105 protein-coding genes, 3 tRNA genes and 2 pseudogenes (1 of these 110 running past the window's edge) are annotated in these 113,253 nt (G+C 59.8%); 47 read left to right on the plus strand and 63 right to left on the minus strand.

From position 1 onward, the window contains the following. On the plus strand, positions 1 to 3,458 hold the 3' portion of the coding sequence (locus tag KVQ74_RS04400) for a hypothetical protein (RefSeq protein WP_217829778.1). The gene continues 229 nt to the left of window position 1, outside the view; only the last 3,458 of its 3,687 coding nucleotides appear in the window; its start codon lies off the left edge, out of view; it ends in the stop codon at positions 3,456 to 3,458. 49 nt (positions 3,459 to 3,507) lie between these two features. Here the strand turns inward: KVQ74_RS04400 and KVQ74_RS04405 are convergent, their stop codons facing one another. The 10 genes from KVQ74_RS04405 to KVQ74_RS04450 all read right to left on the minus strand — a co-directional run bounded on the left by KVQ74_RS04405 (position 3,508) and on the right by KVQ74_RS04450 (position 16,393). After that, complete coding sequence (locus KVQ74_RS04405; protein WP_217829779.1) at positions 3,508 to 5,463, minus strand: acetoacetate--CoA ligase; 1,956 nt, start codon at positions 5,461 to 5,463, stop codon at positions 3,508 to 3,510. A gap of 102 nt (positions 5,464 to 5,565) precedes the next feature. Next, positions 5,566 to 6,339, minus strand: a complete 774-nt coding sequence (gene hbdH, locus KVQ74_RS04410) for a 3-hydroxybutyrate dehydrogenase (RefSeq protein WP_217829780.1) — start codon at positions 6,337 to 6,339, stop codon at positions 5,566 to 5,568. Between the two features lie 7 nt (positions 6,340 to 6,346). After that, positions 6,347 to 7,738, minus strand: coding sequence for a GntP family permease (locus tag KVQ74_RS04415; RefSeq protein WP_217829781.1), 1,392 nt, complete (start codon positions 7,736 to 7,738; stop codon positions 6,347 to 6,349). A 277-nt stretch (positions 7,739 to 8,015) separates the two neighbouring features. Continuing rightward, positions 8,016 to 9,431 carry a sigma-54 interaction domain-containing protein gene (locus KVQ74_RS04420; protein ID WP_217829782.1) on the minus strand — a complete coding sequence of 472 codons (1,416 nt, stop codon included), beginning with the start codon at positions 9,429 to 9,431 and terminating at the stop codon, positions 8,016 to 8,018. Positions 9,432 to 9,469: 38 nt separating this feature from the next. Then, positions 9,470 to 11,044, minus strand: coding sequence for an ABC transporter ATP-binding protein (locus tag KVQ74_RS04425; RefSeq protein ID WP_217829783.1), 1,575 nt, complete (start codon positions 11,042 to 11,044; stop codon positions 9,470 to 9,472). Positions 11,045 to 11,057: 13 nt separating this feature from the next. Beyond that, entirely contained in the window at positions 11,058 to 12,080 is a 1,023-nt protein-coding gene (locus KVQ74_RS04430; protein WP_217829784.1) for an ABC transporter permease, read from the minus strand. Beyond that, entirely contained in the window at positions 12,080 to 13,141 is a 1,062-nt protein-coding gene (locus tag KVQ74_RS04435; RefSeq protein ID WP_217829785.1) for a microcin C ABC transporter permease YejB, read from the minus strand. Before KVQ74_RS04435 ends, KVQ74_RS04430 begins: the two co-directional genes overlap by 1 nt. Continuing rightward, on the minus strand, positions 13,141 to 15,009 hold the full coding sequence (locus KVQ74_RS04440; RefSeq protein WP_217829786.1) for an extracellular solute-binding protein: 1,869 nt from the start codon (positions 15,007 to 15,009) through the stop codon (positions 13,141 to 13,143). The genes KVQ74_RS04435 and KVQ74_RS04440 overlap by 1 nt, the downstream gene beginning before the upstream one ends. 135 nt (positions 15,010 to 15,144) lie before the next feature. Further along, a complete protein-coding gene (locus KVQ74_RS04445) occupies positions 15,145 to 15,426 on the minus strand; it encodes a peptidylprolyl isomerase (RefSeq protein ID WP_041478733.1) in 282 nt (93 codons plus the stop codon). Between the two features lie 97 nt (positions 15,427 to 15,523). Then, positions 15,524 to 16,393: an esterase/lipase family protein gene (locus tag KVQ74_RS04450; protein WP_217829787.1), complete on the minus strand. Its 870-nt coding sequence runs from the start codon at positions 16,391 to 16,393 to the stop codon at positions 15,524 to 15,526. A 337-nt stretch (positions 16,394 to 16,730) separates the two neighbouring features. On the opposite strand from KVQ74_RS04450, the gene KVQ74_RS04455 reads away from it, so the two are divergent. Next, positions 16,731 to 17,897, plus strand: coding sequence for a hypothetical protein (locus tag KVQ74_RS04455; protein ID WP_404822651.1), 1,167 nt, complete (start codon positions 16,731 to 16,733; stop codon positions 17,895 to 17,897). A gap of 60 nt (positions 17,898 to 17,957) precedes the next feature. Here the strand turns inward: KVQ74_RS04455 and KVQ74_RS04460 are convergent, their stop codons facing one another. Beyond that, a complete protein-coding gene (locus tag KVQ74_RS04460) occupies positions 17,958 to 19,034 on the minus strand; it encodes a 3-deoxy-7-phosphoheptulonate synthase (RefSeq protein WP_217829788.1) in 1,077 nt (358 codons plus the stop codon). Between the two features lie 673 nt (positions 19,035 to 19,707). Here KVQ74_RS04460 and KVQ74_RS04465 point away from each other — a divergent pair. The 7 genes from KVQ74_RS04465 (at position 19,708) to KVQ74_RS04495 (ending at position 23,879) form a co-directional block, all read left to right on the plus strand. Further along, positions 19,708 to 20,151: a GNAT family N-acetyltransferase gene (locus tag KVQ74_RS04465; protein WP_217829789.1), complete on the plus strand. Its 444-nt coding sequence runs from the start codon at positions 19,708 to 19,710 to the stop codon at positions 20,149 to 20,151. Positions 20,152 to 20,278: 127 nt separating this feature from the next. Next, the gene (gacA, locus tag KVQ74_RS04470; RefSeq protein ID WP_032829778.1) at positions 20,279 to 20,920 is read left to right on the plus strand and encodes a response regulator transcription factor GacA; all 642 of its coding nucleotides are present in this window, start codon (positions 20,279 to 20,281) and stop codon (positions 20,918 to 20,920) included. A 2-nt stretch (positions 20,921 to 20,922) separates the two neighbouring features. Then, a complete protein-coding gene (uvrC, locus tag KVQ74_RS04475) occupies positions 20,923 to 22,746 on the plus strand; it encodes an excinuclease ABC subunit UvrC (RefSeq protein WP_217829790.1) in 1,824 nt (607 codons plus the stop codon). 32 nt (positions 22,747 to 22,778) lie between these two features. After that, the gene (pgsA, locus tag KVQ74_RS04480) at positions 22,779 to 23,339 is read left to right on the plus strand and encodes a CDP-diacylglycerol--glycerol-3-phosphate 3-phosphatidyltransferase (protein ID WP_217829791.1); all 561 of its coding nucleotides are present in this window, start codon (positions 22,779 to 22,781) and stop codon (positions 23,337 to 23,339) included. 62 nt (positions 23,340 to 23,401) lie between these two features. After that, positions 23,402 to 23,477, plus strand: a tRNA-Gly gene (locus KVQ74_RS04485). Between the two features lie 46 nt (positions 23,478 to 23,523). Next, positions 23,524 to 23,597 (plus strand) — tRNA-Cys (locus KVQ74_RS04490). 195 nt (positions 23,598 to 23,792) lie between these two features. Then, positions 23,793 to 23,879: transfer RNA gene (locus tag KVQ74_RS04495), tRNA-Leu, on the plus strand. Between the two features lie 93 nt (positions 23,880 to 23,972). On the opposite strand, the pseudogene KVQ74_RS04500 reads toward KVQ74_RS04495, so the two are convergent. Next, positions 23,973 to 24,754: pseudogene (locus tag KVQ74_RS04500) on the minus strand (tyrosine-type recombinase/integrase); the annotation flags it as partial. A 407-nt stretch (positions 24,755 to 25,161) separates the two neighbouring features. Between KVQ74_RS04500 and KVQ74_RS04505 the strand changes: the two are divergent. The 4 genes from KVQ74_RS04505 to KVQ74_RS04520 all read left to right on the plus strand — a co-directional run bounded on the left by KVQ74_RS04505 (position 25,162) and on the right by KVQ74_RS04520 (position 29,509). Then, positions 25,162 to 25,377: a hypothetical protein gene (locus tag KVQ74_RS04505; protein ID WP_225929859.1), complete on the plus strand. Its 216-nt coding sequence runs from the start codon at positions 25,162 to 25,164 to the stop codon at positions 25,375 to 25,377. 147 nt (positions 25,378 to 25,524) lie between these two features. Beyond that, positions 25,525 to 26,040, plus strand: coding sequence for a sigma-70 family RNA polymerase sigma factor (locus KVQ74_RS04510; RefSeq protein WP_217829792.1), 516 nt, complete (start codon positions 25,525 to 25,527; stop codon positions 26,038 to 26,040). Continuing rightward, a complete protein-coding gene (locus KVQ74_RS04515; RefSeq protein ID WP_217829793.1) occupies positions 26,027 to 27,007 on the plus strand; it encodes a FecR domain-containing protein in 981 nt (326 codons plus the stop codon). The genes KVQ74_RS04510 and KVQ74_RS04515 overlap by 14 nt, the downstream gene beginning before the upstream one ends. A 111-nt stretch (positions 27,008 to 27,118) precedes the next feature. Then, on the plus strand, positions 27,119 to 29,509 hold the full coding sequence (locus KVQ74_RS04520; protein WP_217829794.1) for a TonB-dependent siderophore receptor: 2,391 nt from the start codon (positions 27,119 to 27,121) through the stop codon (positions 29,507 to 29,509). Between the two features lie 228 nt (positions 29,510 to 29,737). Here KVQ74_RS04520 and KVQ74_RS04525 read toward each other — a convergent pair whose 3' ends face one another. Both KVQ74_RS04525 and KVQ74_RS04530 read right to left on the minus strand, forming a co-directional pair. Then, positions 29,738 to 30,139: a hypothetical protein gene (locus KVQ74_RS04525; RefSeq protein WP_217829795.1), complete on the minus strand. Its 402-nt coding sequence runs from the start codon at positions 30,137 to 30,139 to the stop codon at positions 29,738 to 29,740. 259 nt (positions 30,140 to 30,398) lie between these two features. After that, entirely contained in the window at positions 30,399 to 31,292 is an 894-nt protein-coding gene (locus tag KVQ74_RS04530) for a LysR family transcriptional regulator (protein ID WP_217829796.1), read from the minus strand. A gap of 94 nt (positions 31,293 to 31,386) precedes the next feature. On the opposite strand from KVQ74_RS04530, the gene KVQ74_RS04535 reads away from it, so the two are divergent. Next, positions 31,387 to 32,553, plus strand: coding sequence for an MFS transporter (locus tag KVQ74_RS04535; protein ID WP_217829797.1), 1,167 nt, complete (start codon positions 31,387 to 31,389; stop codon positions 32,551 to 32,553). A gap of 897 nt (positions 32,554 to 33,450) precedes the next feature. Here the strand turns inward: KVQ74_RS04535 and KVQ74_RS04540 are convergent. Continuing rightward, positions 33,451 to 34,203: an SDR family oxidoreductase gene (locus KVQ74_RS04540; RefSeq protein ID WP_217829798.1), complete on the minus strand. Its 753-nt coding sequence runs from the start codon at positions 34,201 to 34,203 to the stop codon at positions 33,451 to 33,453. A gap of 29 nt (positions 34,204 to 34,232) precedes the next feature. Further along, the gene (locus tag KVQ74_RS04545; RefSeq protein WP_217829799.1) at positions 34,233 to 35,441 is read right to left on the minus strand and encodes an MFS transporter; all 1,209 of its coding nucleotides are present in this window, start codon (positions 35,439 to 35,441) and stop codon (positions 34,233 to 34,235) included. A 414-nt stretch (positions 35,442 to 35,855) separates the two neighbouring features. On the opposite strand from KVQ74_RS04545, the gene KVQ74_RS04550 reads away from it, so the two are divergent. The 5 genes from KVQ74_RS04550 (at position 35,856) to KVQ74_RS04570 (ending at position 41,151) form a co-directional block, all read left to right on the plus strand. Continuing rightward, positions 35,856 to 36,476, plus strand: a complete 621-nt coding sequence (locus tag KVQ74_RS04550; protein WP_217829800.1) for a tyrosine-type recombinase/integrase — start codon at positions 35,856 to 35,858, stop codon at positions 36,474 to 36,476. Between the two features lie 206 nt (positions 36,477 to 36,682). Beyond that, the gene (locus tag KVQ74_RS04555; RefSeq protein ID WP_217829801.1) at positions 36,683 to 37,414 is read left to right on the plus strand and encodes a GntR family transcriptional regulator; all 732 of its coding nucleotides are present in this window, start codon (positions 36,683 to 36,685) and stop codon (positions 37,412 to 37,414) included. 121 nt (positions 37,415 to 37,535) lie between these two features. Continuing rightward, positions 37,536 to 38,825: an MFS transporter gene (locus KVQ74_RS04560; protein ID WP_217829802.1), complete on the plus strand. Its 1,290-nt coding sequence runs from the start codon at positions 37,536 to 37,538 to the stop codon at positions 38,823 to 38,825. Positions 38,826 to 38,853: 28 nt separating this feature from the next. Beyond that, complete coding sequence (locus KVQ74_RS04565; protein WP_217829803.1) at positions 38,854 to 39,684, plus strand: amidohydrolase family protein; 831 nt, start codon at positions 38,854 to 38,856, stop codon at positions 39,682 to 39,684. 90 nt (positions 39,685 to 39,774) lie between these two features. Next, the gene (locus KVQ74_RS04570) at positions 39,775 to 41,151 is read left to right on the plus strand and encodes a GntP family permease (protein WP_217829804.1); all 1,377 of its coding nucleotides are present in this window, start codon (positions 39,775 to 39,777) and stop codon (positions 41,149 to 41,151) included. Positions 41,152 to 41,378: 227 nt separating this feature from the next. Here the strand turns inward: KVQ74_RS04570 and KVQ74_RS04575 are convergent, their stop codons facing one another. After that, positions 41,379 to 41,852: a methyltransferase family protein gene (locus KVQ74_RS04575; RefSeq protein WP_217829805.1), complete on the minus strand. Its 474-nt coding sequence runs from the start codon at positions 41,850 to 41,852 to the stop codon at positions 41,379 to 41,381. A 21-nt stretch (positions 41,853 to 41,873) separates the two neighbouring features. After that, the gene (locus tag KVQ74_RS04580) at positions 41,874 to 42,767 is read right to left on the minus strand and encodes an NAD(P)/FAD-dependent oxidoreductase (protein ID WP_217829806.1); all 894 of its coding nucleotides are present in this window, start codon (positions 42,765 to 42,767) and stop codon (positions 41,874 to 41,876) included. 113 nt (positions 42,768 to 42,880) lie between these two features. Between KVQ74_RS04580 and KVQ74_RS04585 the strand changes: the two genes are divergently transcribed. From KVQ74_RS04585 to KVQ74_RS04595, 3 genes and pseudogenes are all read left to right on the plus strand, one after another. Further along, positions 42,881 to 43,525, plus strand: a complete 645-nt coding sequence (locus tag KVQ74_RS04585) for a TetR/AcrR family transcriptional regulator (RefSeq protein WP_217829807.1) — start codon at positions 42,881 to 42,883, stop codon at positions 43,523 to 43,525. Positions 43,526 to 44,051: 526 nt separating this feature from the next. Beyond that, a complete protein-coding gene (locus tag KVQ74_RS04590; protein WP_217829987.1) occupies positions 44,052 to 44,612 on the plus strand; it encodes a HisS family protein in 561 nt (186 codons plus the stop codon). A 101-nt stretch (positions 44,613 to 44,713) separates the two neighbouring features. Beyond that, positions 44,714 to 45,932, plus strand: a pseudogene (locus tag KVQ74_RS04595) (transposase). Between the two features lie 767 nt (positions 45,933 to 46,699). Here the strand turns inward: KVQ74_RS04595 and KVQ74_RS29270 are convergent. The 8 genes from KVQ74_RS29270 to KVQ74_RS04635 form a co-directional block, all read right to left on the minus strand. Further along, positions 46,700 to 46,984, minus strand: a complete 285-nt coding sequence (locus tag KVQ74_RS29270; RefSeq protein ID WP_225929860.1) for a hypothetical protein — start codon at positions 46,982 to 46,984, stop codon at positions 46,700 to 46,702. Positions 46,985 to 47,128: 144 nt separating this feature from the next. After that, complete coding sequence (locus KVQ74_RS04605) at positions 47,129 to 47,359, minus strand: hypothetical protein (RefSeq protein WP_217829809.1); 231 nt, start codon at positions 47,357 to 47,359, stop codon at positions 47,129 to 47,131. A gap of 118 nt (positions 47,360 to 47,477) precedes the next feature. Then, positions 47,478 to 47,708 (minus strand): hypothetical protein, encoded by a 231-nt coding sequence (locus KVQ74_RS04610; RefSeq protein WP_217829810.1) that lies wholly within the window; start codon positions 47,706 to 47,708, stop codon positions 47,478 to 47,480. Between the two features lie 115 nt (positions 47,709 to 47,823). Then, a complete protein-coding gene (locus KVQ74_RS04615) occupies positions 47,824 to 48,858 on the minus strand; it encodes a DNA topoisomerase IB (protein WP_217829811.1) in 1,035 nt (344 codons plus the stop codon). Between the two features lie 72 nt (positions 48,859 to 48,930). After that, positions 48,931 to 50,010 (minus strand): molybdenum ABC transporter ATP-binding protein, encoded by a 1,080-nt coding sequence (gene modC, locus KVQ74_RS04620; RefSeq protein WP_217829812.1) that lies wholly within the window; start codon positions 50,008 to 50,010, stop codon positions 48,931 to 48,933. A 3-nt stretch (positions 50,011 to 50,013) separates the two neighbouring features. After that, on the minus strand, positions 50,014 to 50,694 hold the full coding sequence (gene modB, locus KVQ74_RS04625; RefSeq protein ID WP_217829813.1) for a molybdate ABC transporter permease subunit: 681 nt from the start codon (positions 50,692 to 50,694) through the stop codon (positions 50,014 to 50,016). Then, on the minus strand, positions 50,695 to 51,462 hold the full coding sequence (modA, locus tag KVQ74_RS04630; protein WP_225929861.1) for a molybdate ABC transporter substrate-binding protein: 768 nt from the start codon (positions 51,460 to 51,462) through the stop codon (positions 50,695 to 50,697). It abuts the gene before it with no gap. A 158-nt stretch (positions 51,463 to 51,620) separates the two neighbouring features. Beyond that, positions 51,621 to 52,685 (minus strand): NAD(P)H-dependent flavin oxidoreductase, encoded by a 1,065-nt coding sequence (locus tag KVQ74_RS04635; protein WP_217829814.1) that lies wholly within the window; start codon positions 52,683 to 52,685, stop codon positions 51,621 to 51,623. Positions 52,686 to 52,900: 215 nt separating this feature from the next. Between KVQ74_RS04635 and acuI the strand changes: the two genes are divergently transcribed. Then, positions 52,901 to 53,884: an acrylyl-CoA reductase (NADPH) gene (acuI, locus tag KVQ74_RS04640; protein WP_217829815.1), complete on the plus strand. Its 984-nt coding sequence runs from the start codon at positions 52,901 to 52,903 to the stop codon at positions 53,882 to 53,884. A 62-nt stretch (positions 53,885 to 53,946) separates the two neighbouring features. Then, positions 53,947 to 54,405 (plus strand): GyrI-like domain-containing protein, encoded by a 459-nt coding sequence (locus KVQ74_RS04645; protein ID WP_217829816.1) that lies wholly within the window; start codon positions 53,947 to 53,949, stop codon positions 54,403 to 54,405. Here KVQ74_RS04645 and ada read toward each other — a convergent pair. The 5 genes from ada to KVQ74_RS04670 form a co-directional block, all read right to left on the minus strand. Beyond that, the gene (gene ada, locus KVQ74_RS04650) at positions 54,402 to 55,469 is read right to left on the minus strand and encodes a bifunctional DNA-binding transcriptional regulator/O6-methylguanine-DNA methyltransferase Ada (protein WP_217829817.1); all 1,068 of its coding nucleotides are present in this window, start codon (positions 55,467 to 55,469) and stop codon (positions 54,402 to 54,404) included. The two genes, KVQ74_RS04645 and ada, sit on opposite strands and share 4 nt — an antisense overlap. Positions 55,470 to 55,557: 88 nt before the next feature. Then, positions 55,558 to 56,229 carry a DNA oxidative demethylase AlkB gene (gene alkB / locus KVQ74_RS04655; protein WP_404822652.1) on the minus strand — a complete coding sequence of 224 codons (672 nt, stop codon included), beginning with the start codon at positions 56,227 to 56,229 and terminating at the stop codon, positions 55,558 to 55,560. Further along, complete coding sequence (locus KVQ74_RS04660; RefSeq protein ID WP_217829818.1) at positions 56,226 to 56,939, minus strand: 2OG-Fe(II) oxygenase; 714 nt, start codon at positions 56,937 to 56,939, stop codon at positions 56,226 to 56,228. Before KVQ74_RS04660 ends, alkB begins: the two co-directional genes overlap by 4 nt. 95 nt (positions 56,940 to 57,034) lie before the next feature. Continuing rightward, positions 57,035 to 57,211, minus strand: a complete 177-nt coding sequence (locus KVQ74_RS04665) for a hypothetical protein (protein WP_217829819.1) — start codon at positions 57,209 to 57,211, stop codon at positions 57,035 to 57,037. A 27-nt stretch (positions 57,212 to 57,238) separates the two neighbouring features. Continuing rightward, positions 57,239 to 57,541, minus strand: a complete 303-nt coding sequence (locus KVQ74_RS04670; protein ID WP_065260500.1) for a DUF1883 domain-containing protein — start codon at positions 57,539 to 57,541, stop codon at positions 57,239 to 57,241. Positions 57,542 to 57,752: 211 nt separating this feature from the next. Here KVQ74_RS04670 and KVQ74_RS04675 point away from each other — a divergent pair, with 211 nt between their 5' ends. Beyond that, the gene (locus KVQ74_RS04675; RefSeq protein ID WP_217829820.1) at positions 57,753 to 58,109 is read left to right on the plus strand and encodes a hypothetical protein; all 357 of its coding nucleotides are present in this window, start codon (positions 57,753 to 57,755) and stop codon (positions 58,107 to 58,109) included. Positions 58,110 to 58,181: 72 nt separating this feature from the next. Beyond that, positions 58,182 to 58,412 carry a hypothetical protein gene (locus tag KVQ74_RS04680; RefSeq protein WP_217829821.1) on the plus strand — a complete coding sequence of 77 codons (231 nt, stop codon included), beginning with the start codon at positions 58,182 to 58,184 and terminating at the stop codon, positions 58,410 to 58,412. Positions 58,413 to 58,415: 3 nt separating this feature from the next. Here the strand turns inward: KVQ74_RS04680 and KVQ74_RS04685 are convergent, their stop codons facing one another. Next, positions 58,416 to 58,703, minus strand: a complete 288-nt coding sequence (locus KVQ74_RS04685; protein WP_217829822.1) for a hypothetical protein — start codon at positions 58,701 to 58,703, stop codon at positions 58,416 to 58,418. A gap of 140 nt (positions 58,704 to 58,843) precedes the next feature. Further along, the gene (locus KVQ74_RS04690) at positions 58,844 to 59,032 is read right to left on the minus strand and encodes a hypothetical protein (RefSeq protein WP_217829823.1); all 189 of its coding nucleotides are present in this window, start codon (positions 59,030 to 59,032) and stop codon (positions 58,844 to 58,846) included. A 257-nt stretch (positions 59,033 to 59,289) separates the two neighbouring features. Between KVQ74_RS04690 and galU the strand changes: the two genes are divergently transcribed. The 3 genes from galU (at position 59,290) to gorA (ending at position 62,623) form a co-directional block, all read left to right on the plus strand. Beyond that, positions 59,290 to 60,129: a UTP--glucose-1-phosphate uridylyltransferase GalU gene (gene galU / locus KVQ74_RS04695; RefSeq protein WP_217829824.1), complete on the plus strand. Its 840-nt coding sequence runs from the start codon at positions 59,290 to 59,292 to the stop codon at positions 60,127 to 60,129. Between the two features lie 525 nt (positions 60,130 to 60,654). Continuing rightward, complete coding sequence (locus tag KVQ74_RS04700) at positions 60,655 to 61,095, plus strand: CBS domain-containing protein (protein ID WP_217829825.1); 441 nt, start codon at positions 60,655 to 60,657, stop codon at positions 61,093 to 61,095. Between the two features lie 169 nt (positions 61,096 to 61,264). After that, positions 61,265 to 62,623 (plus strand): glutathione-disulfide reductase, encoded by a 1,359-nt coding sequence (gorA, locus tag KVQ74_RS04705; RefSeq protein ID WP_217829826.1) that lies wholly within the window; start codon positions 61,265 to 61,267, stop codon positions 62,621 to 62,623. On the opposite strand, the gene KVQ74_RS04710 is transcribed toward gorA, so the two are convergent. Further along, complete coding sequence (locus KVQ74_RS04710) at positions 62,620 to 63,636, minus strand: DNA-binding protein (RefSeq protein WP_217829827.1); 1,017 nt, start codon at positions 63,634 to 63,636, stop codon at positions 62,620 to 62,622. The genes gorA and KVQ74_RS04710 overlap by 4 nt on opposite strands. 177 nt (positions 63,637 to 63,813) lie before the next feature. On the opposite strand from KVQ74_RS04710, the gene KVQ74_RS04715 reads away from it, so the two are divergent. The 3 genes from KVQ74_RS04715 (at position 63,814) to ahpF (ending at position 67,143) form a co-directional block, all read left to right on the plus strand. Then, positions 63,814 to 64,752 (plus strand): site-specific integrase, encoded by a 939-nt coding sequence (locus KVQ74_RS04715; protein ID WP_217829828.1) that lies wholly within the window; start codon positions 63,814 to 63,816, stop codon positions 64,750 to 64,752. 135 nt (positions 64,753 to 64,887) lie between these two features. Continuing rightward, positions 64,888 to 65,451, plus strand: coding sequence for an alkyl hydroperoxide reductase subunit C (gene ahpC, locus KVQ74_RS04720; protein ID WP_003224621.1), 564 nt, complete (start codon positions 64,888 to 64,890; stop codon positions 65,449 to 65,451). A gap of 129 nt (positions 65,452 to 65,580) precedes the next feature. Then, entirely contained in the window at positions 65,581 to 67,143 is a 1,563-nt protein-coding gene (gene ahpF / locus KVQ74_RS04725) for an alkyl hydroperoxide reductase subunit F (RefSeq protein WP_217829829.1), read from the plus strand. Between the two features lie 111 nt (positions 67,144 to 67,254). On the opposite strand, the gene gloA is transcribed toward ahpF, so the two are convergent. Further along, positions 67,255 to 67,776 (minus strand): lactoylglutathione lyase, encoded by a 522-nt coding sequence (gene gloA, locus KVQ74_RS04730; protein WP_217829830.1) that lies wholly within the window; start codon positions 67,774 to 67,776, stop codon positions 67,255 to 67,257. Between the two features lie 141 nt (positions 67,777 to 67,917). Here gloA and KVQ74_RS04735 point away from each other — a divergent pair, with 141 nt between their 5' ends. After that, entirely contained in the window at positions 67,918 to 68,436 is a 519-nt protein-coding gene (locus KVQ74_RS04735; RefSeq protein ID WP_217829831.1) for a DUF4946 domain-containing protein, read from the plus strand. 219 nt (positions 68,437 to 68,655) lie between these two features. Here the strand turns inward: KVQ74_RS04735 and KVQ74_RS04740 are convergent, their stop codons facing one another. The 3 genes from KVQ74_RS04740 to KVQ74_RS04750 all read right to left on the minus strand — a co-directional run bounded on the left by KVQ74_RS04740 (position 68,656) and on the right by KVQ74_RS04750 (position 71,767). Next, positions 68,656 to 69,021: a histone-like nucleoid-structuring protein, MvaT/MvaU family gene (locus tag KVQ74_RS04740; RefSeq protein WP_217829832.1), complete on the minus strand. Its 366-nt coding sequence runs from the start codon at positions 69,019 to 69,021 to the stop codon at positions 68,656 to 68,658. Positions 69,022 to 69,255: 234 nt separating this feature from the next. After that, entirely contained in the window at positions 69,256 to 70,791 is a 1,536-nt protein-coding gene (locus KVQ74_RS04745; protein WP_217829833.1) for an EAL domain-containing protein, read from the minus strand. A gap of 103 nt (positions 70,792 to 70,894) precedes the next feature. Next, positions 70,895 to 71,767, minus strand: coding sequence for a LysR family transcriptional regulator (locus KVQ74_RS04750; protein WP_217829834.1), 873 nt, complete (start codon positions 71,765 to 71,767; stop codon positions 70,895 to 70,897). A 77-nt stretch (positions 71,768 to 71,844) separates the two neighbouring features. Here KVQ74_RS04750 and KVQ74_RS04755 point away from each other — a divergent pair, with 77 nt between their 5' ends. Next, the gene (locus KVQ74_RS04755) at positions 71,845 to 72,792 is read left to right on the plus strand and encodes a DMT family transporter (protein ID WP_217829835.1); all 948 of its coding nucleotides are present in this window, start codon (positions 71,845 to 71,847) and stop codon (positions 72,790 to 72,792) included. Positions 72,793 to 73,038: 246 nt separating this feature from the next. Next, on the plus strand, positions 73,039 to 74,115 hold the full coding sequence (gene hppD / locus KVQ74_RS04760; protein WP_217829836.1) for a 4-hydroxyphenylpyruvate dioxygenase: 1,077 nt from the start codon (positions 73,039 to 73,041) through the stop codon (positions 74,113 to 74,115). Positions 74,116 to 74,180: 65 nt separating this feature from the next. Here hppD and rarD read toward each other — a convergent pair whose 3' ends face one another. From rarD to KVQ74_RS04775, 3 genes are all read right to left on the minus strand, one after another. Continuing rightward, a complete protein-coding gene (gene rarD / locus KVQ74_RS04765; protein WP_217829837.1) occupies positions 74,181 to 75,062 on the minus strand; it encodes an EamA family transporter RarD in 882 nt (293 codons plus the stop codon). Positions 75,063 to 75,346: 284 nt separating this feature from the next. Continuing rightward, complete coding sequence (locus tag KVQ74_RS04770) at positions 75,347 to 76,360, minus strand: aldo/keto reductase (protein ID WP_217829838.1); 1,014 nt, start codon at positions 76,358 to 76,360, stop codon at positions 75,347 to 75,349. Between the two features lie 69 nt (positions 76,361 to 76,429). Then, complete coding sequence (locus tag KVQ74_RS04775; protein WP_217829839.1) at positions 76,430 to 77,329, minus strand: LysR family transcriptional regulator; 900 nt, start codon at positions 77,327 to 77,329, stop codon at positions 76,430 to 76,432. 99 nt (positions 77,330 to 77,428) lie between these two features. On the opposite strand from KVQ74_RS04775, the gene KVQ74_RS04780 reads away from it, so the two are divergent. Both KVQ74_RS04780 and KVQ74_RS04785 read left to right on the plus strand, forming a co-directional pair. Next, positions 77,429 to 78,145, plus strand: coding sequence for an SDR family oxidoreductase (locus tag KVQ74_RS04780; RefSeq protein ID WP_217829840.1), 717 nt, complete (start codon positions 77,429 to 77,431; stop codon positions 78,143 to 78,145). Beyond that, a complete protein-coding gene (locus tag KVQ74_RS04785; protein ID WP_225929862.1) occupies positions 78,142 to 78,591 on the plus strand; it encodes a VOC family protein in 450 nt (149 codons plus the stop codon). Before KVQ74_RS04780 ends, KVQ74_RS04785 begins: the two co-directional genes overlap by 4 nt. Before the next feature lie 60 nt (positions 78,592 to 78,651). Here the strand turns inward: KVQ74_RS04785 and KVQ74_RS04790 are convergent, their stop codons facing one another. After that, positions 78,652 to 79,962, minus strand: coding sequence for an MFS transporter (locus KVQ74_RS04790; protein WP_217829841.1), 1,311 nt, complete (start codon positions 79,960 to 79,962; stop codon positions 78,652 to 78,654). A 171-nt stretch (positions 79,963 to 80,133) separates the two neighbouring features. On the opposite strand from KVQ74_RS04790, the gene KVQ74_RS04795 reads away from it, so the two are divergent. The 4 genes from KVQ74_RS04795 to KVQ74_RS04810 all read left to right on the plus strand — a co-directional run bounded on the left by KVQ74_RS04795 (position 80,134) and on the right by KVQ74_RS04810 (position 85,592). Further along, complete coding sequence (locus tag KVQ74_RS04795; protein WP_217829842.1) at positions 80,134 to 81,258, plus strand: sugar diacid recognition domain-containing protein; 1,125 nt, start codon at positions 80,134 to 80,136, stop codon at positions 81,256 to 81,258. Positions 81,259 to 81,349: 91 nt separating this feature from the next. After that, positions 81,350 to 82,489 (plus strand): glycerate kinase, encoded by a 1,140-nt coding sequence (locus tag KVQ74_RS04800; RefSeq protein ID WP_217829843.1) that lies wholly within the window; start codon positions 81,350 to 81,352, stop codon positions 82,487 to 82,489. Positions 82,490 to 82,737: 248 nt separating this feature from the next. Further along, positions 82,738 to 84,363 carry a methyl-accepting chemotaxis protein gene (locus KVQ74_RS04805; protein WP_217829844.1) on the plus strand — a complete coding sequence of 542 codons (1,626 nt, stop codon included), beginning with the start codon at positions 82,738 to 82,740 and terminating at the stop codon, positions 84,361 to 84,363. A gap of 41 nt (positions 84,364 to 84,404) precedes the next feature. Continuing rightward, complete coding sequence (locus KVQ74_RS04810; RefSeq protein ID WP_217829845.1) at positions 84,405 to 85,592, plus strand: pyridoxal phosphate-dependent aminotransferase; 1,188 nt, start codon at positions 84,405 to 84,407, stop codon at positions 85,590 to 85,592. A 73-nt stretch (positions 85,593 to 85,665) separates the two neighbouring features. Here the strand turns inward: KVQ74_RS04810 and KVQ74_RS04815 are convergent, their stop codons facing one another. From KVQ74_RS04815 to KVQ74_RS29745, 10 genes are all read right to left on the minus strand, one after another. Then, positions 85,666 to 86,643: a 2-hydroxyacid dehydrogenase gene (locus KVQ74_RS04815; RefSeq protein ID WP_217829846.1), complete on the minus strand. Its 978-nt coding sequence runs from the start codon at positions 86,641 to 86,643 to the stop codon at positions 85,666 to 85,668. A 21-nt stretch (positions 86,644 to 86,664) separates the two neighbouring features. Continuing rightward, entirely contained in the window at positions 86,665 to 87,963 is a 1,299-nt protein-coding gene (locus tag KVQ74_RS04820; protein ID WP_217829847.1) for an MFS transporter, read from the minus strand. 82 nt (positions 87,964 to 88,045) lie between these two features. Further along, positions 88,046 to 89,014 (minus strand): sugar kinase, encoded by a 969-nt coding sequence (locus KVQ74_RS04825; protein WP_217829848.1) that lies wholly within the window; start codon positions 89,012 to 89,014, stop codon positions 88,046 to 88,048. Then, a complete protein-coding gene (locus tag KVQ74_RS04830) occupies positions 89,007 to 89,789 on the minus strand; it encodes a sugar phosphate isomerase/epimerase family protein (RefSeq protein WP_217829849.1) in 783 nt (260 codons plus the stop codon). The genes KVQ74_RS04825 and KVQ74_RS04830 overlap by 8 nt, the downstream gene beginning before the upstream one ends. 97 nt (positions 89,790 to 89,886) lie before the next feature. Further along, on the minus strand, positions 89,887 to 90,915 hold the full coding sequence (locus tag KVQ74_RS04835; RefSeq protein WP_318837752.1) for a LacI family DNA-binding transcriptional regulator: 1,029 nt from the start codon (positions 90,913 to 90,915) through the stop codon (positions 89,887 to 89,889). Between the two features lie 140 nt (positions 90,916 to 91,055). Then, positions 91,056 to 91,664: a LysE family translocator gene (locus KVQ74_RS04840; protein ID WP_217829850.1), complete on the minus strand. Its 609-nt coding sequence runs from the start codon at positions 91,662 to 91,664 to the stop codon at positions 91,056 to 91,058. 37 nt (positions 91,665 to 91,701) lie between these two features. Next, positions 91,702 to 92,556, minus strand: a complete 855-nt coding sequence (locus KVQ74_RS04845; protein ID WP_217829851.1) for an AraC family transcriptional regulator — start codon at positions 92,554 to 92,556, stop codon at positions 91,702 to 91,704. A gap of 75 nt (positions 92,557 to 92,631) precedes the next feature. Continuing rightward, positions 92,632 to 93,273, minus strand: a complete 642-nt coding sequence (locus KVQ74_RS04850; RefSeq protein ID WP_217829852.1) for a DUF1345 domain-containing protein — start codon at positions 93,271 to 93,273, stop codon at positions 92,632 to 92,634. Between the two features lie 154 nt (positions 93,274 to 93,427). After that, the gene (locus KVQ74_RS04855; RefSeq protein WP_217829853.1) at positions 93,428 to 96,526 is read right to left on the minus strand and encodes an efflux RND transporter permease subunit; all 3,099 of its coding nucleotides are present in this window, start codon (positions 96,524 to 96,526) and stop codon (positions 93,428 to 93,430) included. A 15-nt stretch (positions 96,527 to 96,541) separates the two neighbouring features. Then, positions 96,542 to 97,699 carry an efflux RND transporter periplasmic adaptor subunit gene (locus KVQ74_RS29745; RefSeq protein ID WP_217829854.1) on the minus strand — a complete coding sequence of 386 codons (1,158 nt, stop codon included), beginning with the start codon at positions 97,697 to 97,699 and terminating at the stop codon, positions 96,542 to 96,544. Positions 97,700 to 97,966: 267 nt separating this feature from the next. Between KVQ74_RS29745 and KVQ74_RS29750 the strand changes: the two genes are divergently transcribed. Together KVQ74_RS29750 and KVQ74_RS04870 are read left to right on the plus strand one after the other, a co-directional pair. Next, positions 97,967 to 98,668, plus strand: coding sequence for a response regulator transcription factor (locus tag KVQ74_RS29750; protein ID WP_217829855.1), 702 nt, complete (start codon positions 97,967 to 97,969; stop codon positions 98,666 to 98,668). A gap of 4 nt (positions 98,669 to 98,672) precedes the next feature. Continuing rightward, positions 98,673 to 99,974, plus strand: coding sequence for an ATP-binding protein (locus KVQ74_RS04870; RefSeq protein ID WP_217829856.1), 1,302 nt, complete (start codon positions 98,673 to 98,675; stop codon positions 99,972 to 99,974). Positions 99,975 to 100,101: 127 nt separating this feature from the next. On the opposite strand, the gene pncA is transcribed toward KVQ74_RS04870, so the two are convergent. From pncA to KVQ74_RS04890, 4 genes are all read right to left on the minus strand, one after another. Beyond that, positions 100,102 to 100,728, minus strand: coding sequence for a bifunctional nicotinamidase/pyrazinamidase (pncA, locus tag KVQ74_RS04875; protein ID WP_217829857.1), 627 nt, complete (start codon positions 100,726 to 100,728; stop codon positions 100,102 to 100,104). Between the two features lie 43 nt (positions 100,729 to 100,771). Further along, positions 100,772 to 101,530 carry an anti-sigma factor family protein gene (locus KVQ74_RS04880; protein ID WP_217829858.1) on the minus strand — a complete coding sequence of 253 codons (759 nt, stop codon included), beginning with the start codon at positions 101,528 to 101,530 and terminating at the stop codon, positions 100,772 to 100,774. Further along, the gene (locus tag KVQ74_RS04885) at positions 101,527 to 102,012 is read right to left on the minus strand and encodes an RNA polymerase sigma factor (RefSeq protein ID WP_217829991.1); all 486 of its coding nucleotides are present in this window, start codon (positions 102,010 to 102,012) and stop codon (positions 101,527 to 101,529) included. Before KVQ74_RS04885 ends, KVQ74_RS04880 begins: the two co-directional genes overlap by 4 nt. Before the next feature lie 65 nt (positions 102,013 to 102,077). Then, positions 102,078 to 102,611 carry a tetratricopeptide repeat protein gene (locus KVQ74_RS04890; protein WP_217829859.1) on the minus strand — a complete coding sequence of 178 codons (534 nt, stop codon included), beginning with the start codon at positions 102,609 to 102,611 and terminating at the stop codon, positions 102,078 to 102,080. A 144-nt stretch (positions 102,612 to 102,755) separates the two neighbouring features. On the opposite strand from KVQ74_RS04890, the gene KVQ74_RS04895 reads away from it, so the two are divergent. The 3 genes from KVQ74_RS04895 (at position 102,756) to nudC (ending at position 105,286) form a co-directional block, all read left to right on the plus strand. Then, positions 102,756 to 103,529, plus strand: a complete 774-nt coding sequence (locus tag KVQ74_RS04895) for a class I SAM-dependent methyltransferase (RefSeq protein ID WP_217829860.1) — start codon at positions 102,756 to 102,758, stop codon at positions 103,527 to 103,529. A gap of 107 nt (positions 103,530 to 103,636) precedes the next feature. Next, positions 103,637 to 104,449, plus strand: a complete 813-nt coding sequence (locus KVQ74_RS04900; protein WP_217829861.1) for a crotonase/enoyl-CoA hydratase family protein — start codon at positions 103,637 to 103,639, stop codon at positions 104,447 to 104,449. Between the two features lie 6 nt (positions 104,450 to 104,455). Continuing rightward, a complete protein-coding gene (nudC, locus tag KVQ74_RS04905; protein ID WP_217829862.1) occupies positions 104,456 to 105,286 on the plus strand; it encodes an NAD(+) diphosphatase in 831 nt (276 codons plus the stop codon). Here the strand turns inward: nudC and KVQ74_RS04910 are convergent. From KVQ74_RS04910 to KVQ74_RS04920, 3 genes are all read right to left on the minus strand, one after another. Further along, complete coding sequence (locus KVQ74_RS04910; RefSeq protein WP_217829863.1) at positions 105,254 to 106,033, minus strand: TSUP family transporter; 780 nt, start codon at positions 106,031 to 106,033, stop codon at positions 105,254 to 105,256. The genes nudC and KVQ74_RS04910 overlap by 33 nt on opposite strands. Positions 106,034 to 106,198: 165 nt before the next feature. Then, entirely contained in the window at positions 106,199 to 106,678 is a 480-nt protein-coding gene (locus KVQ74_RS04915; protein ID WP_217829864.1) for a nuclear transport factor 2 family protein, read from the minus strand. A gap of 54 nt (positions 106,679 to 106,732) precedes the next feature. Beyond that, positions 106,733 to 107,299, minus strand: coding sequence for a TetR/AcrR family transcriptional regulator (locus tag KVQ74_RS04920; RefSeq protein WP_217829865.1), 567 nt, complete (start codon positions 107,297 to 107,299; stop codon positions 106,733 to 106,735). Between the two features lie 216 nt (positions 107,300 to 107,515). Between KVQ74_RS04920 and pssA the strand changes: the two genes are divergently transcribed. Beyond that, positions 107,516 to 108,859 carry a CDP-diacylglycerol--serine O-phosphatidyltransferase gene (gene pssA / locus KVQ74_RS04925; protein ID WP_217829866.1) on the plus strand — a complete coding sequence of 448 codons (1,344 nt, stop codon included), beginning with the start codon at positions 107,516 to 107,518 and terminating at the stop codon, positions 108,857 to 108,859. 95 nt (positions 108,860 to 108,954) lie between these two features. On the opposite strand, the gene efeO (KVQ74_RS04930) is transcribed toward pssA, so the two are convergent. From efeO (KVQ74_RS04930) to efeU, 4 genes are read right to left on the minus strand one after another with little or no spacing between them, the layout of a single operon-like run. Then, positions 108,955 to 109,779 carry an iron uptake system protein EfeO gene (gene efeO, locus KVQ74_RS04930; protein WP_217829867.1) on the minus strand — a complete coding sequence of 275 codons (825 nt, stop codon included), beginning with the start codon at positions 109,777 to 109,779 and terminating at the stop codon, positions 108,955 to 108,957. 22 nt (positions 109,780 to 109,801) lie between these two features. Next, positions 109,802 to 111,100, minus strand: coding sequence for an iron uptake transporter deferrochelatase/peroxidase subunit (efeB, locus tag KVQ74_RS04935; RefSeq protein ID WP_217829868.1), 1,299 nt, complete (start codon positions 111,098 to 111,100; stop codon positions 109,802 to 109,804). Positions 111,101 to 111,117: 17 nt separating this feature from the next. Further along, a complete protein-coding gene (efeO, locus tag KVQ74_RS04940; RefSeq protein ID WP_217829869.1) occupies positions 111,118 to 112,317 on the minus strand; it encodes an iron uptake system protein EfeO in 1,200 nt (399 codons plus the stop codon). Positions 112,318 to 112,325: 8 nt separating this feature from the next. Next, positions 112,326 to 113,168 (minus strand): iron uptake transporter permease EfeU, encoded by an 843-nt coding sequence (gene efeU / locus KVQ74_RS04945; RefSeq protein ID WP_217829870.1) that lies wholly within the window; start codon positions 113,166 to 113,168, stop codon positions 112,326 to 112,328. Positions 113,169 to 113,253 lie beyond the last annotated feature (85 nt).

Consider the following 113,253-nt stretch of genomic DNA (forward strand, 5'->3'; position numbering starts at 1 on the left):
TGCTCGATCAGGAAACTCTGGATTGGCGCGTGGTGGAAGACCGGGACCGATTCCGCTTCATCCCTGAACTGGCCGACTCACAGGCGAGAGTCGGAGATATAGCAAAACAGGCGGGCGGATATATTCACTATGAAGATTTCGTTTCGGTTGAACAGTGGCTGACATTTCATGATCTGGATGTTCCGAAAAATTCGGTACAAATAAAGAATCTCATCGACTTTCTCGACTTTGATATTCCGGTGGCGGATTCGTTGAGTCATTACTGGGCGCAACTGGTTGCCGATGATGCTTCGCAAGTTGTATTGACGACCGCGCAATATCAGGCGGTTCGGCAAGTAACGGCGCAACTGGTTGCGTCCGACAAACGTCTGCTGGATGTGCTGTACGAGCAGGTCGGGTTGTCATCGGCCACCCATGACAATGCCGCCGAGCAGATTGGCAAGTTGCTGCGTCATCCGGTGTCGCAGGGCTACGCCTGGAAATACATCGAGTTATTGAACTGGTATGGCGTGGAGGCCGGGCAAAACCTGTCCGGGCAGGATTTGGGGCAGGTCCTGCTGACGGCGATTCTGCTGGATCTGAATCCGTTCATTGGCAAAAACACCGACCGGAAAGCCATCGGCAGCTTTGCCCTGTATGCCCCGGCTTTCGTCGAGCGACCGTCGTTCATTGCCCTTGAAGGCCTGCAAAGTCACCTGCTGAGCAATCAGTGGGTGTCGTCGCCGGCCCAGCCCCTGGCGGCACATCTGCTACTGGCCGATATCGCGCCGGAATTTCTGGTCAGGCAAATACCGTCCTCCGTGCTGATGGGCTCGCTTGACTGGGTCGCATTGTGCCGTGGGGTCGCGTTGGTGGATGCCGCCAGCCGGGGTGCCGCCAGTGCCATGACGTATTCGCAAGTCATGGCCTACGCGGCGCTGGAACCGGTGTCACCGGCGCAGGAGCGATTGCACGCACTGGCGCTGATCGACCCGATCGTCGACTGGGCGCTGATGAACGCCGTGATCACCGCAGAAGAGTTGCAGCAGGACAAAAAAGCCGCCACCGAGCGCGCGATTTCCGCCTATCAGCACTACACCGACAGCTACGCCGGTATCACGCATGCCTTCGCCACGCCGCTGCCCGATCGTAGAGTCATTGCGCGCGCGGCTTTGCAGCGGCTCGCGCCGGGCTGTGATTTTGTCGAGGATGCGCTGCTGTTCCAGCGACCGGGGCTGTATGCCTCGCCAACCGCAATGTCCATGCTCGATCTGCACGTGTCGGGGGACCTGGCTGGTGGTGAATGGGACTTTCGCGATGTACACCCGTTCAACCGCCCCACGGATCTGCTCGGCTCCGTCACCCATCAGCCACGTCCGAGTCGCGATCCTTCGGTCGTGAGTGTTTATGAGCGCTTCCCTCGATTGCTCGAGTTGAAACCGGTCAGCCTCGAGTTTCGGCGCCAACTGGCTGAGTATCTGGAAAAGCTCGACCGTTCCTTGATCGTTCAATTGCGCCTGGCCCTTGCGCAATTGCCGAAAGCCGATCTGGAGTCGTTGCTGAAAAGCGAAATCAGCCTGTTCACCGTGCGCGATACGGCTGAGTTTATTCGCAAGACGCCGGTAGGCCCGATCACCCTCAATGACAAAGTGGAAAACCAGGAGGGCCGGGATGCCGCGACGGGGCGTTACGGCGTGGTGATGTGTTTTTCCTCCCGCGATCGACTCATCTGCTATGAAGTGTTCACCTTGCGCGGCGAGGTGCGGCTGAACCCGGCACTGGGCAAGTTCATCGTCGAAAGCGGAAAGATGAAAGCCGCCTCCAGAATGGAGTACAAGGGCGATCTCAAGGCCCAGCGCCGGGCGACGCCCAAGGAGCGCGTGCCGCTCGATCTCAAGCGTTACACCCAGGGTATCGGTGAAGCCACCAGCAGCATGGCAATCATCGAGAAACTCGCGGTGTTGCCGGCCCCGGCGGCGTTCTCGCGGCTTGCGCAGAGCGTCTATCGCAATTTCTCCGATCCGCAGGTGGTGCAGCTCGCGGAGTTCATTGGTAAGTGGCGCTCGCTGGTCACTTTCGATGAACTTGAAGCCATCGCCCTGCAGCCTACCGCTCTGGAAATCGAGCGACAGAAGGGCGAGCTTACTGCGACGTATCTGGTGGACCTGGCCGTACCGTTCAAGAAATGCATCGAGGACATTGGTTCCGGCGAGTACAACCGGGTCATCGATGGCGTCTACGGCTGTGCCATGGACACAATCGCGCTGGTGGGCACGTTCGCCGGGGCCGCCGCCAAGACTGCGAGTATTTCGAGCAAGTCGATATCACTGGGCGCCAAGGGCGCGCGCGTGGCGGCGGTCATGGTGGGCACCAGCCTGTCCCTGTTCAATCCGCTGGATGACGTACCTGCGGTGTTGAGCGGTTTCGCAAAACTCCTGCAAAAGAGCGGGCTGCGGCTCGGCAAGCAGGCCCAGCAACTGATTGCCCAGGCGAAAACCCAGTTGGGCAAGACGCGGGCGGGGCAGGCGTCGCAGAACGCGCTACGGGCGAGCGCGAACGTCACGGTCGGGCAGGGGAGCTGGCGACCGCAGGGCGCTGTGGGCGATACGCTGTCGGTGGTCGCCGCGCGCCAGGATTTCCAGTGGTATGCCCTGGACCGACGCGGCAGGCCGTGGGGGCAGAAACTCAGCGGCTTCAGTTATCAGCGGCCGGCGCAGCGCAGCCAGTCGTTCAAGACCCTGCCCGAGAGCTACACCCGCCATTTCATTTCCCGAAGCCTGCCGCGAGCGCAACTGAAGATCGAGAATGCGATCCACGCTCTGACGCTCCGCGACTTCGCCAACGAGCGGGCGTTGGTGTTCCGGATGTTGCTGGGTAAGGCGCCGCTGGACGCGCTGGATCGCATGCTGAAATACCTGAAGGCGGTGCGCACCGATTTTGCCGGCAGCTCGCTCAGTAATTACGTCCTCGACCCGTACAAGGACAGCGACAACCTCGCGGCCTTCGACATGACGGCTTACAAGATCTGGAAAGACAGCGGCGCAGCGGATACGCCATTCATCGAGATCCACTCACAGAATCTGAACCGGCATTTCGTCAAGAGTGGCTTCAATCATGAGGTGATTGCCGACGACCTGATCCACGAGATGTTCCATGGCGCGGCGAACACCGTCGATGTGAGTTACGCGCGAGAAACCGCTTTGAGCGCGACCGGGCAAGTGCTGGATGTCGCGCCGCTGCTGAATCTGGCGCGCGGTTGCCTGCCGGTTTCCGATGAAGATCGCGAGGCTGGCTATCATGCCGTCTCGAAGGCTTTTGAAAACGCCGATTCCCTGGCACTGACGGCGTCGCTGCTGAGCCAGTTGTACACCGACAAGGCAACGTATCTGGAGAACATGTCGGTCATGACGGCCGCTGTTCAAGCGCAGGGCGACGACTCGATCACGCAACCGGTGCTGGTGAAACTGAACAAGGCTTGAGCCTTGGGTTAACCACGACGCCCGACCATTGGCGGCCGGGCGTCGTGGTTCAGTCCGCCAGCTCCGGCCGGTCGCGAAACTGCTCCAGCGCTTCGGGATTGGCCAGGGCGTCGGTGTTTTTCACCGGATCGCCGTGCACCACGTTGCGCACCGCCAGCTCCACCACTTTGCCGCTGATGGTGCGCGGGATGTCGGTGACCGCAACGATTTTCGCCGGCACATGGCGTGGCGTGGTGTTGGCCCGGATCACCTGGCGGATCTGCTGTTCGAGTGCCTGCTCCAGCGTCACGCCGTCCTTGAGGCGCACGAACAGCACCACACGCACGTCGTCCTGCCATTGCTGGCCGATGGCAACGCTGTCCAGCACCTGCGGGACTTTTTCCACCTGGCGATAGATTTCCGCCGTGCCGATGCGCACGCCACCGGGGTTGAGGACGGCGTCGGAGCGCCCGTGGATCAGCATGCCACCGTGGGGCAATTGTTCCGCGTAATCACCCTGCGCCCAGACGCCGGGGAACAGGCTGAAATAGGATTTGCGCAGTTTTTCGCCGTCCGCATCGTTCCACAGACCGATCGGCATGGCTGGAAAGTGCCGGGTACACACCAGCTCACCTTTTTCGCCGATCACCGGTTGGCCCGCGTTGTTCCACACCTCGACCGCCATTCCCAGACTCTTGCCCATCATTTCGCCACGGCGCACCGGCAACATCGGATTGCCGTTGACGAAACAGGAAATGATGTCGGTGCCGCCAGACATCGACGCCAGGCAAACGTCGGGCTTGAAGTCGCGATAAACGAAGTCGTAGCTCTGCGGCGACAAAGCCGAGCCGGTGCAGAGCAGGGTTTTCAGGCTGCTCAGGTCATGGCTTTGCCGGGGCTTGATGCCGCTGCTTTCCAGGGTCGCGAGAAATTTCGGGCTGGTGCCGAACACGCTGACTCGCTCGTCTTCGAGCAACTCCAGCAGGCGCTGGTTATCCGGGTGAAACGGCGAACCGTCGTACAGCACCACCGCGCTGCCCACCGCCAGCGCCGACACCAGCCAGTTCCACATCATCCAGCCGCACGTGGTGTAGTAGAACAAGCGATCGCCGGGACCCAGGTCGACGTGCAGCCCGTGTTCCTTGGCGTGCTGCAACAACGCGCCGCCAGCACTGTGGACGATGCACTTGGGCACGCCGGTGGTGCCGCTGGAATACAGCACGTACAGCGGATGATTGAAGGGTACGGCGACAAAACGGGGTTCGCCGCCCGGCTGGTAGAACTCGTCCCACAGCGCCACGTCGGCTTCGGTGTGATAGTCCTCCACGCTGGTCGACGGCTGGGCGTAGGGCACGACGATCAACTGTTGCAGTGACGGCAGTTGTTCGAGGATTTCGTTGATCTTGGTGCGTTGGTCGATCTCCTTGCCGGCGTAACGATAACCGGCGCAGGTAATCAGCACTTTCGGTTCGATCTGGCCGAAGCGGTCGATCACCCCGTGGGTGCCGAAGTCTGGTGACGAACACGACCAGACGGCGCCCAGACTGGTGGTGGCGAGCATCGCCACCAGGGTTTGCCAGGTGTTGGGCATGCACGCTGCCACACGGTCACCAAGACCTACGCCGGCCGCTTGCAGGCTGGCCTGGAGTCCGGCGACGTGATGGGCAAGATCGGCCCAGGTCAGCAATTCACGCTGGCCGTTTTCCGCGATGGCAATCACCGCGATTGCGTCGTCACGCCTACGCAGCAGGTGTTCAGCAAAGTTCAGCGTCGCACCGGGAAACCATTCGGCGCTGGGCATTTGCGCGCCTTCACGCAGGACGGCTTCGGGTTGGGCGTGAAACTGGATGTCGAAGAAATCGACGATGGCCTGCCAGAAGTCCGGACGCTGCTCGACACTCCATTGGTGCAGGGACGCGTAGTCGCTGAGATTCAGCGAATGCCGTTCATTGACGAAGCGCCGAAAGGTGTCCATGCGGGACCGGGCAATACGGTTGGCATCGGGTTGCCAGAGGATGTCGGACATGGTTTGCCTCTTCTTATCGGTTTGATGCACGAAAGCAGTATTCCTGGCGGGAGCGACTGTCCTGGGCAAGCCCACTCCAACCAGAGGGCAGCACGACCCGGATTACTGGGCCAGCCACCCACCATCAATATTCCACGCCGCGCCACGCACCTGGCTGCCGGCCTCGCTGCACAGGAACAGCACCAGTTCGCCCAGATGTGCCGGGGTCACGAACTCCAGCGACGGCTGCTTCTCGGCCAGCAGATCGTGTTGCGCCTGCTGCGGATCGACGCCGTTGGCTGCGCGATCATCGATCTGTTTCTGCACCAGCGGCGTCAGCACCCAGCCCGGGCAGATCGCGTTACAGGTGACGTTGCTGGTGGCGGTTTCCAGGCCGACCACTTTGGTCAGGCCGATCACCCCATGCTTGGCCGCGACGTAGGCAGCCTTGCCGGTCGAGCCGACCTGGCCATGCACCGAGGCAATGTTGACGATCCGCCCCCAACCCTTGTCGCGCATGCCCGGCAGGCTCAGGCGCGTGCTGTGGAACACCGAGGACAGGTTGATCGCGATGATCGAGTCCCAGCGCTCCACCGGAAATTCCTCCACCGCCGCCACATGCTGGATCCCGGCATTGTTGACCAGAATGTCCACGCCACCGAACTCACGTTCGGCGTAAGCGATCATGTCGGCGATCTGTGCCGGGTCGCTGACGTCGGCCGGATGGTGGCCGACCTTGCCACCGAACTGCGCGACTTCGGCGATGACTTTGGACGCGTCGCCGAAACCGTTGAGGATCAGGTTGGCCCCGGCTTTTGCCAGTGTCAGCGCGATGCCCAGGCCGATGCCGCTGGTGGAACCGGTGACCAGTGCGGTCTTGCCCGAAAGAGTCGTCATGAATACCTCACACAATGCCAGTGGCGTAGAAAGTGCCGATCACCACGAAAACCGCCAGGGTCTTGATCAGCGTAATACAGAAAATGTCCTTGTAGGCCTCGCGGTGAGTCAGGCCGGTGACTGCCAGCAGGGTGATCACCGCGCCGTTGTGCGGCAGAGTATCCATGCCGCCACTGGCCATCGCGGCGACCCGGTGCAGGACTTCCAGAGGAATGTTCGCGGCGTGGGCGGCGTTGATGAATTGCTCGGACATCGCCGCCAGGGCAATGCTCATGCCGCCCGACGCCGAACCGGTGATGCCGGCCAGCAGGGTAACGGTGATCGCTTCATTGACCAGCGGATTGGGAATGCTCTTGAGCCAATCGGCCAGCACCAGAAACCCCGGCAGCGAAGCGATGACCGCACCAAAGCCGTATTCCGAGGCGGTGTTCATTGCCGCCAGCAACGCGCCGCTGACCGCACTTTTGCTGCCTTCGGCAAGCTTGCTGCGAATCGCCTGGAAGCCGAACGCCAGCACCATCAGGATGCCCACCAACAGTGCCGCCTGCACCGCCCAGATTGCCGTGAGCTTGGCGATTTCAGTGGTGACCGGTGTGGCCATGCCTGGCAGCGCGAGGCTGTGGGTCTTGCCGTACCACTGCGGAATCCATTGGGTGAACAACAGGTTCATGATGCCCACCGCCAGCAACGGCGAAAGGGCGATCCACGGGTTCGGCAGTTTCAGGTCGGCAGCGGTTTCCGGTTCGTTGCGCAGTTCGGTGCCATACCCTTCGCCGGCGCGTTGCGCCTTGTTGCGCTGACGCTGAAGGAACAGCATCCCGGCGCAGAAGACGAAAATCGTGCCGATCACGCCGAGCCATGGCGCGGCCCATGCGGTGGTGTTGAAAAACGTGCTGGGAATGATGTTCTGGATCTGCGGGGTGCCGGGCAGGGCGTCCATGGTGAAGGAGAACGCGCCGAGGGCGATGGTCGCCGGGATCAGGCGCTTGGGGATGTTGCTCTGGCGGAACATTTCGGCAGCGAACGGATACACCGCGAACACCACCACGAACAGCGATACGCCGCCGTAGGTCAGCAGGGCGCAGACCAGCACGATCACCAGCATCGCCTGACGGGTGCCGAGCAGGCGAATCGCGGCGGCAACGATCGAGCGCGAGAAACCCGACAGTTCGATCAGTTTGCCGAACACTGCGCCGAGCAGGAACACCGGAAAGTACAGTTTGATGAAGCCGACCATTTTCTCCATGAACACCCCGGTAAACGCAGGCGCCACGGCGGAAGGATCGGTCAGCAGGACAGCGCCGAGGGCGGCGATGGGGGCAAAGAGGATAACGCTGTAGCCACGATAGGCGGCGAGCATCAGCAGCGCGAGCGCTGCCAGGGCGATGATCACACTCATTGAGTGCTCCTTCCGATTGTTATTTTTGTGGGGTGAAACGTTGTAGGAAGGGGCTATAGCCAGATTTGTGCCATAAGATCAAGTTGTTGAAATATAAGGAAATTTTTTGTTTCTATTGCAGGGTCTTTAAAGATTTTGTCTCTGTTATGAGACTTTGTTGGCGCTGAGGGCCTCTTCGCGGGCAAGCCCGCTCCCACAGGAAGACCAGGATCAAGCCATAGGATTGGGCTTGCCCGCGAATTTTTTGATATTTCTTTATTTGGAGACTCAAGTCTCTTTATTGAGACTCGGCAATTCCCAGGGCGACCATTTTCTTGTACAGCGTCGAACGCCCCAGCCCCAGACGCGCCGCCGCTTCGATCACTTTCCCTCCGCATTGCGCCAGAGTGGCCTGAATCAATTGTCGGTCGAAGCGCTCTCGGGCCTGGCTGAATGTTTCCCCGGTAACCGGCTCTAGCACGGGTTCGGCGGGGCGCTCCACCGGCGTGAAAGTCCCGATCGCCGCACGGATGTCAGCCTGGGTGAGCATCAGGTCATCGCTGAGCAACGCCGCCCGCTCCAGCACGTTGCGCAGTTCGCGGATATTGCCCGGCCAGGCATGCTGCCCGAGCAGTTCCAGCGCCTCGCGGTTCAATTCATGCTGGCTGCGCAATTCCTCAAGGATCGCTTCGCTGAGGGCGGGCAGGTCGTCCAGTCGTTCGCGCAGGGGCGGGACATGGATCGGCAGGACGTTGAGGCGGTAATACAGGTCAGCGCGGAACTCGCCGCGCTTGATTGCCGCCTGCAGATCCGTCGAAGTCGCCGCGATCACCCGCACATCACTCTGGATCACTTCGTTGGAGCCGACCGGTTCGAACTCCTTCTCCTGCAACACCCGCAGCAGCTTGCTTTGCAGCGGCAATGGCATGTCGCCGATTTCGTCGAGAAACAGCGTACCGCCCTGGGCGATCTGCAATTTGCCGGTGCGGCCCTTGCGGTCGGCGCCGGTGAACGCGCCGGGGGCGGTGCCGAAGAACTCCGCTTCGAGCAGGGCTTCAGGAATCGCCGCGCTGTTGATGCTGACGAAAGCCTTGTGCGCCCGTGGCGAAGCACCATGAATGGCCTGGGCCAGCAATTCCTTGCCGGAGCCGGTCTCGCCGAGCAGCAGCACCGGCGAATCGGCGCTGGCACTGCGACGGGCGCGGCGTTTGACTTCGAGGCTCGCGGCACTGGTGCCGATGAAGTGCGCGAAATTGTATTTGGTCTGCCGCGCCCGTAGCAGCGAGCGGGTCGAGGCCAGTTCTTCCTGCATGCTCAGGTAACGCTTGAGCATCGGCGACAGCGTGCGCAATTCGTCGAACAGGGCAAAGCCGATGGCGCCGATCACCGCGCCCGCGTTGTCGTGGATCGGCAGGCGCATCACCACCAGCGGCTCCTTGGGCGTGTCCTGCATGTCCAGCAGGATCGGCCGTCCGGTGCGTACCACTTCGCGCAGCAGGCTGCCGGGGATCACGCTTTCGCAGGGCTTGCCGATGGCGCCGGCCGCCGACTCCAGGCCGAAACGCCGGGCGTAACGCTCGTTCATCCAGACGATGTTGGCGTCGCGGTCGACGATCACCGTGCCCTCGCTCGATTGCTCGATGATCTCGAACAGCGAGCGGATCGCCAGGGTGCGAACCCGTTGGTAGTCCTTGAGGTTTTCGGTGGTGTTCATGGGCGGGGGAATCCAGGGTTTTAGTTGTCTGGGAGGGTCTAGCCCGGATGTGCCGCTGCCAACAGCTCTTTGGTGTACGGATGCTGGGGCGAGTCGAATACGTCGTGACTGGCGCCGCGTTCGACCACTTTGCCGTCCTTGATCACGATCATGTCATGGGCCAGCGCGCGCACCACGGCGAGGTCGTGGCTGATGAACAGGTAGGTCAGGCCGTGTTTTTCCTGAAGCTGGCGGAGCAGGGCGACGACTTGCTTTTGCACTGTGCGATCCAGTGCCGAGGTCGGTTCGTCGAGCAGGATCAGCGCCGGTTTCAGCACCAGTGCCCGGGCGATGGCGATGCGCTGGCGCTGGCCACCGGAGAACTCGTGGGGGTAGCGGTGGCGGCTGTCCGGATCGAGACCGACTTCCTTGAGTACCCGGATCACCTCGGCGTCGCACTCGCCAGCGCTGGTCTGGCAATGCACCTCCATGCCTTCGCTGATGATCTGCGCCACCGACATTCTCGGGCTGAGGCTGCCGAACGGGTCCTGAAACACCACCTGCATCTGCCGCCGCCATGGCCGTAGTTGCTTCTGGTTGAGGCCATCGAGGGCTTCGCCCTGAAAGCGGATGCCGCCCTCGGAGTCGAGCAGCCGCAGAATCGCCTGACCCAGCGTCGACTTGCCGGAACCCGACTCGCCGACGATGCCCAGCGTCTTGCCGCGCTGGATATTCAGACTGATGCCGTCCACTGCGCGCAGGTATTTCTTGCGCTGGAACAAGCCGCCGCCGACCGGAAAGTCGACTCGCAGATTATCGACTTCCAGCACATTCTCGCGCTCGTCCCGAGGCAGCGCTTCGCCTTCCGGCTCGGCGTTGAGCAGCACGCAGCTGTAAGGATGCTGCGGTGCGGTGAACAGGGTTTCGCACGGCGCCTGCTCGACGATTTGCCCGGTCTTCATCACGCACACCCGCTGCGCGATGCTGCGCACCAGATTGAGGTCGTGGCTGATCAGCAGCAGCGACATGCCCAGGCGCTGTTGCAGGGATTTGAGCAGCAGCAGAATCTTGCGCTGCACGGTGACATCGAGGGCGGTGGTCGGCTCGTCGGCGATCAGCAGTTCCGGCTCGCAGGCCAGGGCCATGGCGATCATCACCCGTTGCCGCTGGCCGCCGGACAGTTGATGCGGGTAGGCCTTGAGGCGTTCCTGGGGTTTCTGGATGCCCACCAGCTCAAGCAGTTCAAGAATGCGTCGCTGCGCAGCCTTGCCACCCAGGCCCCGGTGCAACAGCAGGGTTTCACCGATCTGCTTCTCGATGGTGTGCAGCGGATTGAGTGAGGTCATCGGCTCCTGGAAGATCATCGCGATGCGGTTGCCGCGCAGCTCACGCAGGGTCTTGGCGTCGGCGCCGACCAGTTCCTGACCGCGATAGCGGATGCTGCCGGTGGTCAGGGCCTCGGTTTCGGGAAGCAGTTGCAGGATCGAGTGGGCAGTCACCGATTTGCCCGAACCCGACTCGCCAACCAGCGCCAGACACTCGCCGGGGCGGATGTCCAGGCACAGGTCGCGCACGACGGTCTGGCCGTGGAAGGCGACGCTCAGTTCGCGGATTTCGATCAGGTTTTCACTCATGTCGGCCTCCGCCTCAGGAACGTGGATCGAAGGCGTCACGCAACGCTTCGCCAATGAATACCAATAAAGAAAGAATCAGTGCCAGGGTGAAGAACGCCGTCAGCCCCAGCCATGGCGCCTGCAGGTTCTGTTTGCCCTGGCCGATCAGCTCACCCAGCGACGCACTGCCGGCCGGCATGCCGAAACCGAGAAAATCGAGGGCCGTGAGGGTGGAAATCGCGCCGGTCAGAATGAACGGCAGATAACTCAATGTCGCGTTCATCGCGTTGGGCAGAATGTGCCGGAAGATCACCTTGCGGTCGGTCAGGCCCAACGCCCGTGCGGCTTTGACGTACTCCAGATTGCGCCCGCGCAGAAACTCGGCCCGTACCACGTCCACCAGCGCCAGCCAGGAAAACAGCGCCATGATTCCCAGCAGCCACCAGAAATTCGGCTCGACGAACCCGGAGAGAATGATCAGCAGGTACAACACCGGCAATCCCGACCAGACCTCGAGCAGGCGTTGACCGAGCAGGTCGACCCAGCCGCCGTAATAGCCTTGCAGCGCACCGGCAGCGATACCGATCAGCGCGCTGACGAAGGTCAGCATCAGGGCGAACAGAATCGACACCCGTGCGCCGAAAATCACCCGCGCCAGCACATCTCGCGCCTGATCGTCGGTGCCCAGCCAGTTGACGGCCGATGGCGGGCTCGGCGCCGGTTTGTTGAGGTCATAGTTTGGCGTGTCGTCACTGAACGGAATCGGCGGGAACAGCAGCCAGCCGCCATCCTTGCGGATCAGGCTTTGCACGTAGTCGCTGCGGTAATCGGCCTGGAACGGCAGTTGTCCGCCGAACTCCTGTTCGGTGTGACGCTTGAACACCGGGAAATACCATTGGCCCTGATAACTGACGATCAGCGGTTTGTCGTTGGCGATCAGCTCGCCACCGAGCGTGAGCAGGAACAGGCCGATAAACAGCCACAGCGACCACCAGCCCCGGCGGTTTTTCTTGAAACGCTGGAAACGACGACGCCCCAGAGGCGAGAGCTTGAACATCAGGCATTCCTCGCGGCGAAGTCGATACGCGGGTCGACGAGGGTGTAGCACAGGTCGCCGATCAGTTTTATCAGCAGGCCGAACAGGGTGAAGATGAACAGCGAACCGAACACCACCGGGTAGTCCCGGGACACGGCGGCTTCGTAGCTCATGCGCCCGAGGCCATCGAGGGAGAAGATCACTTCGATCAACAGGGAGCCGGCGAAGAACACGCTGATGAACGCCTGGGGAATCCCCGACACCACCAGCAACATCGCGTTGCGGAATACATGGCCGTACAGCACCCGGCGCTCGCTCAGACCCTTGGCCCTGGCGGTGACCACGTACTGGCGCGTGATTTCATTGAGGAACGAGTTCTTGGTGAGGATGGTGAGGGTGGCGAAACCGCCGATCACCAGCGCCGTGACGGGGAGTACCAGATGCCAGAAATAGTCGGCGATCTTGCCCAGGGTCGACAGCGATTCGAAGTTGTCCGAGACGAGTCCGCGCACCGGAAACCAGTTCAGCGACGTGCCGCCGGCAAACACCACGATCAGGAACATCGCGAACAGGAACGCCGGCATCGCGTAGCCGATGATGATCGCGGTGCTGCTCCAGATATCGAAATGGCTGCCGTGGTGTACCGCCTTGCGGATGCCCAGCGGGATCGACACCAGGTAGGTAATCAGCGTGGCCCAGAGTCCGAGGGAAATGGTCACCGGCATTTTCTGCAGGATCAGGTCGGTGACCGTCGCGCCACGGAAGAAGCTCTTGCCGAAGTCCAGCTGCGCGTAATTCTTGAGCATCAGCCACAGGCGTTCGTGGGCCGGTTTGTCGAAGCCGTACTGTTTTTCGATGTCCTTGATCAGTTGCGGATCGAGGCCTCGGCTGGCGCGGGAGGTTCCGCTCATGGTTTCGCCGGAGCCGCCTCCGACGCTGGCGCCGCCAATGCCCTGCAAATGGGCGATGGCTTGTTCCACCGGGCCGCCAGGCGCGGCCTGGATGATCACGAAATTGACCAGCAGGATGATCACCAGCGTCGGAATGATCAGCAGCAGGCGCCGCAGTATGTAAGCCCACATCAATGCGGCCCTCCGGGTCTGCCACGGCTGATTTTCTCGGCCGTCATCTGCTGGTTGGTCAGCGGTGTGCTGCTGATTTCCCACCAGCTCTCGATCGCTTCGTCATTGCTGGCTTGTACGGCGGGCATGCCGAACCGGTTCCACCAGACGGTGGAGGTTCCCGGTGGGTAGTAATTGGGAATCCAGTAGTAGTTCCATTGCAGCACCCGGTCCAGCGCATGGGCGTAACGCAGCATGTCGGGCTGGGTCGAGGCGCGGATCAGGCCGTTGATCAAGGTGTCGACCGCCGGATTCTTCAACACTATGTAGTTGTTGGCGCCGGGATCGTTGGCCGAGGCCGAGCCAAAGTAGTTCAGCAGCTCGCCGCCGGGCGAGGTGGTGACCGGATAGCCGGTGACGATCATGTCGTAGTCGCGGCTCATCAGGCGATTGACGTACTGCGAGGAGTCGATGCGGCGAATGTTCAGGTCGATGCCGATCTGTTTCAGGGTGCGCTTGTAGGGCAGCAACAGACGATCCATGCCGTTCTGGCTGACCAGAAAGGTGAAACTCAACGGCTCGCCCTGGGCGTTGACCAGTTGGTCACCGTCCGGTTTCCAGCCGGCCTGCTCCAGCAACTCCAGCGCCTGCAACTGCTTGTCGCGGATCAGCCCGCTGCCATCGGTTTTCGGCGCTTCGAACACCTGGGTGAAAACTTCATCGGGAATCTGCCCGCGCAGGGGTTCGAGAATTTTCAGCTCGGCAGCATCCGGCACTGCGTTGGCGGCCAGATCACTGTTGGAAAAGTAGCTCTGCTGGCGGATGTACATATTGCGCATCATTTGCCGGTTGCTCCATTCGAAATCCCAGAGCATGGCCAGGGCCTGACGTACCCGGCGGTCCTGGAACATCGGTTTTTGCAGGTTGAACACAAAGCCCTGGGCCGATTGCGGCGCCTCGGTGGCCAAGTGCGCCTTTTGCAGGCGCCCGTCGCTCAGGGCCGGGCTGTCGTAGCCAATGGAATAGCCCGTGGCGGAAAACTCGCGGTTGTAATCATAGGCACCGCCACGCAGCACCTGGCGGGCGACGTCGGTATCGCCGAAGTATTCGATGCTGAAATGATCGAAGTTGTACAGGCCACGGCTCACCGGCAGGTCCTTGCCCCACCAGTCGGGATTGCGTTCAAAGGTGATGCTGCGTCCGGAGTCGACCTTGCCGACCCGATACGGGCCGCTGCCCAGCGGCGCCTCGTAACCGCCGCCACCGGCGAAATCGCGGGTCTTCCACCAATGTTCGGGAAAGACCGGCAGGGTGGCGATGTCCAGCGGCAGGGTGCGGTTTTCGTTGCTCTTGAAGTCGAAACGGATCGTCAGAGGCGCTTCGACCTCGACATCTTTGACGTCGGCGAACTGGGTGCGATAGCGCAGACTGCCCTGGGTCATCAGCAAATCGTAGGTGTAGCGCACGTCTTCGGCGGTGATCGGCTTGCCGTCAGCGAAGCGAGCCTTTGGGTTGATGAAGAAACGCAGCGACAGACCATCATCCGAGCGCTCCATTTTCTCTGCCACCAGGCCGTAGACGGTGTAGGGTTCGTCCAGCGAGCGCTGGGCCAGCGGCGAGTACACCATGCCGTCGATCTGGGTGACGCCGATGCCTTTGTCTATATAAGGCAGGATGTGATCGAAATGGCCGATCTCGACGGCCGAGCGACGCATCGTTCCGCCTTTCGGCGCCTGGGGGTTGGTGTAGGCGAAGTGGCTGAAGCTGGCCGGGTATTTCGGCGCTTCACCATAAACGGTCAACGCATGCTGTGGTGCGGCGTTCACCCCCGTGCAACCCAGCAGCAGGGCTACGGCAGTGAACATCAATGTGGAGAAAGCCAGTCGCATTTTCAGCCTTAGAGCCGGGTGATCGATAAGCGCAATTTGTACGCGAGCGGCGCGCCGGTCGCCAGCCCAATCGTGTGTCTGAAACACAACGGCCCACCAAAGGGCGGGCCGTTGCACAGCAGGTCTGCGGGCAGATCAGTCCTGACGGCTGGTGACTTCCAGCAGGTGATAACCGAACTGGGTCTTCACCGGGCCCTGCACGACGTTGATCGGTGCGCTGAACACCACGGTGTCGAACTCCTTGACCATCTGGCCCGGGCCGAAGGAACCCAGGTCACCGCCCTGGCGGCTGGACGGGCAGGTGGAGTTGGCCTTGGCCACCTCGGCGAAATCGGCACCGGCTTCGATCTGGGCCTTGAGTTCGTTGCACTTGTCTTCGCTGGAAACCAGGATGTGGCGGGCAGTGGCTTTAGCCATGGGAAACTCTCCAATCAATTTCAGTAAAGTGCGGAGCCTACCGGATTCAGTGGCCGATTTCTCGGCAAAGTTCCGCCAGGCTGTCCAATGCCTGTTATCAGAGATTCTTCGCTCGCAGGCGTGCGGCATGCTCAACATACAGCTCGACCGGATCCAGTGGAGCCGTGCGCTGACCAGCGGTCCGACGCAGGCTGCCCAAGTGATCGAGCGGATAGTCGGAACGTACCACCGTGCCCAGGTGCGAGCTGAACCGGCCGACAAAACCGTCATTTTGCGCGGGTTCGGTAATGAAGTACTCCGATAACGCCTGACACAGGTTCTGAACCGGGTCGAGGTCGCGGCCGTTCGCCGGTGGCACCACGCCACTCCAGGAGAAGTAGCGAACACCGTTGACCAGCTCGGCTCCGTGCCCGCCCCAGACCTGGGGCAAGCCCTGTGGGTACTTGTCATTGAAGTCGCCGACCCCTTCGGTGGTCAGTGCATTCAGTGCGGCGAGGGCATTCTGCGGCAGGGCGGTGCTGCCGCTGAGCAGGGACAGAAAGTTGGAGAACAGCGTGGCGACATTCTGCGCGACGTTTTCCGGCAGGCGTCCCGGGATCAGCGCCTTGCGCAGGAAATCCGCCAGCTCCGAACCATGGTTCGGCCCGCTGACCGAGGTCACCGAGGCGACGTTGTCGGGGGCAAGGGCTGCCGCATAGCGAGCGGCGAGTGCGCCCTGACTGTGACCGATCAGGTTGACTTTGCCAGCGCCTGTGCCTCGCAGCACGCAGCCGATCTGCGAGAGCAATTGCTCGCCTCGCACCTCGTTGTCATGGGTTGCCGAGAGATGGGCCACAAATACGCGGCTGCCGCTGGCCTTCAGGGCCTGCTTGACCTCGTGAAACAGTTCGAAAGAACCGATGCGCTCGAATCCGAACAGACCGTGCACCAACAGGATGGGATAACGGGTTGAAGCATTCCGTTGCATGTTCTTACCTTTTTCGCAGAAGTTCATCGGTGAAATCTGCGTGCAACTCTAAAACACTCATCTCGCTGGCGAAGTACGAAGCGGCTTCGGGGGCTGCCGGAAACTGGACTAGGATCCGTACGATTTTTCGGATCTTTATGAAATCCGGGTCGGAATATTTAGACATCTTTTGCATCCGCCGAAGTGATTTCCTGCCGCTTGCCTACTTTCTCCGTCGTGATTGCCTCTGCCTTGCGGCGTACCGTGCCGACATCGAACCTTTGCCGATTCGCGTTTCAATTCAGCTTGCCAGCGCAGTCATTGACGACCGCGCTACATCCAGGGAATGGAGTTACGAATGACTACTCAGGCAATACAGCCCACCGCGCTGTCATCACAATGGACCGGTGCCGCTCCGCCGACGGGAGCAGGCCATCTCAGTCTTAAAATCGACGAGAACTCGCTGGAGCTTTGTTATGGCCCGGGCCAGCTCGCCAGTGCTGACTCGGTCGGCATGCTGGAAGCGCCAAGGCTCGACTCGGTCGATGGCGCGGTGCTCGATCCGGCGCTGTCGAGAGGCATTGTCCGGGTCGCGCCTTATCCAGGCATGGCGTGCGGCGACAAACTGATATTGAGGTGGGATGGACTGGATTTGGAGGGCTATGCCTACCAGCATGAAATTGTCCGCTTCGTCAGTGAGGGACAGGTGGGCAAGGAAGTGGTGTTCGTGGTCAAGGGCATGCACATCGCGGCGCTGGATGGCGGTTCGCTGGACGTCTACTGGACGCTCATCAGCGCCGCTCTGGCTGAGCCGCTGTCTTCTGCCCGGCTGCAACTGAGCGTGGGTGATTCGGCGCTCCGGTTGCTGGCCCCGCATGTGGAGGAATCGGCGGGGGAGGTGCTGGATCCGGATCGGGTGTCGCACGGCGTATCCGTCACCCTCCAGCCCTACGCGCGAATGACCGCCGGAGACCGGATTTTGCTGTCGTGGCAAGGTGCGACGACGGCCACTGAATACAGCGACGCCTTGCTCGTCGAATCTTTTTCCGTTGGCGAGACCCTGTCGTTCTGGGTGGCGCCTGAGACCGTGACGGCCCACATCGGCGACAAAGTGACGGTGCGCTACCGGGTTCTGCAAGCAAGTGGGGCGACTCGGGACTCCGAGCCGACACGCATTGTGTTTGCTGCATTGAATCGAGGGGTTCTGGACGCTCCCGATGTCCTCGAGGCCGAGGATGGCGTGCTGGTAGTGGAGGATTCGATCGACGGAATTACCGTGGTCCTCGGCAATGTCCAGGTGCAGGAAGGGGAGTTGGTGTACCTCAAGTGCGATGGCGAACTGTTCAATCACCGTGACGACCGGGAGATCACCCGGGATATGGCCGGGCAGCCACTGGTGTTCATCGTGCCTCATCGATTCTGGCGTGAACATGCAGGCCTGACGGTGCGCGTGGCGTACTCCGTGGAGCATCTGGACGATGCCAGTCAGGAGTCCGCCGTCACTGAGGTGCGTGTCGAGCGTTAACGCTCTATGCGGAGTCCATCCTTCCGGTGGGTGCGGCTCGCCGGAAGGATGGTTTTGCCGTCAGGCCCGAGCCTGTGTGCGAAGGCGTTCGGCGGCGTCCCGCAGCAAGCGTTCGGTTGCGTCGAAGCCGAGACAGCCATCGGTCACCGAAACGCCGTAGCGCAGTGGCGGGTTCAAAGGCTGGCAGCCTTCGAACAGGTGCGATTCGATCATCATGCCGATCAGCGAGCGGTTGCCTTGCAGGCGTTGTTCAAGCACATCGTTGAACACCGCTGGTTGGCGTGATGGGTCCTTGCCGCTGTTGGCATGGCTGCAATCGACCATGATCCGGTCCGGAATCTTCAAACGGTCGAGTTCGGCGTTGATCCGGGCCACGCTCTCACGATCGTAGTTCGGCCCCTGATGACCGCCTCGCAGCACCAGATGGGTATCCGCATTGCCGGCTGTCTGAATGATGGCTGGGTGGCCCTGGCTGTCCACGCCGAAGTGCCGGTGCGGATGAGAGGCCGAGCGCATGGCGTCGACCGCAATGGCCACACCCCCATCGGTGCCGTTCTTGAAGCCGACGGGCATGCCCAGGCCACTCGCCATTTCGCGGTGAATCTGCGATTCGGTGGTGCGGGCGCCGATGGCCACCCAACTGAGCAGATCATCGAAGTAACCGGCGGCCATGGGTTGAAGCAATTCAGTAGCCACGGGCAGGCCGAGGCGGATCATGGCCAGCATCAGCTCGCGGGACAGGGTCAGGCCGCCAGCCATGTCGTCGCTGCCATCGAGATGCGGGTCATAGGCCAGACCTTTCCAACCGACCGTGGTGCGCGGTTTTTCGACGTAGGCGCGCATCACCAGCAACATTTCGTCGCTGACGTCTCTGGCGAGTCGGGCAAGTTTGTCGGCGTATTCGATGGCCGATTGCGGGTCGTGTATCGAGCAAGGACCGACGATCACCAGCATGCGCTGATCTTCACCGTTGAGAATCGCGCGAACCGCCTGGCGGTGAGCCGCGATCTGCTGGGTCAGCAAATGACTCAGGGGCAATTGCTGCTTGAGTTGCAACGAGCTGGGCAGACGCAGGGTCAGTGCTTCGTTGGCAGGGGAAATAGTGGACAGCGGCAGAGCAGAAACAGACGAATTCATAAGGATCTTCCTGGGCTGGCGGCGGGTGCTTCCCGCTCGCTCGGCCCTACTGGGGTGTTCGACAATTGGCCGTATTGGCTACGTGTGTGTGCTTGCCACCTGTGGGTGACCGATCGGAGGCGGCAGGCTGTCCCGAGCGGAGGCTGGTAAATCGCCAGGCGGTAAAACTGTCGTAACGGTAATAAGTGGCGTAGTTCATGTCGTGATTCCTCAAAGTGTCTGGTGTGTTGCTGAAAAAATGTACAGCCCGAAAAAACAAAACCCCCGGTCGGGGAGGCCGACCGGGGGTTGAGAATTCTCTGGTGGGCGTCCCGTTGTCATGGGCGCCGTTTGGGTATCAGGCGCGCCAGTGGCTAAACCAATACCCAAAATAAAAGCTGACCGGAGCGCAAACGTCAGTCGCCCGGGCAGCCGAAACCGAGCGCAGGGCGCTGGCGGTACGAAGCTGTGAAGGGGCGTTGAACATGGTCTGTCTCCGATGAATGCGCCGAGCTTACTAGAGGCAACTGCGCGTCAGCAATCAGAAAATGCTATCGAATGTGCAAGACAGCATCTATCGATCGACTGCGCGCAAGGTTGTGACACACTCTGAAGTGTACTTAGCTCCATGAGGAAAACCTGTCAGTAATGGCAGGCACCGAATCTGGACGATCAAGAACAGGACAAGGTTTGAATGACATTCCAGTTACGCCGGGCAACGCCAGCCGACCTGCCGTTCGCTCGAGAGCTCACTTGCCGGAACATGCTGCGCTACTACATTCACTATGATCTGCTTTGGCAGGACGACGGGTTCGATCTGGCCTGGTCCGGCCGTGACAATTGGCTGATCGTACGTGGCGAAGAGTGTTGCGGCTTCTTCAGTCTGAGCCGGGATGCGCGAGCGTTGTACATCCGCGAATTGCAGATGGATGAAGCGTTTCAGCGCCAGGGGGCGGGAAGTTGGGCGATCGATCAGGTTATTGCCATGGCTCGTCATGAGAAGCGTCCGGCGTTGCGTCTGACGGTGTTCAAGAACAACCCGGCGCAAAAACTGTATCTGAGCAAAGGGCTGGTGGTGCAGGGTGAGGATGAGTGTTTCCTGCGCATGCAGCTGGATTTCAGTACAGGTGTTCTCTGAAACGCACGGCCGGCAAGCCTTCGATGATGAATTGAAACTTTTTATATGCGGCTTTCCGCTAGGTCTGCCCGGCACTTTTTGCTAAGGTGTCCGGCATCCCAATAAGACCATATCGCGAGGTGTCTGCTTGATTAGGGTGCTAGTGGTCGATGACCATGATCTCGTTCGTACAGGCATTACACGTATGCTGGCCGATATCGATGGCCTGCAAGTGGTTGGCCAGGCCGAGTCCGGGGAAGAATCCCTGATCAAGGCTCGTGAGCTGAAGCCCGACGTAGTGCTGATGGACGTCAAGATGCCTGGCATCGGCGGCCTGGAAGCCACGCGCAAATTGCTGCGCAGCCATCCCGACATCAAAGTGGTTGCCGTTACCGTGTGTGAGGAAGATCCTTTTCCTACACGGTTGTTGCAGGCTGGCGCCGCCGGGTATCTGACCAAGGGTGCGGGACTTCCGGAAATGGTTCAGGCGATTCGCCTGGTGTTCGCCGGTCAGCGCTATATCAGCCCGCAAATCGCCCAGCAGCTGGCGATCAAATCCTTCCAGCCAACCAACGATTCGCCGTTCGATGCCTTGTCCGAACGGGAAATCCAGATCGCGTTAATGATTGTCGGCTGTCAGAAGGTGCAGATCATTTCCGACAAATTGTGCCTGTCGCCAAAGACCGTCAACACTTACCGTTACCGCATTTTCGAGAAGCTCTCGATCAGCAGCGATGTCGAGTTGACGTTGTTGGCGGTTCGCCACGGCATGGTTGATGCCAGTCTCTGACCATGACCGAAACATTTGACTCCGGCGCCTTCCTGTCGACCGTCAGCGGGCGCCCCGGCGTATATCGCATGTTCGACGGCGAGGCGCGTCTGCTGTACGTGGGCAAGGCCAAGAACCTCAAGAAGCGTCTGGCCAGCTATTTTCGCAAGACCGGTCTGGCCCCGAAAACCGCCGCGCTGGTCGGTCGGATCGCCCAGGTCGAAACGACCATCACCGCCAACGAAACCGAAGCGCTGCTGCTTGAACAGACCCTGATCAAGGAATGGCGGCCGCCGTACAACATCCTGTTGCGCGACGACAAATCCTATCCCTATGTGTTTTTGTCTGACGGACAGTTCCCGCGCCTGAGCATCCATCGCGGCGCCAAGAAGGCCAAGGGCAAGTATTTCGGCCCTTATCCGAGCGCGGGAGCGATTCGCGAAAGCCTCAGCCTGCTGCAAAAGACTTTTTTCGTACGTCAGTGCGAGGACAGTTACTACAAAAACCGCACCCGACCCTGTCTGCAATATCAGATCAAACGCTGCAAGGCGCCTTGTGTCGGCCTGGTCGAGCCTGAGGTCTACGCCGAGGATGTACGTCACTCGGTCATGTTCCTCGAAGGGCGCAGCCATGCGCTGACCAACGAACTCTCCACCGCGATGGAAGAGGCGGCGATCAATCTCGAATTCGAGCGCGCCGCCGAGTTGCGCGATCAGGTCGCGCTGCTGCGCCGGGTTCAGGATCAGCAGAGCATGGAGGGTGGTACAGGCGATATCGATGTCATCGCAGCCTTCGTCAATCCGGGTGGGGCGTGTGTGCATCTGATCAGTGTGCGCGGCGGACGGGTGCTGGGCAGCAAGAATTTCTTCCCTCAGGTTGGAATCGAGGAAGAGGTGGGCGAAGTCATGGCGGCGTTTTTAGGCCAATACTTCATCAGCAGTCCCGAGCGCGATTTGCCGAGTGAGCTGATCGTCAACGTGGTTCATGAAGATTTCCCTGCGCTGATCGAAGCAATCCAGGAACTGCGCGGGCGTGAATTGACCATCAGCCATCGCGTGCGGGGTACTCGAGCGCGCTGGCAGCAACTGGCCGTGACCAATGCCGAACAGGCGCTGGGGGCAAGGCTTGCCAACCGGCAACATGTTGCGGCGCGTTTCGACGCACTGGCCGAAGTATTGAACCTGGATGAACCGCCGCAGCGCCTTGAGTGCTATGACATCAGTCACTCCAGCGGTGAGGCGACGGTGGCGTCCTGCGTGGTGTTCGGCCCGGAAGGCGCGATCAAATCGGATTACCGGCGCTATAACATCGAAGGCGTGACGGCCGGTGATGACTATGCCGCCATGCACCAGGCCCTGACCCGACGCTTCAGCAAACTGAAGGAGGGCGAGGGCAAGTTGCCGGACATTCTGTTGGTGGACGGTGGCAAGGGGCAGTTGTCGATGGCCCGGGATGTACTCAATGAGCTGGCGGTGCCGGATTTGATTCTGCTCGGCGTGGCAAAGGGTGCAACGCGCAAGGCTGGGTTCGAAACGTTGTATCTAAATGATGCAGCGCACGAGTTCACTTTGCGGGGTGATTCACCTGCCTTGCACCTGATTCAGCAGATTCGCGATGAGGCCCATCGGTTCGCAATCACTGGCCACCGCGCACGTCGCGGTAAAACCCGGCGTACGTCAACGCTGGAAGGGGTTGCCGGAGTAGGTCCGACCCGTCGTCGGGATCTGCTGAAACATTTTGGTGGATTGCAGGAGCTGTCTCGTGCAAGCATCGAAGAGATCGCCAAAGCCCCGGGGATCAGTAAAAAGCTCGCAGAGTCGATTTATGCAAACCTGCATAGTGAGTAGAATGCCCATTCACCTCGTAGCCAGTTGTGCCGATGAATATCCCTAATCTGATTACCGTTCTCCGCGTCCTGCTCATCCCGATTTTCATTTTGCTGTTCTATCTGCCTTACCAATGGAGTTACCTCGCCTCGGCTTCGGTATTTGCCTTTGCTGCGGCGACCGACTGGCTCGATGGCTATCTGGCGCGCCGCCTGGAGCAAAGCACGCCGTTTGGGGCGTTTCTCGATCCGGTCGCCGATAAGCTGATGGTCGCCGTCGCCCTGGTGTTGCTGGTGCAGGAGCACGGCAATCTCTGGCTCACGCTGCCGGCAGCGGTCATCATCGGTCGCGAGATCGTCGTTTCGGCCTTGCGCGAGTGGATGGCCGAACTCGGTGCTCGTGCCCATGTGGCGGTGTCGAACCTGGGCAAATGGAAAACCGCCGCGCAAATGCTCGCGCTGGTGATCCTGCTGGCCAACCCGAAAGATTTCAGCTTCTGGGTTTTCATCGGCTATGCGCTGCTGATGGTATCCGCAGGCCTGACTTTGTGGTCGATGGTCCAGTACCTTCGGGCTGCCTGGCCACATCTGAAGACCGATGTTGAAAAGAAATAAAACTTTTTTGAATCAAAGGGTTGACGGGGCTTCTTAATTCTATAGAATGCGCCCCACACCAAGCGGGAATAGCTCAGTTGGTAGAGCACGACCTTGCCAAGGTCGGGGTCGCGAGTTCGAGTCTCGTTTCCCGCTCCAATTTGTACACGTTCGTTGTTGTGCTACTAGATAGCGAATGTTTTGAGGCCGAGTAGCAAAATGGTTATGCAGTGGATTGCAAATCCACCTACGCCGGTTCGATTCCGACCTCGGCCTCCACTATAAACAAGCTCCGTAGATCCATGATTTACGGAGCTTTTTTATTTCCATCTCGCTGCAAGATTTAGTCTTTAAATCGACCGCCGCGAACTTGCTTCACAGGGAAGTGATGTATATATTTCCCCCTCGGTTGCTTGAGCGCCAATCCTGTCAGGATCGCGAATGAGCAGCGGAGAATCGCTACACCGCGCTACCGCCCGAATGGCGAAACTGGTAGACGCATGGGACTTAAAATCCCCCGCTCGTAAGGGCGTGCCGGTTCGATTCCGGCTTCGGGCACCATGAATATCAAGGGCTTGCATGAGATACCTCATGCAAGCCCTTAGTTCTTTTTTCCGCAATCAAAAAGTCTTTTCCGCAATTCGTGACCGTCAGTCACTTCGTAGGGGTAACCTTCAGACCCTTGCGCATTCGGATGTACTGTTCTGTCATCCCGACGGCTGTATGTCCTAGCTGATCCCGAGCTTCTCGGATGCTCCCTGTTGACTCCTCCTTATCCGTCGCCGCTTTTGCTCTTAGGTCGCGCATCTGAAATTCTGCTTTTGGAATCCCGGCTGCTTCCCTAGAGTCATCAAACCGTTTTCTGAGCATGCTGGTCGTCATTGGCTGTCCAGAGTCGATTACTACCAGGTGTGTTGATCTGATTTTGTGTCCAGCCTTTCGTGTCACGATTCGATCGATACGACTTTGAGTTCACCAATGATCTCGATCCTTCGTTTAGCCCCAGTCTTGCCTTGCTGAACGGAGAGCTTCCCGTCTTTTATGTCTCGCTCATCCATCTTCAATGTGTCTGCGATCCTCTGACCTGTTGGGTAGAGCAGGTCCAAAGCGTCTCTCAATGGCTGATCGGCATGCTGATAGGCGCTGGCAAGTACGTCGTCTTCAATATATATCGCGACCGGTTTCTTTATTGCCTTTCACGCCCGAGCAAGGATTTGCCAAGGATGTATAGCCATTCTCGCGAGCAAAGTTCCAGATGGAGCTGAGTAATGCCTTCTCCCGATTCGCGCGAATAGGTGCTGTCTTGCCACGATGGCGAAGGTACGGGCTGACATGTTTCGGTTCGATAGCTTCTAGAGGCGCGGGCGAGTCGTTGAAGAATAGAAGCGGCTTTTCAGTTCGCGCGCGTTGTCCTTTTGGGTGGCGTGGGCTTTTGATCATCTGTCGCGATGACGACTGGAAAACCACCAAGCCCAACGGCGATGCGTGCAGCCCCTTATGGCGGTGGCACCGGCGAGTGGGCTGACATCGATGACGTGCGGGTGATGAAGTGGCTCGCGCATTCACCGACATTCGCCAGCCGTTCACCGTGCGTAAGCCACACATTCACCGGATGGCATTAAAACGGTCTTGCTGCCACCAGAATCGACCTGTAAAAAGTGGCCATCTTCGATGGGTGCGACCGCCAAGCGCGGCAGGCCACCCACCACCTGACCCGGCCATAGCGCCGGGTCTTTTTGTTTAAGGGGCAGGGCAGTGACGAACGAACAACAGGCGCTGGCAGAGATGCCGATCTGGTTGGTGTTTGCCCTGGCAGAGATGGAGTTTCGCAAGGGGAGAGCTGGTGGAAGTCAGCTTTGTGCAGAAGGCCGCGTATGAAACGGCCCGCTCCCTCAACCAGTCGCTGATGAGCATGTCGCCGCAATTGGCACCACAGCTCGCTGCTCTGTCTGATCCATGGGAAGTGGAGCGGCAATTAACCGCTGCATTGCGGCAGCGACTTAATGAAGCGGCTCAAGTATCCAGCGACGACTTTGGATTTGCACTGGACGTGTGCTAACGAATGCGCTGATTGGAGTTCATTCGGCTGACAGGCTCACCTCTGTCAGCTTTCGGAAGAAGGGACGCTGAGAACCACGTATTTGCCTGAGGCCTGTTGCATGGGTAGAATGCGATTCATTATCAATTGTGTACTGCCGGGACGCCGATGCGCAGCGACGAAACACTAGGTACTGCAGATTTAGGGCTGCTCTATCGCACCCACCACTCGTGGTTACAAGGTTGGCTGATCCGACGCATCGGTTGTCGCGATAACGCAGCAGATCTGGCGCAAGACACCTTCGTACGTCTGCTCAAATCCCGTCAGTCCAGTCCCTTGCGCGAACCCCGTGCCTATCTGAGCAGTATCGCCCGTGGACTGATGATTGATCAGTATCGTCGTCGCGAGCTCGAACGTGCCTACTTGGAAAGCGTCGCGTTGCTACCTCAACATGAGGTTCCCTCGGAAGAAAGCCGGCTGATGATTCTTGATGCGCTCGAGCGCATAGACCGCATGCTCAATAAGCTTAAACCGAGAGTTCGCCAGGCGTTTTTGTTTGCTCGGTTAGACGGTCTAACGTGCGGGCAAATAGCCGAAAAGCTGGGTGTTTCCCGCGCGACGATTGAACGCGACCTGACCACGGCCCTGCAACACTGCTATCGCTTGCGTTATGTCGAGGCCTGAGCCGCAGGCGCTGGATCCGGCCATTGTTGAACAGGCGATCCAATGGCTGGTGCGCCTTCGCTTCAATCAAGCCGATGAACAAACACAGCGCACTTTTGAGCACTGGCTGCAGCAGCACCCAGAGCATGTGTTGGCGTGGCTGCGTGTGGAAACGCTTGGGGATGAATTTGCCGGCGTACCCGCTCAACTGGCGCGACAAACCCTTAATGGCACCCATCAGGGAATGCGGCGGCGGGACAGCCTGAAGCTACTGGGCATATTGGCTACTGTTGGCACGGCAGCCTGGCTTGTCCGGGATTACACACCTGTACCCGCCATGCTTGCGCAGCAGCGCAGCAGTACCGGCGAGCAACGACGCTTCCAACTCGATGATGGCAGCCTTATTCAGCTCAATAGCGATAGCTCCGTCGACAGCGATTTCGACGCCCAGCGACGCCTGATCATCCTGCGACGTGGTGAAATCATCGTGAATGTCGGCGCCGATCAACACTCGCCGCAAGCACGACCGTTCTGGGTGCAATCACGTGACGGGATCATGCGCGCTCACAGTTCCCGCTTTCTGGCACGCGAGCTGGACGATGGCACGCTGGTCGCGGCTCAGGAAGGATCAGTCACGGTGTTCCCCGGTGCCAGTCAAACTGATGCGAGCCGCACCGTCCAGGCAGGAAATCAGCTGCTGTTCACATCAAGTAGCGCCCGAACGTTCAGCGACAACGGCCTCGATCTGTGGAGCTGGGGTGACGGAGTGATCAGTGCGCGCAATATGCGCCTCAAGGATTTCATCGTGGAGTTGTCGCGTTATCGCCCCGGGGTATTGCGTTGCGCCGAAGAGGTCGCGGATCGCCGCGTTTCCGGCACCTTCCAGCTCGCCGACAACGATCAGGTCCTGGCATTGATCGCGCAGTCACTGCGCTTGCACATTGATTACCGAACCCGTTACTGGGTGACCGTGACCGCTGCTACCTGAGGCCATCAAAACCACATAAAAAATAATGAGGTGGTTTCTCATTCTCGTTCGACCTCTAAGGAAGGCCGGAATACAGGCCAGTTTGCCGATGTCCTTTCTTGGAGCGAGAAAATGAGTTCGTCCCCGGTTTCACAGCGCCATCCATTAAATCGTGCCTTGCAGGGTGCGATGTTGGGTTTGATCGTGAGCAGCTACGCATTGCCGTCGCTGGCGCAAACGTCGAGCGCTGACCACAGCAATCAAGTCAAGCAGTGGGACATCGCTCCCGGCCCACTGGCGCCGGCGCTTGATCGCTTTGCGCGCGAGGCCGGCATCAGTCTTTCCTTCGACGCGTCGAGTGTCGCGAACCGCACCACCGCTGGCGTGAATGGCTCGCTCGATACGTCGGCAGCGCTGTCATCGTTGCTGCAGGGGAGCCAATTGCAGATCGAACAACAAGGCCTGAATGCTTATCTGCTGGTTCCTCAAGCAAAAACCGCTGGCCCGCTGGAACTCGACGCAACGGATGTCGAGGACTACCGCCTTGCCCCCCTCATCATCAATGCCAAGGTCAGGGTCAGTGCCGACGACGACGCCAACTCGGTGGTCGCCAAGGAACTCTGGGTCGGCGGCAAGGTAGCAACCAGCATTCTCAACACACCGGCATCGGTATCAGTTGTTACCAACAAGGAAATGCAACAGCGCAGCGTCAGCACCACAGAGGAGGCGCTGCAATACACGCCCGGCGTGGTTACTGACTTCTATGGTACGGATGACCGCAACGACTACTTCCAGATCCGCGGCTTCCAGGCCACAACCTACCGTGACGGCTTGACCCTGAGTTCGATGCGCGGCGTACGCGAAGATCCATTCGCTTATGAGCGCATCGAGATTCTGCGTGGCGCCAACTCCACCCTGTTTGGCCCGGCGGACCCTGGCGGCTCGGTAAACTTCGTGACCAAACAGCCACGCTTCGAGCAGTTTGGCCAAGGCTATGTGACCTACGGTTCGTTTGACCATGTCGAGACAGGCATCGATGTGGGGGACGCGCTGAATGACGAGAAAACCCTGGCTGGCCGCTTTACTGCCAAAGGGCAAAACAGTGACCGCGAGTACGACCACTCGCAGGACGATAACCAGTTGTTTATGGGTGGCCTCACCTGGGCACCGACGGATTACACGTCAGCTACGATGATTCTGGACTACCTGAAAACCGAAAGTTCGCCCAACAGTGGCGGTTATCCGCTGGACAAGGAATACGACCGCAGCAAGTTTTATGGTGAGCCCAGCTACAACTTTCACGATGTTGAGCGCACCAGTCTCAGCGGTAACGTCACCCATGACTTCGACAACGGCTTCGTGCTGCGCAGCAATCTGCGTTACAGCAAGTTGACCGATGATTTTGGCTACGTTTACCTCAGCGACAGCGCCGCACGTGTCGGTACTACCGTTGACCGCTATCTGTTTGGAACGGACACCGAAGCCGACCAGTTCAACGGCAATCTGATGCTGCAATACGATGCCCGCTTCGAGAACATCGACAGCAGCAGTCTGGTGGGCGTGGAGTACCTCGATTCGACCACCAAGGAAAGCTCGGTCTACGCCCCGACGACTTCGATTGACATTGTAAACCCCGTGTTTACTGGGGTCTCACGCTCAATCGCGCCGTATGCCATCAACAAGCGAGACGCGACCACCAAGGCCGTATTTCTTCAGCAGAACCTGTCGTTCTACGAGCGTTTCATCGTCACCGCGGGTGTGCGCAACGACTCGATGGATCTGACCAGCAAAGGCTTGCAATCCACTGAGAAAGACACCTTCTCTGAAACCTCCTACCGAGGTGCGTTGACCTATATCGTCAACGATGAGGTGTCCACCTATGTAAGTATGGTGGAATCGGTCTCGCCACCGCAGGTTGGTGTAACACCGCAGACGGGCAGGCAATACGAAGTGGGCGTGAAGTACGCGCCGATGGGGATGGACGCACTGTTCTCCGCAGCCGTTTATGACCTGACCCAGGAAAACGTCACCATCGCCGTGGTGCTGCCGAGCGGCATTATTGAGCAACAGACTGTGGGCGAGTCGCGGGCGCGTGGGCTCGACCTGGAGGCCAAGGCGCAAGTGACGCAGAACCTCAGTCTAATTGGTGGCTATTCCTACATGGAGTCCGAAGTCCTGCGTGGTTCGTTGTACGACGGCAGCTCCCTCAAGGGTAATGAGTTCACCACGGCACCCAAGCATTCGGCTTCGCTCTGGAGCTACTACGACGTGCCCGGCACTGATGTGAGCCTGGGCTTGGGTGCGCGCTATGTCGGCGCTTATTACTTCGATGCAGCCAACACCGGTAAAAGCGATGGCACCACGCTGTTCGACGCCGCCTTCAACTACAAGATAGCCAAGGGCACCGACCTTGCGGTGAACGTCAGCAACCTGCTGGATGAGCAGCACGTGGTCGGCTCCGGCACGGCGAACTTCTACAATCCGGGTCGCGAGATTACCGCCAAATTGAGTTACAACTGGTAAATCGGCGTGTAAGCCTTTTCCCCACATAGGAAGTGGTGCCCGCTGTACAGCGGGCACCGCCAACCTGGCCATCAAGCGGCGATGCAAAAAGTGAAGGTGTGCGACTTCCATTGTATTGCACCGGCAGATAGGTACTCGCCGGTAGCGCGACATAACAGACATGACATTAGCCTGGTTTCGAGTGCCCGCTTTCGGCCAAAAGCGGTCCTTTAAGGACTCAAGTCGAACCTACTTCGAAAGCCCGTTTGCGCCGTCGTCGACCTCACGCAAAATCCTCTCGAGCTCGGGCCGTGTCCACTTCTCCCAAGGAAATACGTCCCGGTCGTCGTCGCTGTGCCAATACTCGCCTGCATCAAATGCCTGGTAGATAGAGAATGCCGGCAGGGGCATATCCGCGTGCATGGACAAGTCGACGATATCGCTGATGACAGTATTCATCACCTCATCACAGGAATGAAAATCGCGGGAGCCTGTAATAAACAGTCTTGCTACTGAGATCGCCAACTGATTCAAAAGATCGCGACTGTCGATCTGTAGGTGCTCACACATCACACCTAACTCGGTATTTGGAGCACTTTCAATGACCGCAAGTACGTAATTAAGGTTGGCATCACTCAGACCTTTGTTCATGGGATGAAAGTACTCTTCAATTCAGTTACGCGATGGACTCAGGACAAGCTTGTCAGAAAACTTGTTGCCAGATGTGCTGCCGAGCGTCCGCTTTGGTTCGAAAGCTGTCCTTTAGGACAGAAATTTAAGGCTTGGAGACGAACCATCATTGCCAGAGAACACGATTGGTCCAGCAAGGAAAGTCACCTACTGATCGTGCACCCAAAGGCTTTGGTCACTTCAACATGACGAGTACCGTAAATATAACTTTTACCTCCGTTTACATCCGGTGATGTTCCACCAAGAAGTCCACGAACAATCGCACTCGTGCTGGCATTGCTGCCCTACCTACGAACACCGCATGAATCGGTTCCTGGTCCCCGGGGTTCCAGGTTTCCAACAGCGCGACCAGGGCACCGCGCTGTAGATCTTCGCTCACGGTGAACTCACCGATGCGTGCAATTCCGGCGCCGACTCGCGCGAGTTGTGCCAGTGCTTCACCACTGCTGCACTCGATGTTGCCGCTGACTTTCAGGGAAAACTCTTTTCCATCGCGAACGAACGGCCAGTTGGGTTCGGCACGCCGGAAATTAAAGCGCAGGCAGTTGTGCTTTAGCAGGTCTTCCGGTTCCTGGGGGATGCCATGGCGCTGCAGATACTCGGGCGAGGCCACCACTACCTGGCCGGTGTCGCCGATCCGGCGTGCGGTCAGCGGGCTGTCGGGTAGATGGCCAAAACGGATCGCGACGTCGGCCTGTCCACCGAGAATGTCGACCACCTCGTCGCCGAGTGTGAGGTCGACGACGATGTTTGGGTAACGGGCGCTGAATGCTGCGACCAAGGGAACGATGGCCAGCCGGCCATGGCCAAGGGCGGCACTGACGCGCAATCGCCCTTTGGGTACGCCCTGATCGGCGATGGCTTCTTCGACTTCGTCCATGTCGGCGAGGATGCGCCGAGCGCCACGGAGGAATGCTTCGCCTTCGGCAGTGAGGGTGATCGCTCGAGTCGTGCGCAACAACAAGCGGGTGCCAAGACGTTGTTCGGTGCGCGCGATGATCCGACTGACTGCCGAGGGTGTAAGGCCCAGTGCACGCGCCGCAGCTGACAGGCTGCCTTCCTGCGCCACCGTGGTGAACACGCTCATTTCACCCGACCTGCCGTTGAAATCCACTTGTGCCTCCTGCGCAAAGGTGATTGCCAAAAATGCTATCTACCGCTTGAAAAAAGAGGATCGTAGCATCTGCGGCATAGATAAGGAGCCTTCCATGCGTATCAATCCACCACTTGTCGCGCTCGCCATCGGTGCCTTCGGCATCGGCGTAACAGAATTCGCCCCCATGGGCATGTTGCCGGGTATCGCTGCGGACCTAGGCGTTTCCATTCCCGCGGCCGGTTTGCTGGTCAGTGCTTATGCGCTGGGCGTATTGCTCGGTGCACCGCTGATGACCCTGACTACCGGCAGGATTCCACGGCGCTATCTGCTGATCGGGCTGATGGCGATTTTCACCCTAGGTAATCTGATGTCAGCTCTGGCCACGGATTACTACAGCCTGATGGTTGCAAGGGTGGTGACTTCACTGAACCATGGTGCATTTTTTGGCGTCGGCTCCATCGTCGCCGCCAGCGTGGTCGCCCCCGAAAAACGTGCCGGAGCGGTTGCGGCGATGTTCATGGGCCTGACGCTGGCGACCATTGGCGGTGTGCCGCTGGCCGCCTGGTTTGGTGAACTGTTCGGTTGGCGAACCGCGTTCTGGGGGATTACCGGCCTGGGCTTGGTGACCATGGCCGCGTTGTGGTTCGCGCTGCCTGACGTGCGGGCGTCGCAAAGCGTTGGTGTCATGGCGGAAATTCGTGTGCTGGGACGCGGCCCGGTGTTGGCTGCGCTGGCCCTGACCGTAGTCGGCTCGAGCGCCATGTTCACCGTCTTCACCTACATCGCACCGATCCTAAACAGCGAGACCCTTGCGTCTAGCGCCTACATCACTGCCATGCTGATGCTTTACGGTGTCGGGTTGACGCTCGGCAACATGTGGGGTGGCAAGGCTGCTGACCGCTCGATAGATCGCACCCTGATCGTCTCGCTGAGCGTGCTGATTCTGGTCTTGTTGGCGTTCGCCGTGCTGATGCGCTGGCCACTGCCGGCCGCCGTGGCCATCCTGATTTGGGGGATCGCCAGTTTTGCCCTGGTGCCGCCGCTACAGATGCGCGTCATGGAAGCCGCTAAAGACGCGCCCAATCTGGCCTCGGCGGTGAACATCGGAGCCTTCAATTTTGGCAACGCGATTGGTGCAGCGCTGGGCGGAGCAGTGATCAACGTAGGGCTGGGTTATCCGGCGATTTCCCTGGCTGGAGCGGCGATGGCAGGCTTGGGGTTGCTGATGGTGTTGGCTTTGGCCTGGCGTTCCAGAAAGGTTGAAGCACTAGCGGTTTGACGACGATGGCGGGAGAGTGATTTGTTACCCACGAGGCGTGGCGGCAGGTTGTACGTCCCACGCCTGATAACTCAACCTCCAACATCGCTGCGACAGATGCTCCTACATTGCTTCTGCACAACTACCATGCAATCGGTGCTGAAATACATCAGGTCACGAAAAGGTTTTCAGAGAATGGCGTAAAGGATGCTGCTCTCAATGCAAGTAAGGTGATGGAGACATTGGGGACAAATGCGCAAGCGCTAACAGAAGCGATTCTGCGACTACAACAGGTGTAGGAAGTTGCTGTTGAATCTGCGGTTTGGACGATGACCACCAACAATTTTTACACCTTCACTCGCTGCAGCAGAGCCTTATGATTTATTAACGATGCAACTCAAACTGTTGAGTGCCTTTCTCGCATCGGTTTCAGATATGGTTAGTCTAGGGTGCCAGTTGACACTGAGAGATTTTACGTCAACAGAACGCACACCAGTAAAGCTCAGCAGAGAAGTAAACGCCTTCTGCCCATTACCTCGTAGCCATGAATACAAAAAACTTTCTTCATTGCATTTTAGGTAGATCCTCCAAGTTGACGCCCTGGCTAGTTCTAAGCAAAGACACACTTCGCATCCTGCACCATTTTTGGCGTCTCGCACAAATGATGTTACGGCCTCTCTAGCTTCTGAGGCGTAACGCTTTTGATATTTTACAAAAATCACAAATCTAACTTTCATATAACTTCCGCTCGCTGATGGTTTGAGCATGGACTGAGGGGTTTTTATCAGATAAAAAATCGACACTAAAATTTTCCATTCTTACAAGTCACGAGTTTAAACAGCGCACCTCAAGGATCATCACGCGCTCATTAAGTTGCTCGTAGCGCCTTGCTTATTGCAAGGCACCACGACTGGCAATTTACTTTGGATTTATAGTGTTAAAAACCTCGCCATATCTTCCATGCAATTCGGCATCACGATCATTGCGGACACGCTCAATGATAATTTCCCCGTTCTCAGATTCAGACTTCATTAGTGCTTCCATCGTTTCACTAATAAAATCGGCAAGGGGCATGGCTCTAGGATCTTCGCTTTGATGGGGGCCAGTTAATTGGGTTCTGACATACGGAGGCGCCAGCTCTAAAACCTCAACCCCCAAATTTCGCAACTGATAGCGAAGTGATTGAATCCAAGAATGCAAGAAGGCTTTGCTCGCGCAGTAACTTGGAAAATTTGCCCGAGGGACAAAGGCCAGGCTTGATGTGGTTATTATGATGGTGGACTTTCTTTGCTTTAATACTGGCAGCGCAGCATTTACAGTACGAAGAACCCCAAGTATGTTGGTGTTAATTATATCTTCCGCCACGGAAATATCACAATCATCATCAGTCAAATCCTCCGGTTTCATGATTCCCGCATTTGCAATGAGCACATCAATGTCCGGAAATCTATTCTCGATACTGGAGGAGAGTTTTGCCAACGAATTTTTATCGTTCAAATCCAGTTCAAGTCCTAAGATTTTTGGTCGGGCAAGCTTCATCTCGTTTATTAAATCCAGCTTCCTGCCGGCAACAATCACCGTATTTCCCAGATCATAGAATGATTCGGCAAGCGCTCTCCCAATGCCGCTAGTCCCACCAACAATCAGTATTGTGCTTTCATGCATTTTCATAAGTCAGTTCTCGTTAATATTTTGAGTGTTTAGGCTTCAAGGGAAACTGGTTGCTTCTGATTGCTTACCCACCTCTCGTTTTTTAGCGTTGTCGCAATGCCGATAGCCAAACCGGCAGATAAAAAGCCAAACATGAATACACTTGCGTAGCCAAATTGCTGTGCCAAGCATCCAGCCAAAGGTCCGGTTAATCCATACGCTAGATCTTGAAAGGCAACAAAGCTTCCTATTGCGACGCCCTTCATATCTGCTGGAATACGTTTCAATGCGTCTGACCCCATCGAAGGAAAAACGAGAGAACATCCCATGCCAGTAAATAGCGCGCCGGCGAGCGCATAGATCGGGTTTAAGGAGCTCCATATTAGAACTAGTCCCGCTATCTCAACGACTAGTGAAATCAGAGCAACTTTTTTTCCGCCGATACGATCAGGTAATCCACCTAGTAGAACTCTAACTAATACAAAGCCTATTCCGAAAAAACTAATGCCTAGCCCGGCCCACTCCCAGCCTTTGAAATGAAAATAAAGAGGGAAGAAGGCACCTATGACCGCAAAGCCGACGCCTTGCAAACCGACAATTGCCCCATGCTTCCAGATTATTCTTACTGCGTTATACATTGTGTATGACTGAGGTTTATTCAGTACTTTTGGAGCAGCAATAAAACACAACATAAACACCGACACCATTGGCGCTATCGCACATGACAACATTAATGAGCGAAACCCAAAGGAGTCCATAAGCCATATGCCCACAGGTGCTCCCACAGCAAGGGAGGAATATATGCCGGCACCAATAATGGACATGACTAACCCAGTTCTGGAATCGCCCGAAGATAAAATGCACCATGAAAGAATTGCGACAAGAGCGAGGCTTTCACCGACTCCTAATAGAGCTCGCCCTGTAAGCAGGGTAGTAAATTCCAAAATTGGCATACTCACTAAGAGAGAAGAGGCCAAGCAAATAATTGAGGAGGTCGTTAAGACTCCCGCGCCAAGAAATGCAGTTTTCTGAACCCCGTAAGTATCGGAGAATCTACCTGCCCAGCCACGACTAAATATCGTAGCCAGAAAGGGAAGACTTACCACAACGCCCGCGGCTACATCTCCCATTCCTTTGGACTGGGTTATGTATAAGGAAAAAGCTGACATCGACATTGCAATGGCGAGATAGCTGATAAACAGCGCTATCGCCATCCAAATTAGAAAACCGAGATTTTTTTTAATCGATACGCCCGACATGAACATCTACTCGAAGTGAGTGACGTCTAGGTGAACTGTTGGTGCGCGAGAGGAAAAAGTTAACCAATAGCGACCCACAGTAACATAGTAGTCACTGTTGTCGCGTTGGCTAACGGAAACGCTTACGACTGAAGAACATCAGTGCGCGAATACTATTTTTTGGAATAAACCCTGTCAACAACCGTTAATCCATTTTTTACGTTTTGATACAGTCGCCTCCGCGAATGAGGTGGCCACAACGGCTTTTCGGGGCATCCGCAGCAAGATTGGAGGGGAGGCTTTTGCCAAGAGATGACAGCAATATTCAGTCCGTCAAATATAGAAAGCAGCTGGAAACGAGCGACTGCTTCTGGCCTGTTAGCGACCCTTCCTCTGGTCAGCCATCCTTGTCCTTCGACACGTGGAGGACTCGTCATGAACATCTTCGCTCCCTGCAGCTGCCAGCCTTGGAACAAAGGAAAACTGGTCGGGCAGAAAGCTCCACTCAGCCTGAGAGATATCTGGGCCATCCGGGTAAGGCTTCAAATTGCAGAGCGAACCCGTGATCTTGCGCTCTTCGATCTGGCCATCGATAGCAAGCTTCGGGCCTGCGACTTAATTGAGCTTCGTGTGCGCGACGTCGCCCATGGCGAGCACGTATCGCCACGCGCCATTGTGATGCAGCAGAAAACGTTGCGGCCAGTGCAGTTCGAGATCACCGAACAAACACGGTTTGCGATCGCGGCCTGGATACACCAGGCCCAACTCCGGAGCGAGGACTGCCTATTTCCGAGCCAGCTGCATACCTCAGACCATCTATCAACACGTCAATACGCACGTATCGTCAAAGGCTGGGTGGAAGCAGTTGGCCTTGATCCAGCCATGTATGGCACTCACTCAATGAGGCGTACGAAGGCATCGCTGATCTATCGCAGGACGAAGAATCTGCGAGCGGTTCAACTGCTGCTTGGCCATACTAAGCTGGAGAGCACAGTTCGATATCTGGGAATTGAAGTCGACGACGCCCTAGAGATGACGGAACAGACCGAGGTTTGAATATGCATAGCGACGGTCGAGCCCTGACCGTCGCTAACCGGCCAGAATCTGACATTGCCGGCGAAAACCCGCATGTCTATGAGAAGGGCAGTGGGGCAGCCATTCGTCAGCAGGACGAAAAGCCCCTCCTTGACAGGCAAGCTATCTGGGCAAATACTCGCCGCAAGATTCATATAGATGACTAGATAACAAGGTGAATAAAGTCGATGAATTCTTTATCAAGTGATGCCCGACTGCCGCTGTACCAACGCCTGCGTGACCAATTGGCTGAGCAGATTGCCAATAATCGCTGGCGTCCGGGGGAGGCGATCCCTACTGAAGCGGCGCTGTCTGCGGAATATCAACTGTCCACCGGCACGGTGCGCAAAGCGATTGATGCGTTGGTTAGTGAGGGCATTCTGGAGCGTCAGCAAGGGCGAGGGACGTTCATTCGCCGGGCGCAGTTTCAATCCTCATTGTTCCGTTTCTTCCGATTCCAGACTGTTTCCGGTGAGCGCCAGGTCCCGGAGAGTCGCATCCTCTCGATCGAGCCCATTGCCGCACCTTCGGCCGTAGCGCAAGCGCTCGGGTTGCCCGCCGATGCGCCGGTCATTCGTATTGTCCGTGTGCGTCTGCTCGATGTTAAGCCGGTGCTCGCCGAAGAAATCTGGTTACCCCGCCAGCGATTTCAGGCGCTGCTGGAGATCGACCTCAGTCGCGAAGGGCCGCTGCTATATCCGATCTACGAAGAAGTGTGCGGACAGGTTGTTGCATCGGCCGAAGAAACGCTGACCGCTGAATCGGTGAATGACGTGCATGCCCGATTGCTACAGGTAGCGGTCAACAGTCCGGTGATCGTGATCGAGCGTTTGGCCCGAGATTACGCGGGTAGCCCGCTGGAATGGCGTCGCTCGCGCGGCCACGCGGAGCACTTCCGCTACAGCGTGGATATTCGCTGACGCCTGCCTGCGTAGCGGAGCGTAGATCGCCGCGCGATTTCTGTTTGTTTGCCAAAGCTGACCCTGTCGCGGTGCGGTTGGCTGTCGGCTGCCTTGCGTAACACCTATAAGGATAAGAATCATGTTCAGCTGGTATCGCCAAGTCACTCCTCGGGAGCGCAAAACGTTTTGGGCCTGCTTCGGCGGATGGTCGCTCGACGCGTTGGAAGTACAAATGTTCGGTCTGGCGATTCCGGCGCTGATCGCCGCTTTCGCGCTGACAAAGGGCGATGCCGGATTGATCAGCGGCGTTACCCTCGTCACCTCGGCACTCGGTGGCTGGGTGGGTGGGACGTTGTCTGACCGCTATGGCCGTGTGCGCACGTTGCAGTTGATGATTTTGTGGTTCTCGTTCTTCACCTTTCTCTCGGCCTTCGTCACGGGCTTCAATCAGCTGTTGGTGGTCAAAGCGCTGCAGGGTTTCGGGATTGGCGGGGAGTGGGCGGCCGGCGCGGTGCTGATGGCCGAGACGATCAATCCGCACTATCGCGGCAAGGTAATGGGCACTGTGCAAAGTGCCTGGGCGGTGGGTTGGGGCCTGGCGGTCGGGGTGTTCACGCTGATCTATACTTGGGTGCCACAGGACATGGCCTGGCGTGTGATGTTCCTTGTCGGGTTGCTGCCGTCGTTCCTGATCATCTGGGTGCGTCGTAACGTTGAGGAGCCGGACAGCTTCCAGCGTCTGCAAAAAGAGAACGCCATCCCGCAGAGTTTCTTCAAGTCGCTCGCCGGCATTTTTCGCCCGGAACTGATTCGCGTGACCCTGTTTGGGGGGCTGCTTGGACTGGGCGCGCACGGTGGCTATCACGCGGTAATGACCTGGTTGCCGACCTTCCTCAAGACCGAGCGCAATCTGTCTGTGCTGAACTCGGGCGGCTATCTGGCGGTGATCATCATCGCCTTCTGGTGTGGTTGTGTGGCCAGCGGCTATTTGATCGATCGCATTGGCCGTCGTAAAAACATTGTGCTGTTTGCCTTGTGCTGCGTGGTCACGGTGCAGTGCTACGTATTTTTGCCGCTGACCAATACGCAGATGCTGTTCCTGGGGTTCCCGTTGGGGTTCTTCGCCGCCGGTATTCCGGCCAGTCTGGGAGCGCTCTTCAACGAACTTTACCCTGCCGATGTACGCGGCGCCGGCGTTGGCTTTTGCTACAACTTTGGCCGGGTGCTGTCCGCTGTATTTCCATTCCTGGTCGGGCACATGAGTGACTCCATGTCGCTGGGTTCGGCGATTGGTATCGATGCCGGGATCGCCTACGGCGTGGCGGTGCTTGCCGCACTTTGCCTGCCTGAAACCCGGGGCAGGGACCTTGAAGCCAATGCCCCCTCCGTTTCGGCCGGTATCAACGGCAATCAACGCGCTCGGGCGTGATGATCCTAACCTTCAGTAGATAAAACCCATGTCAGATACCCGCCCCAAGTCGATCACCGGCATCGACTCCCATGCCCATGTGTTCAACCGTGATCTGCATCTGATCGGTGCACGGCGCTACACCCCTGAGTACGACGCCACGCTTGACCAGTACCTTGAGCATTTGCAAACGCATGGTCTGAGTCACGGTGTATTGGTGCAACCAAGTTTCCTTGGCACCGACAATAGCTACCTGTTGGCGGCGTTGAAGCAAGCGCCGCAGCAGTTGCGCGGTGTGGTGGTGCTGGAGCCAAGCGTCAGTCGTTCTACCTTGAATGACATGGCTCGACTGGGCGTGGTCGGCGTGCGCTTGAACCTGATCGGCAAGGCGTTACCTGATTTTCGTGATAGTGCCTGGCAAGGGTTTTTCAGCGATATCGCTGATCTCGACTGGCATGTCGAGTTGCACCGGGAACTCAAGGATCTGCCGGGCCTGATCCAGCAATTGACGCCGTTCGGCGTGAAGTTGGTGATCGATCACTTGGGGCGGCCGGACGCGAATGCGGGTCTCGATCAGCCCGGGTTTGGCGAGTTGCTTGAGGCCGGATCGAAAGGTTCGCTCTGGATCAAGGTATCGGGAATCTATCGTTTGGGAGGTACGCCACAACAGAACATTGATTTCGCTCGAAGGGCATTACCGTTGCTGGAACAAAGCTTCGGCCTGCATCAGTTGGTATGGGGCAGCGACTGGCCGCATACGCAGCATGAGCAAAGCATCGGTTTCGCCACCGTCGTCGACCAGTTGCAAGCCTTGGAACTTTCGGCGCAAGCCAGCGACTCGCTGCTGGTGCAAGCGCCTCGAAGGTTATTCGGTTTTTAGAAAGTCGAACGCTGAAACTTAGCCGTTGCAGATGCCATTCATCTCACCCACTTACAAGAATTTGGGCACCAGCTCAACCGAGAACCTTTCATGACTCCCTTAGATATAGATCTGTTACTGACCGCATTGATCAGCGTCCTGGTGCTGGTAGCGCTGATCGTCTCGCGCCTCAAAATGCACCCGCTGCTGGCTTTGCTGGTAGTTTCCGTCGGCGTAGGCTTTGCAACCGGTATGGAGCCAGATGGCATCGTCTCCCACGTGGTCACCGGTGCCGGCAAGACACTGGGGGCAGTGGGGGTGGTCATCGCGCTGGGGGCGATGCTCGGCAAAATTCTTGCTGACGCCGGCGTCACCGAGCAGATTGCTGCGGTCATCCTCAAGCGCACATCGGATCGGATGATTCCGTGGGCGATGATGATGGTCGCGTTTGTGATTGGCATTCCAATGTTTTTCGAGGTCGGCCTGGTGATCATGCTGCCGCTGATCTTCAGCGTGGCGCGCAAGCTGGAAAGTCAGGCGCGCTTCAAGGGTTCGGCGTATGTCTATGTGGGCGTTCCGGTGATTGCCGCACTGGCCGCCATGCACGGTATGGTCCCGCCGCACCCTGGCCCGTTGACGGCCATCGCCGCGCTGAAAACCTCGGTCGGGCCGACCATGCTCTATGGTTTCCTGGCGGCTATCCCGGCCATGATTTTAGGCGGCCCACTGTATGGCGCATTCATTTCCCCGCGCATGAGCACTCGGCCAGATCAGGTGTTGCTGGATCAGTTCACCCTGACTGAAAAAGCCGACGATAAACCAAGCCCCAGCGTATACCTTGGCGTGCTGGCAGCCTTGCTGCCAGCGATCCTGATGCTGATCCATGCCGTCGCCGAGATGGTATTGGCCAAGGACAATGCGCTGCTGAAAATGGCCGGTTTCCTCGGCAATCCGCTGATAGCGATGCTGCTGGGCGTGCTGTTCGCCGGGGCCAGTCTGGTACTCGCGCGCGGCGGCGATGCGGGGCAATTGCGCGACTCGCTGGGCAAGAGCCTCAAGCCAATCGCCTCGATCATCATGATCATCGCCGGCGGCGGTGCCTTTCAGGAACTGCTGACCAGCGCCAAGGTGGGCGATGCGATTGTGCACCTGACTCAGCAGTCGGCGTTCCCTCCGCTGATCCTCGGTTGGTTGATCGCCATGTTGCTTTCGGTATCTACCGGTTCCGCGACGGTAGGTATCGTGGGGGCTGCCGGTTTGCTGGCTCCGCTTGCCGGTGCTGATCCCAGCCTCAACCTGCCGCTGCTGGCCTTGTCCATTGGCTGCGGCTCGCTGTTCTTCAACTACGCCAACCATGCAGGTTTCTGGATGGTGAAGGAATCCTTCGGCATGACGATGGGCGAAGCCACCAAGACTATTTCGGTGGTGCAATCGATCGTCGCCGTGGTCGGTTTGATTGTGGTGTTGCTGTTGAACGTGGTCGTGTAATGACCTGAGGCGGCGTCAAATCAGGACGCCGCCATCTGTGAAACCCCTTTTTGGCCGTCGATCAGGCGCGGCAGTTGCAGCGGATTGGACTCGCGCAGTACCTCACCGACCGCTTTCGGCCAGAAGCGGCCCTTGGTTACTTACGAAATCAGGGCCCATTCAGTAGCCGTGGCAGGAAGGTCGGTGTTGGTTGTCAGAAAATCCCGCAGGCGGCAGCTGCGGAATAGTCAGAGCCAGCGGCGAACCTCGGCCTTGTAGCGTCGGTACTCGTCGCCGAACTTCGCTTCGAGATAGCGCTCCTCGCGAGCGATCACGTGCCTCTGGATCACGATCAGCACCAACGGAAGCAAAGCCAAGACGATCGCTCTGTCGAAGCCGACCGCAATGCCGGCATAGACAAGCGCCATGCCAAGATACATCGGATTGCGGGTCCACCGATAAGGACCGGTCGTTGCGATGAGGGTCGTTGGTCGCGACGGCGGAACGTGGGTGCCCAGGCGCCGGAAGAGCCCCGCCGCCGCAAGCATCGTCGCCGCGCCGGCAGCGAACAGCAGCGCGCCCGTCGCGACCAGCCACCACCGGTCGATGCCGAAAGAGCGCAGGGCGACGAACCGCTCCGCCGCCAGCCCCAACAGCAGCGCTCCCAGATAGATGAAGGGCGGAGGGAAGCGCACCCCCGCGCTGTCCGGTTCGACGGCCATGTTCGTCTCCTCTCTATGCGCTCAAGCCAGCATCGACTGCTGGGCGAAAATACCCGCCATCGCGCCCTGCGATGATGCCTGGGTGACCGAGGGCAATATGGGCGTGGAGAGATCGCCGGCGGCGTAGATGCCGGGCGTGCTGGTTTGGCGACGCTCGTCGACCTTGAGCACGACGCCAGTGGGCGTATCCATCGTGGCAAGGCCCAGCGATTCATGCAGGTTTGCGGACGGCTTGTTGCGCGGATGAGCAAACAGGATGTCGACCGCGACAGTGGAGCCCGTGTCGAGGTTGACCGTGGCGATATGCCCCTGGTGATGGGCGATCTCGACGATCCGCCCATCGACGACAGGTATGTTGCGGTGCGCCAGATCGGCCCGGATATCAGGCGCAATGTCGTGACCATCGGCAAAGACAGTCAACCTGTCGGTCCAATCGAGGAACAGCCTGACCTGGTTGTGCGATTGCGGGCCGGACCACACGAGGCCCCAATGCTGGCCGGCGGCTTCAAAGCCGTCGCAATAGGGGCAGGGGACGATGGACGTGCCCCAACTCTCGGTATAGCCTGGAACATCAGGCATCTGGTCGGCGACGCCATAGCTCAGGATCACGCGGCGGGCCCTTAGGCTTTCGTGATCGTCAGTGACAACGCAGAAATCGTCGATTACGCCAGAAATTTTCTCCGCCCGGGCAATGACTAGCCTGACCGTTGGATAGCGCGCCAGCTGCTGTCTCGCCGCAGCGAGTATGTCCAGCGGCGGCGTGTGATCGTGACCGAGCAGACCATGCGAATGGCCGGCAAAGCGGTTACGCGGCCGGCTGGTATCGAGAACGATGACCTTGCGACGGGCACGGCCGAGCTGCAAAGCGGCGGCGAGACCGGCAAAACTTCCGCCGATGATGATGACGTCATTCATGGTGATGGGCTCCGCGGGAGGGGGCAGGTTGTAACCTAGCCTTTGGATTGCAAGTTTAGGATACTGGATGGTATCGTAAATCTTAAATTAAGATACTGTAAAGTACCAATATTATGACCGAAACCATACAGGGCCGGCGCGGCCGACCCACCAACGAGGCGCTTGCCCAAACGATACTCGACGCCGCGAGCGAACTTTTTGTGGAGTTGGGTTTTCAAGCGACGACGTTGGACAAGGTCGCCCAGCGGGCGAAGATATCCAAGCTCAGCATCTATAGGCGCTTCGAGAACAAGGAGGCGCTGTTCAGCGCAGCCATCGCGGCCGGCTGCCAGCAGTCGTTTGCACCTCAGGCCCTGCTTGAAGGTGCCGAAGGTTCGGTCGAAGACCAACTTATGGCGGTGGGAACATCACTACTGCGCACGCTGTTGAGACCAGACGTCAGCAGTATCGAAGCCATGGTTATGGCCGATAAAACGAGCCAAAACGCCTTGAGCAAGCGCCACTACGAAGCCGGCGCCGCCCATGTCATCGCCGACATCGAGGCCCTGTTGCGCCAACTTCACGCGAAGGCGCTTCTCAACGTGCCCGATCCCCTCCAAGCTGCCCGCTTGTTTGCCGCGCTCTTCAAAGGGGCCGACCTACTGATGATCGCCCGCTTCGATCAGGCGAGAGTAGAGGACGAAATCGAATCCTATTGCCGCTCGGCCGTCGCCATGTTCATCGCCGCGCACGGTCGCAGCGACCATGCGGGTGGATAGTATTTAATTGCTCCGGAGCAGCTTGGCCTAGGCTTGGGTTTGCGCTTCAGGGTTCGCAGCGGGATCACAGGATGCGTCCGATAACTAGTGCAAGTACTCAGCATCGTAGCCTGAATCGACCATCGACTCCTTCAAGCTGCTGTCTCTGGCCAGGAGCGGCTGCTATTGGCCCAGACTGTGTGAAAACGGCTTCGGTGGGACGTGTTGCCGGTTTGTCAAAAAATGCGGCGCCTTGTAGGAACTCCCACTTTTGTGCAAGGATTCGTTATGACTAAATTTATTCCAAGCAATCGCCATCATCATCACGGACCTCGCTCAGGGTGCCGCGGTTGCGTACGCTCATCGATTAATCAGAGTTCGAAACATCGACTCTGACAATTCAGTGAACCAAACCAAGGCGCCAATGGCGCCTTTTTTATTGCCTGTAAATTGGAGATTTTGAAAATGACTATGCTTCGTGGAACTCGAATAGTGACTGGGAAAGAAGCTGCAATCATGCGTGAGATAGAAGGCAGTTTTCGGAGCTATCTTCATCGATGCCGGAGCTGAGGAGGCCATAGTTCCTGCGCTATGGGGCCAAGACACTTTTATTGAGAAAACCGGCGGGAGTGAAATTATCGGACAAATGTGGGCCTTCAATGACAAGGCCGGACGCCCTTGCTGCCTCATCCCAGAAGCAACTGCGCTCTTTCAGGAGCGCAACGATGTGCTTCTCGGGTCACGACAAGAAGCGATGTTTTTCTATGTAGCGCGATGTTACCGGTATGAACGACCCCAAGCCGGTCGTTATCGCGAATTCACTCAACTGGGACTCGAAATTCTTAGTCCCACACCGGCACAGGCTTTGGAGCGTAGCCAAACAATCTGCACTGGCTTTCTTGATTCGCTGGGATTGGAATATGAACTCAGTCTCGCAGTGAAGCGTGGACTAAGTTATTACCTTGAGGGGAATGGCTTCGAGGTGCGTTGCCCCGTATTGGGCGCACAACAACAAGTTGTCGGCGGCGGAGCCTATCGAGAAGGAGCTGGGTTCGGCATCGGACTAGAACGGTTGGTGCTGGCCTCAGGAATGACACGGAGTCTGTGATCTTTAAGGCGTCTCCACCAGGAGGCGCTTTCAAACCAGACAGGGCGAAATGGTATTGGATTGTCTAAACTTCTTTCGTTGAAATCGTAGCGAAGGCGATCATGACGCGATTCATCGAAGGCGAGGCGCGAACTCAAGTCACCTTGCTGCCGGAGTGTCTGGACGATTACGTAGTCGAAGAAAATCCAGTGCGCGTGGTCGATGTTTTCGTCGATGAACTCGACTTGGGCGCACTTGGTTTTGAGGGCGTCGATCCTGCCGCAACTGGGCGTCCGGCCTACCACCCGGCGGTCTTGCTGAAGATCTATATCTACGGCTACCTCAATCGGATTCAGTCCAGCCGCCGGCTTGAGCGTGAGGCCGAGCGTAACGTCGAGTTGATGTGGCTAACGGGGCGTTTGGCTCCGGACTTCAAAACCATTGCCGACTTTCGCAAAGACAACGGCAAAGCCATTCGCAGCGTATGCCGCCAGTTCGTAGTTCTTTGTCGCAACCTCAATCTCTTCTCCCAATCAATCATCGCCATCGACGGCAGCAAATCCACGAAAGTCCAGACCAGCAGATCTCCCTCACAGACCCAGATGCACGCTCAATGGCCACGAGCGGCCGAGGCACCGGAACGGTTGGCTACAACGTACAAACAGCTGTCGACGACAAACACCACCTGATCATTGCCCACGAGGTGACCAACGTTGGTAATGATCGTGGGCAACTGAGCAATATGGCGAACCAGGCGCGTGAAGAAATCGAGGCTGAATCGCTAACGGTGGTGGCCGACCGAGGATATTACAAAGGTCTGGAAATCCTTGCGTGCGAGCAAGCCGGCATCACTATCTTCGTACCGAAACCCTGACATCTGGCAGCAAAGCTGAAGGCAGATTCGGCAAGCAGGATTTTACCTATCTTGCGGCGTCAGACGAGTATCGATGCCCTGCGGGGCAGTTACTAACCCGGCGGCATTCGTCGATGGAAGACGGCATGCTATTGCATTGTTACTACTTCTCGGGCTGCCGGTCTTGCTCAATGCAAAAGCAATGTACGACGGGTAAGGAGCGCCGGGTGAAGCGCTGGGAACATGAGGCGGTAATCGACGCGATGCAGGTTCGGCTGGAACATGACACGGGGAAGATGAAGGTTCGCCGCCAGACTGTTGAGCATCCTTTTGGAACGCTCAAATACTGGATGGGTAGTACCCACTTCCTGACCAAAACTCTGCCAAGGATGAGCACTGAGATGAGTCTTCATGTGCTCGCCTACAACCTCAAACGAATGATGAGCATCTTCGGTATCGCAGAACTGATTGAGGCGATCAGGGCTTAATCCAGCCGGTTGCTCGCCCGTAAGTAGCCGTTTGGGCCGCTGACGCGGCCCAAACGGCATTACGAACTTCTATGTCACTTACTAAGCTAAGTCGCGCTTCCGCCCGCTGATTCCATAGGCAACCCTCGCGACTCTCACTTTTCGAAGTATTTAGCGCGTTTTCAAACAGCCTGGGCCGATAGCGGACTTTGAAGACCGATACGTAGAATTCCTGCCTATGTTCAATCGGCCCTACACCTAGCCTAGGCGTGGGCACCTTTTCTTGCCACTTCGGAAACCGGGTCCCTATGGCCTGGGTCCACCGATCCTTTCTGCCTAGCTAGACGAGGCGACCATTAACAGTGATAGATTCATGTCAATCTGTAGCATATCTACTACGTCCGCTCCGTCATGCTTTATCCACGTACCGTACTATTAACTGATCATCTTTCCGTGAGTATGGCCCAACTGATCGGCGATCCAATCGACCGGCGCACGTGGCGGCCAGACCTCTCTACATACTGGCGTCTGTCTTGTCTTAGAATACGGGATCCTACAGCCCGATTTCTTTCCTCAATTTATTTTGAGGTGCTGATTTTTCTGTTTTGGAACGGAAAAGAAATCTATGTGAAGCGGAAAAATTATGAGTATAAGCTATTGATTTAAAAGAAGAAATTATGGATTTAAAGTCCCCGCTCGTAAGGGCGTGCCGGTTCGATTCCGGCTTCGGCACCATGAATATCAAGGGCTTGCATGAGATACCTCATGCAAGCCCTTATTTTTTTCGCCTAGACAAATGCCTGTCCGGCGAAACCCCGAGGCAGACGCTGCAGTCCGACCATTTCGGTCAATCGCTCGATCCATTCGCTTCGCCAGTTGCCGCTCGAATGCGCGGAATTGACCCGACGGGCTGCCCGCCGAGCTGCGTTACGCTGGTCTTTTCGTGCATTTTTGTAGGCGTCGGTGCTGCGGCAGCTGCGACACTTCACTCGGTTGAGTTCGCGGCTAGAGGAGAGGTTGTGACCTTTGTGACCGCAAGCCAGGTGTCCGTCGACTTTAAAGTGGATGACCATAAAACGTCTCCTTGGTGACGTGTAAAGGCTTTGACCTTTCACGACCAAGGGTGTTCGGCGAATCTGGCTATCGCGCCATCAACCGGCGAGAGGCGACCAACCAACTGCGTTGTCGCTCAACCGCCAGTTCGGATTCCGCGTGGATTATCTGAAACGTGGCAGCGGCCGATCAACAGGCTTGAGCGCCGACAGCGTGCTGCGAATCAGCGGAGTGTCCTTCTCGATGTCGTTCAGGCGATCGCGGATGCGCAGGGCAGTCGGGTGTCCGCCCTGATGATCGACCCAGTCGGCGATCTCTTTGCAAGCCGCCGCGAGGCGCGCCTCCCGAGCGTCGAGCAAGGTGAGGAGGGTGGTGATGGACTCTCTTTCGGACATGTGACACCTCCGTCAGGAAACTGCTGTGGGCAGCAAAAAGCCCGCGCAGCGCGAGCTTTCTACCGTCGGGGTGCTGCTCCTTCAGCTCGTTTCAGTATAGACCGGCAAATGAAAGGCATCAGCCGGAGGATTCCTGGGCAACAACCCGGGCGCTGACGGCGTTCAGCCGGTCACATTCGCTTCGGGCCTGCTCTTCGTGATCGTAGCCATCGCCGAGGAAGCCACCAGTGCGCGTGTCGCAGATGCGGAACCAGCCTTGGGCTTCGGCAGGTTCATGGAGACTTTCTCCGGCGCGGCGACCGTGGATGATGATCTTGTTGCAGCGCTTCACGACGAAAATGTCTTCCATGGCGTCACCGCAGCTGATTCGTATCAGATCAACTATAGAAGCCCTGACCAATCGTGCAAAAAATAGACAGGTCAGTTCGTCGGTTGCGGGTGTCAAAGGAAAACGTTCGGCGACTTCAGGGCGCGGCGACCTCGCTCATCCGCTCGAGGAACAGCGCCAGCGCCACTTCCTCCTTGCGCAGGCCCTTGCGCACCCGAGGCTTTGGCAACTCGGCCAGCGCCCCGAGCATGAAGCTCTCTACGACCGCCGGGTGGATGTAGCACTTGCGGCATACTGCCGGGGTGTTGCCGAGCTGTCGTGCGACACCTTTCACCATGTCGACCACGTGCCGCTTGGCCTCGGATTCCGACTCCCATTGCAGTTCGCGCAGTACCGCCAGGGCCAGGGCGCTGCCGGCCCAGGTTCGGTAGTCCTTGGCGGTGAAGTCGGCGCCGGTCAGGGTTTGCAGGTACGCGTTGACGTCAGAAGAACTGATGGTGTGTCGTTCGCCGTTTTCATCCAGATATTGAAAGAGATTCTGCCCTGGAATCTCCAGGCAGCGCTTGATGATCCGCGCCAGGCGCCGATCCCTGACGGTGATCTGGTGTTCGATGCCGCTTTTGCCGCGAAACTGGAACAGGATTGCGCTGCCGTTCACCTCGACGTGGCGACTGCGCAGGGTGGTCAGGCCGTAGGAGCGGTTGTCCCGAGCGTATTGGGTGTTGCCAACGCGAATCAGCGTGGCATCGAGCAGCGTAATCACCGTGGCCATGACCTTGTCGCGACTGAAGCCCGGCGCCGCCAGCAGCGTTTCCAATTGTTTGCGCAGTTTGGGCAGCGCCAGCCCGAACTCCCGCAGACGCGAGTATTTGTCGGCGTCGCGTACTTCGCGCCAGCGCGGGTGATAGCGGTATTGCTTGCGGCCTCGGGCATCGCGTCCGGTGGCTTGCAGATGGCCACGCGGGTCGGCGCAGATCCACACGTCGGTGTAGGCGGGTGGTACCGCCAGTGCGTTGATGCGTTTGATTTCGTCTGTGTCGGTAATGCGCTGACCCGCCGCATCGAAGTAGTAGAACTTGCCACGCAGTTTTTTGCGGGTCAGGCCTGTCTGAGTGTCATCGACGTAATGCAGATCCGCAGGCAAAGCATCGGTCAGCGCGGTGTCGGGCATGGCGGTTTTCCTTGGCAGGCAATCAGCTGTTACAGCGATTGACCGCGCGCCATGGCCGTCGTGCCCGCCGATTTACGCCAGCACTGCGACCGCTTTGATCTGTGCCCAGAGTTGCTGGCCCGGATGCACGCCGAGGTGATCCCGCGAATAGCGGGTGATGCGCGCCAGCAACGGCGTACCACCGGCATCCAGGCGGATCAGCACGTGGGCGGCGTTATCGGCCGGTTGTTCGCTGACAACAGTGACCGGCAGACGATTGAGGATGCTGCTGAACTCATTCCCTTCCAGCGTCAGGCTGATGTCGCGGGCCTGTACCTTGCAACGCAAGGCCTGGCCGGTCGCCATCGGTGCGTGGGTTACGCGAATGCTCAACAAGGTATCCGGCAGTTGCAGCGTGAGCAATTGGTAGTCGGCATCGTAGGCACTGACCAGACCCTCGATGATCACGCCAGCGTCATCGCCCATGGCCAGCGGCAGGTCGAGCCGGGCCAGGGTTTCGCCGATCGGGCCGCTGGCGAGGGCCTTGCCGTCGCTGAGCAGTACCAAGTGATCGGCCAGACGCGCCACTTCATCCTGGGCGTGGCTGACGTACAGCACCGGAATGTCCAGTTCGTCGTGCAGGCGTTGCAGGTAAGGCAGGATTTCGCTTTTGCGCTGGCTGTCGAGGGCCGCCAGCGGCTCATCCATCAGCAGCAGTTTCGGGCTGGTCAGCAGCGCACGGGCGATGCCGATACGCTGGCGTTCACCACCGGACAGGTGCTGCGGATGGCGTTCGAGCAGATGGCCGATGCCCAGCAGTTCCGTGGCTTGCGCCATGTCCACCCGGCGCTGGGCCTTGGCGATGCGCTTGAGGCCGAATTGCAGGTTGGCCAGCACCGAGAGGTGCGGGAACAGGCTGGCCTCCTGGAACACATAGCCGAGCGCCCGTTTATGCGGAGGCACGAAAATGCCTTTGTCGCTGTCCTGCCAGACCTCGTCATTGATCTGGACAAAGGCCTGTTCGGCGCGCTCCAGCCCGGCAATACAGCGCAGGCAAGTGGTCTTGCCCGAACCGGATTGGCCGAACAGCGCCGTCACGCCGCGACCGGGCAGGTGCAGGTCGACGTCCAGGCCAAAGCCCGAATAAGTCAGTTTCAGACGCGCATCAATCATCGATCAACTCCAGCCCGCGCGGGTCTTGCGGCTGGAGTAGAGCGCCAGCAACACCAGGAACGAAAACACCAGCATGGCCCCGGCCAGCCAGTGAGCTTGCGCGTACTCCATGGCTTCGACGTGGTCGTAGATCTGCACCGAGACGACCCTCGTCTTGTCGGGAATATTGCCGCCGATCATCAGCACCACGCCGAATTCACCGACGGTATGGGCAAAGCCGAGGATCGCCGCTGTAATAAAACCGGGGCGCGCCAGTGGCAGGATCACGCTGAAAAAAGTGTCCCAGGGATTGGCACGCAAAGTCGCGGCCACTTCCAGCGGGCGGGTGCCAATGGCGGAGAAGGCGTTTTGCAACGGCTGCACCACAAACGGCATGGAATAGAGCACCGAACCGATCACCAGTCCGGTGAAGCTGAATGTCAGAGTGCCCAGCCCCAGCCACTGGGTAAATTGGCCGAGAAAGCCGTTCGGACCCATCACCAGCAACAGGTAAAAACCGATGACCGTGGGCGGCAGGACAAGGGGCAGGGCGACGATCGCGCCAATCGGTCCGCGCAACCAGGAACGGCTGCGCGACAACCAAAGGGCAATCGGAGTGCCGACGACCAGCAGGATCGCAGTGGTCAGGGACGCCAGTTTCAGGGTCAGCCAGATCGCCGCGAAATCGGCACTCGTCAGCGACATTTAGAGCTGGTAACCGAACGACTTGATGACCGCAGCAGCTTTCGGACCTTTGAGGTATTCGACCAGCGCCTTGGCGGCGGCGTTGTCCTTGCCTTTGTTCAGGATGACTGCATCCTGTTTAATCGGGTCATGCATGCTCGCCGGGACGATCCACGCCGAACCGCTGCTGACTTTGCCGTCCTTGTAGATCTGCGAGAGGGCGACGAAGCCCAGTTCAGCGTTGCCAGTGGAAACGAATTGATAGGCCTGGGTAATGTTCTGGCCTTCGACGATTTTGGCTTTGGTCGCCTCAGTCAGTTTCAGCTTTTCCAGCACCTGGGTGGCGGCCAGGCCGTATGGCGCGGCTTTCGGGTTGGCGATGGACAGGTGCTGGAATTCGTTTTTCTTCAGCACGTCACCTTTGGCGTCGACGTAGCCTTCTTTGGCCGACCACAGCGCCAGGGTGCCGATGGCGTAGGTGAAGCGCGAGCCTTTGACGGTGTCGCCTTCTTTCTCGAGTTTCTCCGGGGTGGTGTCGTCTGCCGAGAGGAACACTTCGAACGGCGCGCCGTTTTTGATCTGGGTGTAGAACTGGCCGGTAGCGCCGTAGGCGGCGACCAGCTTGTGCCCGGTGTCTTTTTCGAAATCGGCGGCGATCGCCTGGATCGGTGCGGTGAAGTTGGCCGCGACGGCAACCTGCACTTCATCGGCCTGCGCAGCGCCGATGGCGAATACCGCCAGCAGGGAAGCCAGGCAGGTAGGGGCAAAACGTGAGGCACGAATCGTCATGTAACAGCTCCGTTGTGGGCAAGTGCAGTGGGCAGTGGTTGTTGGGGGTGGACTGCGCCGTTGCGAGGGGTGAATCGCTATATATCGGAATATATAGCGAAATGCCGCTAAACGGAAAGCGTCATGGCAGGAACGATATATCCCTGCCATGGTTCAGGTCATTGGCGCGTCAGTTTCGCCAGTGCGCCTTCGGCCAGTTGCCGGGTCAATTCGGCGCTGCCGAGCTCTTTGCCCAGCGTAAATGCCTGGCCTGCCCACAAATTGCTGAAGTCCGCTTCGCCCTTGGCCCGCAACGGCATCAAGGCGCCACCGGCCAGCGGGAAGGCCGGAGCCTTGTCCGATATCGGACCCAGTTCGCGCATCACCCGGTTGAGAATCCCCCGCGCCGGTCGCCCGGTGAATAGGTTGGTGACCGCTGTCTCGCTTTCCTTGGCGGTACGCAGCGCCTTGTGGTGAGAGGCGCTGACCTTGGCTTCCGGCGTGAACAGATACGCCGTGCCGACTTGCACCGCCGACGCCCCCAGCATGAACGCCGCTGCCACACCCCGGGCATCGGCGATCGCCCCGGCCGCGATCACCGGCACGCTCACCGCATCGACCACTTGTGGCACCAGGGCGAACGTACCGACCTGGCTGCTCAGGTCATTGCTGAGAAACATCCCGCGATGGCCACCGGCCTCATAACCCATGGCGATAATTGCATCGCAACCGTTCTGCTCCAGCCAGACGGCCTCATCGACGGTGGTCGCCGAAGACAGGATTTTCGCGCCAGTGGCCTTGACCCGGTCCAGCAGGGACTTTTCCGGCAGGCCGAAATGGAAGCTCACCACTTCGGGGCGAAATTCCTCCAGCACTTCACAGGCAGCGGCATCAAACGGTGCGCGGTTGGACACCGGCGTCGGCGCATCGAAATCGACACCCAGTTCGCGGTAATAAGGTTCCAGCAGGTTTTTCCAGTCACGCGCCCGTTGCTCGTCGGCGGCCGGCGGGGTGTGGCAGAAGAAATTGACGTTGAACGGTTTGGTCGTGCCCTGGCGAATGGTCTTCAGTTCCTCGCGCAACTGCTCGATGCTCAGCATTGCCGCCGGCATCGATCCGAGGCCACCGGCGTTGCACGTTGCGATCACCATCGACGAGTTGGTGGCACCGGCCATGGGGCCCTGGATGATCGGCAGTTCGATGCCGAACAGGTCAAGAATGCGGGTATCTGGCCATTGGCTCATGGAAAAGGTTCTCCGAAGGACAAATCAGGGCAGGGACGCTGGAGGCGGATTTTTTACCAGCAAAGCCGTGTGCAAGGCCAGTCGAGATTTGTAGCGCGGGCGGCACACATCAGCACGAACTCTGTGCGGATTGGCGGAAAGTCGGGTAGGGCAATGTGTTGCTTTGTGTTATTTCAATCCCACGACCAACTCAAATTCATTCCTGAGAGGCAGTCATGTTCAACGGCATTCTGATCGACAAAGACGACAACGGCTATCGCGCCAGCCTGCAGCAGATCACCGAAGAGCAACTGCCCGAAGGCGATGTGACTGTGCGAGTTGCCTACAGCACGCTGAATTTCAAGGATGGCCTGGCGATCACCGGCAGCAGTCCGGTGGTGCGCAAGTTTCCGATGGTGCCGGGGATCGATCTGGCGGGCACCGTCGAAGTCAGTTCGCACCCGGACTATCAGGCCGGCGATCAGGTGCTGCTCAATGGCTGGGGCGTGGGTGAGGGACATTGGGGTGGCCTGGCGCAGAAGGCGCGGTTAAACGGCGATTGGCTGATTCCGTTGCCCAAGGCATTCTCTCCTGCGCAAGCCATGGCCATCGGCACGGCGGGTTATACGGAGATGCTGTGCATCCTGGCGCTGGAGCGCAACGGCGTGACGCCACAGCAGGGCGAAGTGTTGGTCACTGGTGCCAACGGCGGGGTCGGCAGCTTTGCCATCGCGCTGCTGAGCAAGCTTGGTTACCGCGTGGTGGTGTCCACCGGCCGGGTTTCCGAGCATGAGTATCTGAAACAGTTGGGTGCCGACGAAATCATTGATCGTGCGACCCTGTCCGAGCCGGGCAAGCCGCTGGCGAAAGAACGCTGGGCCGGGGTGATCGACTCGGTTGGCAGCCACACGTTGGCCAATGCCTGCTCCAGCACCCGCGCCGAAGGCACGGTCGCGGCATGTGGTCTGGCCCAGGGCATGGATTTCCCGGCGTCGGTGGCGCCGTTCATTCTGCGGGGCGTGACCCTGGCCGGGATCAATAGCGTGACGCAGCCCAAGGCTCGGCGCCTCGAAGCATGGGAGCGTCTGGCCCGGGATCTGGACTTCGCCTTGCTGCCCCTCATCAGCCACGAAATAGGCCTTGGCGAAGCCCTCGACGCCGCGCCAAAACTGCTCGCCGGACAGTTGCGCGGCCGGGTTGTGGTGGATGTCAATCGCTGACACAGTAAGCGCCATTGCGGCTCTTTCGAGCCGCATCCGGCTTACAGGGAGTGGCGCTTTCGATGGACGTAAAACAACAGCATGTCGATCCATTCACGGTTTCGGGTTTGCGGGTGCTAACCACCAACGCGGCAGAGCACAACGCCGAAACGGCGAAAATTGGTCCGATGTGGGGGCGTTTTTTCGCTGAAGGTTTGGCGCAGGTCATTCCCGGCAAGCTGACCGAATCGCCGGTTTATGGCGTTTATTCGGCGTACGAATCGGATGCGTCGGGCGCGTTCGATGTGACGGCCGGTGTCGCAGTCACCGACCCCTCGACAGATTTCGAAACGATCCGCATCGAGAGCGGCGATTACCTGGTGTTCTCGGCGTCCGGGGCGATGCCTGACACGGTCATCAGTACCTGGGGTTACATCTGGAACCATTTTCAGATCAACCCGCAGCTCCAGCGGCGCTTCGCCACCGACTTCGAGGCCTATACCGGCCCCGAGTCGGTATCGATTTACATCGGCGTCCGTTAGGGCTGCGCTTCCCGCGTGAGCAGTTCACGCTTGCGCTCCACACCCCAGCGATAGCCCGACAGGTTGCCATCGCTGCGCACCACGCGGTGGCAGGGGATCGCCACCGCGAGGCTGTTGGCGCCACACGCCTGAGCCACCGCACGCACCGCTTTGGGCGAACCGATGCGTTGGGCAATGTCGGCGTAACTGGCGGTGCTGCCTGGCGGGATTTCCCGCAGCGCCTGCCAGACCCGCTCCTGAAACGCCGTGCCGCGGACATCCAGTGGCAGATCGAGGCCGATGGCCGGCGCTTCGATGAAGCCGACGACCTGGGCGATCAGTTGCTCGAAGTCACGGTCGGCACCGATCAGATTGGCCCGGCGAAATTGATCCTGCAGATCGCAGACCAATTGGTGCGGATCATCCCCCAGCAAAATCGCGCAGATCCCGCGCTCGCTTTGCGCCACCAGAATGGCCCCGAGCGAGCATTGGCCAACAGCGAAACGGATATCGTTGTTTTGCCCGGCGGCCCGGAAGTCGCCGGGCTTCATCCCCAGTACCTGGTCGGCGGCTTCATAGAAGCGGCTGTTGGAGTTGAAGCCGGCATCGTAGAGCGCATCCGTCACCGAGCCGCCGTCCGCAAGCCGCTGACGCACCCGGCGCGAGCGATGTGCGGCAGCGTAGCCTTTGGGGGTCAGGCCGGTCGCGGCTTTGAAAACGCGGTGGAAGTGGAAGGTGCTCAGGCCGGCGGTCTCGGCCAGGTCATTGAGCGCCGGCAGGGTTTCCGACGCCTCGATCTGCCGGCACGCCGCCGCAACCGTGGCGGCATGCTGTGCGGCGACCTCGCTCTGATCCTTGCTGGCCCGTTTGCTAGGACGGTATCCCGCGGCTTCGGCATCTTGCGCGGTGTCGAAGAATTCGACGTTCTGCGGTTTCGGCAAACGCGCCAGACTGCTCGGGCGGCAATACACGCCGGTGGTTTTTACCGCATAGACAAACTGGCCGTCCGCCTGCGGATCGCGCGCCACCACGGCAGCCCAGCGTGGATCGTTTTCAGTGTTCGGTGTGGTCGAAAGCGTTTTCATGATCGAGAGTCCGTTGGCCTGTAGGATTTCAGGTTAACCAGCGCTGCCTGACGTAACACTCCGGCCCTTGCGGTCAAACTTTGCGCGATTATCCAGCGGTGCGAAAGGTCAGGTTAAAACGTTGCTCGCCCAGCAGCCGATGCCGGCCGGGCTTGATCGGCAGCACGCCGTGATAGCGCAGGCGATCAACGCCGCCCCAGACCACCATGTCGCCGTGCAACAGGGCGATTCGCTGGCTCTTGTCGCTGCGGGCGAAACCGCCAAACAGAAACATCGCGGACAAGCCCAGCGACAGGGACACGATCGGCGCGGCGTAATCGCTTTCGTCCTTGTCCTGATGCAAAGACATCTTGGCACCGGGGGCGTAACGGTTGATCAGGCAGGAGTCTGGTATGAAACCGGCAAATCCTGCCTGCGTCGCTGCTGCCTGTGCCAGTTCGCGAAAGGCGTCGGGCATGGCAGGCCAGGGCTGGTTGCTGAGTGGGTCCACAGCCGAGTAGCGATAACCGCTGCGGTCGGTGATCCAGCCGAGTTCGCCGCAGCTGCTGGTGGCCACCGACATGCTGAAGCCGCCAGGCGTCATCATGTGGCGCAACGGCGCGATGGCAATAACCGATTCCAGTGCCGGCAGCAGCCGCTCGATATGGGGCAGGGCGAAACCGCGCAACACCCAGGATTGATCGCCGATCTGTTCCGCGCGTCGGGGCTGTTCGGATTCGCTGTCGGCAAACAGGTCGAAAGTGATTTGCATGGCGGTCATGAAGCGTCGTGAAAGATGATGCCCAGAGTATGCCGTTTTCCGCTGTGCAGGCGACTGACGCCGTGGCGCATGGTCACGCGATAATCACCGCGTACGCCCTGGACCGGGCGCTGGTTGACGGCGAAGATCAGCGCATCGCCTTGTCTCAGGTCCATGACCTGTGGGCGGGACTGCATTCTCGGGCGCTGCTCGGTCAGGACGAATTCGCCGCCACTGAAATCGCGACCCGGTTCTGACAGAAGTATCGCCACTTGCAGCGGAAACACGTGTTCGCCGTACAAGTCCTGATGCAGACAGTTGTAGTCCTCGGGTCCGTATTGCAGCAATAGCGGGGTGGGTCGCACTTGACCGGCGGCATGGCAACACTGCAGAAATTCGCTGTGAGTGACCGGAAAGCGTTCGGCCAGTCCCATCCGTTCATGCCAGCGGTTGGCGAGGGGAACAAGGCGGGGATACAGCGCCTCGCGCAGACGTTCGACCAGCGGCGGCAGCGGGTAGCGAAAGTATTTGTACTCGCCGCGACCGAATCCGTGGCGAGCCATGATCACCTGCGAACGGAACGGTTCGTTTTGCGTGTACAACGCGCTGATGCGTTCACAGCTTTCCGGGCGTAACAGCGTGCGGATGATGGCGCAGCCGTCCTGATCCAGTTGCTGTTCCAGCGCGTTCCAGTCGAGGCTATCCAGCGGGGCGTTGGGTGACTTCGGCATGCTGACTCCTTGATTCACATCGAGGCGATCAGTCTGGGCAGCCCGGCAGGTCGAAACACTCCGATGCTTGCGGTCGAATCAGGGTCGCCCGGGTCTTACAGGGCCTTGCTGACGCTGATGTCGCTGATTACGTCGTCGCCCTGGCCGTGCAGCGCGTCGAGCGCAGCCTTGGCTTCTTCCGCCGTGCCGTTTTCCAGTTGGGCGAACTCGAAACGGCGTTCACCATTGAGTTTGTACTTGATGACGTATTTGGTCGTTTGAGCCACGGTCATGCTTACCTGATTGGTTGATTGGGGGATTCAGCTGAGTTTCGAGCTGGAGCGGCGGATGATCTTGATCGAGTGAGTCAGGTTCGGCTTGCGCGTTACGCTGATGGCGCGGCGGCTGACGGTATCGATGGTGATGTTCCAGAAGCCGGTGCTCGGAGCGGTGATGCGCGCCGGGAACTTGTCGAACGCGCCACCGTGATAGGTGTGGCGTCCGCCGTTCTTGAAGCTGCGGAAGTTGGCGTCGTTCATCAGACGAATGTTGCAGGTTTGCGAGCATTGGATGACGACGATGTCGTCTTCATTGAGGTGTTCGCGCTGGTGAATGAATTTCATGGGCGCCTCCAGAAGGGCTTTTTCTACAAAATCAAAACGATAGCAGGATAGATCGGCGCAGTTTATCAGCCCGGACGGGTTATTATCTGGCCGTCGGGCGCTGCTTTGACAATTTAAAACGGTTATTCGCGATTTGAAGCGGGTTAAATGCGGTAAGCCTCGGAGAAAAACGGCATTCGTGCTGTCGGAGGGTCTTTATTGGAGATTTTGTATGAAATGGGGTGTGGTGTGTCTGTCGGCGGTGTTGGCATTGGGTGGTTGCGCGAGCGTTGCGGAAATCAATGAAACGCTGCCGACCATGATCGTCATTTCCGGCAAGAAACCCCATGAGTATGCGCAGTGCCTGGTCGAAAAACTGGCAGACAGTCGCGGCGCCCTGCAAGTGGAGCCGCACAAGGACGGCATGCGCGTCATCGTGCCAGGCAAGCTTTCCTCCGGACCGGCAGCGGTATTCGATATCGACGATCGTTCCGGCGGCAGCAGCATCAAGTTGCATGAGCGCATTTCCAACGTGCCTTTGCGTCCACGGGATGTGCGCAACGCTGCCACGGTTTGCATATCCGGCTGATAAACTGTCGCCAATCGGCACCGATGCCGTCCAGGTCTGGCCTGGGCGGCATTGTCATTTCTGGAGGGACGCATGAAGCGCGAGCACGTACGGGAGAGGCACGCAGAGGGCCTTATTTCTGCCACCCATGTGATCCAGAACCCGGCGAATCCGGGGGAGTGGATCGTATTTTTCAAGAAGAGCGCCGGGCGCAGCTATTTCTTGGTGGACGACAACGATGAAGTCGAGTCTTTCGCCCGGCTGGACGACCTGATTGAAGTCGTGCGCGGACTGGGGATCAAGTTCGCCGAAATCCACATGTAAAAGCTATTTGCAGACCACCACCACGCTGCGGTTCTTGTAGTTGCCCACGTCGACGCCCAGGGTCTTGTCGCTTTCGGCCGGGGCCGGCGTACCGTCGGTGCCGACGATGCGATAGCCGGTGCCTGCGCAGGAGGCGTCAGCCTTTTCGTAACAGGAGGCCCAGGAATTGGCCTCGCCGGAACAGTCAATGCTCAGGCCCTGTTCGCCATTATTGAGGTAGGTCGTTTGCGAAGTGGCGCAACCGCCAGTCAGGGCCAGTAGCGCAATCAGTGGGAGGATGCGGGTGTTCATGGCGATATCGTCTTCGAAAGGAGAGGGTCAGACGCTATGACAGCGCCGGCAGGAAAAGGTTATAGCGATTGGCCACATCTCTGTGCGCAGAGACAAAAAAAGCCCTGCGCAATGCAGGGCTCTTGTCCATCGCAGGTCGATCAGTCCCGATCTTTACCGCGACGCTTGGGAGCAGCAGGCGTGTCCTCGAACACCGAAGCGACTTCAACTGCCATCGCTTCGCTCGGGAATGGCCCGGCAATGTGCTCGCCATTGGCGGCGCTGATGTGCCACTGGCCGTCCTTCGCCTTGTCGACCACGTACCCGTTGATGATTTTTGCTGCGGCCATCTACTTGCCTCGTTGGCTGGTTCAAAGGCGCCATGATACCGGCAAACGCACGCGGCGGCTGCCGATAGTCGCGGGCAGGGTAGTTTGTTGGTGGCTTTGAGCTACTCTGTTTTCGCGCGCTCGAAGCGTCGATGGAACTATCGGCGAGAATATTTCTCTATGTTGGCATCGGTTAGCCAGTGCGGGGCATTGTAAGGTGCACGCCGCCTGATTAGACTGCGCCGAAACTCGTACACACAGCCCTTTCAAGGACTTATATGATCAAGAAATGCTTGTTCCCAGCAGCCGGTTACGGTACTCGCTTCCTGCCAGCGACTAAAGCCATGCCCAAGGAAATGCTGCCGGTGGTAAACAAGCCACTGATCCAGTACGGCGTTGAAGAAGCACTGGACGCGGGTCTGAACGAAATCTCCATCGTGACCGGTCGCGGCAAGCGCGCTCTGGAAGACCACTTCGACATCAGCTACGAGCTGGAAAACCAGATCAAGGGCACCGACAAAGAGAAATACCTGGTCGGTATCCGCAAACTGCTGGACGAGTGCTCGTTCTCCTACACCCGTCAGACCGAAATGAAGGGCCTTGGCCACGCGATCCTGACCGGCCGCCCGCTGATTGGCGACGAGCCTTTCGCCGTGGTTCTGGCGGACGACCTGTGCGTCAACCTGGAAGGCGACGGCGTGCTGACCCAGATGGTCAAACTGTACGAACAGTACCGCTGCACCATCGTTGCGATTCAGGAAGTCGATCCGAACGAAACCAACAAGTACGGCGTGATCGCCGGCGAGTTGATCGCTGATGACCTGTACCGCGTACGCAACATGGTCGAGAAACCAGCGCCGGAAGATGCTCCGTCGAACCTGGCGATTATCGGTCGCTACATCCTGACGCCGGATATTTTCAAACTGATCGAGCAAACCGAACCGGGCAAGGGTGGCGAGATCCAGATCACCGACGCCCTGATGAAGCAGGCCAAGAACGGTTGCGTGATTGCCTACAAGTTCAAGGGCAAGCGTTTCGACTGCGGTGGCGCCGAAGGCTACATCGAAGCAACCAACTTCTGTTTCGAGAACTTCTACAAGACTGGCAAGGCTTACTGATAGCGCTTGATCTGTCTGCTTTAAACAGGCTTTTTCGCACGCTGTATGAAAATACGCGTGCGATACCGCCAATAAGCGCCCCGACTTGTTCGGGGCGTTTTTTTTGGAGCGGAGCGTTCGCAACATGCACTTTTACAGGGCGATGTGCCTGGCGTCCTGCATCACTCGGGGGCGGGGATATCAACTTCGTTGTTCTGGTGTTTCGAAGGAGAGGCCTTGTTCTTGCGAGTTCGAAGCGTGGTGAGGTCTCAATTCTGCTGATTGGCACATAGCCTGCAACGGTTCGCATCAGTCACGCAGCCCTCGGTCAACGATGATCAGGCGGCAGCATCGGTGGATCAGGCATAGGCGTCTGGTTTCAACACCGCAAAGAACAGGCAAAGACGCCTGAAACCGAAAGGTTTCAGGCGTCTTTTTTTTTTGGACATTCGAAAGGTGACCGGTTGTAGGCCACTTGCTCAATCCCGGATTAAACCAGGCTCCGACGGAGCCCATGATCCATAGCGCACAGTGTTGGAGGCTCGCATGAAAACAGCTGCACAGTTGCTGAGATTGAAGGTCGCGCAAAACCAGCGGGTACATAGCATCGCGCCAGACCAGATGGTGCTTGAAGCGTTGAAGCTGATGTCTGAAAAGAATGTGGGAGCCTTGCCGGTCATAGAAAACGGGCAGGTGGTCGGCGTCATCAGTGAGCGGGATTATGCGCGTAAGATCGTTCTTCAAGGGCGCTCTTCGGTGGGTACGCCTGTCCGGGCCATTATGAGCGCGCCAGTGGTGACGGCTGACAGTCAGCAGAGCATCGAGCGTTGCATGGCGGTCATGACCGACAGTCATTTGCGTCATCTGCCGGTGGTAGAGGGGGATCAGTTGATTGGCCTGTTATCGATTGGTGATCTGGTTAAAGAAGCCATTGTCGAGCAGGCCAACCTGATCCAGCAGTTGGAGCACTATATTCGTGGGCACTGAAACTGCCGGCGAACGCTGATCAGCGCTGTAAGGGGGTATGACGTTTTCCGATTTTCTGTCTGTCCGGCGCCTGCATGGGTGGTTTTTTCATTTTCCGCCCTTATATGGATGGCAGTGCTTGCTCAAAGGATGGCTGCGGGTATTCTGATGTCCCGCCGAGGAGATAGAAATGGATTACGATTTTGACCTGTATGTGATTGGCGCCGGTTCCGGCGGTGTGCGGGCTGCGCGTTTTGCCGCCGGTTTTGGCGCGAAAGTGGCAGTGGCCGAGAGCCGCTATCTGGGCGGCACCTGCGTCAACGTCGGCTGCGTACCGAAGAAGTTGCTGGTATACGGTGCGCATTTCGCCGAAGACTTCGAACAAGCGTCCGGGTTCGGCTGGAACCTGGGCGAAGCTGATTTCGATTGGGCGACGCTGATCGCCAACAAGGACCGCGAGATCAATCGCCTGAACGGCATTTATCGCAATCTGCTGGTCAATAGCGGTGTGACCCTGCATGAAGCGCACGCCAAAATCGTTGGCCCGCATGAAGTCGAGGTCAATGGTGAGCGATTCACCGCGAAAAACATCCTGATCGCTACCGGTGGCTGGCCGCAGATTCCGGAAATTCCCGGGCACGAACACGCCATCAGTTCCAACCAGGCATTCTTCCTGAAAGAGCTGCCCAAGCGTGTGCTGGTGGTTGGCGGCGGTTATATCGCGGTCGAGTTCGCCGGGATCTTCCATGGCCTTGGTGCCGATACCACGTTGCTGTATCGCGGCGACCTGTTCCTGCGCGGTTTCGACGGTTCGGTGCGCAAGCATTTGCAGGAAGAGCTGACCAAGCGCGGCATGGATCTGCAATTCAACGCCGATATTGCCCGGATCGACAAGCAGGCTGACGGCAGCCTTAAGGCCGCCCTCAAGGACGGTCGCGTGCTTGAAGCTGATTGCATCTTCTACGCCACAGGGCGGCGGCCGATGCTGGACAATCTGGGGCTGGAAAACACTGACGTTCAACTGGATGACAAAGGTTTCATCAAGGTCGATGAGCAGTATCAGACCAGTGAGCCTTCAATCCTCGCGCTGGGCGATGTCATCGGTCGCGTGCAGTTGACGCCGGTTGCGCTGGCTGAGGGCATGGCTGTCGCCAGACGTCTGTTTAAGCCTGAGCAATATCGCCCGGTGGATTACAAAATGATCCCTACGGCGGTGTTCAGCTTGCCAAACATCGGCACCGTCGGCCTGACTGAAGAAGAGGCACGCCGGGCGGGCCACGACGTGGTGATCTACGAAAGCCGCTTCCGTCCGATGAAGCTGACCCTGACCGAGTGTCAGGAGCGCACGCTGATGAAACTGGTGGTCGATGGCAAGACCGACAAGGTTCTGGGTTGCCACATGGTCGGGCCGGATGCCGGCGAGATCGTGCAGGGCCTGGCCATCGCCTTGAAGGCCGGCGCGACCAAGCGTGACTTCGACGACACGATCGGGGTTCACCCGACGGCCGCCGAAGAATTTGTCACCATGCGTACGCCGGTCGGCGCTTAAGCGTCTTTCTTCCCTGCTGCGTCTGGCGCTGCCGTCACGGTAGCGTTCAGGCGCAAGCTGTCTTGCAGGCTGGCCTGAACCTGGGTCAGCTCTTTTTCCAATGATTGATTGAGCTGCGTCTGCTCGTCGACGTTTTGCTTCAGTGTCTGGCTTTCCAGCAGGGAGACGCGCAAGCGTTCCTGGAGGAGGGTGCGTTCGCTGTCGACGCGGGTGGCTTGTTCCAGCAGTTGATCCTGACGCTGGTTGCTGTGCTTGAGTTGATCCTGCAACAGGGTCAGCTCACGCAGTGTGCCGCGATTCTCGGTCAGCAGGCGTTCGTTGTCGCGGTGTAGCTGAGTGATTTCGTCCTGGCGGACCAGTGCGTTTTGCTGGGCCTGACGCAACTCCATCTGCAATTGCTGCACTTGTCCTTCGTGACGGCTTTGTTCCTGCTCGCGCTGTTCCTTGATTGCATTGCGGTAATGCTCAAGCGCGTCACGGGCGTGCAAGTGCTTCTCTTCCAGCGAGCGAATCTGCTCGTCCTTGTCCTGCAGGCGCAATTCGAAATCTGCCAGCGCCTGGTTCAGACCGGCGTTGCGGGTCTGTTCGGTTTGCAGCATCGAACGGGTTTCGCCCAGCGCTTCTGACTCCTTCGCCAGTGCCGCGCCTTGAATCTCGTGCTGCTGCTCAAGTTGCGCGTGGGCTTGGCGGAGTTGCTGCAACTCGGTTTCAAGGGTCTGACGTTGCTGCTCGAATTCCTCGCGAGCCTGTTCGATCGGCTCCTTCGCCTGTTCTTTCAAGCGCTGGGCGAGGCGGCTGACGAGGGCCAGAAGCTCGTCATCGATGGGTTCTACCGATGGATCGGCCGGTTCGCTGCCGTCATCGAGCTCCTTCAGATAGCGATGAATCGTGGTTTTCGATCCGGTATTGCCCAGTTCGATGCGTACGGCATCGATGCTGGGGTGTTCTCCTCGGGCGAGAATCGCCGAGCGCGCTATCTGAACCACTGCTTTATTAACGCCGCCACGGGCCATGATCAATCCTACCGTTACGTACTGTGGTACATGCCACTAAAGTATGCAGTGTACCATGCTGAGTAAGAAGTTAAATGCTTGATATCCATGATGCGGGATATACTCGTATTACCCAATGTGAGGCGCTGAAAATCACTCTTCCAGCGCCTTATCAGTACAGCCGTGAGAAAACAGCCCATGAGCGATCTGGATCGCTATCTGCAAGCCGCAACCCGCGACAACACTCGCCGCAGTTACCGCGCGGCCATCGAGCACTTTGAAATCAAGTGGGGTGGTTTCCTGCCGGCCACCGCTGACAGCGTTGCGCGTTATCTGGTGGCGCACGCCGGAGTGCTGTCGATCAACACGCTGAAGTTGCGATTGTCAGCGTTGGCGCAATGGCACAACAGCCAAGGCTTCGTCGATCCGACCAAAGCACCAGTGGTGCGCCAGGCACTGAAGGGGATTCGCGCCCTGCACCCCGCCCAGGAAAAACAGGCCGAACCTCTGCAATTGCGCGATCTCGAGCGAGTTGTCGACTGGCTTGAGCACGAAATGCAAACCGCCAGAGCCGAGCAGGATCAGGCTTCGTTGCTCAAGGCCAGCCGCGATCGGGCGTTGATCCTGTTGGGTTTCTGGCGCGGCTTTCGCAGCGATGAGCTTTGCCGTCTGCAGATCGAGCACGTGCAGGCACACGCCGGCAGCGGCATTACTCTGTATTTGCCGCGCAGCAAGGGAGATCGGGAAAACCTCGGTCAGACCTACCAGGCCCCGGCGCTGCTGCGTCTGTGTCCGGTGCAGGCGTATATCCAGTGGATCAGCGACGCGGCGCTGGTGCGTGGCCCGGTGTTTCGCGGCATCGACCGCTGGGGCAACCTGGGCGAGGAGGGGCTGCATGCCAACAGCGTGATTCCGTTACTGCGCCAGGCACTGGAGCGCGCGGGTGTCGCCGCCGAGCGTTACACCAGCCACTCGTTGCGACGCGGGTTCGCCACTTGGGCGCATCAAAGTGGCTGGGACCTCAAGTCGCTGATGAATTACGTGGGCTGGAAGGATATGAAATCCGCCATGCGCTATGTTGAAGCAGCCCCTTTCCACGGGATGGCCCGGATTACGGATAAGCCGCCGTCGCCGTAGATAACGTTTTCTTCTATTAATACAGTCAGCTAATAGCGAAAACAAATCAGCAGCATCAGGTTTGCCAATGAGCCATCCGTCGAGTGAGTGGGTAGGATTCACCCATCGAATTCACAACCCTGACGGAGAGTCACAATGCCTATCATCAACAGCCAAGTTAAACCGTTCAAAGCTACCGCCTTCAAAAACGGCGACTTCGTACAAGTCTCGGACGCTGACCTGAAAGGCAAATGGTCCGTGGTGTTCTTCTACCCGGCCGACTTCACCTTCGTTTGCCCAACCGAGCTGGAAGACCTGGCTGACAACTACGCTGCGTTCCAGAAACTGGGCGTAGAGATCTACAGCGTTTCCACCGACACCCACTTTGCCCACGCTGCCTGGCACAACACTTCGCCAGCCATCGGCAAAATCGAATACACCATGATCGGCGACCCGACCCACGTCATCTCCCGCAACTTCGACGTGCTGATCGAAGAAGCTGGCCTGGCTGACCGTGGCACCTTCGTGATCAACCCTGAAGGCCAGATCAAAATCGTTGAACTGAACGATGGCGGCGTTGGCCGTGACGCTTCCGAGCTGCTGCGCAAGATCAAGGCTGCTCAGTACGTTGCTGCTCACCCAGGCGAAGTTTGCCCAGCCAAGTGGAAAGAAGGCGAGGCCACTCTGGCTCCGTCCCTGGACCTGGTCGGCAAGATCTAAGTCTGTGATACGCAACGCAGGGCGGAACTCCGCACCTACTTAAGTAAGCTGCACCGCCCAATAAAACGCCCGGGCGAGATTCGCTCGGGCGTTTTTTTTCGCCTCAAATATATTCTGGAGATCGCCCGTATGTTGGACGCCAATCTTAAAGCCCAGTTGAAATCGTACCTGGAACGGGTCACCCAACCGATCGAGATCGTTGCTTCGCTCGACGACGGTGCGAAATCCCGGGAAATGCTCGACCTGCTGAAAGACGTTGCCAGTCTTTCCAGCCAGATTACCCTGATCGACAGCGGCAACGATGCACGCAAACCGTCGTTCTCGATCAACCGCCCCGGTGCCGATATCAGCCTGCGTTTCGCCGGCATCCCGATGGGCCACGAATTCACTTCGCTGGTGCTGGCCTTGCTGCAAGTCGGCGGCCACCCTTCGAAGGCCAGTGTCGAAGTGATTGAACAGATTCGCTCGCTCAAGGGCGAGTTCACCTTCGAGACTTACTTCTCGCTGTCTTGCCAGAACTGCCCGGACGTCGTCCAGGCGCTGAACCTGATGGCGGTGCTGAACCCGAACATCCGCCACGTCGCCATCGACGGCGCGTTGTTCCAGGACGAAGTCAACGATCGCAAGATCATGGCCGTGCCAAGCATCTACCTCAATGGTGAGAACTTCGGTCAGGGCCGCATGGGTCTGGAAGAAATCCTCGCCAAGCTCGACACCGGCGCCATCGAGCGTCAGGCCGAGAAAATCAGCGCCAAGCAAGCCTTTGACGTGCTGGTGGTCGGCGGTGGCCCGGCCGGTGCTTCGGCGGCGATCTATGCCGCTCGCAAAGGCATCCGCACCGGTGTCGCGGCCGAACGCTTCGGCGGTCAGGTGCTGGACACCATGGCCATCGAGAACTTCATTTCCGTGCAGGAAACCGAAGGCCCGAAACTGGCGGTGGCTCTGGAAGAACACGTCAAGCAATACGACGTCGACATCATGAACCTGCAACGCGCCGACAAGCTGATTCCTGGCAAGAATGGCGAATTGCATGAAGTTCACTTCGCCAGCGGCGCGACCCTCAAGGCCAAGAGCGTGATTCTGGCGACGGGTGCACGGTGGCGTGAAATGAATGTGCCGGGTGAGCAGGAATACCGCAACAAAGGCGTTGCGTACTGCCCGCACTGCGATGGCCCGCTGTTCAAAGGCAAGCGTGTGGCGGTGATCGGCGGCGGTAACTCCGGCGTTGAAGCGGCCATCGACCTGGCCGGTATCGTCTCCCACGTGACGCTGCTGGAGTTCGACGTGCAACTGCGCGCTGACGCGGTACTGCAACGCAAGCTGCACAGCCTGCCGAATGTCACGGTGATCACCAGTGCGCAAACCACTGAAGTGACTGGCGAGGGGCAAAAGGTCAACGGTCTGCGCTACAAGGATCGTCAGACTGACGAACTGCGTAACGTGGAACTGGAGGGGATCTTCGTACAGATTGGCCTGCTGCCCAACACCGACTGGCTCAAAGGCACCGTCGAACTGTCGCCGCGTGGCGAGATCATTGTCGATAACCGTGGCGAAACTTCGGTGCCGGGTATCTTCGCTGCCGGCGACGTGACCACCGTGCCGTACAAGCAGATCGTGATTGCAGTGGGCGAGGGCGCGAAGGCTTCCCTCAGCGCGTTCGATCACCTGATCCGCACTTCGGCTCCGGCGTAAACGTCAGTCGCTGAAACGAAAAAACCCATGAGCGATCATGGGTTTTTGCGTTATGCGTCAGATTCTGACCTCATTCCTGCCTCTACCGAGGGAGGAGGGGGCTTTCAGCCTTTACAGCGGCGCCGGCTGGATAATCTCAACCCAGTAGCCATCCGGGTCCTTGATGAACGCCAGGCTCTTCATCCGCCCATCGGTCAGGCGCTTCTGGAAATCGCAGCCCAGCTCTTCAAAACGCGCGCAGGCCGCAACGATGTCCGGCACCGAGATGCAGATGTGGCCAAAACCACGCGGGTCGGTGTTGCCATTGTGGTAAGCGAAGTCGGCATCGTTTTCGGTGCCGTGGTTGTGGGTCAGTTCCAGGATGCCGGGAATCGACTTCATCCATTCGGTGCGGGCGGCGGCGTCGGCCGGGATCTGCGCCTTGTCGACCAGCGCCAGGAAGTACAGGCTGAATTCGGCTTCCGGGAAGTCGCGTTTTTCCACCAGGGAGAAACCGAGGACGCGGGTATAGAAGTCCAGCGACCGGGTGATGTCTTTGACGCGCAGCATGGTGTGGTTGAAGACAAAGTTGCGGGTTGCGCTGTCCGGGCTGGCAGTAACGCCGGGGAAAGTGTTCAGTTCTTGCAGGCTCATGAGCCCTCCGTAACAAATGGGGCGAGTGAATGGGCGCAATGATACGCATGCCTGTCGGCATCGCCAAACCGAAAGCGCAGGCTTGCCCTGTGTGCGGGCGAGGCTCAGACTTCACGCCTCAATTCGCGAGTGCCTCTGGTAATGATCCGACCGTTCAAATCGCTGTTCGTTTTCTTCGGCTTGACCCTGATGGCTACCGCAGCGGTAGCCCAGGAACCTGCAATCACCTGGCCGGCCGGTTGGCAGGTTGAAGCATTGTCCGACGCAAGCCCTGAGGTTTCTCGTCAGCGTGCGGTGAAAAATGATGCGGACGGCAACCAGGTGATGGTGATGGAGTTGACCATGACCCATGTGGAAAGCGGTCATCAAGTCAACTTGCAGGGCGTTCTGCTGGAGATGCGCAAGTCTGTGCAGAAGGATTTTTTCCAGGGCGGTTATCAGAGTGTCTGCAACAGGGTACATCCCTCTACGCTTGGCTCGTTGGCGGCACTGGAAACCACTTGCACCATTACTGAAAATGGCCGACATGTGCTGTCGCAAACATTGGTGGCGGCGGTTGAGGCGGACAAGGCTTACGTTCTTTCGTATGCCGGCCAGGCTGAGGTCTACAAGGCCAGCGAAGACGAAATAGCGGCGGCGAGAAACAGTCTGAAACTTTAATCCTGTGTCGGGTGAGCCGGCAGCTTTTAGATGCCCGAAGGAATTAACCACAAAGTTTAACAATGGACGAAATTTGCAACATGTCGCACCGCCCATTTAGCGAACAAGCGATGCGCACCGGTCAAGAATCCCAACTTGTTCGGCAAAATTCGTTGCAATTGTTAGATATTGTCAAAAAAAAGCCCTGCATGTGCAGGGCTTCTTTATGTGGCCTTGAAATCAGCCACGCAGCCAGGAATCAACAGTGGCAGCGCCGTATTGTTCCTTCCAGGCCTTCAGGCCGCGATGGTTGCCGCCCTTGGTCTCGATCAGTTCGCCGGTGTGCGGGTTCTGATAAACCTTGACCACCCGCGCGCGACGGGTTTTAGGCGCTGCAGACAGCGATACGCCGGACTTGGTCGAACCCGGATCGAGAATGGCGATGATGTCTTTCAGGCCTTTGCCGTAGGTTTTCATCAGCCCCTGGAGCTTTTCTTCGAATTCGATTTCTTTCTTGAGCCCGGCATCGTTCTTCAGCGATTCCAGCTGCTTGAGCTGTTCCTGAAGGGCCTTTTCAGCGGCACGAAATTCAGCGAGTCTGGACAATATCTTTACTCCAATAGTGTGATTGGCTGATCCCAACCGCAAACAAAGCTATAAGCAAAAAGCCTTGAAGCGACTCGGTGATAATGGCTCACCTGCCAATCTTGCAACAGGTACGAAAAATTGTAGTAGTTAATGAGCCAAGAGTAAATCCTGACTTTTTCTTCATGTAACGACAATGCAGTTTTGTATCAATTTTGTGCGTGAATTAGCACGCGTCGGGTTTATTGCACGATGTTAACGGTGACTTAATGCGTTAATGAAGTCTGCGGCCGGCATTGGTTTGCCAAACAGATAACCTTGCAGGAAGTTGACGTGATGAGCCCTCAGGTAATCGCACTGCACCTGCGTCTCGACGCCTTCGGCAACAATGCCCAGATCGAGTTTGGCCGACAGTTCGATAATGCTGTCGAGAATATGCCGGGACAGGGCGTCGGCCCCGATCATGGCGACAAAACTCTGATCGATCTTGAGAAAGTCCACATTGAACTGGCGCAGATAACCAAGACTTGAGTGACCGGTGCCGAAGTCGTCGATAGCGATCTTCACTCCCATGGCGTGCAGTTGTTCGAACAGTTGCCGGGTGATGTCGGTCGGCTCGATCAGTTCGCGTTCGGTCAATTCGAGTACCAGGCTCACGCTGCCCGGAACGAATGCGTCCAGAAATATCCGGCAGTCCTCAACCAGTTCCAGGTCCTGGCAATGACTGGCGGTAATGTTGATGCCGATGTGAAACGGCGCGGTAAAGGTCGGCGACAACGGGCCGAGCAACGCTGCCGTTTGCTGCATCAACCCTCGGGTCATCGGTACGATCAGTCCGGAATGCTCGGCAAATGGAATGAACAGATCCGGGCGCACCAGTCCTTCCTTCGGGTGATTCCAGCGCATCAGCACCTCGGTGCCCGACCATTGTTGGCTGTCGCCATGCACCACCGGCTGAAAGTAGGGGATGAACTCGCCGGCTTCCAGGGCGCGCTGCATTTCGTGGCTCGGCGACGTCGAGCGCTTTTGCAGGACATGCCCAATGGCCCCCGACACCGCGCCGAAAAAGATCAGCAGGCTGAACAGCGGCGGGTATTCACCGGTCATGTAGCGCCATGTTTCGCCTTTGGGGAAACCCGCCGACACACTGAAGGCATAGCGCGAGGAATCCAGCGTGTTTTGCGCGACCGGCAGCGCCGGCAACGGCCCCGTATGCACCTTGCCATCCGCCGACAGCCAGTTCTTGCCGACCTGCAGCAGCAACAGTGTGTGGCGACCGATCAGGCGCAGGATGTTGCTCAAGTGATAACCGTCGAGAGTGGTCAGCGCGCCGCCCCGACCTTCGCTGAGCCGGTACACCAGCAGCGCGGTATTGGGCGTCACCGGATTGCCGTTCATCAACCACAACTTGCCCTGGTTGTAGTCGCCGGGATTGACCGCTTCCTGATAATCACCGAACAGCGAGCTGCAATACAGATTGTTGTCCCACACCAGATTGGTCGAGCGCACGAAGGGCCGGCGGGTGACTTGTTCACGCAGGGCCAGCTTGACGTCATTGCAGGTCTGGCCGGCCAGCGGCAGCAAGACCTGGGCGGCTTGCGCGGTGTTGTCGAGCATCAGCTCGAACTGCCGCAAGGCTTCATCGGCGGTGTGTTGTGCGCTTTGTTGCAGGGTGCGTTCGGCTTGCATGTAGAGAATCACGCTGCCCAGCGCCACGGGGAGCAGGCCGCACAGCAGTGTCACGAATAGCCGGGAACTGCGCTTGCGGCGGTGTCTGGCGGTCAGAGGCATGAGCGCATCCTGTCGCGATGGAATGGAACTCTCGAAATCGCCGCGATCCCTGCGCAGCGACCGGTGTGAGGGCATGATAGTTGGCGGTTGATGCTTGCGCCGCTCATCGCTGATTCATCTGTGTCGCCAGTTCGATAAAGGCCAGCGTTGCGGGTGAGGACTGGCGCTGATCGAGCACGGCCAACCCGACCTGACGCCGCACGGCCGGCGACAGCGGTTTGCTCACGTAGCGTGGGTTTTCCATGTCGGGCAGCGAGCCTTCGGCCACAAGGGTGATCGCATCGCCCCGGCTGACGGCGTCGAGGGTGCTGATCAATTGTGAGCAGCGGTAACGAATGTTCGGTTGCAGACGCGCAGCATTGAACAACCGTGAAACCAGCTCGCTGGAGCCGGCTTCGGTCAGCACGAAGGGGTCGTTACACAGTTCCTTGAGGCTCACGTCGGAACGTGCCGCCAATCGATGATTCAAGGGGAGCAGGGCCACCATCTGGTCCTCAATCAGGGCAAAGGTGTCGAAACGCTCTTCGGGCAGCACGACAAAACCGATGTCGATCCGCCGCTCCTCCAGCCACTGAATCACCTGACGATCCGGCCCTTCATCCATGTGGACTTCGATACCCGGATGTACTTCGCGAAAGCGTTGCAGGATCTTCGGCAACAACTTGATCGACGACGTCGGGCCGAACGAGCCGATGCGCAGGGTGCCGCGCTTCATGCCTCGGGCATCGGCGGCTTCCTGGCGCAAGGTGTTGGCCAGTCCCAGCATCGCCCGTGCCCGCAGCAGCAGTTGTTCGCCGATGTCGCTGAGTTCCACTTGGGATTGATGGCGGCGCAACAGTTCGACGCCCAATTCCTGCTCCAGAGACTTCAGCGCGTGCGACACCGCCGATTGCGAAATCCCCAGGCGATGGGCGGCGAGGGTGAAACCGCGTAACTCGGCCACCAGCGAAAAGATTTCCAGTTGAGTCAGGGTCATGAGTTTTTACTCATTTTACGATGATGGAGAATCGGCTGAATGATACGCCATCCGTCAATTCAATCGTTTGGAGTGTTATGAGCAGTTGTGAGCAAACCCGTGGGGGCGCGTCGGATCTGCCGGTTTACCTGACCCTTTGCGCCGTGACCATGATCTGGGGCGGAACCTTTGTTGCCGGGCGGTTCCTGGCTGGCAGCCTGACCCCGGTGTTCGCCGCCAGCTTGCGCTTTCTGCTGGCGAGCGTGGCGTTGCTGATGTTTCTGTGGCTCGCGCGGATTCCGCTGGCCAGGCCCAGCCCTCGGCAATGGCTGCAACTGGCGCTGCTGGGGTTCTTCGGGATTTTCTTTTACAACCTGTGCTTCTTTTATGGGCTGCATTACATCAATGCCTCGCGCGCCTCGTTGATCGTTGCGTTGAATCCGGCGGTCATCGGTCTGGCCTCTTGGGGGCTGTTCAAGGAACGTCTGGGCCGGGCCAGAGTAATGGGCATTGCGATCTGTATTGCGGGGGCGAGCCTGGTGATCGTCAGTCGCAATCCGCAGTGGCTCGCGGCGACGGCGGACGCGTGGATCGGTGATCTGCTGATCTTCGGCTGCGTGCTGGGCTGGGGTGTCTACTCGCTGTTTTCCCGTGGCTTCAACCAGAGCCTCGGCCCGGTGCAGACCGTAACGTTTTCGATTTTGCTCGGCACGCTGATGCTGTGGGCGCTGGCGGTGCTGCGCGGGGAGGTGAGTGTTGCGGCGCTGGTCGAACTCGGCGCGCCCCAGTGGTTGAGCCTGCTCTATCTGGGCGTGCTCGGTTCCGCGCTGGCCTATATCGGGTATTACCACGGTATCCGCAAAATCGGCGCGACACGTTCCGGGGTGTTCATTGCGTTGAATCCGCTGACGGCGGTCATTCTCGGCGCGTTTCTGCTGGGCGAACGACTGACGCTGCCCATGTGCCTGGGCGGCGGGTTGATTCTGGGCGGCATCTACCTGTGCAACAAACCCTTTGCACCCACGGCAAAAAAGCGGATTTTATAGAGAGGGCAGACAACCATATTTACGCTGTGTAGAATCGGGTTACGCATACAATAATAATCGTCTTCTGGCAGCAGAAGCCTCGCCCGCAAGAGCCTTGGGTCGACAATGAAGATATTCGGGTTTCAACTGATCTACGGTGACTTCCTCGCCCGCAGTGTGCGTGGCATCTCCTGTGCGCCACCCACCGGTCTCAGCATTACTGACAAATAACTCTGGTTAATTGATAAGAATGATGAGGCGCCAACCATGGCAGATTTATACGAAAACCCAATGGGCCTGATGGGCTTCGAGTTCATCGAGTTCGCATCGCCGACACCCGGCACCCTGGAGCCGATCTTCGAGATCATGGGCTTCACCAAGGTCGCGACCCACCGTTCCAAGAACGTGCACCTGTATCGTCAGGGCGCGATCAACCTGATCCTCAACAACGAACCGCACAGCGTCGCCTCGTACTTCGCTGCCGAGCACGGCCCGTCGGTTTGCGGCATGGCATTCCGGGTCAAGGATTCGCAGAAGGCCTACAACCGCGCGCTGGAACTCGGCGCCCAGCCGATCCACATCGAAACCGGTCCGATGGAACTGAACCTGCCGGCGATCAAAGGCATCGGCGGCGCGCCGCTCTACCTGATCGACCGTTTCGGCGAAGGCAGTTCGATCTATGACATCGACTTCGTGTTCATCGACGGTGTCGACCGTAACCCGGTGGGTGCCGGCCTGAAGATCATCGACCACCTGACCCACAACGTTTATCGCGGGCGCATGGCCTACTGGGCCAAGTTCTACGAGACGCTGTTCAACTTCCGTGAAATCCGTTACTTCGACATCAAGGGCGAATACACCGGCCTGACTTCGAAGGCGATGACCGCGCCGGACGGCATGATCCGCATCCCGCTCAACGAAGAGTCGTCGAAAGGCGCCGGGCAGATCGAAGAGTTCCTGATGCAGTTCAACGGCGAGGGCATCCAGCACGTCGCGTTCCTCACCGACGACCTGATCAAGACCTGGGATTCGCTGAAGAAAATCGGCATGCGCTTCATGACCGCGCCGCCGGACACGTACTACGAAATGCTCGAAGGCCGCTTGCCGAACCACGGTGAGCCGGTGGATCAACTGCAATCGCGCGGCATCCTGCTCGATGGCGCTTCGGACAAAGACGACAAGCGTCTGCTGTTGCAGATTTTCTCGGAAACCCTGATGGGGCCAGTGTTCTTCGAATTCATCCAGCGTAAAGGCGACGATGGTTTCGGCGAAGGCAACTTCAAGGCGCTGTTCGAATCGATCGAGCGCGATCAGGTTCGCCGTGGCGTGCTGGCTACCGAGTAAGCCTTGCCCGATATAAAAAAGCCCGGCCTGCAGACATGCAGGCCGGGCTTTTTTTCAGGATTTTTTCAAGGGCGGCGCTGACGCATCAGATGCTTGAACCCTTCGAACACCAGCACTACAACCGCCAGCCAGATCGGGATGTAAGTCAGCCACTCTCCGGGCTTGATGCTCTCGCCCAGCAGCAGCGCCACACCGAGCAACAGCACCGGCTCGACGTAACTGAGCAGACCGAACAGACTGAATGGCAGCAAGCGGCTGGCAATGATGTACACCACCAGCGCCGAAGCGCTGATCAGGCCGAGCAACGGGATCAGCCACGCCAGCGCCGGGTACTGATCGAATACGCCAAACCCTTGGTCGCCACCGCGCACGAACCAGTACGCCACCGGCAACATCAGGGCCATGTCGACCCACAACCCGCCAAGGTTGTCGGATTTGAGGTACTTGCGCAGCACGAAGTACAGCGGATAACCCACGACCACCACCAGCGTCGCCCAGGAGAACCCGCCGACCTGATACAACTCGTTCAGCACGCCGAGACTGGCGAAGAACACCGCGACTTTCTGCAGGTACGACAGGCTTTCACCGTAGGCAATACGCCCGGTGAGCACCATCGCCAACGGCAGCAGGAAGTAGCCCAGCGACACGTCGAGGCTGTAGCCGTTGAGCGGCGCCCACATGAACAGCCACAGTTGCACGCCGAGCAGTGCCGCCGAAACCACCAGGCCGGCAATCAACTTGGGATATTCGGCCATCCGGCGCAACAGCGTAACCACACGCCGCCATTCGCCGGACAGCAGCATGAACAGGGTCATGCAGGGCAGGGTCAACAGCATCCGCCAGCCAAAGATTTCCACGCCGCTCAAAGGGGTGAGCAGAGAGGTGTAGTAATACATGACGGCAAACAGCGTCGAAGCTGTCACCGAGAGAGCGATACCTTTAGACAAACTGTCCTCGCGGGTTGAAGGTCGAACGGGGCGCGCAGGATACGTGGTTTTTGTGCTGAATATTGGTCGGGGTGGTCAATATTTTCTACATCCGCCAAAAAGCCCCTCACCCCAGCCCTCTCCCGGAGGGAGAGGGGCGACCGAGGTGTCTCAGTAAATCCGTCGACCTGAAAAGGCATGCCGATTGTGGATTCAACTCAAGGCGCTCAGATAAAAAGCATAGTCCGAACATCCCCCAATTGGTTCCCTCTCCCTTTGGGAGCGGGCTAGGGTGAGGGGGCATCTCAAGCCAGACGCGGTTTACGTCCCGACACAAAATGGCTCACGTCATTGAACCCCGGCGTCGAGGCATGCCCCGGTGTCACCAGCGAATCGATGAATGCTTCATCCTGCGCCGTGATCTTCACTGCCTGCGCCTTGGTGTAGGCGTCCCATTGTTCTTCAGTCCGAGGCCCGACAATCGCCGAAGTCACCGCGCTGTTGTTCAGTACCCAGGCAATCGCAAACTCGACAATCCCGACCCCGCGTTCACGGGTGTATTGCTGGATCTGCTGGGCAATGCGCAGGGATTCAACGCGCCACTCGGTTTCCAGGATGCGTTTGTCCTGGCGCCCGGCACGGCTGTTGGCGTCCGGCGTCACGTCCGGCGCGTACTTGCCGCTGAGCACGCCACGGGCCAGCGGGCTGTAAGGCACCACACCGAGGCCGTAAGTCTGGGCGGCGGTGATCTGCTCGGTCTCGGCCTGGCGGTTGACGATGTTGTACAGCGGCTGACTGATGACCGGGCGATCGACCCCCAGTTTGTCAGCGATGCGAATCACCTCGGCGATGCGCCAGCCACGATAATTCGACAGGCCCCAATAACGGATCTTGCCCTGGCGAATCAGATCGCCAATCGCCGAAATCGTCACTTCCAGCGGCGTGTCGTGGTCTTCGCGGTGCAGGTAGTAGATGTCGAGGTAGTCAGTGCCGAGCCTGCCCAGGCTGGCCTCTAGACCGTTGAACAGATGCTTGCGGCTCAAGCCGCTGCGATTCGGCACGCCGTCCACCGGACCGAACCCCACCTTGGTCGCCAGCACCCACTCGTGACGACGGCTGGCGATGGCTTCGCCGACGATTTCTTCCGAGCGACCGTTGGTGTAGACGTCAGCGGTATCGATGAAATTGATGCCTTGATCCCAGGCCTTGTCGATGATGCGCAGTGAGTCCTCTGCGCTGGTCTGTTCGCCGAACATCATCGTGCCCAGGGTGAGGGTGGAGACTTTCAACCCCGAGTGACCGAGTGTGCGATAGCTCATGCCGAAATCCTTTTGTCGGTGGGAAAGCTTCCATCAAATACCAGAAGCGCCTGGCGCGGCAAAGTGAATTTATTGGCTCAGCGCCGTGCAGCGCTCGCGCAAAAACGCCTGCAACACCTTGACCCGCTCCGACACCTGCACCCGGTGCGGGCACAGCAGATTGAACGGTACGCTCTCGCCGTGCCAGTCATCGAACAGCGTCAGCAGCCGCCCGGCGCGCACGTCTTCGGCCACGTCGAGCCATGCTTTGTAGGCGATGCCGTGTCCGGCGAGCGCCCAGCGGCGGGCGACTTCGCCGTCGTCGCTGAGGTAGTCGCCGCGCACTTCAACTTCCAGCAATTCATCGCCGCGGCTGAAACGCCAGGTGTTATAGGGGCGGCCGCTGCGCAGGTAGAGCAGGGCGCTGTGCTCACTCAATTCGGCGGGGCTTTGCGGCGTGCCGTGGCGTGCCAGATAGTCGGGACTGGCACAGGCGACGCGGCGATGGTTCGGCAGAATCGGCAGCGCCACCAGTGTCGAATCGCTCGGCACACCAAAGCGCAGCGCGACATCGACCGTCTCGCGGAACAGATCGGCATGCCGGTCGTTGAGCAGCAATTGCAGTTGAATGTGTGGATGCTCGCGCTTGAAATCATCCAGCCACGGCAGCAACACGTTGCGCCCAAAGTCCGATGGCGCCGCCAGTTGCAGCACGCCGCTCAAGCCTTGGGCCTGTTGCTTGAGCGCCTGCTCGCCCTCGGCCAGGGTCGCCAGGGCCAGGCGCACACTTTCCAGATAGCGCCGGCCTTCTTCGGTCAGACGCATGCTGCGGGTGGAGCGCGCGAACAGACGGATGCCGAGCCGGGTTTCCAGACGTTTCAACGCAATGCTGGCCGCCGCCGGGGTCAGTTCTAGTGCTCGGGCGGCGGCGGAAATGCTGCCGGAGTCGGCCACGCGAACGAAGATCTCCAGATCGAGAATCGAGCTCATTGATAAAAATCCTTTAAAGATCCTTTCGATTTGGCGGGATTTTTCTTCGATTGGCAACCTTGGAAGATGGAATCTCCTTAAGCCCAGCGGAGATTTCCCATGAAACAGCTCGAATCCATCTTGCGCAACCAGACCGTCGTCGTGATTGGCGGCAGCAGCGGTATTGGTGCCGCTGTCGCTTCGGAGGCTGCCGAACGTGGCGCTCATGTTTATGCGGTAGGTCGTCGTGCCGAAACGTCCGATGATCCGCATGGTATCCGCCATGAATCCGTCGATTTGACGGATGAGCCGTCGCTTCGCGCCTTGTTCGAACGTATCGGCAGCGTCGATCATCTGGTCATCACCGCCGGCCCGAGCGTCGCCGCCAGGCCACTGGCGGACAGTGATCTGTTCCAGGCGCAGCAGGCGTTCGAAGTGAAATTCTGGGGCGCGCTGCGGGCGATCCAAACGGTGCTGCCGCACCTGAGCGAGCGGGGTAGTGTCACCCTGACCTCCGGTCTGCTGTCGCGCAAATTCGTCGCCGGGCAATTTATCAAGACCACTCTCAATGCCGCGCTGGAAGCCCTTGCCAAGCAATTGGCGAAGGAGCTTGCGCCGCGTCGGGTCAACGTCATCAGCCCCGGCGTGACCGATACCGAGGCCTACGCCGGAATGGATGAAAGCCTGCGCACGGCGATGTTCGCTCGCACATCGGCGGCGCTGCCGGTGGGCCGGGTGGGCACGCCGCAAGACCTGGCGGCGGCGTTTATGCTGGTGATGGAAAACGGCTTTATCAGCGGTAGCATCATCGACGTCGATGGAGGGGGATTGTTATGACCTGGCAGTTCGATCACCTGGCGTTCAACACGCCGGACGGTCAACCGTTGCAGGACGCTTTCGGTGCCTTGCTGGGACTGACGCCGGGGCGGCGGCCGCCATTTCCATTCCCCGGTCGCTGGCTGTATCAAGATACGCAGGCGCTGGTGCATGTAATCGAGCAGCCGACGCTCGACGAGACGGCGTTGAGTCATATCGCCTTTCGTACCGATGATGACGCGGCGACGGTATTGCAGCGGGTACAGGCCAGTGGCTTGCCGTATCAGGTGGCGCAGGTGCCGGAGGACGGAATCTGGCAGATTTTTGTGCAGATGCCCGGTGGGCTGGTGGTGGAACTGGACGCGAATTTTGAACCGCACACCGATCGACTCCCTTTTCCCCTCGCTCCCGATGGAGGAGAGGGCTGGGGTGAGGGGGATGGGTCCGGAGTTCACACAAATCCCTGATCAAACACCCAGCAAAAAAAACGGCCCATAAAAAGGGCCGTTTCTCGTCGCTACCAACCCTTAAACCCGCAGCGCCCGCGTCATGCGCAGCGCCAGCAGACTCCCGCCGACAATCACCGCCGCCAGCAGGTACAACGCCGCGTCGGTCGAGCCGGTGCTGTCCTTGACCCAACCCACCAGGTACGGGCTGAGGAACCCGGCCATCTGTCCCATGGAGTTGATCAGGGCCAGACCACCCGCCGCCGCACCGGCGCTGAGCATGGCGGTCGGCACCGGCCAGAACATCGGCAGGCCGGTGAGGGCGCCCATGGTGGCCATGCTCAGGCCGAGAATGGCGATGGTCGGATTGCCGGCGAAATTCACCGCGATCACCAGACCGATGGCGCCCATCAGCATCGGCACCACCAGGTGCCAGCGGCGCTCCTTGCGCAGGTCCGCCGAGCGCCCGACCACCAGCATGAACACCGCTGCCAGCAGATACGGAATCGCGCTCAGCCAGCCGATCACCAGGTTATCGCTGAACCCCAGGTTCTTGATGATCGACGGCAGCCAGAAGTTGATCGCGTACACACCGCTCTGGATGCAGAAATAGATCAGACCGAATGCCCAGATCGCCGGGTTCTTGAACACCGCGAGCAGCGAGTCGGTGGTGGTTTTCGGCTTGTTCGCCAGGTCTTCGGCCTGATCCGCTTCCAGCACCGCACGCTCATGGGGGCTCAGCCATTTTGCGTTGGCGAAGTTGTCGCTCAACAGGAAATACGCCAGCGCCCCAAGCACCACGGTCGGAATGCCTTGCAGCAGGAACATCCACTGCCAACCGGCCAGGCCTCCTTGACCGGCAGCAAAATGATTGAGGATCCACCCGGAAAACGGGCTACCGAGCAGGCCGGACACCGGGATCGCCGACATGAACAGCGCCATGATCCGGCCACGGCGGAAGGTCGGGAACCATTGCGAGAGGTAAAGCACCACGCCGGGGAAGAACCCGGCTTCAGCCGCGCCGGTGAACAGGCGCAGGGTGTAGAACCCGGTCGGTGTGGTCACGAACAGCAGGCAGGTCGACAACGTGCCCCAAGTGATCATCATCAGCGCGATCCAGCGCCGTGGACCGAACTTGGTCAGCGCCAGGTTGCTCGGTACGCCGCACAGCACGTAGCCGATGAAGAAGATCCCGGCGCCGAGGCCGTAGACGGTTTCGCTGAATTTCAGGGCGTCGAGCATCTGCAGTTTGGCGAAGCCAACGTTCACCCGGTCGAGGTAGTTGAACAGGTAGCAGATGAAAATGAAGGGGATCAAACGCAGGGTAATGCGCTTGTATACGGCGTTTTTGTCGTCAGCGATGGCCTGGACGGCTGCGGCGCTCTGGGACATGGCGGCTCTCTCTTTTATTATGATTTTTTGCGATGCAAGGGTAACGTTGATCGCCCTGAGAGTCTCGGTCACCTGTGGCCGGATTGTCTTTGTGCCTGAGCACAGGGTTTGCCGCCAGACCCTGTGCGGGTGAACAACCGTCCGCGCCTGTTTACAAGGATTCCCGCTGTCATGTTTGAACTCGATCACGATCTGGCCCAGGACATCGTCGACCGGGCGATGGCCATTTTGCCGTACAACGTCAACGTCATGGACAGCCAGGGCCTGATCCTCGGCAGCGGCGAGCCTGAGCGGATCAACACCCGCCATGAAGGCGCGCAACTGGTGCTGGCCAACAGTCGGGTGGTGGAGATCGACGCCCAGACCGCCGCGCATCTGAAAGGCGTGCAACCGGGGATCAACCTGCCGCTGTTGCTCGATCAGCGCTTGATCGGCGTGTTGGGCATCACCGGCGAGCCGGAGCAGTTGCGCACCTACGCCGAACTGGTGCGGATGACCGCCGAGATGCTGGTCGGCCAGCGCAACCAGCAGGCCGAACAACAATGGCGGCGTCAGCGTTGCGATGACCTGCTGGCGCTGCTGTTGAGCGAGGCCGGGGATTCGCCGCGTCTGGTGGACGAAGCGCAGCAACTGGGGCTCAAGCCGCAACTGACGCGAGTGCCGTATCTGTTCGAACTGGGCCTGGAACACGGGCCGGGGCAGACCGTCGATGCGCTGAGTGCCTGGCTGATGTCGCGCTATCCGGACAGTTGGTGTGTGAGTTCGGCGAAGTCGTCGCTGCTCTGGTGTCGGCCGGCCAGTCAGACGGTCGAGCATGATCGCCTGCTGGAGAAACTTGATGGCCTGGGCTGGAAGATTCTGCGTATCGCCGTGGGCGGGCAGGCTGATGGTCTGGCAGGGTTGCGCCGCTGCTATCGGCGAGTCGGCGACTTGCTCGCTTACGGCCGTGAAGTGTTGCCGCGCTCACGGCTGCTGACGCTCAATCGCTATCGGCTGCCAGTGATGCTCTGGCGCCACCGCAACGATGACGCCCTCGATGAATTGCTCAAACCGCTACGCAAAGTGATCGCCAAAGACAACAACGGCCAGTTGCTCGCGACCCTGCGCAGTTGGTGCGATCACGACGGACAGAGTCAGGCCTGTGCCGATGCGCTGGGGATTCATCGCAACAGTCTGCGTTATCGGATGGAGCGGATTGCCGAACTCAGCGGAGTCGATCCGTTGCGGCTGGACGGCATGCTGGCGTTGTACCTGGGTGTGCAATTGCTGCCGCAGACCGACGATTTGTCGAAATGAACAATAAACGCCTGCACCCATTGTGCAGCGGACAGGCGTCAAGGATCGAGACGACTGGCAGCATGAGGGCCATTGGAACTGGAGAATTCGCATGAAGATCGTCATCGCCCCCGATTCGTTCAAGGACAGCCTGAGTGCCCAAGGCGTGGCCGAGGCCATTGCGTTGGGGCTGGCGCAGATCTGGCCGCAGGCCACGCTGGTCAAGTGCCCGATGGCTGATGGTGGTGAAGGCACGGTGGAGTCGATTCTCGATGCCTGCGAAGGCCAGTTGCGCCGCACTCGCGTGCGTGGTCCATTGGGCGCTCCGGTCGAAGCCGCGTGGGGCTGGTTGCCGCACAACCACACCGCGATCATCGAAATGGCCGAAGCCAGCGGCCTGCAATTGGTGCCGCCGGGGCAGCGCGATGCGTGCATCAGCAGCACGTTCGGCACGGGCGAGTTGATCCGCGCGGCGCTGGATGCCGGCGCGCAACGGGTGATCCTCGCCATCGGCGGCAGCGCCACCAACGACGCCGGCGCCGGGGCGATGCAGGCGCTGGGCGTCAAGTTGCTGGATGCTCAGGGCCAGACACTGGTGCCGGGTGGCCTGGCGCTGGCACAGCTGGCGCGGCTGGATCTGACCGATCTCGATCCGCGTCTTGCCCATGTGCGCTTCGACATCGCCGCCGACGTGAACAATCCGTTGTGCGGCCCCCATGGCGCCTCGGCGATTTTCGGCCCGCAAAAAGGTGCGTCGCCAGCGCAGGTGCAACAACTGGATCAGGCCTTGGGCCATTTCGCTGAAGTTTGCGCCCAGGCGCTGGGCAAGGACGTGCGCGACGAGCCGGGCAGCGGGGCGGCGGGTGGCCTGGGTTTTGCGGCGAAGGCCTTTCTCGGCGCACGGTTCCAGGCCGGGGTGGAAGTGGTCGCCGAACTGGTTGGCCTGGCCGACGCAGTCAAGGGCGCGGATCTGCTGATCACCGGCGAAGGGCGCTTCGATGCCCAGACCCTGCGCGGCAAGACGCCGTTCGGCGTGGCGCGGATCGCCAAGCAAAACGGGGTGCCGGTGATCGTCATTGCCGGGACGCTGGGTGAGGGTTATCAGGAACTCTACGGCCATGGCATTGATGCGGCGTTCGCCGTCACCAGCGGCCCGATGAGCCTTGAACAGGCCTGCGCCGAAGCGCCGCGCCTGTTGCGCGAACGCGCCACTGATATTGCTCGCGTCTGGCGGATTGCGGCCAAGCCTTGAACCTCATTGCTGATTGTTCCCTCGTGGCCCGTGGGAACAATCAAACAGCCATCATGCACAAGTGTTTCATTCGTGTAACACCTTGAAAAATATTTCTTCTTCCCCTGCAAACTTCCTCAAGCCTGGCCGATACAGAGAACAGGCGCGCACAAGACCTCGTAAAACAGTGACGCCGGACTGACACCCGTTCCACGGGCCAGTGATTACGGCAAGGACGCTCGTTGTTTCCATCATCCGAGAGTCCTCCTATGTCCTTGCGTAATCTGAATATCGCGCCCCGTGCCTTCCTCGGTTTTGCCTTTATTGCCCTGTTGGTGATCGTGCTCGGCGTGTTTGCCGTCAACCGCATGTCGATCATCCGCCAGGCATCCATCGACATGGAAACCAATCAACTGCCCAGCGTTGGCTACCTTGGGGTCGTCACGGAAAACGTTCTGCGCATGCGGATTCTGTCGTTCCGGGTCTTGGTCAATCGTGAGCCGGCCAGCCTGCAAGAGGCCCAGACTCGCATCGGTGTGCTGGTGGACAAGGTGCGTGGTGCTCAGGCCAGTTATGCCGCGCTGCCCGCCGGTGGCGAGGAGGCCGCACAATACAAGGCTTTCGCTGCGACACTTGAGAACTACCTGCAAGCGCAGAGCCAGATGCTGGAGTTGTCGCGCCAGGACAAGGTCGAAGAGATGCGCACCCTGATCAACACCCGGATCAAAGAGGGCACCGATCAGATGGGTGAGCAGCTCAACAAGCTGATTGCGATCAACACCGCCGATGCGAAAACCGCGTCGGCGCAGGCCGGCGAGCATTTCGATAGCGCAATCACCGGCATCATTATCGTCGCGGTAATTGCCGCGTTGGCGACCGTCCTGCTGGCCCTGCTGCTGACCCGCAGCATCGTCAACCCGCTGAACCGCGCGGTGCAGGCCGCGCAAACCATTGCCGGTGGCAACCTCAGCAAAACCATCGAGGTCGACGGCAAGGACGAACCGGCCCGTCTGCTCGAAGCCCTGGCGGCGATGCAGACCAACCTGCGCAAGACCATCGAGCAGATCGCCGGCTCCGCAACCCAGTTGGGCGCAGCGGCCGAAGAACTCAGCGCGGTGACGGAAGAGGCCGCCCGTGGCGTGCAGCAGCAGAACGACGAAATCGAGCAGGCCGCCACCGCCGTGAATGAAATGACCGCGGCGGTGGAAGAGGTCGCGCGCAATGCCGTGTCGACTTCCGAGGCGTCGAACCAGTCGAACCACGCCGCCCGCGAAGGCCGCGACCAAGTGGTGAAAACCGTCGACGCGATCCAGACCATGACCCGTGACGTGCAGAACACTGCACAAATGATCGAGGGCCTGGCCGCTCAGGGCCGCGACATCGGTAAGGTGCTGGACGTGATCCGCGCCATCGCCGAGCAGACCAACCTGCTGGCGCTCAACGCGGCGATCGAAGCAGCCCGCGCCGGTGAGGCCGGACGTGGCTTTGCGGTGGTGGCGGACGAAGTGCGTGCCTTGGCCCATCGCACTGCGCAATCGACTCAGGAAATCGAAAAAATGGTCGCCGGCATCCAGAACGGCACCGGCGAAGCGGTCGAGTCGATGCAGCAGAGCAACCAGCGCACCCAGTCGACCCTGGAAATGGCCCGCGCCGCCGGCATCGCACTGGAGCAGATCACTCAGTCGATCAACCTGATCAACGAGCGCAATCTGGTGATCGCCAGCGCCTCCGAAGAACAGGCCCAGGTGTCGCGCGAGGTCGACCGCAACCTGGTGAATATTCGCGATCTGGCCACGCAATCGGCCGCCGGGGCCAACCAGACCAGCGCCGCGACCCACGAATTGTCGCGTCTTGCGGTGGATTTGAATGCCATGGTGGCGCGTTTCGTGATTTGAGATAGGGTGAAGGCTGGAGACCGCGCAAACAGGAGAGGTAAATGCGCTATTCAGCCTTGACCCAACGAATCGCCGGGGAAGGAGCAGCAGCCTGGCGGATTCATGACCGAGCGCTGGAGTTACGCGCGCAAGGCGTCGATGTGTTGCTGCTGTCGGTGGGCGATCCGGACTTCGACACGCCGCTGCCGATCATCCATGGCGCCATCGACAGCCTGTTGGCCGGCGATACACATTATTCGGAGGTGCGCGGCCGGCTGGAGCTGCGCAACCTGATCGCCGAGCGCCATCAGCGGCACTGCGGGCAAATCGTCGATGCCGAGCAGGTGATTGTGCTGCCGGGCGCACAATGTGCGGTGTATTCAGTGGCGCAATGCCTGCTGGACCCGGGCGATGAAGTGATCGTCGCCGAGCCGATGTACGTGACCTATGAAGGTGTGTTCGGCGCGTGCGGCGCGACCGTGGTGCCCGTGCCGGTTCGCCCGGACAACGGCTTTCGCGTCGACCCGGCGGACGTTGCGGTGCGAATTACCCCGAAGACCCGGGCCATGTTGCTCAACAGCCCCAATAACCCCTCGGGCGCCAGTCTGTCGCTGCCGATCTGGCAGGCACTGGCGGCGCTGTGCGTGGGCCATGACTTGTGGCTGATCAGCGATGAGGTCTACAGCGATCTGTTGTACGAGGGCGAACACGTCAGCCCGGCGAGTCTGCCGGGCATGGCCGAGCGCACGGCGACCATCAACAGCCTGTCGAAATCCCACGCCATGACCGGTTGGCGGATCGGCTGGATGATCGGCCCCAGGGAGTTGGCCGAACATCTGGTGAACCTGTCGCTGAGCATGTTGTTCGGCCTGCCTGACTTTGTGCAGAAAGCCGCGCAGGTGGCGCTGGAAAAGGATCTCCCGGAAGTGACGCAGATGCGCGAGGAGTATCGCTTGCGCCGGGATCTGGTGTGCGAGCGTCTGCGCGGCTGCCCGGGGCTGTACCCGATCGTTCCGGATGGCGGGATGTTTGTGATGGTCGATGTGCGCCAGACCGGCCTTGGCGCCCAGGACTTTGCCGAGCGCCTGCTTGAGGGCTACGGGGTTTCGGTGCTGGCCGGCGAAGCCTTCGGGCCGAGTGCGGCGGGACACATCCGCATCGGCCTGGTGGTGGATCGGGTGAAACTGGCCGACGCCTGTTCGCGGATTGCCTTGTGCGCGGCGCAACTGTTGCAGGCGCGTACGGCCTGAGGTTCCTGTGGTGCCTGTGCCGGCCGCTTTCGCGGGCTTGCCCCCGAAAGCGGCCTGGCAGGCGGCGATAATCTCAACCCTGCCAGGCCGCTGGATTCACCAGATTCGCAGGTTTTTCCCCACTCAACGCCGTCAGCAGATTCTCCACCGCGCACCGCGCCATCGCTTCCCGCGTTTCATGGGTGGCTGACCCCATGTGCGGCGTGGCGACCACGTTGCTCAATTGCAGCAACGGTGAGTCATGGTTCAGCGGTTCGTGCTCGAACACGTCCAGGCCCGCAGCGCGAATGCGCTGGTGACGCAAGGTGTCGATCAGCGCCGCTTCGTCCACCACTTTGCCCCGTGAAATGTTGATGAAAATGCTCTCGGGACGCATCAATGCGAACTGTTCGGCACCGATCAGGCCTTCGGTCTGCGCAGTCAGCGGCAAGGTCAGGCAAACGAAATCCGCTTCCTGCAACAACGCTTCGAGGCTGCGGTAATGCGCATCGAAGCGTGCCTCGACCGTCGGTTTGCGCGACTGGCTGTGATAGATCACCGGCATGCCGAAACCGAAATGCCCGCGCTGGGCCAGCGCCTCGCCGATCCGGCCCAGGCCGATGATGCCCAGGGTCTTGCCATGCACATCGGTGCCGAAGTGCGCCGGGCCGATGCTGCGATGCCACTGACCGCCGCGCACCAGGTTCGCCAGTTCCACCACCCGCCGGGCTGTCGCCAGAATCAGCGCGAAACCGGTGTCGGCGGTGGTTTCGGTGAGCACGTCCGGGGTGTTGGTCAGCAGGATACGGCGGCGGGTCAGGTAATCGATGTCGTAGTTGTCGACGCCCACCGAAACACTGGAAACCGCTTGCAGCTGCGGTGCCAGATCGAGCAACGGCGCGTCCAGTTTCAGGCTGGCACCGAGCAAACCGTGAGCGCCGGGCAGGGCGTCGCGCAGTTTCATCAGGCCATCGGTGTCGAGGCTGTCGATCAGCGTGACGTCCACCTGCTGATGCAGGCGCGCCATCAACAGCGGTGAGAGTTTCTTGTACAGCACAACCTGCTTTTTCATCGCAGTCATCTCTTGGGCAATTCAGGAATGGGCCGGCAGCGGACGCGGTGCGACACGCGGGGCGATCACCCGGTCACTGGCGCCGGGCTTGAGAAAAATCGTCAGCACTACCGACAGCAGCAACGCGCCGCTCATCAACAGATACGAAGCGCCGGGCGAGCCGGTGGAGCTGTTGAGGTAACCGACCAGATAGGAGCCGCCGAACGAGCCGAGTGCGCCCATGCTGTTGATCAGCGCCATGGCCCCGCCGGCTACGTTGGCCGGAAGGATTTCCGGGACAATCGCGAAAAACGGTCCGTATGGGGCGTACATACAGGCGCCGGCAATCACCAGCAAGGTGTACGACCACCAGAAATGCTCCGCGCCCAGGGCGTAGGAGCCGTAGAACGCGATCGATGCGATCAGCAGCGGTGGCCAGACGAAGCGTTTGCGCTTTTGCAGTTTGTCCGAACCCCACGACACCAGCAGCATGCCGATCACCGCCGCCAGATACGGCAGCGCCGACAGCCAGCCGGCCTCGACCATGTCCATCTGCGCGCCGGACTTGAGGATCGACGGCAGCCACAGCACGAAACCGTAGACACCGATGCTCCAGCAGAAGAATTGCAGCGCGAGGATGATCACCTTCGGCGAACGGAAGGCTTCGGCATAGTTCTTCACCGCTTTGATCCCGACCTGTTCGGCGGCCAGCGCGCTTTCCAGATCGTGCTTTTCCTGGTCGTTGAGCCACTTGGCCTGGGCCGGACGATCATCCGCCAGACGCCACCAGATAAATGCCCAGAACACGGCCGGCAGGCCTTCGATGATGAACATCCAGCGCCAGCTGAAATGCTGCACCAGATACCCCGAGACCACCGACATCCACAGCATCGTCACCGGGTTGCCGAGGATCAGGAACGTGTTGGCCCGCGAGCGTTCGGCACGGGTGAACCAGTGGCAGAGGTAGACCAGCATCGCCGGCATCACCGCTGCCTCGACCACGCCGAGCATGAAGCGGATGACAATCAGCCAATAGGCGTTGGAGACCACGCCGGTCAGGGTGGCGAGGCCGCCCCAGAGAATCAGGCTGACGAAGATCAGTTTCTTGACGCTGTGCTTTTGCGCGTAGATCGCGCCCGGCACCTGGAAGAAAAAGTAACCGAGGAAGAACAGCGCACCGAGCAACGAGGAAAGGCCCGGCGTGATCATCAGGTCGGCGGCCATGCCCGACGCGGCGGCGAAGCCGTAGTTGGCGCGATCCAGATACGCCAGGCTGTAGGTGATGAACACGATGGGCATGATGTACCACCAGCGGCGGGTGGCAAGGGTTGCGGTTTTCATGGTTGTTGCTCCTGAGCTTGTTGTTTTTGTCGCAGCAGGTTCAATTAACGGTTGTCTTCGCGGGCAGGCCCGCTCTCACGGGTCATGGGGTTGTCAGCGGTTCGCGGAGGGTGGCTTCGAATTCGGCAGTGAGTTCGGCGCGTGTCGGCAGGCCTTCCATGTCTCCGCGACTCTGCACCGCGCGGCTGCCGATCCAGTTGGCGCGTCTGACCGCGTCGGCAAAACTCTGGTGCTCGAGCAGGGCGCTGATCATGCCGACGGCAAAGCCATCCCCGGCGCCCACGGTGTCGACCACGGTTTCCACCGGCACCCCGGCGACGAATCCTTCGTCCAGGTGGGTGCGGAAATACGCACCCTGCGGGCCAAGTTTGATCGCGACGGCTTCGGCGCCCTGATCCAGGTAAAACCCGGCGATGTCTGCCGGATCTTCAAAACCGGTGAGCAGACGACCTTCACTCAGTCCCGGCAACACCCAATGGGCGAGGGCGGCGAGGCGGTTGGTCTGGGTGATCATTTCCCGCTCGCTGGCCCACAGGCTTGGGCGCAGGTTGGGGTCGAAGGAGACACTGCGGCCGGCGTCACGCATGCGGGTCATCAGCTCGAACGACATGGCCCGACTGCTGGCCGACAGCGCGGCCGGAATCCCGGTGGCGTGCAGGTGAAGGGCACCGAGCAGGGCCGGGGTGATCGATTCGGGCGACAGGTGACTGGCCGCCGAGCCACGACGGAAGTACTCGACCGTCGGGTCGCTGCCATCGTCGCTGCGCGACTTGAGCTGGAACCCGGTCGGGTGTGTTGCGTCCACCGCGACATGACTGCAATCGAGGCCTTCTTTAGCCAGCGTTTCGACCACGAAGCGTCCGAGGGAATCGGCGCCGACCCGGCTCAGCCAGGCGACATTGAAACCGAGTCGCGACAGGCCGATGGCGACGTTGCTGTCGGCCCCGGCAATGCGTTTGTGAAACTGCGCGACCGCCGCCAGATCGCCACTCTGTTCGGCGACGAACATCGCCATGGTTTCGCCGAACGACAGGATATCGATCTCAGACATGGGCAGGCTCCAGGCGGGATTGGCCGAGGCGGGCGAGGGCGGCGACGTGTTCGTGGGTCAGTTGCAGCAGATCGTCGCCTTGCAGCGGGTATTCGGCGGCGCGCATAACGCCTTGGGCCATGTGCCGCAGCAGTTGTTCCCACAGATGCAGGTCACTCACGGCGGGCGGCACGGCGACCAGTTTGCCGTCGGCGCGACGGGCCACGGCCTTGCAATGCACATAACCGACATGCCGGCCCAACAGGCGCGCGGCGCTGGTGGCGGACTGGTCTTGCCATTGCCAGTTGCCGATGTCGAAAGTCATTTTGATCGGCAGGTCGTGCTGCTCGACAGCGGCGAAGAAACGCTGGAACGGCTCGATCCGCCCGCCATGCAGAGTCTGGTCGTTTTCCACCAGCAGTTGCACCGGGCTGTGTTTGATCAGGTGTTCCAAGGCCTGGAGATCGTTGTTGTCGGTGAAGAAACCGAGGGAAACCTTCAGCCACTTCGCACCGAACGCCTGCGCCCGTTGCAAAGCGGTGACGAGTTCGGGATTGGGCCGCGCCTGCCCGGCCAGCCACAGTTCGATGGGCGAGGAATAGATGCTTTGCAGCCCGGCCTCATGGGTGGCGGCCGCCAGTTGTTCGGGGACTTCGTTGGTCAGCAGTTCCTCGCGCCACTCGATGCGATTGGCGCCGGCCAGTGCCAGCGTCTCGATGAACGAGCCTTGGCCACGCTGGCGCACAAGGTCGGCGCCGTAGCTGGACAGGCTGATGGAAATGGCAGGTTTATTCATTGTTATTGACCTCTGAAACCGGTTTCATTTTTGTTCAAAAAAATATCGCGGCTTCTCCGCCCCTCTTGGGAGCGGGCTCGCCTGCGAAAGTATCAGTTCAAGCGCCGCCAACCTTTCGGGTCGATCCCCGCTCAATCAGCACCGGCGCAAAATCCAGTAATCGCGCCGCCGTGTCATCCCCGCGCAAGCGCCTGAGCAGGCACTCGAACGCCTGCGCGCCGATCTCGGCGGTCGGTTGGGCGAGGGCCGTGATGCCGCTGCCCACCAGCGGATACCAATCCAGGTCATCCAAGGCAATCAGCCCGACGTCCTCGAACAACCGGCATCCGATATCGCGCAACGCACGGGTGCAGGCCAGCGCCGCCACGCCGTTGGCGCAGAACAGCGCTTTGGGTCCGGTGGACGGACTGTTGAGAAAGGTTTGCAGGCTGGCGGCCAGCGAATCACCGGTTTCCTGCACCGCCCCGGTCAGGTGCCCGCGCTCGGCGATGTGTCGGTGAAAACTGTTGACCCGTTCGATCCGCGAACTGGTTCCGTCGAAGGGTTCGGTCACCAGCAGCACGTCGCGAAATCCTTGGTGTTGCAGGTGATCGAGGGCCATCTGTACGGCTTGCGGGTTGTTCAGCCCGACCATGTCGCTGTCGAGCCCGTCGACCTTGCGATCCACCAGCACCAGCGGCATTTCCCGTTGCAGCTCATGCAGTTCGTCGCGGTGATGGCCGAGGGTGTTCACGATCAGGCCTTCGATGTTGTACGAGCGCAACAGCGCCAGGTGTTGGCGTTCCTGCTCGTCATCGCGGTCGGTGTTGCACACCACCAGGCTGTAGCCGTGCTGACGGCAGGCGGTTTCCACGCCATGCATCACGGCAATCGAATAAGGGTTGCGGATATCGGCCACCAGCATGCCGATCAGGCGCGTGCGGCCGCGTTTCAGACCACGGGCCATCTGGTTGGGGCGATAACCCAGTTCGGCGATGGACTGTTCGATGCGCAGGGCAATGGCGTCGGAGAGCAGGGCGCGGTCGTCGCCAATGAAACGCGAGACGCTGGCCTTGGAAACACCGGCATGTTCGGCAACGTCGAGCATGGTCACGCGGCTGCGCTGGGCGGCGGAAAAGTCGTTCACGGTCTGAAACCTTATTATTGGATTTGTCGGGTTGGCTCCCTGAGACGCGAGAGCTGAAACCGGTTTCAGGAAACACCAGAAGCCAATCTGCCGTCAAGTAAATGATCGGCCCGAAGCGCAGAAGCGCCGACCAACGGCGTTCAAGCCCAGATGCTCGACCACGCCGAAACCAGCAATAAAACCGCCATGACCCGATTCAGCCGCTGCAAGGCACGCGGTGATCGCAGCCAGCGTGTGGAGCCGGCGCCGAGCAACGCCCACATGCCAAGGCAGGGCAGGGACACCAGGAAAAACGCCAGTGACAGGATCAGCACGCGCGTCACGCGGCCTTCACTGTCCCCCGCGAATACGCTGACCACCGCCAGCGCCATCATCCAGGTTTTCGGATTGACCAGTTGCAGGCCGGCGGCACCGGTCAGGCCGAGTCGGCCACGGCTTTCCTGTGCGCCTAGTTCAACCGCAGGCGCCCGGTAAATCTGCCACGCCAGATAACTCAGCCAGGCCACGCCAAACGCTTGCATGGCGTGTTGCATACCGGGCAATTGCGTCAGCAGCGGACCGGCACCGCTGCCCACTGCCAGCACCAACAGCGCAGCGGCCGCGCAGGCACCCAGAATGATCGGCAACGCCGCCGTCAGGCCGTAACGCGCGCTGTTGCTGAACACCAGAATATTGGTCGGGCCGGGCGTGATCGACGCGACGAACGCGAACAGCAGGAAGGGCAATAACGTCGGGAGGGTGGACAACATCGCAGGCAACTCCGTTGAGGATCAATGACCTCGATCTTCAACGGTCGCGCAAGGGCCTGTCTGGAAGATTTGAGCAGCGCTTGCGGTACATCGCCGGCGTCAGGCCATAGGCGCGGACGAACCAGCGACCGAGGTGGCTCTGGTCGGCGAAACCCAGTTGAGTGGCGACGGTGACCGGATGCTCACCGCCTGCCAGCAGACGCCGGGCAATCGACAGGCGCAGTTGCACCAGATAGGCGTGGGGCGCCAGACCATAAGCGGCCTTGAATGCGCGGGTCAGGCGAAAGCGATCAACGCCGGTGGCCACGGCCAGTTGCTGCAAACCGATGTCTTGTTGCGCATGAGCGTGCAGATACTCGCGAGCCTTTTGCGCCACCAGCGGCAGGCGCGGATCTTCGGAATAACGCTGGCGCCAGTGCAGATGTTGCGTGAGGCGTTCGAGCAGGCCGTCCAATGCGGTCTGACGGACGATTTTCAGCTCGCCGCCGTGCAGCGCCTGAAACGCCTGACTGGTGGCCTGCGCCAGAAACGGATCGGTGGCGAGGGTCCGGGCGAAACTCAACTGGCTGTTGAGCGGTGCGTTTTCGAACAGCGAGGCCAGTTCCCGTTCCAGCCACTGCGGGTCGAGGTAGAGCATGCGGTAGGTGAAACCGCCCTCGGTGGGGGCTTCGCCGTCATGAATGTCGCCGGGTTCGAGCAGAAAGACCTTGCCCGGTGTGCTCTGGTGTCGGGTGCGGCGGCAGTTGAATTGCTGCACGCCTTGCTCGGTGACACCCACCAGATAGCTGTCATGCCAGTGCGGATCATAGGCATGGCCTTCGAAATGCGCGCGCAGAGTCTCGATGCCGGTATCGGCGTCCTGGGCTAGATCGATCCAGTTACGAGCGCTCATGGGGCACCTGTCAGTCGAGGGTTCGGCCAATCTAGCGCCGCACCACGGGCGATGCCTAGAAGATTTGTGCAGCCGTCAGCCGAACAGCCCTGCCGCGATATTGATCGAAAACCCCAGAATCGCGGTGTTGAAGACGAATCCAAGCAGCGACTGCGCCAGGACGATTTTGCGCAAGTCGCGACTGGCGACACCGACGTCCGCCGTCTGCACCGCCACGCCGATGGTGAACGAGAAGTACAGGAAGTCCCAGTAATTGGGGGTGGTCAGGCCTTCGGCGAAACGCAGGGCTGGCTCCTTGCCGTCCCAGGTGTAGAACAGGCGTGCGTAATGCACGCTGAAAATCACCCCGATCAACAGCCACGAACCGATCACGGTCAGCGCGGTGAAACCGTAGTGCAGCAGCTTTTGGGTGGCGTCCAGATCCTTGCTGCCGGCCAGTTCCAGGGTGATGGTGGCCAGGCTCGCCAGTGCGGCGATGCACACCAGCAGCAGCACGAGGCCGGCGTTTTCATCTTCGATTTCGGCGATCCGCTGCACGTCCGGCGCCTTGGCCCGGGCGGTGAGCCAGAGCATCAGGATCAGGTACGTCCACACCCCGGCATTCCAGCCGATGAGGATTTTGCTGGTGAGCGAACCGGCGGGAACCAGCAGCCCCGTGGCGAGGCCAAGCAACGCGGCGGCGGACAGGCGAGGGTGGGTGCGGGCAAGGAAGCGCATGGGAACTCGATGGGCCAGGGTGTGCTGACACCTTAGCCCAGCGTGACGTTGTGTGACCACTGGGGGACCGGGCTTGTCCGCGAAGAGGCCGTGTCAGTCGACATCACTGCCAGATGACACGCCGATTTCGCGACCAGCCCAGGTCCCCATGGTTTTATGGATGCTTCGTGGATTTGCGCACCAGTTTCATGACCACCACAAAGAACACCGGCACAAAGATCACGGCCAGGGTGGCGGTGATCATGCCGCCGATCACGCCCGTACCGATGGCTTGCTGGCTCGCCGAGCTGGCACCGGTGGCGATTGCCAGCGGCACCACGCCCAGGATGAACGCCAGGGACGTCATGACGATCGGGCGCAGGCGCAGGCGAGCCGCTTGCAGCGTGGCGTCGATCAGGTCGTGGCCTTCGTCATACAGACTCTTGGCAAACTCGATGATCAGGATCGCGTTCTTCGCCGACAGACCGATGATGGTGATCAGGCCCACTTTGAAGAACACATCGTTGGGCATGCCGCGCAAGGTCACCGCCAGCACCGCGCCGAGCACGCCCAGCGGCACTACCAGCAGCACCGAAGTCGGAATCGACCAGCTCTCGTACAGTGCCGCCAGACACAGGAACACAATCAGCAACGACAGGCCGAGCAGAATTGGCGCCTGACTGCCGGACAAGCGTTCCTGCAACGACAGGCCGGTCCATTCCTGACCGAGTCCGGCCGGCCCCTGGGCGACCAGGCGCTCGATTTCGGCCATGGCTTCACCGGTGCTGTGACCGGGTGAAGGTTCGCCCGAGATCGAAATCGCCGGATAGCCGTTGTAGCGCGTCAGTTGCGCAGGGCCTTGGGTCCATTTGGCGGAAACAAACGCCGACAACGGCACCATGCTGCCACCCGTGTTGCGCACATGCATTTTCAGCAGATCGTCGACCTGGCTGCGGCGGTCGCCTTCGGCCTGCACCACCACACGCTGCATGCGGCCTTGGTTGGGGAAGTCGTTGACGTAGGTCGAACCGACGGCTGCGGCCAGCACATTGGCGATGTCGGCAAACGACACGCCCAGGGCTTCGGCCTGCTTGCGATCCACCTCCAGTTGCACCTGTGGCGCTTCGGCCAGGGCACTTTCGCGGACGTTCATCAGAATCGGGCTTTTCTCGGCCGCCGCCAGCAACTCGGTGCGCGCCTGCATCAGCGTTGCATGGCCGAGGCCGCCGCGATCCTGCAAGCGGAACTCGAAACCACTGGAAGTCCCCAGGCCATCCACCGGCGGCGGCAGCACCGCGAACACCATGGCGTCCTTGATCTGGCTCAGGGCGGCGTTGGCGCGGTCGGCGATCGAACTTGCCGAGTCATCGCTGCTGCGTTGCGACCAGTCCTTGAGGGTGGTGAATGCCAGTGCCGCGTTCTGTCCGCTGCCGGAAAAACTGAAACCGAGAATCACCGTGCTGTCACCCACGCCCGGTTCGCCGGCGTTGTGCGCTTCGATCTGCTCGACCACCTTCACCGTGCGGTTCTTGCTCGCGCCGGGCGGCAATTGAATGTCAGTGATGGTGTAACCCTGATCCTCCACCGGCAGGAACGAGGAGGGCAGACGCGCGAAGCACCAGCCCAGGCCCACCAGCAACACCACGTAGATCAGCAAGTAGCGGCCGGTGCGTTTCAGCGCATAGCCGACCCAACCCTGATAACGCACGGTCAGGCGTTCGAAGCGGCGGTTGAACCAGCCGAAGAAGCCGGTTTTTTCGTGATGCTCGCCCTTGGCGATCGGCTTGAGCAGCGTTGCGCACAGCGCCGGGGTCAACGTCAGGGCGAGGAATGCCGAAAACAGGATCGAGGTCGCCATCGACAGCGAGAACTGCTGATAGATCACGCCCACCGAACCTTGCATGAACGCCATCGGAATGAACACCGCCACCAGCACCAGAGTGATCCCGATGATCGCCCCGGTGATCTGCTGCATCGCCTTGCGCGTCGCTTCCTTGGGCGACAGGCCTTCGGTGGCCATGATCCGCTCGACGTTCTCCACCACCACGATCGCGTCGTCCACCAGAATACCGATCGCCAGCACCATGCCGAACATGGTCAGCACGTTGATCGAGAAACCCAGCGCAAGCATGGTGGCGAAGGTGCCCATCAGCGCCACTGGCACCACCAGAGTCGGAATCAGCGTGTAGCGGATGTTCTGCAGGAACAGGAACATCACCGCGAACACCAGCAACATCGCTTCGCCGAGGGTGTAGACCACTTTGGTGATCGACACTTTGACGAACGGCGAGGTGTCGTACGGGATCTTGTACTCCACCCCGGCCGGGAAGTAACGCGACAGCTCATCCATCTTCGCGCGGATCAGGGTGGCGGTATTCAGGGCATTGGCCCCCGGCGACAACTGCACGCCCACGGCGGTGGACGGTTTGCCGTTCAGACGGGTGCCGAACTGGTATTCCTGGCTGCCGATTTCGACCCGGGCGACATCCTTGATACGCACGGTGGAGCCGTCCGGGCGGGCTTTGAGCACGATGTCGGCGAAATCTTCCGGCGTCGAGAGCTGGCCCTTGACCAGAATGGTCGCGGTGATTTCCTGGCTGGAGGGCGCCGGCAAGTCGCCGATGCTGCCGGCCGGAACCTGCACGTTCTGCGCGGCGATCGCGGCGTTGACGTCTGCCGGAGTCAAATTGAAAGCGATGAGTTTCTGCGGATCGATCCAGATCCGCATCGCCCGCTCGGCGCCATACAGCTGGGCCTTGCCGACGCCGTCCAGACGCTTGATTTCGTTCATCACGTTGCGCGCCAGGTAGTCGCTGAGCGCCACGTCGTCGAGTTTGCCGTCGCTGGAGGTCAGGGTGATCAGCAGCAGGAAGCCCGAAGACACCTTCTCGACCTGCAAGCCTTGCTGGTTCACTGCTTGCGGCAGGCGCGACTCCACCACTTTGAGGCGGTTTTGCACGTCGACCTGGGCCAGTTCCGGGTTGGTGCCCGGCTGGAACGTGGCCTTGATGGTGGCGCTGCCGAGGCTGCTCTGGGATTCGAAATACAGCAGGTGATCGGCGCCGTTGAGCTCTTCCTCGATCAGGCTGACCACACTTTCGTCGATGGTCTGCGCCGAAGCACCGGGGTAGGTGGCGTTGATTTCGATCTGCGGCGGCGCGACGTCAGGGTACTGCGCCACCGGCAATTGCGGGATGGCCAGCGCACCGGCCAACAGGATGAACAGCGCGACCACCCAGGCGAACACCGGGCGGTCGATAAAGAACTGCGGCATATAAAAGCGTCCTGCTTACTGACCAGAGGTCTGGGCAAGTGGAAGAGGGGTGTCGTCGATCTGCACGGTTTCGCCGGGCCGGGCGTGTTGCAGGCCTTCGGTGACGATGCGGTCGCCGGGCTTGAGGCCGCCGATGACGATCCAGCGATCGTTCTGCACCGCGCCGAGCTGAACCGGTTGCTGGGCGATGCGCATCTGCTCGTCGACCGTCAGCACCTGCGCGACACCGGCGCTGTCTCGCTGCACCGCGCGCTGTGGCACGGTGAGGCCATGCTGGATCACCGCTTGTTCGAGGCGTACGCGAATGAAGCTGCCGGGCAGTAAGTCCAGATCCGGGTTGGGGAATTCGCTGCGCAGGGTGATCTGCCCGGTGCCCGGGTCGACAGTGATATCGCTGAACAGCAACTTGCCCGGCAACGGATAAAGGCTGCCGTCGTCCTGAATCAGCGTGGCTTTGACCTGGTCCTGGCCGATCTGCTGCAACTGTCCGGAGCGGAAGGCGCGGCGCAGTTCGTTGAGTTCACGGGTCGACTGGGTCACGTCGGCGTGGATCGGGTTCAGTTGCTGGATCAGCGCCAGTGGCGTGGTTTCGTTCTGCCCGACCAGGGCGCCTTCGGTCACCAGCGCGCGGCCGATGCGCCCGGAAATCGGCGCGGTGACGGTGGCGTAGCCCAGATTCAGTTTTGCCCGCTCTACGGCGGCCTTGTTGGCGGCCACGTCGGCGGCGGTCTGCCGGGCGTTGGCCCGCGCGTTGTCGTAATCCTGGGCGCTGATGGCCTTGTCGTCGATCAACTGGGCGTAGCGTTGTTCCTGCAATTTCGCCTGGAAGGCATTGGCTTCGGCCTTGCGCAGCGCGGCTTCGGCGCTGTCCAGGTCTGCCTTGAAGGGGGCCGGATCGATGCGGAACAGCACATCGCCCTTTTTCACGTCGCTGCCTTCGCGGTAGGTGCGTTGCAGCACGACACCCGCCACCCGTGCACGAACCTCGGCGATCCGTGGGGCGGCGATGCGTCCGCTCAGTTCGCTGCTGATCGCCAGGGGCTGGGCTTGCAGGGTCTCGATCCGCACGGTGGCCGGCGGTGCCTGCTCCTCGGTATCCGAGGACGAGCCACAGCCGCCGAGCGTCAGCGCCAATGTGAACAGACCGAGCCCGGCCAGCAGATTCTTCGACATGTACAACCCCCGATATTGATGTCCGTATCCTACGGACAGACGCCGAGGGTAGCGGTGAAGCTTTGTAGCTGCTGTGTGAAATTGTGTAAGGGTTTTACTCATGGACGGGTGAGGCCGTATATCCTTTATGCATCGAAATTTATTGCGACACAGATAGCGCTTTCGCGGGCAAGCCCGCTCCCACAGGGTTCTGGTGAGTACGTGGGAGCGGGCTTGCCCGCGAAGGCGGCCGATCAGTCGCCACAGCACTTTCTGGAACACCCCCCGATGCCCAATATTCTCCTGGTCGAAGACGACACGGCACTCGCCGAACTGATTTCCAGCTATCTGGAGCGCAACGGTTACTCCGTCTGCGTGATTGGTCGAGGCGATCATGTGCGCGAGCGGGCGCGACTCAATCCGCCGGATCTGGTGATTCTCGACCTGATGCTGCCGGGCCTCGACGGCTTGCAGGTCTGTCGCCTGCTGCGCGCCGATTCGGCAACGCTGCCGATCCTGATGCTCACCGCCCGCGACGACAGCCACGATCAGGTGCTGGGCCTGGAAATGGGCGCCGACGACTACGTCACCAAACCCTGCGAGCCGCGTGTGCTGCTGGCCCGGGTGCGCACCTTGCTGCGGCGCAGCAGCCTCGGCGAACCACAGACCGCCAACGACCAGATTCTGATGGGCAACCTGTGCATCGACCTGTCCGAGCGCACGGTCACCTGGCGCGGGCAACCGGTGGAGTTGTCCAGCGGCGAATACAACCTGCTGGTGGTGCTGGCCCGGCATGCCGGTGAAGTGCTGAGCCGCGACCAGATCCTGCAACGCCTGCGTGGCATCGAGTTCAACGGCACCGATCGCTCGGTGGACGTGGCGATTTCCAAGCTGCGGCGCAAGTTCGACGACCATGCCGGCGAGGCGCGCAAGATCAAGACCGTGTGGGGCAAGGGTTACCTGTTCAGCCGTTCCGAGTGGGAATGCTGAGCTGATGTTCAGAATCCTTTTTCGCCTGTATCTGGTGACGATCGTCTCCTATAGCGCAGCGATGTACCTGGTGCCAGATCTGGTGGTGATGGGCTTTCGCGAGCGCTTCGTCACCTACAACCTGGATTACTCCCGTGGCCTGCAATCGCTGATCACCAAGCAGTTTCGCGCCGTGCCGCAGGAACAATGGCCGGCGCTGGCGGCGTCGATGGACAAGGATTTCCAGCCGTTGCATATCATCCTGGCGAAAATCGAAGATGCCGAATTCACCGAGCCCGAGCGCGAACGTCTGCGCCGTGGCGAAAACGTGGTGCGCATCGGCGACTGGGGCTGGCGTACCCTGGCGGTGACGCCGCTGAACAGCGAAACAGCAGTGCAGATGGTGGTGCCGCCGGACCCGATGGACGTGAGTCTGCTGTACTGGAGCATCAACGTGCTGGTCGGCGCGGCGCTGCTCGCGTGTCTGCTGTTGTGGTTGCGTCCGCACTGGCGCGATCTGGAACGCCTCAAAGGCACGGCCGAGCGTTTCGGCAAGGGCCATCTCAGCGAGCGTACGCAAATCGCCCAGAGTTCGAACATCGGCAGTCTGGCCAACGTGTTCGACACCATGGCGGGCGATATCGAAAACCTGCTCAATCAACAGCGCGACCTGCTCAACGCCGTGTCCCACGAGTTGCGCACGCCGCTGACCCGGCTGGATTTCGGCCTGGCGCTGGCGCTGTCCGATGACCTGCCGGCCACCAGTCGCGAACGCCTGCAAGGGCTGGTGGCGCACATTCGTGAACTGGATGAGCTGGTGCTGGAATTGTTGTCGTTCAGCCGCTTGCAGAATCCATCGCGGTTGCCGGAACAGGTCGAGGTGTCGCTGGACGAGTTCATCGACAGCATTCTGGGCAGCGTCGATGAGTCGCTGGAGTCGCCGGAAATCGTTATCGATGTGCTGCTGCACGGGCAGTTGGAACGTTTCACCCTCGATCCGCGCCTGACCGCGCGGGCCATCCAGAACCTGCTGCGCAACGCCATGCGTTATTGCGAAAAGCGCATTCAGATCGGCGTGCAGGTGTGCCCGAAGGGCTGTGAAATCTGGGTCGACGATGACGGCATCGGTATTCCGGAGGATGAGCGGGACCGGATTTTCGAACCGTTCTATCGCCTGGATCGCAGTCGCGACCGGGCCACGGGCGGATTTGGACTGGGGCTGGCGATCAGCCGGCGGGCGCTGGAAGCGCAGGGCGGGACGCTGACTGTCGAGAGTTCTCCGCTGGGTGGGGCACGGTTCCGGTTGTGGCTGCCGACGCCGGTTTGAGGACGTCGCCGATTCTGGATTCGGCGACGTATTTTCAGGACGGCGGATTTCTCGAACATCCCCCAATCAGTTCCCTCTCCCTTGGGAGAGGGCCAGAGTGAGGGGCTGCGATCTCAGCCTTGAAGGGTCAGATCAGTTCGCTCGACCGGATCAAGCCAACCCCGGCCGTCTGCATCCGTTCGATCGCCACCGCCAGCGAGCCATTCAGGTCGATCGCCCGGCAGGCATCGGTCACCACAAACGCATTGAATCCCGCCGCCCGCGCATCCAGCGCGGAAAACATCACGCAGAAGTCCAGCGCCAGGCCGACCATATACAGTGTGTCGATGCCGCGCTCCTTGAGGTATCCGGTCAGCCCCGTGGGCGTGGCGCGGTCGGCTTCCAGAAACGCCGAATAGCTGTCGATGTCAGGGTTGCAGCCCTTGCGGATCACCAGTTGCGCGTGGGGCAGTTGCAGCGCAGGGTGAAACCCGGCGCCGGGCGTGGCTTGTACGCAATGATCCGGCCACAGGGTCTGTTCGCCGTAGGGCAACTGAATCACATCGTAGGGTTTGCGCCCCGGATGACTGGAAGCGAACGACGCATGTCCGGCCGGGTGCCAGTCCTGGGTGATGATGACTTGCTTGAACAGGCCACTCAGTCGGTTGATCAACGGGATGATCAGATCGCCCTCGGGCACCGCCAGTTGGCCGCCGGGGGTGAAGTCGTTCTGCACGTCGATGACCAGCAGCGCCGCGCGGGTTGAAATCTGCATCAGGGTTCCTCGTTGGGTAATCACTGGCCAAGCATAGCTTTTCTCAGGCGTTCAACCGCTCACGCAACAGTTGCGCCAGCTCTTCCAGCTGCGCCGGCGGGTTATGGCCGATCAGCATCCAGGCGTGTTCGCGTTCGCTCCAGTACACCACGTTCATGTCATGCCGGCGTTCGTGGGCCAGTGGCTGGCTGCCTTTGTTCGAGCGTGTGACGCACAGCGCCAGCGCCCCGTGCCGGGCATCAAGGAAGGTCATCTGGGCGATGGGCACGCCGTCGTACTCGAGCATTTGCGAGCGTTTCAGCTCGGCGCCGGGTAATTTGAGCGTGGCCGTCGACAGATTCAGCCCCAGCCGCGCATCGACGGTGCGCAACTGCGCCCGTTGCGACGCTTCGTCGGTCGGCAAATGATCGAGGGTTTGCGGCACGTACAGTGCCATGTAGTCGCCGACCAACCCGCGCCAGTTGTGCGATTGCCCGCTCTGCCAGGCAAGGAACAAGCGGTCGGCTGTCACGCCAACGGCCAGCAGGCCCGCAGCGGCGGCGCCGATGAACCAGCGCCGACTGAAACCGGGTCGGGCCGGCGAGGGCGCGGCGTCGAGCCGGGCTTGCAGGCGATCCAGCGGTGCTTGCAGCGCCAGTTCGTTGTAGGCGTTTTTGAAGGGCAGGTTGCTGCGGCTCAGCCATTGCACGCGTAGGCTGAGCAACGGGTCGTCGGCGATGGCGCTGTCGAGCAGGGTGCGTTGTTCGCGGTCGATTTCACCGTCCAGGTACGCCACCAGCAGTTCGTCCGAAGGCGTGTTCATGGCCGGTCTCCTCCGGTGGTTTTCGGCACCGCTTGCAGCGGCGGGTACTCGGCCAGTTTCAGGCGTGCGGTGGCCAGGCGACTCATCACCGTGCCGATCGGCACTTGCAGGATGTCGGCGACTTCGCGGTAGGAAAAACCTTCGACGTAGGCCAGATAAACCGTTTCGCGCTGGGCTTCGGGCAAGGCATCGACGCGGCGGATGACCTGCGCGGCCATGACGTGGGTCTGGGCCGCGTATTCACCGTCGAACGCCAGTTGCCCGTCGGCATCGCTGACGCCCTGGCCCTGGCGCACCCGGCGGGCGCGCACTTCGTTGAGCCAGATCGAATGCAGGATGCTCAGCAGCCAGCGATCCATGCGCGTCCCGGCCACGTACTGGTTCGCGCGTTCCAGCGCGCGCACGCAAGTGGCCTGCACCAGATCTTCGGCCACATGCTTGTTGCGCGACAGCAGCAGGCCGTAGCGCCAAAGGCGCGCCAGGTGCTGCCCGAGTTCGGCCCTGAAGGCCTGATCGCTGAAAATGATGGTCACCGCTTGTGTTCGTTTCAGGTTTTCGATGAGTCGTCGATGGCTTCGGCCAGGTCCCGGTATTCCTCGCAGTTGGTGCCGCAGATCGACTTGATTTGCTGCAACTGTTCCTGCGCGAGGTCGACACGTCCCTTGATCACATAGGCTTCACCCAGGTATTCGCGCACTTGCGCGTAGTGCGGATCGAGCTTCACCGATTGCAGGTAATAGCCGATGCCTTCGTCGGTCCGGCCCAGTTTGCGTGTGGCGTAACCGCGATAGTTCAAGGCCTTGGCGGTATTCGGCTGCTTGAGGGTATCAAGCAATGCCAAGGCCTCTTCGTAGCGACCGTCCTTCGCCAGACGATAGGCATAGTCGGTGCGGTCGGCATCCGGGACCAGGCTGCTGGTCTGCATCACGCATTTCTGCGTCTTGCTGTCATAAACCTGGCCCTTGGGGCAGCTGGGTTTCTGTACCGGCTCGTCTTCATCGCCATGAGCGAAGGCCAGCGGACTGGTCAAAACCGCGGCCATCAGCAACGGGGCGGCGAACATAACGGAACGGATAGTCATGGGCAAGGCTCCACAGTGGGTTACGTTTTACTTTGAACACCTCAGCGTGAAAATTTATTCATTGCTTTGTCAGTCGCCGTTCAAGGAAAGCTCAAATTCGAGGGCTATGCTCGTTGGCGTCCGTCGTCGATCCGGAGTTCTGCCATGAAAGATCAGGTTCATCATTCAGCCGCCACTGGCTACAAAACCGCCGCCGATACCTACATCAAGGGACGGCCGGACTATCCACCCCAGGTCAGCGAATGGCTTACCCGCACGCTCGGGCTGGACGGGCATAAAACCGTGATCGATCTTGGCGCCGGAACCGGCAAGTTCACCGGACGGCTGGTGGCGACCGGCGCGCAGGTGATCGCCGTGGAACCGGTCGCGCAGATGCTGGAAAAACTCGCCGACACCTGGCCGGATGTGCTGGCGGTAAGCGGCACGGCAAGCGATCTGCCGTTGCCGGACGCCTCGGTAGACGCAGTGGTCTGTGCCCAGGCCTTCCATTGGTTCGCCAGTCGCGAGGCACTGGACGAGATTGCCCGGGTGCTCAAGCCCGGTGGCAAGCTCGGGCTGATCTGGAACCTGCGTGACACCCAGGTCAGTTGGGTGCCGAAGCTCGACGCCATCGTCAATGCACTGGAAGGCGATACGCCGCGTTATTACACCGGGGCGTGGCGCAAGGCGTTTCCGCATCCGGCGTTCGGCGCGTTGCAGGTGCAGCAGTTTCACCATGGGCACACCGGCTCGCCGGAGGATGTGATTTTCAATCGGGTACGCTCCACCAGTTTCATCGCGGCGCTGCCTCAGGCGCAGCGGGCAAAGATCGACGAGCAGATTCGCGGGCTGATTGCCGAAGAGCCGGAGTTGCAGGGCAGGGACGTGGTCACGGTGCCTTACGAGACAGCGGCGTTTGTAGTGGTGAAGGGCGGTTAGTTCCACACCTTCAGCGGGGCGGATGAGTCCTGTCTTTGGCCGAACCGCCGCCACGTTGCCTTGTTATAGTTCGGGCCTCATTTTCAGCCCGGTAAAGGATTTCTGCCATGACTCAATACACCGCCTTCAGCGTCGAACTGGCCGACAACATCGCCCATGTGCAGATCAATCGCCCGGAAAAGATCAACTCGATGAACGCCGCGTTCTGGAGTGAAATTGTCGAGGTGTTCCAGTGGATCGAAGACACCGATGAAGTGCGGGTGGTGGTACTCAGCGGTGCCGGCAAACACTTTTCCTCCGGCATCGACCTGATGATGCTGGCCGGCGTCGCCAATGAGCTGGGCAAAGACGTCGGGCGCAACGCGCGCCTGCTGCGGCGCAAGATCCTGACCCTGCAAGCCTCGTTCAATGCGGTCGACAATTGCCGCAAGCCAGTGCTGGCGGCGATCCAGGGTTACTGCCTGGGCGGCGCCATCGACCTGATCGCCGCCTGCGACATGCGTTACGCCGCCGACGACGCACAATTCTCGATCAAGGAAATCGATATCGGCATGGCCGCCGACGTCGGCACCCTGCAACGGTTGCCACGGATCATCGGTGACGGCATGCTGCGTGAGCTGGCCTACACCGGTCGCACCTTTGGTGCCGAAGAGGCGCGCAGCATCGGCCTGGTCAATCGCGTCTACAGCGACAAGGACAGCCTGCTCGAAGGCGTGATGGACATCGCCCGGGACATCGCCGGCAAGTCGCCGATCGCGGTCACCGGCACCAAGGAAATGATCAGCTACATGCGTGACCATCGTATCGACGACGGTCTGGAGTACGTTGCCACCTGGAACGCCGCCATGCTGCAATCCACCGACTTGCGCGTGGCAATCGCTGCCCACATGAGCAAACAGAAACCCGAATTTCTGGATTGAGAAACCATGACATCTCGCTGGACCACTGCAGTACTGGACACTGATCAACCGGGCGGCTGGGCCGTGGCGCGCAGCCCCGAAGGTTTTCTGTTCGATGACAACGGCGCGCTGTTCCCCCGGGAATGGCTCAAGCGTCAGGACTTGTCGATCCTCGCCGAGCATGGCATCGGCCATCTCGACGGCGAGCCGGTGTATCTGCTGGAGCTGCGCAGTCACAGCGAGGTGCCGGGTTGCAACTGGAAAGGCCTGCGCGCGTTCATGCTCGAAGGCGATCACACCGTCTACAAGGTTCTGGGGTATGCCGCGCAGATTGGCACATGGGCGCGGGAGCACCGGTTCTGCGGCAATTGCGGTCAGGCCATGACCCAGGTGCCACGGGAGCGGGCGATGTATTGCCAGCCCTGCGATCTGCGCAGTTATCCACGGATTTCGCCGAGCATGATCGTGCTGGTGACCCGAGGCGACGAAGTGCTGCTGGCGCGTTCCCCGCGTTTTGTCAGCGGGGTCTACAGCACTCTGGCCGGTTTCGCCGAGCCGGGGGAGTCGGCCGAGGATTGCCTGATCCGCGAAGTGCGCGAGGAAGTCAGCATCGAGGTGCAGAACATCCAGTACATGGGTAGCCAGTGCTGGCCGTTCCCGCATTCGATGATGCTGGGTTTCCATGCCGAATATGCCGGGGGCGAGATTGTCTGTCAGGAAGACGAGATCGAAGACGCCCAGTGGTTCAACGTGCACGAGCTGCCGCCGTTGCCGGCGTCACGCTCGATTGCCCGTTATCTGATCGACGTCTACGTGGCGCGGCGCTTAGGCCACGCTGAACCAGTGCTGCCAGGCTAGACGCACGGTCAATCCCAGCACCACGGTGATGAACACCGGACGAATGAACTTGGCGCCGCCGCTGATCGCGGTGCGCGCGCCGAAGAACGCGCCGACCATCACCGACAGGCCCATGGCCAGGCCGATGATCCAGTCCACCTGCCCGGAAAACACGAACACCGACAGCGCCGCGATGTTGCTGACGAAGTTCATGCTGCGCGCCACACCGCTGGCCTTGACCAGGTCGATCGGGTAGAGCAGCAGGCTGCTGACGGTCCAGAACGCGCCCGTACCTGGGCCGGCGACACCGTCATAGAAGCCGAGGCTGAAGCCCTGAGTCGATTGCCACTTCTTCTTGATTGGCGCGTCGCTGTCCAGTGGCGCTTTCGGCGTCCCGCCAAACAGCAGGTACACACCGCAGGCGAACACGATCACCGGCAGCATCTTGTTCAGCCATTCCGCTGGCAGGTAGTGGGCGACGATGGCGCCGCTCAGGGCGCCGACCAATGTACCGACGATGGCGTGTGTCCACTGCCGAGGGTGGAACAGCTTGCGACGGTAGAAGGTGAAACTGGCGGTGGCCGAACCGAAGGTCGAACTGAGTTTGTTGGTGCCCAGCACCAGATGTGGCGGCAGGCCGGCGGTGAGCAGTGCCGGGGTGGTCAACAGTCCGCCGCCGCCGGCGATGGCGTCGATGAATCCGGCAAGGAAAGCAACAGCGGCCAGAATGGCCAGGGTGGTGAGGTCAACGCTGAGTTCGAAAGGCATGGAATCGGCTTATTTCGGCAGGGCGCAGCGCGGGGCTGCGGGAGAGGGCAGCCATGTTACTCATTTCCAGATGTTGCTGCGACCCGTCTGATGCCTTCGCGGGCAAGCCGGGCGTGATCGTGCCCTCGCAGGGCGAGGGCACGATCAGTACTGAGTCAAGGCAGATTACAGACCCAGGTCAGACAGCCCCGGATGATCGTCCGGACGCCGGCCCAGCGGCCAGTGGAACTTGCGTTCGCTTTCCTTGATCGGCATGTCGTTGATGCAGGCGTAACGCTGGAACATCAGGCCGTTTTCATCGAATTCCCAGTTTTCGTTGCCGTAGGAACGGAACCAGTTGCCCGAGTCGTCGTGCCATTCATAGGCATAACGCACGGCGATGCGCGTATCGGAGTAGGCCCAGAGTTCCTTGATCAGGCGGTAATCCAGTTCCTTGGCCCATTTGCGGGTCAAGAACGCCTTGGCTTCTTCGCGGTTGTTGGCGAATTCGGCGCGATTGCGCCATTTAGTGTCCAGGGTATAGGCCAATGACACGCGCTGCGGATCGCGAGAGTTCCAGCCATCTTCGGCCAGGCGAACTTTTTCAATGGCCGATTCACGGTTGAAGGGCGGTAATGGCGGACGAACTTCGGCTGCAGTAGACATATTTGTCTCCCGGTCAAATTAACGATTTAACAACTTGTCAGGCTTATTAAGGCGTTACAGGTCCAATAACTTTCGCGCCATGCATTGCGCATTATCGGCGGCACTGTGATCACCCATCACAAGCGCTACGGTAATGGCACCGTCAATCAGAATCAGCAGCTGTTTGGCCAACAGTTGCGGGTCCTCGGCACCATGTTCGGTACACAGCTCGCACACGTAGTCGAGCAGCTTTTGTTTGTGGTCTTTGGCGACCAGCCGTACCGGGTCCTGTGGATCCCCGGTTTCGCCGCTGGTGTTGATGAAGGCGCAGCCCCGGAAGCCTTCCGAGGCGAACCAGCCCTTGAGCACGGTAAACAGGTTGAGCAGCCGGTCGGCCGGGGTTTCGGCCTGATCGACCGCGCTTCGATACCAGTGCATCCAGCGGATGTCGCGGCGTTGCAGGGCGGCGACGGTCAGCTCCTCCTTGCTGGCGAAGTAGCGGTAAATGCTTTTTCGGGAGACACCGGCGGTTTTCACCAGAAGATCCATGCCAGTGGCGGCGATGCCACTCTTGTAGATCAACTTTTCGGTGACATCCAGAATGATGTCGCGGGTCGAGTCGTTGCTTGTGATTTCGTTCATGTGGCGAACGGTAGAACGATCGTTCTCCTTGGTCAAGTGGAGATTTTATTGGCCTGCGAAAAAGCATTCGCGGACGAGCCCGCTTGCCCATCCGGAATGTGTTTTGCCGGGGTGACGGACACGCCCGCGAAGGCGACATTACAGACACTCACAAGACCCGAACGGGTTGATGGTGTAAGCTCTCGGACTCTTCGGATTCGACCCATTGCGAGCCCTATGCCGTTGCTTTTCAAACGCTCCCTGCTGCCCAAACTGCGCAGCTTTCCGCTGACCGCCGAGGCCGTGACCATTTTGTCCGGCGCCGCCGAGTTCCGTCGTTGCCTGCTGGAGAAAATCGCCCAGGCGACCCAGCGCATCTACCTCGTCGCGCTTTATCTGCAAAACGATGAGGCCGGTCAGGAAATCCTCGATGCCTTGCACGCCGCCAAACTCAAGCGCCCGGAGCTTGAAATCGCGGTGGTGGTCGACTGGCTGCGTGCCCAGCGCGGGCTGATCGGTGCCGGCAAGCAGCCGGGCAATGCCGCCTGGTATCAGGAAATGACCCGTACCCATCAGAGCGAAGTGCCGGTGTATGGCGTGCCGGTGCAGACCCGCGAGCTGTTCGGCGTGCTGCACCTGAAGGGTTTCGTGATTGACGATTGCGTGGTGTACAGCGGCGCGAGCCTGAACAACGTCTACCTGCACAAGTTCGACAAGTACCGCTTCGACCGTTATCACGTCTTGCACAGCCATGAACTGGCGGACTCGATGCATCACCTGGTCAAGCACGGTCTGATCGAGTCCAAGGCTGTGCATCGCCTCGACCTGCCGAACCTGCCGACCACCCGCAGCCTGCGCAACGACATCGGCGATCTGCGCAGCCGGCTCAAACACGCGGCTTACGACACCACCGCCGGCAGCGTCGACCATAGCGGTCTGTCGGTCAGTCCCTTGCTGGGCGTGGGCAAGAACAATCCGTTGAACCGGGTGATTCTGGAGTTGATCGCCAGTGCGCAGAAGCAACTGACCATCTGCACGCCGTATTTCAACCTGCCGTTGGGGATCATCCGCGAGATCAACCGGGCGCTGGCCCGTGGGGTGAAGATCGACATCGTGGTCGGCGACAAGACCGCCAACGACTTCTTCATTCCGCCCAGCGAGCCGTTCAAGGTGATCGCCGCGTTGCCGTACCTGTACGAAATCAGCCTGCGCCGTTTCGCCAAGCGCCATCAGCGCAATATCGACAGCGGCCAGTTGAACCTGCACCTGTGGCGTGAGGGCGACAACAGCTATCACCTCAAGGGCATGTGGGTCGATCAGCGTTACACCTTGCTGACCGGCAACAACCTCAATCCACGGGCGTTCCGCCTGGATCTGGAAAACGCGCTGTTGATCGATGACCCGAAAGGAGAGTGGCTGGAACCGCGACGCCTGGAGCTGGAAAACATCTTTGAACACACCGCACGGATCAAGCATTTCCAGGACCTGGAAACGCTGCCCAATTACCCGGCAGGCGTAGCCAAGTTTCTCAAGCGGGTGAGTCGGGTGCGGATCGAGCGGTTGCTCTACCGGATTCTGTAAGGATTCGGGATCTTCAAATGCCTTCGCGAGCAAGCCCGCTTCTACAGTGTAGAAGCGGGCTTGCTCGCGAAGGGGTCAACCAGACGCTATAAAACTCAGTTCAGACCCAGTTTGCCACGCAATGTGGACAGGTCTTCAGCCAGGGTATTGACCGGCCCGACCAGCGCCTTGCGGTCGTTGTCCTTGACCTTGTCATAGGTCTCGAAACCACCGTCCTTGGTCTTGTACTTGGCGAGGATCTTGTCGACGGTGGCGAAGTTCTTGTCGACTTTCGCGACAAACGCCTTGTCTTGCTTCTCGATCTGCGGACGGAACAGGTCGACGATTTTCTTCGCGCCGTCGATGTTGCCCTGGAAGTCATACAGGTCGGTGTGGCTGTAGCGGTCTTCCTCACCGGAGATCTTGGTGGCGGCGACTTCTTCCAGCAGCGCAGCGGCGCCGCCCACGACTTTCTCTGGCGGGAAGGTCAGGCCGGCCACGCGGGTTTGCAGGTCCTTGACGTCTTTGTCCAGGCCATCGGCCAGCGCGTCGAGGCCTTGCGTGGTTTTCTCGGAGAACAGCGAATATTCGATGCGGTGGAAGCCGGTGAAGTCTTCGGCTTTCACGCCTTTTTCGTGGTCGTCGACCCGGGAGTCGATCGACGCGTCAAGGTCGCTGAACAGCTCGGCGATCGGCTCGATCGACTCGTAGTAGACGCGGGTCGGCGCGTAGAGCTTCTGCGCGGTCGCCAGGTCGCCTTTCTTCACGGCGTCGGTGAATTGCTGGGTGTGGCTGGCGAGCTCATCCAGTTGCTCGGTGACGTAGATCTTGTAGTCCGAAACCGGCCCGACGAGGTCCAGTGGCGCGGTCGCGGCGAACACCGACAGCGGGGTGTTGAGCAAACCGAGGGTCAGCAATAACGCGAGTGGCGTCTTTTTCATGAGGCGGCTCCTGTGGCGATTGTTATGCAGTTGTTTTTGGTTGTGTGGCATTGAGCAGCGAGCGACCGATGAAGTCCTGATCGCCCGTGACACCCGGCAGGGTGAAGAAATAGCCGCCGCCGACCGGCTTGAGGTATTCCTCCAGCGGCTCACCGTTGAGGCGGGTCTGCACGGTGATGAAGCCTTTTTCCAGGTCGGCCTGGTAGCAGATGAACAGCAGGCCCATGTCGAGCTGGCCGTTCTTGTTCACCCCGTTGGAGTAGTTGAACGGCCGGCGCAGGATCAGGTTCGCCTGGGTCGCGGCGGTGCGCGGATTGGCCAGGCGGATGTGCGCATCGAGCTTGGTCAGCTTGCCTTCCGGGTCCTTGCTGTAGTCCGGGACTTCGGTTTCATGCTGGCCGCCCATGGGCGCGCCGGTGGCCTTGACCCGGCCGAGGATGCTTTCCTGCTCTTGCAGCGGCGTGCGGTCCCAGCGCTCGACGAAGTTGCGGATGATCCGCACCGCCTGATAGCTGCCGTGGGCGGCCCAGGCCGGCTCGTCGCTGCCCGGTTGTACCCAGACGATGCGATCCATGGCCTTGCCGTCGTTGGAGTCGGGGTTGGCCGAGCCGTCGCGGAAACCGAGGAAGTTGCGCGCCGATTGCGCCGGCACCCCCGGTTTGGCCGGGGCTTGCGGCGGTACGCTGCCTTCCTGTTTCCAGCGCACCAGCAGCAGGTCCGGCAGGTTCTTCACGATGTCACGCAGGGCGTGGATGTTGGTGTCGGCGGTGTTCGAGCAAAATTGCAGGCTCAGGTCGCCGTGGCAGCAATCGGCTTCCAGCGCATCGTTGGGGAAACCGACCATGCGGATCAGCCGCTTGGGCTTGGCGGCGGCGAGGCCGAAACGCTCGTCGAACAGCGACTCCCCCACGGACACGGTGATGGTCAGGTTGTCCGGTGTCACCACCGGGCCGAGGATGCCGGAATCGACTGGCGGCAACTTGGGATCGATCTGTGCCACCGGGCCGCCCTTCATCAGGAAGGCGATGCGCTCGTTGAGGGTGCGGAACAGCCGCTCGAGGTCTTCGCGGTCAGTGGCCAGCACATCGAACGACACCAGCATGCCGGACGCCGGGCGTGGGGTGACGATGCCGGTCTGGTGGGTGCCATGGAAATCGTGGCGATCTTCGGTCTTGTCGCTGCTCGGCGCTTCGGTGACTTGCGCGGGCGCGGCGGCCATGGCAGGGCAGCTCAGCGCGGAGCCGGCCAGTGCGACACCGGCGGCGCCCATGCCCATCAGTACACGGCGGCGTTGCAGGTTGAGGTTTTCGGAGTCATTCATTGCTATTCGTCTTCTGCTTACAGGCCGGAGAGGCCGAGGGCGGGATCAATGGCATCGAGGGCGTCGGCCAGGGCCTGGGCCTTGTCGGCGATCTGTTTGCGTTGCTCACCGTTGACGGTGTCGTAACTGGCGTAGCCGTCCTTGACCTTGAAGCCGTTGAGCGTGGTGTCGAAATCTGCCAGTGCACGGTCGATCTTCGGCAGCAGCTCGGCGGCGGATTTGCTCAGCAGCGGACGCAACAGGTCGACGACCTTGTGCGCGGTCTGCTGGTTGGCCGCAAAACCGTTGAGGTCGCTGTGGCTGTAGCGTTCCTCTTCACCGCTGGCGGCGCGCACGTCGGCCAGGGTGTTGAGATTGCGCACCACGATGCTCACCAGTTGCTCCGGCGGCAGCGATTGGGCCAGCAGTTGCTGTTTGAGCGAGGTGACATCGTCGAGCAAACGCTGGGCAACCGGGGCTAACCCCTCGAGATTGCGTTGCTGGAACAGCGCGTATTCGAGGCGATGGAAGCCGACGAAGCCCGGGTCCTGCTCGCGCTTTTCGAAGTAATCGGCGCGGGCATTGATGCCGTTGTCCAGTTCGCCCAGGCGTTGTGCGGCCGGGGCCAGGCGCTGGTAGGCGGCGCGGGCCGGCAGGTACAGCGCCTGGGCCTGGGCCAGGTCGCCGCTGGCGATGGCCTGGTTCAGTGCCGTCACGGCTTTGATCAGCGCGCTGCCCTGGCTGGCGAGGTACACGCGGAATTCCGACAACGGCCCGACAAACGCGACCATCGACGGCTTGGCCTTGGCGGCGGCATCCGAAGCGGCGGTCGGCGTCACATGCAGGGTGCCGCGCGGGTTGCTCAACAGGCCGCAGGTGATCGCGTAGTCGCCGGGTTGCAGGTTGGCGTTGATCACTTGGCTGAGGCCCGGCGCGATGTTCTCGCGTTCTTCGATCACCAGCACGCCATCGAGGATTTCCCATTCCACGGCGCGGTCGGAGCGGTTGACGATGCGGAAACTGGCGCGGCCGGCCGGCACCGTCAGGGCGTTGGGTTCACAGCTGTGGTCGTGAATGTTGACCACCACTTCGTCGCGATTGTGCTGACGCTTGGCGGCGGCCATTTTCGAGGCGTAGTAGAACAGGCCTCCGGCGGCGATCATCACCACCACCGAACCGGCCACCGCCCAGCGCAAGGCGCGGGGAGGGGAGGCCTGGGGAGACGTAGGCTTTGACATGAATGCCCTTACTGGTTGGAAACGGAAGATTGCGCAGCGGGTTTGGGCGCGGGAGCCGGGAGGAAAAACATCACCAGCGCCACCAGCAGATAAATCAGGTAGGCACCGAGGGTGCTGACGGTCGGCGCATCCTGGTAACCGAACATGCCGGCCAGCACCGAGCCCAGCGGGCCATCCATCGGCAGCGTCGCGCTGAAGTCGAAGAGCACGGTTTGCAGGTGATTCCACACCCCGGCTTCATGCAGGGCCTGCACCGAATTGGCGAGAATCCCGGCGGCCACCACCAGAATGAACAGCCCGGTCCAGCGGAAGAACGCCGAGAGGTTCAGGCGCATGCTGCCGGTGTAGATCAGGAAGCCGACGATGATTGCCAGGATCAGGCCGAGCAGGGCACCGATGGGCGCGGCCGGGCCTTCGCTCTGCTGGAACACCGCGAGCAGGAAGAACACGGTTTCCAGGCCCTCCCGGGCGACGGCGAAAAACACCATGGCGATCAGTGCGATGACCTGGTGTCTGGACGCGGTCAGCGCATGATCGAGAGAGGCTTGCAGCGAATGTTTGATCGACCGCGCGACCTTGCGCATCCAGAACACCATGGAACTGAGAATGCCCACGGCCACCAGCCCGACCACACCCTCGAACAGCTCTTGCTGCTTCTGCGGGAACTCGGCGCTGACCAGTTCCAGGCCACCGCCCACCAGCAATGCCAGGGCTGCGGCGAGAAACACGCCAATCCACACGGCCGGCATCCACTGGCCGCGACCGGTCTGTTGCAAGTAGCTGGCGATAATGCCAACGATCAGCGCGGCTTCAATGCCTTCACGCAGCATGATCAAAAAGGGAACGAGCATTCGGCATCCATCAAGTCAATCGAAGAGGTTACAAGTTGTAACATAATGACTTTCATTCTCACATGACATTCATTGACATGTACCT

Origin of the sequence: Pseudomonas botevensis, from assembly GCF_019145475.1 — a bacterium.
Taxonomy (GTDB): Bacteria; Pseudomonadota; Gammaproteobacteria; order Pseudomonadales; family Pseudomonadaceae; genus Aquipseudomonas; species Aquipseudomonas botevensis.

Bases quoted from the DNA above. Each gene is read 5' to 3' on its own strand.
- alkB (WP_404822652.1), bottom strand. From the start codon at position 56,229: ATGACCGCCATGCAAATCACTTTCGACCTGTTTGCCGACAGCGAATCC.
- acuI (WP_217829815.1), top strand. From the start codon at position 52,901: ATGTTCAACGGCATTCTGATCGACAAAGACGACAACGGCTATCGCGCC.
- KVQ74_RS04465 (WP_217829789.1), top strand. From the start codon at position 19,708: ATGACATTCCAGTTACGCCGGGCAACGCCAGCCGACCTGCCGTTCGCT.
- KVQ74_RS04915 (WP_217829864.1), bottom strand. From the start codon at position 106,678: ATGTCTACTGCAGCCGAAGTTCGTCCGCCATTACCGCCCTTCAACCGT.
- KVQ74_RS04800 (WP_217829843.1), top strand. From the start codon at position 81,350: ATGAAGATCGTCATCGCCCCCGATTCGTTCAAGGACAGCCTGAGTGCC.
- modB (WP_217829813.1), bottom strand. From the start codon at position 50,694: ATGTCGCTGACGAGTGCCGATTTCGCGGCGATCTGGCTGACCCTGAAA.
- KVQ74_RS04585 (WP_217829807.1), top strand. From the start codon at position 42,881: ATGACCGAAACCATACAGGGCCGGCGCGGCCGACCCACCAACGAGGCG.
- KVQ74_RS04515 (WP_217829793.1), top strand. From the start codon at position 26,027: ATGTCGAGGCCTGAGCCGCAGGCGCTGGATCCGGCCATTGTTGAACAG.
- KVQ74_RS04510 (WP_217829792.1), top strand. From the start codon at position 25,525: ATGCGCAGCGACGAAACACTAGGTACTGCAGATTTAGGGCTGCTCTAT.
- KVQ74_RS04575 (WP_217829805.1), bottom strand. From the start codon at position 41,852: ATGGCCGTCGAACCGGACAGCGCGGGGGTGCGCTTCCCTCCGCCCTTC.
- KVQ74_RS04460 (WP_217829788.1), bottom strand. From the start codon at position 19,034: ATGAATTCGTCTGTTTCTGCTCTGCCGCTGTCCACTATTTCCCCTGCC.
- gloA (WP_217829830.1), bottom strand. From the start codon at position 67,776: ATGAGCCTGCAAGAACTGAACACTTTCCCCGGCGTTACTGCCAGCCCG.
- KVQ74_RS04845 (WP_217829851.1), bottom strand. From the start codon at position 92,556: ATGAGCGCTCGTAACTGGATCGATCTAGCCCAGGACGCCGATACCGGC.
- efeB (WP_217829868.1), bottom strand. From the start codon at position 111,100: ATGAATGACTCCGAAAACCTCAACCTGCAACGCCGCCGTGTACTGATG.
- KVQ74_RS04825 (WP_217829848.1), bottom strand. From the start codon at position 89,014: ATGTCTGAGATCGATATCCTGTCGTTCGGCGAAACCATGGCGATGTTC.
- KVQ74_RS04445 (WP_041478733.1), bottom strand. From the start codon at position 15,426: ATGGCTAAAGCCACTGCCCGCCACATCCTGGTTTCCAGCGAAGACAAG.
- KVQ74_RS04440 (WP_217829786.1), bottom strand. From the start codon at position 15,009: ATGCGACTGGCTTTCTCCACATTGATGTTCACTGCCGTAGCCCTGCTG.
- gorA (WP_217829826.1), top strand. From the start codon at position 61,265: ATGGATTACGATTTTGACCTGTATGTGATTGGCGCCGGTTCCGGCGGT.
- KVQ74_RS04910 (WP_217829863.1), bottom strand. From the start codon at position 106,033: ATGCCTTTCGAACTCAGCGTTGACCTCACCACCCTGGCCATTCTGGCC.
- KVQ74_RS04405 (WP_217829779.1), bottom strand. From the start codon at position 5,463: ATGTCCGACATCCTCTGGCAACCCGATGCCAACCGTATTGCCCGGTCC.
- KVQ74_RS04700 (WP_217829825.1), top strand. From the start codon at position 60,655: ATGAAAACAGCTGCACAGTTGCTGAGATTGAAGGTCGCGCAAAACCAG.
- KVQ74_RS04690 (WP_217829823.1), bottom strand. From the start codon at position 59,032: ATGGCCGCAGCAAAAATCATCAACGGGTACGTGGTCGACAAGGCGAAG.
- efeU (WP_217829870.1), bottom strand. From the start codon at position 113,168: ATGCTCGTTCCCTTTTTGATCATGCTGCGTGAAGGCATTGAAGCCGCG.
- KVQ74_RS04455 (WP_404822651.1), top strand. From the start codon at position 16,731: ATGACTACTCAGGCAATACAGCCCACCGCGCTGTCATCACAATGGACC.
- KVQ74_RS04920 (WP_217829865.1), bottom strand. From the start codon at position 107,299: ATGAACGAAATCACAAGCAACGACTCGACCCGCGACATCATTCTGGAT.
- KVQ74_RS04790 (WP_217829841.1), bottom strand. From the start codon at position 79,962: ATGTCCCAGAGCGCCGCAGCCGTCCAGGCCATCGCTGACGACAAAAAC.
- KVQ74_RS04855 (WP_217829853.1), bottom strand. From the start codon at position 96,526: ATGCCGCAGTTCTTTATCGACCGCCCGGTGTTCGCCTGGGTGGTCGCG.
- modC (WP_217829812.1), bottom strand. From the start codon at position 50,010: ATGATTGATGCGCGTCTGAAACTGACTTATTCGGGCTTTGGCCTGGAC.
- KVQ74_RS04565 (WP_217829803.1), top strand. From the start codon at position 38,854: ATGTCAGATACCCGCCCCAAGTCGATCACCGGCATCGACTCCCATGCC.
- KVQ74_RS04830 (WP_217829849.1), bottom strand. From the start codon at position 89,789: ATGAATAAACCTGCCATTTCCATCAGCCTGTCCAGCTACGGCGCCGAC.
- KVQ74_RS04635 (WP_217829814.1), bottom strand. From the start codon at position 52,685: ATGAGCCAATGGCCAGATACCCGCATTCTTGACCTGTTCGGCATCGAA.
- modA (WP_225929861.1), bottom strand. From the start codon at position 51,462: ATGACGATTCGTGCCTCACGTTTTGCCCCTACCTGCCTGGCTTCCCTG.
- KVQ74_RS04430 (WP_217829784.1), bottom strand. From the start codon at position 12,080: ATGTTCAAGCTCTCGCCTCTGGGGCGTCGTCGTTTCCAGCGTTTCAAG.
- KVQ74_RS04785 (WP_225929862.1), top strand. From the start codon at position 78,142: ATGACCTGGCAGTTCGATCACCTGGCGTTCAACACGCCGGACGGTCAA.
- ada (WP_217829817.1), bottom strand. From the start codon at position 55,469: ATGAAAACGCTTTCGACCACACCGAACACTGAAAACGATCCACGCTGG.
- KVQ74_RS04450 (WP_217829787.1), bottom strand. From the start codon at position 16,393: ATGCAACGGAATGCTTCAACCCGTTATCCCATCCTGTTGGTGCACGGT.
- KVQ74_RS04665 (WP_217829819.1), bottom strand. From the start codon at position 57,211: ATGACCGTGGCTCAAACGACCAAATACGTCATCAAGTACAAACTCAAT.
- pssA (WP_217829866.1), top strand. From the start codon at position 107,516: ATGCCGTTGCTTTTCAAACGCTCCCTGCTGCCCAAACTGCGCAGCTTT.
- KVQ74_RS04770 (WP_217829838.1), bottom strand. From the start codon at position 76,360: ATGAGCTATCGCACACTCGGTCACTCGGGGTTGAAAGTCTCCACCCTC.
- pncA (WP_217829857.1), bottom strand. From the start codon at position 100,728: ATGCAGATTTCAACCCGCGCGGCGCTGCTGGTCATCGACGTGCAGAAC.
- KVQ74_RS04895 (WP_217829860.1), top strand. From the start codon at position 102,756: ATGAAAGATCAGGTTCATCATTCAGCCGCCACTGGCTACAAAACCGCC.
- KVQ74_RS04535 (WP_217829797.1), top strand. From the start codon at position 31,387: ATGCGTATCAATCCACCACTTGTCGCGCTCGCCATCGGTGCCTTCGGC.
- KVQ74_RS29750 (WP_217829855.1), top strand. From the start codon at position 97,967: ATGCCCAATATTCTCCTGGTCGAAGACGACACGGCACTCGCCGAACTG.
- ahpC (WP_003224621.1), top strand. From the start codon at position 64,888: ATGCCTATCATCAACAGCCAAGTTAAACCGTTCAAAGCTACCGCCTTC.
- nudC (WP_217829862.1), top strand. From the start codon at position 104,456: ATGACATCTCGCTGGACCACTGCAGTACTGGACACTGATCAACCGGGC.
- hbdH (WP_217829780.1), bottom strand. From the start codon at position 6,339: ATGACGACTCTTTCGGGCAAGACCGCACTGGTCACCGGTTCCACCAGC.
- KVQ74_RS04795 (WP_217829842.1), top strand. From the start codon at position 80,134: ATGTTTGAACTCGATCACGATCTGGCCCAGGACATCGTCGACCGGGCG.
- KVQ74_RS04555 (WP_217829801.1), top strand. From the start codon at position 36,683: ATGAATTCTTTATCAAGTGATGCCCGACTGCCGCTGTACCAACGCCTG.
- efeO (WP_217829867.1), bottom strand. From the start codon at position 109,779: ATGAAAAAGACGCCACTCGCGTTATTGCTGACCCTCGGTTTGCTCAAC.
- KVQ74_RS04560 (WP_217829802.1), top strand. From the start codon at position 37,536: ATGTTCAGCTGGTATCGCCAAGTCACTCCTCGGGAGCGCAAAACGTTT.
- KVQ74_RS04810 (WP_217829845.1), top strand. From the start codon at position 84,405: ATGCGCTATTCAGCCTTGACCCAACGAATCGCCGGGGAAGGAGCAGCA.
- KVQ74_RS04420 (WP_217829782.1), bottom strand. From the start codon at position 9,431: ATGAACACCACCGAAAACCTCAAGGACTACCAACGGGTTCGCACCCTG.
- KVQ74_RS29270 (WP_225929860.1), bottom strand. From the start codon at position 46,984: ATGGTCATCCACTTTAAAGTCGACGGACACCTGGCTTGCGGTCACAAA.
- KVQ74_RS04615 (WP_217829811.1), bottom strand. From the start codon at position 48,858: ATGCCCGACACCGCGCTGACCGATGCTTTGCCTGCGGATCTGCATTAC.
- KVQ74_RS04815 (WP_217829846.1), bottom strand. From the start codon at position 86,643: ATGAAAAAGCAGGTTGTGCTGTACAAGAAACTCTCACCGCTGTTGATG.
- KVQ74_RS04805 (WP_217829844.1), top strand. From the start codon at position 82,738: ATGTCCTTGCGTAATCTGAATATCGCGCCCCGTGCCTTCCTCGGTTTT.
- KVQ74_RS04570 (WP_217829804.1), top strand. From the start codon at position 39,775: ATGACTCCCTTAGATATAGATCTGTTACTGACCGCATTGATCAGCGTC.
- KVQ74_RS04775 (WP_217829839.1), bottom strand. From the start codon at position 77,329: ATGAGCTCGATTCTCGATCTGGAGATCTTCGTTCGCGTGGCCGACTCC.
- KVQ74_RS04745 (WP_217829833.1), bottom strand. From the start codon at position 70,791: ATGCCTCTGACCGCCAGACACCGCCGCAAGCGCAGTTCCCGGCTATTC.
- KVQ74_RS04880 (WP_217829858.1), bottom strand. From the start codon at position 101,530: ATGAACACGCCTTCGGACGAACTGCTGGTGGCGTACCTGGACGGTGAA.
- KVQ74_RS04680 (WP_217829821.1), top strand. From the start codon at position 58,182: ATGAAGCGCGAGCACGTACGGGAGAGGCACGCAGAGGGCCTTATTTCT.
- KVQ74_RS29745 (WP_217829854.1), bottom strand. From the start codon at position 97,699: ATGTCGAAGAATCTGCTGGCCGGGCTCGGTCTGTTCACATTGGCGCTG.
- KVQ74_RS04545 (WP_217829799.1), bottom strand. From the start codon at position 35,441: ATGTCGGGCGTATCGATTAAAAAAAATCTCGGTTTTCTAATTTGGATG.
- KVQ74_RS04750 (WP_217829834.1), bottom strand. From the start codon at position 71,767: ATGACCCTGACTCAACTGGAAATCTTTTCGCTGGTGGCCGAGTTACGC.
- KVQ74_RS04755 (WP_217829835.1), top strand. From the start codon at position 71,845: ATGAGCAGTTGTGAGCAAACCCGTGGGGGCGCGTCGGATCTGCCGGTT.
- galU (WP_217829824.1), top strand. From the start codon at position 59,290: ATGATCAAGAAATGCTTGTTCCCAGCAGCCGGTTACGGTACTCGCTTC.
- KVQ74_RS04870 (WP_217829856.1), top strand. From the start codon at position 98,673: ATGTTCAGAATCCTTTTTCGCCTGTATCTGGTGACGATCGTCTCCTAT.
- KVQ74_RS04610 (WP_217829810.1), bottom strand. From the start codon at position 47,708: ATGGAAGACATTTTCGTCGTGAAGCGCTGCAACAAGATCATCATCCAC.
- KVQ74_RS04840 (WP_217829850.1), bottom strand. From the start codon at position 91,664: ATGTTGTCCACCCTCCCGACGTTATTGCCCTTCCTGCTGTTCGCGTTC.
- KVQ74_RS04540 (WP_217829798.1), bottom strand. From the start codon at position 34,203: ATGAAAATGCATGAAAGCACAATACTGATTGTTGGTGGGACTAGCGGC.
- KVQ74_RS04645 (WP_217829816.1), top strand. From the start codon at position 53,947: ATGGACGTAAAACAACAGCATGTCGATCCATTCACGGTTTCGGGTTTG.
- KVQ74_RS04660 (WP_217829818.1), bottom strand. From the start codon at position 56,939: ATGCCGAAGTCACCCAACGCCCCGCTGGATAGCCTCGACTGGAACGCG.
- KVQ74_RS04820 (WP_217829847.1), bottom strand. From the start codon at position 87,963: ATGAAAACCGCAACCCTTGCCACCCGCCGCTGGTGGTACATCATGCCC.
- hppD (WP_217829836.1), top strand. From the start codon at position 73,039: ATGGCAGATTTATACGAAAACCCAATGGGCCTGATGGGCTTCGAGTTC.
- KVQ74_RS04670 (WP_065260500.1), bottom strand. From the start codon at position 57,541: ATGAAATTCATTCACCAGCGCGAACACCTCAATGAAGACGACATCGTC.
- KVQ74_RS04435 (WP_217829785.1), bottom strand. From the start codon at position 13,141: ATGTGGGCTTACATACTGCGGCGCCTGCTGCTGATCATTCCGACGCTG.
- KVQ74_RS04890 (WP_217829859.1), bottom strand. From the start codon at position 102,611: ATGACTATCCGTTCCGTTATGTTCGCCGCCCCGTTGCTGATGGCCGCG.
- KVQ74_RS04520 (WP_217829794.1), top strand. From the start codon at position 27,119: ATGAGTTCGTCCCCGGTTTCACAGCGCCATCCATTAAATCGTGCCTTG.
- KVQ74_RS04850 (WP_217829852.1), bottom strand. From the start codon at position 93,273: ATGCGCTTCCTTGCCCGCACCCACCCTCGCCTGTCCGCCGCCGCGTTG.
- KVQ74_RS04715 (WP_217829828.1), top strand. From the start codon at position 63,814: ATGAGCGATCTGGATCGCTATCTGCAAGCCGCAACCCGCGACAACACT.
- efeO (WP_217829869.1), bottom strand. From the start codon at position 112,317: ATGTCAAAGCCTACGTCTCCCCAGGCCTCCCCTCCCCGCGCCTTGCGC.
- KVQ74_RS04735 (WP_217829831.1), top strand. From the start codon at position 67,918: ATGATCCGACCGTTCAAATCGCTGTTCGTTTTCTTCGGCTTGACCCTG.
- ahpF (WP_217829829.1), top strand. From the start codon at position 65,581: ATGTTGGACGCCAATCTTAAAGCCCAGTTGAAATCGTACCTGGAACGG.
- KVQ74_RS04780 (WP_217829840.1), top strand. From the start codon at position 77,429: ATGAAACAGCTCGAATCCATCTTGCGCAACCAGACCGTCGTCGTGATT.
- KVQ74_RS04525 (WP_217829795.1), bottom strand. From the start codon at position 30,139: ATGAACAAAGGTCTGAGTGATGCCAACCTTAATTACGTACTTGCGGTC.
- KVQ74_RS04710 (WP_217829827.1), bottom strand. From the start codon at position 63,636: ATGGCCCGTGGCGGCGTTAATAAAGCAGTGGTTCAGATAGCGCGCTCG.
- KVQ74_RS04685 (WP_217829822.1), bottom strand. From the start codon at position 58,703: ATGAACACCCGCATCCTCCCACTGATTGCGCTACTGGCCCTGACTGGC.
- KVQ74_RS04425 (WP_217829783.1), bottom strand. From the start codon at position 11,044: ATGAGTGAAAACCTGATCGAAATCCGCGAACTGAGCGTCGCCTTCCAC.
- KVQ74_RS04605 (WP_217829809.1), bottom strand. From the start codon at position 47,359: ATGTCCGAAAGAGAGTCCATCACCACCCTCCTCACCTTGCTCGACGCT.
- KVQ74_RS04550 (WP_217829800.1), top strand. From the start codon at position 35,856: ATGAACATCTTCGCTCCCTGCAGCTGCCAGCCTTGGAACAAAGGAAAA.
- KVQ74_RS04580 (WP_217829806.1), bottom strand. From the start codon at position 42,767: ATGAATGACGTCATCATCATCGGCGGAAGTTTTGCCGGTCTCGCCGCC.
- KVQ74_RS04415 (WP_217829781.1), bottom strand. From the start codon at position 7,738: ATGAGTGTGATCATCGCCCTGGCAGCGCTCGCGCTGCTGATGCTCGCC.
- uvrC (WP_217829790.1), top strand. From the start codon at position 20,923: ATGACCGAAACATTTGACTCCGGCGCCTTCCTGTCGACCGTCAGCGGG.
- pgsA (WP_217829791.1), top strand. From the start codon at position 22,779: ATGAATATCCCTAATCTGATTACCGTTCTCCGCGTCCTGCTCATCCCG.
- KVQ74_RS04675 (WP_217829820.1), top strand. From the start codon at position 57,753: ATGAAATGGGGTGTGGTGTGTCTGTCGGCGGTGTTGGCATTGGGTGGT.
- KVQ74_RS04900 (WP_217829861.1), top strand. From the start codon at position 103,637: ATGACTCAATACACCGCCTTCAGCGTCGAACTGGCCGACAACATCGCC.